The organism is Arthrobacter sp. 754, from assembly GCF_040548695.1.
Lineage (GTDB): Bacteria > Actinomycetota > Actinomycetes > Actinomycetales > Micrococcaceae > Arthrobacter.
In genome coordinates this window covers 172495-285683 of the sequence record NZ_JBEPSC010000003.1, presented here as the reverse complement: position 1 = coordinate 285683, position 113189 = coordinate 172495, and the positions used below count along the sequence as shown (strand labels likewise).

The 113189-nt window shown below is 62.7% G+C and carries 107 protein-coding genes, 7 tRNA genes, 3 pseudogenes and 1 riboswitch (1 of these 118 running past the window's edge); of the genes and pseudogenes, 44 read left to right on the top strand and 73 right to left on the bottom strand.

The annotated features are described in order from the left end of the window. Positions 1–709 carry the 5' portion of a crotonase/enoyl-CoA hydratase family protein gene (locus ABIA70_RS10775; protein WP_104997695.1) on the bottom strand. The gene continues 128 nt to the left of window position 1, outside the view, so 709 of the gene's 837 nt are visible here — the first part of the coding sequence; the start codon lies at positions 707–709; its stop codon lies beyond the left edge, outside the window. Between the two features lie 172 nt (positions 710–881). Between ABIA70_RS10775 and ABIA70_RS10770 the strand changes: the two genes are divergently transcribed. Continuing rightward, on the top strand, positions 882–1757 hold the full coding sequence (locus ABIA70_RS10770; protein ID WP_354147571.1) for an isocitrate lyase/PEP mutase family protein: 876 nt from the start codon (positions 882–884) through the stop codon (positions 1755–1757). Between the two features lie 168 nt (positions 1758–1925). Here the strand turns inward: ABIA70_RS10770 and ABIA70_RS10765 are convergent, their stop codons facing one another. The 12 genes and pseudogenes from ABIA70_RS10765 to ABIA70_RS10710 form a co-directional block, all read right to left on the bottom strand. Then, positions 1926–2741: an enoyl-CoA hydratase/isomerase family protein gene (locus ABIA70_RS10765; protein ID WP_104187857.1), complete on the bottom strand. Its 816-nt coding sequence runs from the start codon at positions 2739–2741 to the stop codon at positions 1926–1928. Positions 2742–2948: 207 nt separating this feature from the next. After that, positions 2949–4571, bottom strand: a complete 1623-nt coding sequence (locus tag ABIA70_RS10760) for an FAD-dependent monooxygenase (protein WP_354147570.1) — start codon at positions 4569–4571, stop codon at positions 2949–2951. Next, positions 4568–5488: an SDR family NAD(P)-dependent oxidoreductase gene (locus ABIA70_RS10755; RefSeq protein ID WP_311261666.1), complete on the bottom strand. Its 921-nt coding sequence runs from the start codon at positions 5486–5488 to the stop codon at positions 4568–4570. Before ABIA70_RS10755 ends, ABIA70_RS10760 begins: the two co-directional genes overlap by 4 nt. Then, positions 5481–6110 (bottom strand): nuclear transport factor 2 family protein, encoded by a 630-nt coding sequence (locus ABIA70_RS10750; RefSeq protein ID WP_354147569.1) that lies wholly within the window; start codon positions 6108–6110, stop codon positions 5481–5483. Before ABIA70_RS10750 ends, ABIA70_RS10755 begins: the two co-directional genes overlap by 8 nt. A 3-nt stretch (positions 6111–6113) precedes the next feature. Beyond that, positions 6114–7246 (bottom strand): annotated as a pseudogene (locus tag ABIA70_RS10745) (acetyl-CoA C-acyltransferase). A gap of 99 nt (positions 7247–7345) precedes the next feature. Further along, complete coding sequence (locus tag ABIA70_RS10740; protein ID WP_354147568.1) at positions 7346–8089, bottom strand: NADPH-dependent F420 reductase; 744 nt, start codon at positions 8087–8089, stop codon at positions 7346–7348. A gap of 76 nt (positions 8090–8165) precedes the next feature. Beyond that, entirely contained in the window at positions 8166–9089 is a 924-nt protein-coding gene (locus ABIA70_RS10735; RefSeq protein ID WP_354147567.1) for an SDR family NAD(P)-dependent oxidoreductase, read from the bottom strand. Positions 9090–9131: 42 nt separating this feature from the next. Continuing rightward, a complete protein-coding gene (locus ABIA70_RS10730; protein WP_354147566.1) occupies positions 9132–9887 on the bottom strand; it encodes an SDR family NAD(P)-dependent oxidoreductase in 756 nt (251 codons plus the stop codon). 20 nt (positions 9888–9907) lie between these two features. Further along, on the bottom strand, positions 9908–10858 hold the full coding sequence (locus ABIA70_RS10725; RefSeq protein WP_354147565.1) for an isocitrate lyase/PEP mutase family protein: 951 nt from the start codon (positions 10856–10858) through the stop codon (positions 9908–9910). Next, positions 10855–11376: a cupin domain-containing protein gene (locus ABIA70_RS10720; protein WP_354147564.1), complete on the bottom strand. Its 522-nt coding sequence runs from the start codon at positions 11374–11376 to the stop codon at positions 10855–10857. Before ABIA70_RS10720 ends, ABIA70_RS10725 begins: the two co-directional genes overlap by 4 nt. Positions 11377–11411: 35 nt before the next feature. Continuing rightward, the gene (locus tag ABIA70_RS10715) at positions 11412–12614 is read right to left on the bottom strand and encodes an LLM class flavin-dependent oxidoreductase (protein WP_354147563.1); all 1203 of its coding nucleotides are present in this window, start codon (positions 12612–12614) and stop codon (positions 11412–11414) included. A gap of 74 nt (positions 12615–12688) precedes the next feature. Continuing rightward, complete coding sequence (locus tag ABIA70_RS10710; protein ID WP_354147562.1) at positions 12689–13225, bottom strand: flavin reductase family protein; 537 nt, start codon at positions 13223–13225, stop codon at positions 12689–12691. 261 nt (positions 13226–13486) lie between these two features. Between ABIA70_RS10710 and ABIA70_RS10705 the strand changes: the two genes are divergently transcribed. Continuing rightward, positions 13487–14533 (top strand): AraC family transcriptional regulator, encoded by a 1047-nt coding sequence (locus ABIA70_RS10705; RefSeq protein ID WP_354147561.1) that lies wholly within the window; start codon positions 13487–13489, stop codon positions 14531–14533. On the opposite strand, the gene ABIA70_RS10700 is transcribed toward ABIA70_RS10705, so the two are convergent. After that, on the bottom strand, positions 14530–16323 hold the full coding sequence (locus ABIA70_RS10700; protein WP_354147560.1) for a glycoside hydrolase family 15 protein: 1794 nt from the start codon (positions 16321–16323) through the stop codon (positions 14530–14532). The genes ABIA70_RS10705 and ABIA70_RS10700 overlap by 4 nt on opposite strands. Positions 16324–16869: 546 nt before the next feature. Between ABIA70_RS10700 and ABIA70_RS10695 the strand changes: the two genes are divergently transcribed. The 9 genes from ABIA70_RS10695 (at position 16870) to ABIA70_RS10655 (ending at position 27964) form a co-directional block, all read left to right on the top strand. Continuing rightward, entirely contained in the window at positions 16870–17916 is a 1047-nt protein-coding gene (locus ABIA70_RS10695) for an AraC family transcriptional regulator (protein WP_157238390.1), read from the top strand. Positions 17917–18183: 267 nt separating this feature from the next. Next, positions 18184–19635, top strand: coding sequence for an MFS transporter (locus ABIA70_RS10690; RefSeq protein ID WP_158677216.1), 1452 nt, complete (start codon positions 18184–18186; stop codon positions 19633–19635). Between the two features lie 228 nt (positions 19636–19863). Further along, positions 19864–20004 (top strand): hypothetical protein, encoded by a 141-nt coding sequence (locus tag ABIA70_RS10685; RefSeq protein WP_231754780.1) that lies wholly within the window; start codon positions 19864–19866, stop codon positions 20002–20004. 316 nt (positions 20005–20320) lie between these two features. After that, the gene (locus ABIA70_RS10680) at positions 20321–21406 is read left to right on the top strand and encodes a sugar ABC transporter substrate-binding protein (protein WP_354147559.1); all 1086 of its coding nucleotides are present in this window, start codon (positions 20321–20323) and stop codon (positions 21404–21406) included. Positions 21407–21532: 126 nt separating this feature from the next. Further along, positions 21533–22630, top strand: a complete 1098-nt coding sequence (locus tag ABIA70_RS10675; protein ID WP_354147558.1) for a sugar ABC transporter substrate-binding protein — start codon at positions 21533–21535, stop codon at positions 22628–22630. An 81-nt stretch (positions 22631–22711) separates the two neighbouring features. Beyond that, complete coding sequence (locus ABIA70_RS10670) at positions 22712–24280, top strand: sugar ABC transporter ATP-binding protein (protein ID WP_354147557.1); 1569 nt, start codon at positions 22712–22714, stop codon at positions 24278–24280. Beyond that, on the top strand, positions 24277–25293 hold the full coding sequence (locus tag ABIA70_RS10665; RefSeq protein ID WP_354147556.1) for an ABC transporter permease: 1017 nt from the start codon (positions 24277–24279) through the stop codon (positions 25291–25293). The genes ABIA70_RS10670 and ABIA70_RS10665 overlap by 4 nt, the downstream gene beginning before the upstream one ends. 58 nt (positions 25294–25351) lie before the next feature. Next, positions 25352–26116: an SDR family NAD(P)-dependent oxidoreductase gene (locus ABIA70_RS10660; protein WP_354147555.1), complete on the top strand. Its 765-nt coding sequence runs from the start codon at positions 25352–25354 to the stop codon at positions 26114–26116. Positions 26117–26257: 141 nt separating this feature from the next. Further along, complete coding sequence (locus tag ABIA70_RS10655) at positions 26258–27964, top strand: CocE/NonD family hydrolase (RefSeq protein ID WP_354147554.1); 1707 nt, start codon at positions 26258–26260, stop codon at positions 27962–27964. Positions 27965–28415: 451 nt separating this feature from the next. Here ABIA70_RS10655 and ABIA70_RS10650 read toward each other — a convergent pair. The 6 genes and pseudogenes from ABIA70_RS10650 to ABIA70_RS10625 all read right to left on the bottom strand — a co-directional run. Beyond that, a pseudogene (locus tag ABIA70_RS10650) lies at positions 28416–28568 on the bottom strand (IS3-like element ISRhosp5 family transposase); the annotation flags it as partial. A 305-nt stretch (positions 28569–28873) separates the two neighbouring features. Continuing rightward, positions 28874–29242, bottom strand: a complete 369-nt coding sequence (locus ABIA70_RS10645) for a PfkB family carbohydrate kinase (protein WP_157238395.1) — start codon at positions 29240–29242, stop codon at positions 28874–28876. Between the two features lie 190 nt (positions 29243–29432). After that, complete coding sequence (locus tag ABIA70_RS10640) at positions 29433–29600, bottom strand: hypothetical protein (protein WP_157238396.1); 168 nt, start codon at positions 29598–29600, stop codon at positions 29433–29435. Positions 29601–29646: 46 nt separating this feature from the next. Beyond that, positions 29647–29940 (bottom strand): Dabb family protein, encoded by a 294-nt coding sequence (locus ABIA70_RS10635; protein ID WP_104997670.1) that lies wholly within the window; start codon positions 29938–29940, stop codon positions 29647–29649. After that, a complete protein-coding gene (locus ABIA70_RS10630) occupies positions 29937–30398 on the bottom strand; it encodes an SDR family oxidoreductase (RefSeq protein ID WP_158677214.1) in 462 nt (153 codons plus the stop codon). Before ABIA70_RS10630 ends, ABIA70_RS10635 begins: the two co-directional genes overlap by 4 nt. A gap of 315 nt (positions 30399–30713) precedes the next feature. Further along, positions 30714–31448, bottom strand: coding sequence for an NADPH-dependent F420 reductase (locus ABIA70_RS10625; RefSeq protein WP_502917195.1), 735 nt, complete (start codon positions 31446–31448; stop codon positions 30714–30716). A 174-nt stretch (positions 31449–31622) separates the two neighbouring features. Here ABIA70_RS10625 and ABIA70_RS10620 point away from each other — a divergent pair, with 174 nt between their 5' ends. Beyond that, a complete protein-coding gene (locus tag ABIA70_RS10620; RefSeq protein ID WP_157238399.1) occupies positions 31623–31871 on the top strand; it encodes a hypothetical protein in 249 nt (82 codons plus the stop codon). 315 nt (positions 31872–32186) lie between these two features. Here the strand turns inward: ABIA70_RS10620 and ABIA70_RS10615 are convergent, their stop codons facing one another. Then, entirely contained in the window at positions 32187–32534 is a 348-nt protein-coding gene (locus ABIA70_RS10615; protein ID WP_104997666.1) for an ArsR/SmtB family transcription factor, read from the bottom strand. Positions 32535–32614: 80 nt separating this feature from the next. Here ABIA70_RS10615 and ABIA70_RS10610 point away from each other — a divergent pair, with 80 nt between their 5' ends. Both ABIA70_RS10610 and ABIA70_RS10605 read left to right on the top strand, forming a co-directional pair. After that, entirely contained in the window at positions 32615–33400 is a 786-nt protein-coding gene (locus ABIA70_RS10610) for an NADPH-dependent F420 reductase (protein ID WP_267895223.1), read from the top strand. Positions 33401–33657: 257 nt separating this feature from the next. Beyond that, positions 33658–34419 (top strand): SDR family NAD(P)-dependent oxidoreductase, encoded by a 762-nt coding sequence (locus ABIA70_RS10605; RefSeq protein ID WP_104997664.1) that lies wholly within the window; start codon positions 33658–33660, stop codon positions 34417–34419. Here the strand turns inward: ABIA70_RS10605 and ABIA70_RS10600 are convergent. The 3 genes from ABIA70_RS10600 to ABIA70_RS10590 are packed head-to-tail and all read right to left on the bottom strand — an operon-like array spanning position 34321 to position 35882. Then, positions 34321–35010 carry an NADPH-dependent F420 reductase gene (locus ABIA70_RS10600; protein ID WP_354147552.1) on the bottom strand — a complete coding sequence of 230 codons (690 nt, stop codon included), beginning with the start codon at positions 35008–35010 and terminating at the stop codon, positions 34321–34323. The two genes, ABIA70_RS10605 and ABIA70_RS10600, sit on opposite strands and share 99 nt — an antisense overlap. Positions 35011–35061: 51 nt before the next feature. Further along, positions 35062–35313, bottom strand: coding sequence for an NAD(P)-binding domain-containing protein (locus tag ABIA70_RS10595; RefSeq protein ID WP_354147551.1), 252 nt, complete (start codon positions 35311–35313; stop codon positions 35062–35064). After that, positions 35259–35882 (bottom strand): TetR/AcrR family transcriptional regulator, encoded by a 624-nt coding sequence (locus ABIA70_RS10590; protein WP_354147550.1) that lies wholly within the window; start codon positions 35880–35882, stop codon positions 35259–35261. The genes ABIA70_RS10595 and ABIA70_RS10590 overlap by 55 nt, the downstream gene beginning before the upstream one ends. Positions 35883–36073: 191 nt before the next feature. Here ABIA70_RS10590 and ABIA70_RS10585 point away from each other — a divergent pair, with 191 nt between their 5' ends. The 5 genes from ABIA70_RS10585 to ABIA70_RS10565 all read left to right on the top strand — a co-directional run bounded on the left by ABIA70_RS10585 (position 36074) and on the right by ABIA70_RS10565 (position 41335). Then, on the top strand, positions 36074–37552 hold the full coding sequence (locus ABIA70_RS10585; RefSeq protein ID WP_354147549.1) for an MDR family MFS transporter: 1479 nt from the start codon (positions 36074–36076) through the stop codon (positions 37550–37552). A gap of 79 nt (positions 37553–37631) precedes the next feature. Continuing rightward, positions 37632–38096, top strand: a complete 465-nt coding sequence (locus tag ABIA70_RS10580) for a flavin reductase family protein (RefSeq protein ID WP_354147548.1) — start codon at positions 37632–37634, stop codon at positions 38094–38096. A gap of 3 nt (positions 38097–38099) precedes the next feature. Next, entirely contained in the window at positions 38100–39428 is a 1329-nt protein-coding gene (locus tag ABIA70_RS10575; RefSeq protein ID WP_354147547.1) for an NtaA/DmoA family FMN-dependent monooxygenase, read from the top strand. 83 nt (positions 39429–39511) lie between these two features. Further along, complete coding sequence (locus tag ABIA70_RS10570; RefSeq protein WP_354147546.1) at positions 39512–40834, top strand: NtaA/DmoA family FMN-dependent monooxygenase; 1323 nt, start codon at positions 39512–39514, stop codon at positions 40832–40834. Positions 40835–41176: 342 nt separating this feature from the next. Next, positions 41177–41335: a hypothetical protein gene (locus tag ABIA70_RS10565; RefSeq protein WP_157238407.1), complete on the top strand. Its 159-nt coding sequence runs from the start codon at positions 41177–41179 to the stop codon at positions 41333–41335. A 288-nt stretch (positions 41336–41623) separates the two neighbouring features. On the opposite strand, the gene ABIA70_RS10560 is transcribed toward ABIA70_RS10565, so the two are convergent. Beyond that, the gene (locus ABIA70_RS10560) at positions 41624–42325 is read right to left on the bottom strand and encodes a GntR family transcriptional regulator (protein ID WP_354147545.1); all 702 of its coding nucleotides are present in this window, start codon (positions 42323–42325) and stop codon (positions 41624–41626) included. Positions 42326–42545: 220 nt separating this feature from the next. Here ABIA70_RS10560 and ABIA70_RS10555 point away from each other — a divergent pair, with 220 nt between their 5' ends. The 11 genes from ABIA70_RS10555 (at position 42546) to ABIA70_RS10505 (ending at position 55031) form a co-directional block, all read left to right on the top strand. Then, entirely contained in the window at positions 42546–43712 is a 1167-nt protein-coding gene (locus ABIA70_RS10555) for a mandelate racemase/muconate lactonizing enzyme family protein (protein ID WP_311263401.1), read from the top strand. Between the two features lie 93 nt (positions 43713–43805). Continuing rightward, a complete protein-coding gene (locus ABIA70_RS10550) occupies positions 43806–45188 on the top strand; it encodes a cation:dicarboxylate symporter family transporter (RefSeq protein ID WP_354147544.1) in 1383 nt (460 codons plus the stop codon). A gap of 116 nt (positions 45189–45304) precedes the next feature. Further along, positions 45305–46252 carry a phosphoglycerate dehydrogenase gene (locus ABIA70_RS10545; RefSeq protein WP_354147543.1) on the top strand — a complete coding sequence of 316 codons (948 nt, stop codon included), beginning with the start codon at positions 45305–45307 and terminating at the stop codon, positions 46250–46252. Positions 46253–46287: 35 nt separating this feature from the next. Continuing rightward, positions 46288–47367 carry a tartrate dehydrogenase gene (locus ABIA70_RS10540; protein ID WP_157238411.1) on the top strand — a complete coding sequence of 360 codons (1080 nt, stop codon included), beginning with the start codon at positions 46288–46290 and terminating at the stop codon, positions 47365–47367. After that, positions 47364–47675: a hypothetical protein gene (locus ABIA70_RS10535; protein WP_231754781.1), complete on the top strand. Its 312-nt coding sequence runs from the start codon at positions 47364–47366 to the stop codon at positions 47673–47675. The genes ABIA70_RS10540 and ABIA70_RS10535 overlap by 4 nt, the downstream gene beginning before the upstream one ends. A gap of 16 nt (positions 47676–47691) precedes the next feature. Beyond that, positions 47692–48603 carry an HpcH/HpaI aldolase/citrate lyase family protein gene (locus ABIA70_RS10530; RefSeq protein ID WP_231754782.1) on the top strand — a complete coding sequence of 304 codons (912 nt, stop codon included), beginning with the start codon at positions 47692–47694 and terminating at the stop codon, positions 48601–48603. Between the two features lie 114 nt (positions 48604–48717). Beyond that, positions 48718–49539: a fumarylacetoacetate hydrolase family protein gene (locus tag ABIA70_RS10525; protein WP_157238412.1), complete on the top strand. Its 822-nt coding sequence runs from the start codon at positions 48718–48720 to the stop codon at positions 49537–49539. Between the two features lie 621 nt (positions 49540–50160). Then, complete coding sequence (locus ABIA70_RS10520; RefSeq protein ID WP_354147542.1) at positions 50161–50568, top strand: hypothetical protein; 408 nt, start codon at positions 50161–50163, stop codon at positions 50566–50568. Then, positions 50526–54128 (top strand): MobF family relaxase, encoded by a 3603-nt coding sequence (gene mobF / locus ABIA70_RS10515; protein WP_354147541.1) that lies wholly within the window; start codon positions 50526–50528, stop codon positions 54126–54128. Before ABIA70_RS10520 ends, mobF begins: the two co-directional genes overlap by 43 nt. A 22-nt stretch (positions 54129–54150) precedes the next feature. Next, a complete protein-coding gene (locus tag ABIA70_RS10510; protein WP_354147540.1) occupies positions 54151–54681 on the top strand; it encodes a hypothetical protein in 531 nt (176 codons plus the stop codon). 65 nt (positions 54682–54746) lie between these two features. Further along, positions 54747–55031 (top strand): hypothetical protein, encoded by a 285-nt coding sequence (locus ABIA70_RS10505; RefSeq protein ID WP_354147539.1) that lies wholly within the window; start codon positions 54747–54749, stop codon positions 55029–55031. A 339-nt stretch (positions 55032–55370) separates the two neighbouring features. On the opposite strand, the gene ABIA70_RS10500 is transcribed toward ABIA70_RS10505, so the two are convergent. From ABIA70_RS10500 to ABIA70_RS10465, 8 genes are all read right to left on the bottom strand, one after another. Further along, positions 55371–55874 (bottom strand): single-stranded DNA-binding protein, encoded by a 504-nt coding sequence (locus tag ABIA70_RS10500; RefSeq protein WP_354147538.1) that lies wholly within the window; start codon positions 55872–55874, stop codon positions 55371–55373. 57 nt (positions 55875–55931) lie between these two features. Then, the gene (locus ABIA70_RS10495) at positions 55932–57092 is read right to left on the bottom strand and encodes an ArdC-like ssDNA-binding domain-containing protein (protein ID WP_354147537.1); all 1161 of its coding nucleotides are present in this window, start codon (positions 57090–57092) and stop codon (positions 55932–55934) included. An 84-nt stretch (positions 57093–57176) separates the two neighbouring features. Next, positions 57177–57689, bottom strand: a complete 513-nt coding sequence (locus tag ABIA70_RS10490) for a hypothetical protein (protein WP_354147536.1) — start codon at positions 57687–57689, stop codon at positions 57177–57179. Continuing rightward, positions 57676–59304 carry a type IV secretory system conjugative DNA transfer family protein gene (locus ABIA70_RS10485; protein WP_354147535.1) on the bottom strand — a complete coding sequence of 543 codons (1629 nt, stop codon included), beginning with the start codon at positions 59302–59304 and terminating at the stop codon, positions 57676–57678. Before ABIA70_RS10485 ends, ABIA70_RS10490 begins: the two co-directional genes overlap by 14 nt. Before the next feature lie 191 nt (positions 59305–59495). Further along, positions 59496–60710 carry a putative type IV secretion/conjugal transfer ATPase gene (locus ABIA70_RS10480; RefSeq protein WP_354147534.1) on the bottom strand — a complete coding sequence of 405 codons (1215 nt, stop codon included), beginning with the start codon at positions 60708–60710 and terminating at the stop codon, positions 59496–59498. Positions 60711–60928: 218 nt separating this feature from the next. Then, positions 60929–62425, bottom strand: a complete 1497-nt coding sequence (locus ABIA70_RS10475; RefSeq protein WP_354147533.1) for an SCO6880 family protein — start codon at positions 62423–62425, stop codon at positions 60929–60931. Next, complete coding sequence (locus tag ABIA70_RS10470) at positions 62418–63743, bottom strand: type IV secretion system protein (RefSeq protein WP_354147532.1); 1326 nt, start codon at positions 63741–63743, stop codon at positions 62418–62420. Before ABIA70_RS10470 ends, ABIA70_RS10475 begins: the two co-directional genes overlap by 8 nt. 51 nt (positions 63744–63794) lie before the next feature. Continuing rightward, entirely contained in the window at positions 63795–64082 is a 288-nt protein-coding gene (locus ABIA70_RS10465) for a hypothetical protein (RefSeq protein ID WP_056084497.1), read from the bottom strand. 410 nt (positions 64083–64492) lie between these two features. Here ABIA70_RS10465 and ABIA70_RS10460 point away from each other — a divergent pair. From ABIA70_RS10460 to ABIA70_RS10445, 4 genes and pseudogenes are all read left to right on the top strand, one after another. After that, a pseudogene (locus tag ABIA70_RS10460) lies at positions 64493–65140 on the top strand (IS30 family transposase); the annotation flags it as partial. Positions 65141–65590: 450 nt separating this feature from the next. Next, positions 65591–66529, top strand: a complete 939-nt coding sequence (locus tag ABIA70_RS10455; protein ID WP_354147531.1) for a HamA C-terminal domain-containing protein — start codon at positions 65591–65593, stop codon at positions 66527–66529. Then, positions 66526–69081: a DEAD/DEAH box helicase gene (locus tag ABIA70_RS10450; RefSeq protein ID WP_354147530.1), complete on the top strand. Its 2556-nt coding sequence runs from the start codon at positions 66526–66528 to the stop codon at positions 69079–69081. Before ABIA70_RS10455 ends, ABIA70_RS10450 begins: the two co-directional genes overlap by 4 nt. Before the next feature lie 422 nt (positions 69082–69503). After that, the gene (locus ABIA70_RS10445) at positions 69504–70202 is read left to right on the top strand and encodes a restriction endonuclease (protein ID WP_354147529.1); all 699 of its coding nucleotides are present in this window, start codon (positions 69504–69506) and stop codon (positions 70200–70202) included. Positions 70203–70265: 63 nt separating this feature from the next. Here ABIA70_RS10445 and ABIA70_RS10440 read toward each other — a convergent pair whose 3' ends face one another. The 4 genes from ABIA70_RS10440 to ABIA70_RS10425 form a co-directional block, all read right to left on the bottom strand. After that, positions 70266–70421 (bottom strand): hypothetical protein, encoded by a 156-nt coding sequence (locus ABIA70_RS10440; RefSeq protein ID WP_354147528.1) that lies wholly within the window; start codon positions 70419–70421, stop codon positions 70266–70268. Between the two features lie 475 nt (positions 70422–70896). Then, complete coding sequence (locus ABIA70_RS10435; RefSeq protein ID WP_354147527.1) at positions 70897–71412, bottom strand: hypothetical protein; 516 nt, start codon at positions 71410–71412, stop codon at positions 70897–70899. A gap of 195 nt (positions 71413–71607) precedes the next feature. Next, positions 71608–72729, bottom strand: coding sequence for a C40 family peptidase (locus ABIA70_RS10430; protein ID WP_354147526.1), 1122 nt, complete (start codon positions 72727–72729; stop codon positions 71608–71610). A 742-nt stretch (positions 72730–73471) separates the two neighbouring features. Next, complete coding sequence (locus ABIA70_RS10425; RefSeq protein ID WP_354147525.1) at positions 73472–74371, bottom strand: hypothetical protein; 900 nt, start codon at positions 74369–74371, stop codon at positions 73472–73474. Between the two features lie 185 nt (positions 74372–74556). Here ABIA70_RS10425 and ABIA70_RS10420 point away from each other — a divergent pair, with 185 nt between their 5' ends. Further along, positions 74557–74880, top strand: coding sequence for an ArsR/SmtB family transcription factor (locus tag ABIA70_RS10420; protein WP_157238423.1), 324 nt, complete (start codon positions 74557–74559; stop codon positions 74878–74880). A gap of 31 nt (positions 74881–74911) precedes the next feature. Here the strand turns inward: ABIA70_RS10420 and ABIA70_RS10415 are convergent, their stop codons facing one another. Further along, positions 74912–75421, bottom strand: a complete 510-nt coding sequence (locus ABIA70_RS10415) for a hypothetical protein (protein ID WP_354147524.1) — start codon at positions 75419–75421, stop codon at positions 74912–74914. Between the two features lie 111 nt (positions 75422–75532). On the opposite strand from ABIA70_RS10415, the gene ABIA70_RS10410 reads away from it, so the two are divergent. Next, the gene (locus tag ABIA70_RS10410; RefSeq protein WP_354147523.1) at positions 75533–75949 is read left to right on the top strand and encodes a winged helix-turn-helix domain-containing protein; all 417 of its coding nucleotides are present in this window, start codon (positions 75533–75535) and stop codon (positions 75947–75949) included. Here the strand turns inward: ABIA70_RS10410 and ABIA70_RS10405 are convergent. The 10 genes from ABIA70_RS10405 to ABIA70_RS10360 all read right to left on the bottom strand — a co-directional run bounded on the left by ABIA70_RS10405 (position 75841) and on the right by ABIA70_RS10360 (position 83790). Next, complete coding sequence (locus ABIA70_RS10405; RefSeq protein ID WP_354147522.1) at positions 75841–77016, bottom strand: alpha/beta hydrolase family protein; 1176 nt, start codon at positions 77014–77016, stop codon at positions 75841–75843. The genes ABIA70_RS10410 and ABIA70_RS10405 overlap by 109 nt on opposite strands. Further along, positions 77003–77446 carry a hypothetical protein gene (locus ABIA70_RS10400; protein ID WP_354147521.1) on the bottom strand — a complete coding sequence of 148 codons (444 nt, stop codon included), beginning with the start codon at positions 77444–77446 and terminating at the stop codon, positions 77003–77005. The genes ABIA70_RS10405 and ABIA70_RS10400 overlap by 14 nt, the downstream gene beginning before the upstream one ends. Beyond that, positions 77436–78473 carry a hypothetical protein gene (locus tag ABIA70_RS10395; RefSeq protein ID WP_354147520.1) on the bottom strand — a complete coding sequence of 346 codons (1038 nt, stop codon included), beginning with the start codon at positions 78471–78473 and terminating at the stop codon, positions 77436–77438. The genes ABIA70_RS10400 and ABIA70_RS10395 overlap by 11 nt, the downstream gene beginning before the upstream one ends. Beyond that, positions 78470–78958 (bottom strand): hypothetical protein, encoded by a 489-nt coding sequence (locus ABIA70_RS10390; protein WP_354147519.1) that lies wholly within the window; start codon positions 78956–78958, stop codon positions 78470–78472. Before ABIA70_RS10390 ends, ABIA70_RS10395 begins: the two co-directional genes overlap by 4 nt. A 318-nt stretch (positions 78959–79276) precedes the next feature. Further along, positions 79277–80050 carry a hypothetical protein gene (locus ABIA70_RS10385; protein WP_354147518.1) on the bottom strand — a complete coding sequence of 258 codons (774 nt, stop codon included), beginning with the start codon at positions 80048–80050 and terminating at the stop codon, positions 79277–79279. Positions 80051–80088: 38 nt separating this feature from the next. Next, on the bottom strand, positions 80089–80748 hold the full coding sequence (locus ABIA70_RS10380; protein ID WP_354147811.1) for a hypothetical protein: 660 nt from the start codon (positions 80746–80748) through the stop codon (positions 80089–80091). Between the two features lie 447 nt (positions 80749–81195). Further along, the gene (locus ABIA70_RS10375) at positions 81196–81909 is read right to left on the bottom strand and encodes an HNH endonuclease family protein (RefSeq protein ID WP_354147517.1); all 714 of its coding nucleotides are present in this window, start codon (positions 81907–81909) and stop codon (positions 81196–81198) included. 181 nt (positions 81910–82090) lie between these two features. Beyond that, a complete protein-coding gene (locus tag ABIA70_RS10370; protein ID WP_354147516.1) occupies positions 82091–82363 on the bottom strand; it encodes a hypothetical protein in 273 nt (90 codons plus the stop codon). Between the two features lie 128 nt (positions 82364–82491). After that, on the bottom strand, positions 82492–83622 hold the full coding sequence (locus tag ABIA70_RS10365) for a tyrosine-type recombinase/integrase (RefSeq protein WP_354147515.1): 1131 nt from the start codon (positions 83620–83622) through the stop codon (positions 82492–82494). Between the two features lie 86 nt (positions 83623–83708). Next, positions 83709–83790 (bottom strand) — tRNA-Leu (locus ABIA70_RS10360). Positions 83791–83995: 205 nt separating this feature from the next. Between ABIA70_RS10360 and ABIA70_RS10355 the strand changes: the two genes are divergently transcribed. Continuing rightward, positions 83996–84601 (top strand): ANTAR domain-containing response regulator, encoded by a 606-nt coding sequence (locus ABIA70_RS10355; protein WP_108600906.1) that lies wholly within the window; start codon positions 83996–83998, stop codon positions 84599–84601. 83 nt (positions 84602–84684) lie between these two features. Here the strand turns inward: ABIA70_RS10355 and pyk are convergent, their stop codons facing one another. From pyk to hisI, 11 genes are all read right to left on the bottom strand, one after another. Next, positions 84685–86178: a pyruvate kinase gene (gene pyk / locus ABIA70_RS10350; protein WP_354147514.1), complete on the bottom strand. Its 1494-nt coding sequence runs from the start codon at positions 86176–86178 to the stop codon at positions 84685–84687. An 84-nt stretch (positions 86179–86262) separates the two neighbouring features. Beyond that, positions 86263–87720, bottom strand: a complete 1458-nt coding sequence (locus tag ABIA70_RS10345; RefSeq protein WP_354147513.1) for a glutamate synthase subunit beta — start codon at positions 87718–87720, stop codon at positions 86263–86265. Beyond that, positions 87713–92326, bottom strand: a complete 4614-nt coding sequence (gene gltB / locus ABIA70_RS10340; RefSeq protein ID WP_354147512.1) for a glutamate synthase large subunit — start codon at positions 92324–92326, stop codon at positions 87713–87715. Before gltB ends, ABIA70_RS10345 begins: the two co-directional genes overlap by 8 nt. 265 nt (positions 92327–92591) lie before the next feature. Beyond that, a complete protein-coding gene (gene lgt / locus ABIA70_RS10335; RefSeq protein ID WP_354147511.1) occupies positions 92592–93746 on the bottom strand; it encodes a prolipoprotein diacylglyceryl transferase in 1155 nt (384 codons plus the stop codon). A gap of 5 nt (positions 93747–93751) precedes the next feature. Beyond that, a complete protein-coding gene (gene trpA, locus ABIA70_RS10330; RefSeq protein ID WP_354147510.1) occupies positions 93752–94561 on the bottom strand; it encodes a tryptophan synthase subunit alpha in 810 nt (269 codons plus the stop codon). Continuing rightward, a complete protein-coding gene (gene trpB, locus ABIA70_RS10325; protein WP_354147509.1) occupies positions 94558–95880 on the bottom strand; it encodes a tryptophan synthase subunit beta in 1323 nt (440 codons plus the stop codon). Before trpB ends, trpA begins: the two co-directional genes overlap by 4 nt. A 73-nt stretch (positions 95881–95953) precedes the next feature. Next, positions 95954–96775 (bottom strand): indole-3-glycerol phosphate synthase TrpC, encoded by an 822-nt coding sequence (gene trpC / locus ABIA70_RS10320; protein ID WP_354147508.1) that lies wholly within the window; start codon positions 96773–96775, stop codon positions 95954–95956. Then, on the bottom strand, positions 96775–97062 hold the full coding sequence (locus ABIA70_RS10315) for an HGxxPAAW family protein (protein ID WP_354147507.1): 288 nt from the start codon (positions 97060–97062) through the stop codon (positions 96775–96777). The genes trpC and ABIA70_RS10315 overlap by 1 nt, the downstream gene beginning before the upstream one ends. A 116-nt stretch (positions 97063–97178) precedes the next feature. Beyond that, on the bottom strand, positions 97179–97829 hold the full coding sequence (locus ABIA70_RS10310) for a Trp biosynthesis-associated membrane protein (RefSeq protein ID WP_354147506.1): 651 nt from the start codon (positions 97827–97829) through the stop codon (positions 97179–97181). Further along, positions 97826–99430, bottom strand: coding sequence for an anthranilate synthase component I (locus ABIA70_RS10305; RefSeq protein ID WP_354147505.1), 1605 nt, complete (start codon positions 99428–99430; stop codon positions 97826–97828). Before ABIA70_RS10305 ends, ABIA70_RS10310 begins: the two co-directional genes overlap by 4 nt. 2 nt (positions 99431–99432) lie before the next feature. Continuing rightward, a complete protein-coding gene (gene hisI, locus ABIA70_RS10300) occupies positions 99433–99918 on the bottom strand; it encodes a phosphoribosyl-AMP cyclohydrolase (protein ID WP_354147504.1) in 486 nt (161 codons plus the stop codon). A gap of 134 nt (positions 99919–100052) precedes the next feature. Here hisI and ABIA70_RS10295 point away from each other — a divergent pair, with 134 nt between their 5' ends. Beyond that, entirely contained in the window at positions 100053–100697 is a 645-nt protein-coding gene (locus ABIA70_RS10295) for a TIGR03085 family metal-binding protein (protein ID WP_354147503.1), read from the top strand. A gap of 83 nt (positions 100698–100780) precedes the next feature. Here the strand turns inward: ABIA70_RS10295 and hisF are convergent, their stop codons facing one another. The 14 genes from hisF to ABIA70_RS10225 all read right to left on the bottom strand — a co-directional run bounded on the left by hisF (position 100781) and on the right by ABIA70_RS10225 (position 111882). Beyond that, on the bottom strand, positions 100781–101557 hold the full coding sequence (gene hisF / locus ABIA70_RS10290) for an imidazole glycerol phosphate synthase subunit HisF (protein WP_354147502.1): 777 nt from the start codon (positions 101555–101557) through the stop codon (positions 100781–100783). 36 nt (positions 101558–101593) lie between these two features. After that, positions 101594–102454, bottom strand: coding sequence for an ATP phosphoribosyltransferase (gene hisG / locus ABIA70_RS10285; protein ID WP_354147501.1), 861 nt, complete (start codon positions 102452–102454; stop codon positions 101594–101596). A gap of 89 nt (positions 102455–102543) precedes the next feature. After that, entirely contained in the window at positions 102544–102807 is a 264-nt protein-coding gene (locus ABIA70_RS10280) for a phosphoribosyl-ATP diphosphatase (RefSeq protein ID WP_028270786.1), read from the bottom strand. Between the two features lie 126 nt (positions 102808–102933). Then, entirely contained in the window at positions 102934–103419 is a 486-nt protein-coding gene (gene ribH, locus ABIA70_RS10275; protein ID WP_354147500.1) for a 6,7-dimethyl-8-ribityllumazine synthase, read from the bottom strand. A gap of 33 nt (positions 103420–103452) precedes the next feature. Then, positions 103453–104166, bottom strand: a complete 714-nt coding sequence (gene ribA, locus ABIA70_RS10270) for a GTP cyclohydrolase II (protein WP_354147499.1) — start codon at positions 104164–104166, stop codon at positions 103453–103455. An 11-nt stretch (positions 104167–104177) separates the two neighbouring features. Next, positions 104178–104876, bottom strand: a complete 699-nt coding sequence (gene ribB / locus ABIA70_RS10265; RefSeq protein WP_354147498.1) for a 3,4-dihydroxy-2-butanone-4-phosphate synthase — start codon at positions 104874–104876, stop codon at positions 104178–104180. After that, entirely contained in the window at positions 104873–105505 is a 633-nt protein-coding gene (locus ABIA70_RS10260; RefSeq protein WP_354147497.1) for a riboflavin synthase, read from the bottom strand. Before ABIA70_RS10260 ends, ribB begins: the two co-directional genes overlap by 4 nt. Beyond that, on the bottom strand, positions 105505–106572 hold the full coding sequence (gene ribD / locus ABIA70_RS10255) for a bifunctional diaminohydroxyphosphoribosylaminopyrimidine deaminase/5-amino-6-(5-phosphoribosylamino)uracil reductase RibD (RefSeq protein WP_354147496.1): 1068 nt from the start codon (positions 106570–106572) through the stop codon (positions 105505–105507). Before ribD ends, ABIA70_RS10260 begins: the two co-directional genes overlap by 1 nt. A gap of 224 nt (positions 106573–106796) precedes the next feature. Next, positions 106797–106949: riboswitch (FMN riboswitch) on the bottom strand. A 40-nt stretch (positions 106950–106989) separates the two neighbouring features. Further along, on the bottom strand, positions 106990–107670 hold the full coding sequence (rpe, locus tag ABIA70_RS10250) for a ribulose-phosphate 3-epimerase (protein ID WP_354147810.1): 681 nt from the start codon (positions 107668–107670) through the stop codon (positions 106990–106992). A 20-nt stretch (positions 107671–107690) separates the two neighbouring features. Then, positions 107691–109289: an RsmB/NOP family class I SAM-dependent RNA methyltransferase gene (locus ABIA70_RS10245; protein WP_354147495.1), complete on the bottom strand. Its 1599-nt coding sequence runs from the start codon at positions 109287–109289 to the stop codon at positions 107691–107693. Then, positions 109286–110206 carry a methionyl-tRNA formyltransferase gene (fmt, locus tag ABIA70_RS10240; protein WP_354147494.1) on the bottom strand — a complete coding sequence of 307 codons (921 nt, stop codon included), beginning with the start codon at positions 110204–110206 and terminating at the stop codon, positions 109286–109288. The genes ABIA70_RS10245 and fmt overlap by 4 nt, the downstream gene beginning before the upstream one ends. Next, entirely contained in the window at positions 110203–110781 is a 579-nt protein-coding gene (gene def / locus ABIA70_RS10235) for a peptide deformylase (protein ID WP_354147493.1), read from the bottom strand. The genes fmt and def overlap by 4 nt, the downstream gene beginning before the upstream one ends. 76 nt (positions 110782–110857) lie before the next feature. After that, positions 110858–111718, bottom strand: a complete 861-nt coding sequence (locus ABIA70_RS10230) for a cytochrome (RefSeq protein ID WP_354147492.1) — start codon at positions 111716–111718, stop codon at positions 110858–110860. 92 nt (positions 111719–111810) lie between these two features. Continuing rightward, a tRNA-Val gene (locus tag ABIA70_RS10225) sits at positions 111811–111882 on the bottom strand. 229 nt (positions 111883–112111) lie between these two features. Between ABIA70_RS10225 and ABIA70_RS10220 the strand changes: the two genes are divergently transcribed. From ABIA70_RS10220 to ABIA70_RS10195, 6 genes are all read left to right on the top strand, one after another. Continuing rightward, positions 112112–112184, top strand: a tRNA-Gly gene (locus ABIA70_RS10220). Positions 112185–112230: 46 nt separating this feature from the next. Further along, positions 112231–112301, top strand: a tRNA-Cys gene (locus tag ABIA70_RS10215). A 43-nt stretch (positions 112302–112344) separates the two neighbouring features. Next, positions 112345–112419 (top strand) — tRNA-Val (locus ABIA70_RS10210). A gap of 57 nt (positions 112420–112476) precedes the next feature. Further along, positions 112477–112549, top strand: a tRNA-Gly gene (locus ABIA70_RS10205). A gap of 53 nt (positions 112550–112602) precedes the next feature. Continuing rightward, positions 112603–112674, top strand: a tRNA-Val gene (locus ABIA70_RS10200). 160 nt (positions 112675–112834) lie between these two features. After that, positions 112835–113116 carry an antitoxin gene (locus tag ABIA70_RS10195; RefSeq protein ID WP_354147491.1) on the top strand — a complete coding sequence of 94 codons (282 nt, stop codon included), beginning with the start codon at positions 112835–112837 and terminating at the stop codon, positions 113114–113116. The last annotated feature ends 73 nt before the right edge of the window (positions 113117–113189 follow it).

Genomic DNA, 113189 nt, shown 5'->3' with positions numbered 1-113189 from the left:
GGGCAGCGAAGCGCGCCTCCGCCGCCGCATACCGCGACTCCGTAATGATGCGCTTGGCGGTCTTCATTGCCACGGGGCCGTTGAGCTGGATTTTCCCGGCGAGTTCGAGCGCGGTGTCGAGCGCTTTGCCCGGGTCCGTCAGCCTGTTGATGAGGCCGAGCTCGGCCAGGCGTGCCGCAGTGATGGGCTCCCCCAGCAGCGCCAGTTCCATTGCGATGTGATAGGGCATACGGTCCGGCAGGCGGAGCAGCCCGCCGCCGGCTGCGATGAGTCCCCGTTTTACCTCGGGCAGGGCAAACGACGCCGTTGAGCTGGCGACGATCAAGTCGCATGCAAGGGCAAGCTCAAATCCTCCCGCGTAGGCGTAGCCCTCGACGGCGGCAATGACAGGTTTCACCGGCGGCCGGCGGGTGATGCCGGCGAAGCCGCGTCCGTCGATGACCGGGACATCCCCTGCTGCAACCGATACGAGGTCGGCGCCGGCCGAGAAATATCCGCCTGCACCGGTGAGGATGGCGATGCTGGCAGAATCATCGGCATCAAATTCATCGAACGCGGCCGCAAGCGCGAGGGCGGTGGGCCGGTCAATCGCGTTGCGCTTGTGCGGACGGGTGATCGTTATGACGCGAACTCCTCCGGAGTTGCTGACGTGAACGCTCGGTTCATTGGTGTTGTTGCTTACTGCCTCTTGGGGCTTGGTCTGTTGCATGGTCTTCCTTTGGATCGTTTGATGAGGAGAGAGCAACACGGTGCTGACTCCCTTGTCGGCGCATTTCAAATAGTGAATGTAGTTAGCGTGATACGATAGTAACACCGCTACGTCCCGCGAAAACTCTTTCCCGTCGTAGCCATAAACTCCGACGAAAAGAAGGGAAAAGCCCATGAAACCCGCACAAAGACTCCGGGAACTGCTTGCGGACTCCAAAATGATCATCGCGCCGGGAGCCTACGATGCACTCTCGGCGAAGATGATTGAGCAAGCCGGCTTCGACGTCGTGCTCATCGCCGGCGGCACCTACTCCAACTTCCACTACGGGGTGCCGGATAACGGCTTTATTTCCCAGGGCGAACTCATCGAGGCCGGCAGGCGCGTCACGGCAATAACCGATCTGCCACTCATTCTCGACTTCGATGATGCAGGAGGATCACCTCTCCAAGCCTTCCGCGGCGTTCAGCTTGCCGAGCAAGCCGGCGTCGCAGCCCTGCTCGTCGAAGACATGGTGCCCGCAACGAAGCACTTTTGGACACCCAAAGACGGCGGAGAGCGCTGGAAGCCGCAACTCAAACTTCGCAGCGTCGAGGAGATGAGCAACATCATCCGTGCCTGCGTGGAAGCCCGGACGTCCCCGGACACGGTGATCGTTGCCCGCTCGGATGCCAGCCGCTTTGGCTTCGACAATCTCGCTGAGCGCATGGCTGCTTATTCTGCCGCCGGCGCAGACATGCTCTATCCGTGCGGCTATCCCCTTCTCGACTTGCCCAAGCTCTCGGCAGTCGTCCCTGGCAAGTACGTCATGGTGACCGTGAAGAATCCCACCCTGGAGGAGCGCCAGGAACTCGAAGACGCCGGCGTGAAGATGCTGCTGGTCATAAACACCGTGAACGGGGCCGTGGCAGGCTTCCGCGAGAATCTGTCCCTCCTGGCGCGTGGTGAGTTGCTCGAGGGTGAAGCAGAAGGCGGCGCTTACCTGCCCATCATGGAAGCAATCGATGCGGCAGAGTGGGCCCGGCGGGCCCGCCACTTCGGTTATTCCTGACAGATCTTCCAGACGCAACCGTTCCTGGCCGGGCTTTGGTTCCTGCCAGGAACGGTTTCGTCGTTTACAGCGATTCGCGTGGCGAACATCCAACGCCCTTGGTTAGCGCAGTTAAACAAGAGCAGAAAGCGCCGACGACATCTCAAGTCGTCGGCGCTTCCGTTTGTGTCAGGCGGGCGTCTTGACGCCTGCAGCGAGTTCCGGTCCGGTGAGCGGAGTCGGATTCCAGCCTTCGCCCATGGCAACAAGACCTTCGGTCATCATTCCGTGGCTGACCGCGTCATTCATGGTCTTCTTGAGCTCGTTCACCATGAGCATCCGGGTGGATCGCAGCGTCAGCGTAGGCTTCGCAGCCAGCATCCGTGCGAGCTCGTATGCCCGGGTGACTACCTGATCCTTGGGCACCACTTCGTTCACTGCACCCCATTCGTAGGCCTGCTGCGCAGTGATCTCCTGGCCGGTAAGGTGGAAGTACCGGCCGCGGTTCAAACCAATCACCAGCGGCCAGATAATCTGCATCCCGTCGCCGGGAATGTTCCCCTGGGAGAAGTGCGCATGATCGGCGAATACGGCATCCTCGGAAGCGATGACGATGTCGCAGAGCAGCGCCTGCTCATTGTGGTACCTTGCAGGACCGTTTACTGCGGCGATCATCGGGACTTCGATGTCGAGGTGGCCCAGCACAAGGCGCTTGGCGTCGTGATGGAGGCCGAGCCAGATCTCGGGTGTGACCCAGTTCTTGTTTTCAATCGGGGCTTCCTTGTCGATGAAGGTGTCGCCCGCCCCGGTAATGATGACAACGCGGTTCCCCCGGTCCCTGCTGATGTCATCCCAGAGCGATGAAACGTTATCATGGACTCCTACACCCCAGACCACGTCACTGCCATCCGTGTGGAACGTGACCAGCAGAATGCCGTCTTCATCACGCTCCAGTTTGATGTGCTGGTACTTGTCCTTGTAGTCATCAAACGTTATCCACGCCATCGTGAATCTCCTTATTTCTGTAATTGAGTGATGAGTTGCGGCTACTCGCGAATTGTCCGACCGCTGGCCATACTCTCGTAATATGAACCTTATATACAAATGGCGCAAGTTCTCAATAGTAGACGTTGAAAAAATGGCGCCGGGAATAGTGATGTGTCGAGCCCTGTCACCTACCTTCCGGCGGCGGCAGGTCAAGTTCCGCCGGAATCATGGAGTTGTTGTCCGGCCGGCGTAGGCAAGCAGTGCGCGGTCCACGGCTCCGGGGTCGTTGCCGTCCAGGCGGGCAAGTACGTGGCCGTCGGGCCGTACAAGGATGGCTTCGTCCCCGTTGACACGGTAAGCGGCCGCCCACGCGGCCTCGGCAGCGATGAAGTCCCCGGAGAGCCCGAACGTTACCGAGCGGTGGGGAATGCCGTGGATCTCTGCACGCCGCCCTGCCTCCTGTGCAGGCTCCGAACCGGAACGAGCGAGGATGGTCAGATCACGTCCGAACAAGTCAAGCGTGGAGACAGTGGCCTCGGCGTTAAGCCAGACATGCGGTGCGCGTTCACCCACGGCAGCGGTCGGGGTGAAGGTGCCCACGGGCCAGCCGGCATCGAGTGATGTGGCTCCGGCAACCGCTCCCTGGTCATAGCGGAATCCGATGTCCAGGCCGGGGTGTACGAAGTTCTCCGGCCGGAAGGAGCGCGGGCCTTCATCGGAGTTGCCCACAATGGATCGGAAGTTGCGCACAGCTTCGGCCATGTTGAACACTGCGACTGGCCGCCGCTCCATTTCGTAGGTCTCCAGGAGGGCAGGATCCGCCCAGCCCTTGAGGACGGCTGCCAACTTCCATGCGATGTTGTGGACGTCCTGGATGCCGGTGTTCTGGTTGAACCCGCCGTAAGGAGGCATGACGTGCACTGCGTCTCCGGCGAGCAGGATCCGGCCGGACTGGTAGCGGTCGGCCACCCAAGCGCCCACGGTCCAGGTCCGGGCGTCCATCAACTCCACCGTCTCATCGGGATCCCCGATTGCGTCGCGTATTTGCGTCGTCCAGTCGATGTCTTCGAAGGGCATCCTGTCCATGACCAGTGGGCGGCCCAGCATCGCCACGCGGTCGGTTGCGTCCACGGGAGCGATCACCACAGCCCCGATCGTGTCCGGATTATCGAGATAGATGAAGCTGGACGGGTCGCCCGTGCGCCGCTGGATGACAGGCGAACGGAACAGCACACTCACCGCCGTCTGCAGGTCCTGATCCCCGGTGGTCCCGATCCCCAAGGCGGTGCGCACCTGGCTGGCTGCGCCGTCGGCTGCGATCACATACTTTGCGGCGACGAGTTCGGGGCCCTTGTCACTGGTGACGGACACGAGGACCTCTGCCCCTGTGTCGTTCACCGTCGACACCGTCTTGCCGAACTGGAGGGTGACGCTGTCCTCGGCCTGCGCCGCGTCAACCAGTATGGGCTCGAGCGCGTCCTGGGAGCACAGCACTACGTCCAGGGTCTCCGGACCGAGGCTGGTGTCGGCGGGTCCATCCGCATGCGCGTTGCTGGTGACGACTGAACGCCACGGCGATACGGCATCGCTTCCGAGCAGGCGGCGTGGTCCGCCGGGAAGCGCGGCTGCCCGAACTTCCTCGGTGAGGCCGAGTTCGCGAAACACCTCCATGGTGCGGCAACTGACCGCCCGGGACCTGGGGTGGCGCGACCGCTCGGTCCGTCGCTCGACCACGAGTGTGTCGACGCCGAACCGTCCCAGGAGGATTGCCGCCGAAAGCCCGACCGGACCGGCTCCGACGATCAGGACGTCGACGGTGCGCTTGGCGGGTTCGTTCCGCTGGTTCACTGGCTGACTCCTGCAAACTCCGTCAGCTCGGGCTCTGTGATGCGGGAGTCCATGTACGTCAGTTGGCCGCACGGCTGCATTCTGGCGCGCAGCACATCATCGAACGCTGCGCTGACGTCAAGGGGCGTCCATGTCTCGCGGGTGAGGGCGGAGTCGACGATGGCGGGGTGCGACAGCAGCATCAGGTCATGCCCGTTCGCAAAGCGGACCACCTGGCCGTTGACTCCCTTGCTGAGGTCGGACAGGAGATAGAGCACCACGGGAGCGTTCGTGGAAGGCGGCGGCGCAACAGGGTTACCGCCGAAGAACTTCGTGTACGCCTCGGTCCCTGCCGTCATCATCGGTGTGTCGGCGTGGGGTGCCATGGCGTTGACCCGGATGTCTCCACCTTCGGCGCCGAACTCGGTGGCCCAAGCGAAGGTCAAGGAGGCGATCGCCGCCTTGGCTGCGGCATAGGCACTCATCATCCGAAGACCGACAACCGCGCCCGAGGTCACGTTGACAATCGACCCCTTGCCCTCCATGGCTGCGAGACCGTGGACCGACATGAAGTAAGTACCGCAGACGTTGATGTCGACGTGGCGGCGAATGTGCTCGTGGGTCTCCTGCCCGGCAGTCACGGTCTCCAGGTAGCCGGCGTTGTTGACCAGGCCGTCCAGCTTCCCGAAGCGCTCCACCGCAGCAGCGATCAGCCGCTGGCAACTGTCCCAATCGGTGACGTCCGCCGCGACGGCTAATGCTTCGCCGCCCTCGCGGTTAATTGATTCCGCCACTCCCTCTGCGCTTTCAGCATTAATGTCGGAGACAACCACCCGGGCGCCTTCCGCTGCGGCTGCGCGTGCATACGCCTCGCCGAGTCCGCGGCCGGCGCCGGTAATGAGGACGTGCTTTCCAGCGAGGATTTGATCGCTAGTCATTAAGATGCTCCTTTGCATTCGTAGTCTGGACCGGGGATGCTTTTCCCCAATCCGTGGCATAGGTCGGGTCGTGCGGATAGCGGTCGCCGAAGTTGGACGTGGGCGGAATGCCGAACAGCTCGGCGACGTCCGCTTCCGGAGCGAGTCTTTGCGCCCCGTCCCACACGCAAGTCCTCGCGAGCACCTTCCACTCCCCCTGGCGCCGCTCGCACAGATCCCGGTAACGGCCCAAAAGAAGGTCGGTAGGACCGCCGTCGGCCGGTATGGCCAGGTAGATAAACGCCGTTTCACGCCTGGCCTGGTTGCCGTTCAATTCAATGAGTATGTTGGTTACGTAGTGACTGGCCTTGTGGGCGGACTCCCGCCGCATGGAATACACCCAGTCGCAGAAATCATGGGACAGGCCCACGAACATGCCATGATCTTCAGTCGCTTCAGGCCAGTAGGTGGACTTCACCAGGTCAAGGTCCTTGCGGTCCATGCCCCGGCAATAGCGGATCATGTTCTCGTTCAACTCCTGCTTGGCAACAAGGACCCGAAGTTGCTGCAGTTCGGCGGCCCAGTCCTCCGTGTTGCCGTTGTTCGACGCAGCCTCCTTCATGAGCTCAAATACTCCAGTCATCTATCAGCTCAGGGACAGGAGCAATGCCTCGCCCTGCCCGCCTCCACCACAGAGGGCCACCGCGGCCTTGCCCCTTCCGCGGCGCTGGAGTTCGTACACGGCCGAGACGACGACGCGTGCCCCTGAGGCGCCGATGGGGTGTCCGAGAGCAATGGCACCGCCGTTGACGTTGACCCTGTCCATCCCAATTCCGAGCTGCGCCGCCGAGTGGAGCGCCACGGAAGCGAACGCTTCGTTGATCTCCACGAAGTCCAGCTCCTCCGCGCTCCAACCTGCGGCTCCGAGCGCCTTGGCGATGGCCTGGGCTGGTTTGTCCGGCAGTGAATGTCCGGGCCGGCGATCTGACCGTGGGCCCCTAGTACCGCCACGATCTCTAAACCATGGGCTTCCGCATAGCCGCGCGTGGTCAGGACGACGGCGGCAGCGCCATCCGTGAGCGGTGAGGCGTTGCCGGCCGTGACGGTACCCGCGGGGGAAAACGCCGGACGAAGTTTGCTGAGGGACTCCTCATTGCTGTCCGGCCGGACGCCCTCGTCGCTGCCTGCCAGTTCAGGTCCTCCCCGGCGACGCGGCACTTTGACCGGAACTATTTCCGTATCGAAGGACCCTGAACCTTGGGCCGCTGCTGCCCGCCGGTGGGAGTCTGCAGCGGCCTTGTCCTGCTCGGCCCGCCCGATGCCGAGCAAGTCATTGGCACGATCAGTGTTGAGGCCCATTGACTCTTGGTCGAAGGCATCGGTGAGTCCGTCGCGGGCAAGGGCGTCTGTCAGCACTGCATCCCCGTAGAGATGCCCGGCCCGGGAACCGGGAAGCAGGTGCGGGGCATTGCTCATCGATTCCTGTCCCCCTGCGATGACCACTTCCGCTTCTCCAAGCTGGAGCAGCCGGCTGGCTTCGATGATCGCGCTCAGCCCGGACAGGCACACCTTATTCACGGTGACGGCGTGGGCACTCAGCGGTATCCCCCCGGCTACCGCTGCCTGCCGTGCAGGGTTCTGGCCGGCCCCTGCCTGGATCACATGGCCCATGACAACGGCGTCAACAGCATCAGCACTAATGCCTGCCCTGTCCAAAGCGGCAGCGATTGCAACCCCGCCGAGCTCGACGGCGGAAACCGAGGCGAGCTGGCCCATCATCCGGCCCTGGGGAGTCCGGGCAGCCCCGATGATGACTACATCTTCTTTGAGGTTCACTTCTGCTCCTTGGCCTGCGGCCGACGGTGATTTGTCACGAGTTCAGCTGTAGATGGCCCGATGCAGTCGGACAAGGTAGTCCGCAGTGACTTTCGAATAGTCCGGGAACCGCTCCATGATGGCTGCAAGCGCGATGTCCCGTCGCTGCGGCAGCCGGGCCTTCTCAGCGGCAGCAAGGGCCTCCGGTAGCGTCTCGCGCGAGAGGTCGGTGCAGTAGCTGGGCGCTCCGGGCTGCTGGCGCCAGGAGTCCGCCAGGGATCCGGCGTCGACCGCGTCAAACCCGGTCTCCTCGACGAGGGCCATTGCTACCGCCTTGTCGCGATCGCGATCCGCGGCCACAGGGATGGCAATCCGTTCGGGATCCCCATCTTTTCTTCCATAGGCCTCGAATGACTCGGCCGTGATGGCGTTCCAGGCCTTCGCAACCGGGCGCCCGAGCTGCTCGGTAATCCAGACGCTTTCGACCTGCCCGTCTTCCAAGGCTTCCACCCGCCCATCACGCAGGGGGTAGTAGTTGGACGTGTCGATGATGACGGCGTTGGCCGGGAGGTCGGTGACAAGGGTTCTAACCTCGGGCATCCGGCTGAGCGGCATGGACGTGATGAGGACATCGACGTCGGTGACAGCGCTGCTTGCCTCTACTGGTCGTGCCCCCGATGCCACAATGTCGGAACTGATGGTTTCGGGGCCGCGGGAATTCGCAACCTTAACATCATGGCCGGCTCCACTCAATTTGCGGGCGAGTGTCGCGCCTATCGAACCTGCTCCTAGAATGCCGATCTTCATGAGAATCCTTGTTTTGAGTTGAGAGCCAGTGTTGGCCGTGATCTTGCCGGTAAGAGACGGTTATGCAGCGACGCGGTCACCTCGAGACGTCTGCCGCGTTGGCGGGGAGGACCTCGTCCAGTTCCGGCGCCAAGTACACCATCTGGTCGCGGAACGACTCGCTCGCGTTGCGGAATGCCCGCAGCTCGCCGTCCTTCATGAGCAGCTCTCCGCTGTCGGCCCAGCTCTCCGGCGTGGGCGCTTCGACCTTCATTCGCGGCATGCCGGCAATCGCGACGCGACCGGCAGCAACTCCGGCGATCTCAAACGTTTCGCCGAAAACTGCCGTGTCCTGGTGTGCCAACCACGTTACGAAGGCAGACACCGAGCTTGCCGGAACGGTCGTGCGCATCGCGTCCTTAATGACGGGATTAGGGAAGGCGTCCTCCGTCATCGGCGTCAAGGCAACCGGCATCAGCGTGGTGACTTGAACTCCCACCTCGCGGGCCTCGGCCGCGAGGGTGATGCCGAGACCCCAGATGGCGGCCTTGGCGGCGTTGTAGGCCGAGTCCGTGGGCACGCCCATGACCCCGTTTGACGAGATGTTGATAAGCCGCCCAGTGCCTGAGGCGATGAGATGCGGCATGGCAGCACGTGAGACTCCGACGACGCCCTTGACGGCCACGTCGAAGATGCGCCACCACGTGTCGGCTTCCATCTCCCAGAAGCGGCCGAACGCATTAATCCCGGCGTTGTTCACGACAATGTCGAGCTGCCCAAAGGAGTCGAGTGCGGTCTGGACGATCTCCGGCGCCTCGGTGACGACGTTATGACTGTCCACCACTGCGGTGCCGCCTGCGTTGGCTATTTCGGCCACAGCTTCGGCTGCGTTCGCCGCGTTGACGTCATTGACGACGACCCGCGCCCCGCGGGAGGCGAGCATCTTTGCGTGCTCGCGGCCCATTCCCTGTCCTGCGCCCGTGACGATTGCCACCCGGCCGTTGAAATCAAGATTAGTCATTTTCAGTTGCTCCATTTCTTTTGAACCGGATGGCAGTGCCACTTACTTGCCGGCCAGCCAGCCGCCGTCGACCGCCAGGGAGATTCCGGTAACCATGCGGGCCTGGTCAGAGCAGAGCCACACAACGGCATCTGCCTGATCCTCGGGTTCGGCCAGGTCGCGCATCGGGATCGCCGACAGAATCCTTTCCCGGAATTCGGGCGGGTTCTGCTCGAAAGCGTTCTTCATCATGGGACTCGTCGTCGATCCGGGTGTGAGGGCGTTGATACGAATGCCCAGGGGGCCGTAGTCCATGGCCGCGTTCCTCGTGATCCCGACAACGCCGAACTTCGAGGCGGTGTACGGGGCGTTGTTGGCGATTCCTACGAGGCCCGCAGCAGAAGCAGTGTTGACGATCGCACCGCCACCGGTCTTCAGCATCGCGTTGACTTCGTGCTTAAGGCAGTAGAAGGTGCTGTACAGGTTCACCTTCATGACCCGGTCCCAGGTCGCGCTGTCGGTCTCCCCAATAGGTGCGAAGACCCCGTTCATCCCGGCATTGTTGAAAGCGAAGTCCAGCTGCCCGAAGTTCGACACCGTCGCATCGACAAGGCCCTTGACCTGCTCCTCGTCGCTGACATCACACTGGAAGAAGACAGCCTTCCCACCAGATGCTGCGATGATCTCGACCGTTTCCCGACCGGCGGCCTCATCAATATCGGACACCACTACGCGGGCGCCGTTCTTTGCGAACGCAAGGGCGCTTGCCCGGCCAATGCCCGAGCCCGCGCCGGTGACGAGTCCGGCTTTGTCTTTCATCATCAGTTTCTCCTCATTCATTAGTAGCTATCTCCAACGTGGACGTTGTTGTCATAGTTGCGGCGCGATTCCTGCGGAAGGAACCTGTCCTCGGTTTCACGCACGTAGTCGGTCAAGGGACGGCCGAACATGGCGCCCCAGCCGATGCTGTCGGGGCCATCGTTCAAGTGGTCGATGTACTCGCCGATGGGTGTGGCCTCGCCTGATTCCTTGACCTGCATCAGCAAGCGCCAAACCTCTTTGACTCCGGGAAGCACGAAGGCCACGGGCTGGATAGCCTGTCCGATCTTTGTCATCTCGGCGACGGTCTTGCGTCCAATCAGCGGAACACCGACGGCGTAGGCTGGCCCAGGTGTCTCCTTCAGCGCGAGTTCGGCCTGCTCCCAGGTATGGAATCCCTCGTAGAAGATGACGTCCGCGCCGGTCTCGGCTTTGTAGAGCTGGGCGCGGCGGATCGCCTCGTCCACGCCGCCGCCGGCGGCACCGTAGCCGTCGGTACGGGCAACGATGACGAAGTCCCTGTCCAACTTGTCCCGGGCATCGACGGCGGCGTTGAGTCGTCCGATAGCCTCGGCGTCCGACACCAATTCGATCCCGGCGACACCGCCAGATTTCTTGGGCTCCCGCTGATCCTCGATGTGGATCCCGGCCACGCCCGCATCAATGAACTCGGACACCGTGCGCTGCACGTTGATCGGCGCACCGAAGCCGGTATCGGCGTCGCAATAGATGGGAATGTCAGCGGCGCGGGCAGTGCGTTTCGCATGCTCAACCACCTCGGTCAGGGTGAGCCATCCCGTGTCGGAGACACCCTGCCACCAGGCGGACATGCCACCGGAAAGCTGGAATGCGTCGAAACCCGCGTGCTGCGCCATCTGTGCGTGGAGGGGCAAGGCGCCGAAGGGCACCAGGGCCGTCTCGGGGCTGTCAAAGACTGCACGCAGCGCCTTGCCGGGTGAGGTCAGGCTCATGATGCGGCCTCAGGGGTGTTGAAACCGACCGTGACCACGACGTAGACGCAATCCTCGTCATACGGGTTCTTCCAGGCATGGGGCACACCGGCCATGACCAGCAGGTCTCCCGGAACGAGAGTGCGCTTCTTCCCGCCGGGGAGTACGAGGTCCACCTTGCCCGAGATAACCACCTCGTAGTCGATGGTGTCGCTCGCATGCATGCCGGCGTCGCCGTCATCGTCAGTGGCGCTCATGCTTTCGTCCAGGGTCGCCGCGTCCACTTCCCCCGAAGAGTGCGCGGGGAAGCTGCTGATACCGAAGGTGGATCCATTGGGTCCCGCAAGGGCGACCCTGCTTGGCGGGGCCCCAAAGTTCGTTTTGCTGTGGCCTCCGTCCACGGCCCAGTAAAAGGCACCTGCTGCCACGCCGGGGAAGTCGAATTCGGCGGCCGGGCCGACCTCGAGGAAGTCGGCTTCACCGGACTCGTTCGGTCCCGCGACGACGAGCTGGAATTTCTTGGGATCAGGAAAAGTCATCTGTGTTCACTCCTTCTGGATGGACGCTTTGGTCGTCAGGCGCGCAGGCCCGCCTCGCGCATCAGCGGGAAGACCTGCTCGTTCAGCCGGTCAAGGCCCTCGTCATAGTCGACGAGGCCGGTGCAGATGCCCGTGATGCCCGAGGCCTGCAACTTCTGCAACTCCTCGACCACCATCTCGGGAGTGCCCGTGATCGGCATGAGCGCCGCGCGGCCAAAGGCCCTCACGGACTCGTCACGCTTGTAGTCCTCGGACTGCTTGTACTCATCCCAGTTGAAGCTCTGGGTGCCGCTGCGGATGATCTCGCGGTAGCGAAGCGCGCTCTCCCAGTCGGTGCTCTCTGTCACATAGTCGGCGTAGGCGCGTGCTTCCTTCTCGGTGTCCTTGACGATGATGTGCGCGCCCGCCCACAGGCCGAGGTCCTCGCGACCGGCCGCGTCGGCTTTCTGACGGATTTTCGGCGTGAGCTCGCCGCTGTGCTCGACGCTTGCCACCGATGCGAACAAGACGTTTGCGTGCTTGAACGCAAACTCCTGACCTGCGGGGCTCGAACCGGCGCTCATCACCATCGGGCGGGGGGACTGCACGGGCTTTGGGTGCGCCTGCGCACCCTTCAGATTGAAGAACTTGCCGTCGAAGTCGAACTCCTGCTCCTCATTGGCCCACAGACGCTCGGCGATCTCAATCCATTCGTCGGCGAGCTCGTAGCGCACGTCGTGCTCGGGGAGCTCCACGCCGAAGATGTCGTATTCAGGCTTGAAGTAGCCCGCGGTAACATTGAGCCCCATGCGGCCGCCGCTGATGTGGTCAATGGTGGTCACCATCTTCGCGCCCATCACGGGGTTGATGAACTGCACGTTGCAGGTGGCGATGATCTGGATGTTCTGGGTCACCGCGGCCAGTCCCGCGGCCCAGGTGAAAGTCTCGAACTGACGGCCCCAAGGCCGGTCGGGACCGGCGAGCCCCTGCCAGCGCGCGATAGGAATGAATCCGTCCACGCCGTACCGGTCCGCTTTCTGCGCGAGATGCTGCACTTCGCCCCAGTTGCCAAGCTTGATGCTGTTGTCGGCGAAGTTCAGGCCGCCCTGCCCCGTGGACACGTTCGCGCCGAAGATCGCCACCTTGAAAGCGTTGTCGCCTCCGACCATTGGGCCGTTATCACGCTCGACTGTATAGTCCGCAACGAAGTCGCGATCAACGGAAGAGCCGGTGGAAGTTTCGTTGGATGCGATGCTCATAATCGCCGTCCTTTCGGGAAGATGAAATTGGATGTGGAACGGGTTGGATTTGTTATGACCGGCAGGGTCACGGTTCAGATCTGGGATGCATCCCCAAGGGCGTGCCAGCGCCGGTTGTGGTAGACCAGCGGGGCTGCAGGCGCCGCGTCTGCTGACAGCGCCGGTGACGCCTGGAGCGCCTCGACGGCCACGATGGACGACCCGCCGGCGGCCATCGAGTTGATGATCCTGCCCCGGATCCAGGCCTGGGCCCCCACAAAGTAGGGCTCGCCGGTCTCCAGTCGCGACCAGAGAGAGGTGTCAGCAAAGCGGTCAATCCCGCTGGTGGCGCAGAGTTTGGCGATGTCCACTTGGTCAGCGCCCAGTAAATGGACGATGACGGTGTCTGCGCCGAGGATAGTCGGAGTGCTGGACGAAAATTCCGACACTGAGAATGCGAGAATCGCAGGTTCGGCACTGGCCGAAATAACAGACGTTGCAGTCAGGCCGACCGGCCCGTTCCCCGCATCAGCCGTGATGACAGCGACACCGCCGGGATGGTTGCGGAATGCCGCCTTGAATTCGTCGGCAGTTATTGCCGGTTCAAGGCTTTGGGTGATGGATAAGCTCACCGGATCTCCTTTGATATCAGTGCGCCGGCTTCACTGCCGGCCCTTGCTCAGGGCTTCAACGTTAGGTGCGCAGGTGAGGTAAGCGGCATGGCAAGGCATGCCAAACAGATGGGAAACTGCGTCATGCTCGGGCAACTTGTGAATACATGGCGTGGGATGCAAAGCTGGTGACGTGCTTCACATGCTGGGCCGCTGATACTCGTCGCACTGAGGCCCTGAAATGCTGGAGCGCCTCTTCCTCAACGGTGAAAGGAGGCAGAAGTGAAACTAAGCTCTTATCAAAATCTGCGACTACCCAACTTCAGCGTTCACGGACTATGCGCGGTGTTGAAGGACGCGGACCTTGATTGGCAAATTGCGCTCACAAACGCGGAAATCGACCCCGACGCGATCGACCGCCCGGGAGGCACTATTCCTGCGAAGAAGGAGTTGGCCTTCCAACTGCAGTTCGTGGCTCTCACAAAAGATCGTGTCGACCTCTGGGTGAAGGCCGCACAGGCTTACACATTAGGATCCTTCGGCATACGCGGATTGGCCCTCGCTACCGCGCCGACCATTGGGGCCTGGGTAGAAGCCGGCAGCTCAACAGACTATGCCCCCGGCCTGATGGAAATCACGCCTCTCCGGACGTTGGATGGCACTGTGACCGGTATGGAGTACACCTATCCCGATACCCCTGCAGAGCTCATCCCGTTCAGCGTCTACCGCGATTTCTGCGTTGTTGCCCGAACTTTCACATGGATGTACGGCGGCCCTTTCCCCTTCACCCGGATCGATTTCCCTCTGGCAGAAGCCTCCCCTGAGATTTTTCCCTTCGTCCCGTGCGTCATCGACTGCGGATCGGATGCACTGCGGCTCTGGTGGGCTCCGGAAACGTCGGTACAGGAGCTCCCCTTCGGTAACGCCTTTCAACACGAAGCATGGCTCAAAGCGGATCACCAGATTCTTGACAATCTAAGGGCAACCGGCGACTGGCCCGACACTGTCATGAAGACCATAAAAGCCGCGCCAGAGCTCAACCGCAAACTGGCAAATGTGGCCGCAACACTGCGGGTCTCGCCCCGTACCCTGCAACGCAAGCTCGAACTCACCGGAGACGACTTCGCCCAGCTCCGGGACAAAGCCCTGCGTGACCTCGCCGGCGATCTGCTCTCGAAAACGGATCACTCTGTCGCACGGATATCACGCACTCTGGGTTACACGGACCCAACGAGCTTCACCATCGCCTTCAAACGGTGGAATGGGATGCCGCCGACGGCCTACAGGGAAGCGTCCCGATACAAGAACAGCGGAAGGTCCAAGGCTTAGACGCCCGCGCTGCGCATGGCGTCTGCGGCCCGTATCAGGGCTAGGTGGGAGAAGGCTTGTGGAAAGTTTCCCGCCATCCGTTTTTCGTTCATGGCGTATTCTTCGCTGAGCAGGCCGAGGTCATTGGAAAGTCCCACCAGGTCGCCCATCAGGTGCTTGGCGTCTGCCAGTCGGCCCGAGCGTGCGTACTGTTCCACCAGCCAGAAGGAGCAGGCAAGGAATGGATGTTCCCCCGGCGCCAATCCGTCGACGCCGGTCTCGGTGCGGTAGCGCATCATCAGGCCCCCTGCGGTAAGTAGGTCCTTCTCCAACTGGGCGACTGTTCCCAGCATCCGCTCATCGTCGTAGCCGAGGAATCCGACCTGCGGCAAGACCAGCAGGGCCGCGTCCGTCTCCTCGCCCCCGTATGTCTGGGTAAAGGAATTAAGGTTGCGGTTGAATCCGAGGTCCGCTATTTCTGCCGCCAGTCGATCCCGATGCCGCTCCCAGTGCCCCAGCGGTCCAGGCAGTCCATGGTCCCGGACAGCCCGTACTCCGCTGTCATAGGCTGCCCACATCATGACGCGGGAGTGCGTGAAGTACTGCGGAGCGCCCCGCATTTCCCACAGACCCAGGTCTTTGTCTTCGAAGTGTTTGTCCACTGATCCAAGGAGGGCGCGCTGCAGGGCCCAGGAGAAATGGTCCTCCTTACCTCCGGCAAGGCGAAGCCTCTCCAGTACCACCATCACCTCCCCCACAACATCGGCCTGATGCTGGAAGACGGCTGCGTTGCCGATTCGAACGGGTCTGGCGTCCTGATAGCCAGGCAGGTGGGGGAGTTCCTTTTCCGTCAGGTCGCGTTCGCCCCCTACGCCGTACATTATTTGCAGTTCCTCTGGATCGCCCGCGAGCGCCCGCAGGAGCCAGTTGCGCCACTTCAGGGCTTCGGATTCGTAGCCGTGCGTTAACATGGCTTCGAGCGTCAAGGATGCATCGCGCAGCCAACAGTAGCGATAGTCCCAGTTGCGTGGTCCGCCAAACTCCTCAGGCAAGGAAGTGGTAGGAGCGGCGACAATGCCGCCCGTCTCGTAGTGGGTTAGAGCCCGTAAAACCAGAAGTGAACGCTTGACCACACTCTGATAGGGCCCGTCGTAGCGGCAATTGCCCGCCCACGTGGTCCAGTAGTGGATGGCGTCGTCCAGGGCTGCGTCAATATTGATGGCCGGCGGCACGTCGCGGTAGGAAGGGAACCATGTTAGGTGGAAGTCCACGTTCAGTCCCTGCTGGACCGTGAACTCCCCCGCATGCCGGTGGTCTTCTGCTTGCGGAAGGGGGGTGCCCCGCAAAGACAGAGCGTCCGGACCGGACATGGCGAGAAGTATTTCGGCGCCGGGGTCCGCGCTGTCGCGGATCCTGCTCACCCAAGGCAGTACGGTGGCGTACTGGGGCCGAATCCTTATCTCTTGACGCATTTGAACTGTCCCGCTGAGTCCGGTTACCCGCCGGACGAGTGATGGCTGGGCGTCACCCACAGGCATGAAGTCCGTCACCAAGACCTTTCCGGAATTGGTCTGCCACGTTGTTTGGAGTACGAAGGTCGAGTCCACATAGTGACGGTCCACGACAGCGGCCTCCGGCGGACTCGGGGCTAGCAGCCACCGGCCATGGTCTTCGTGCCCGAGCAGGGAGGCAAAGACAGAGGGCGAGTCGAAACGCGGGAAGCAGAGCCAGTCCACACTGCCCTGCCGGGAAACAAGGGGTCCGGTGTGGAGATCCGAAAGCAGCGCATAATCCTCAATCTGGGCAGCCATGCTTCACTCAACCACAAGATGAAAGATCCCCATAGGCCTTGCGGCTCCGGGCAGGAACGCAGGGCTAATTACCGTGCTTGGGCATTGCGTTGGCCTGGTGTACAGACAAAGAACTGAGGCTGTGCGACCGGTGCAAACGGAACGATGAGCCACTGGTTTCCGTAGAGCTCCACATAGGAGTCTGAAGGGCAGAGTGTGAAGGCTTCTTCGCGCGTCATCTCGTTTCCTCTCCTTCGTTGCTTTGTTTCGGCTCCCTTGCGAGGCCTTGCTTAGCTTCAACGTTAGGAGCCCGCAGCGTTGGACCGGCAGGACCAGCGACGCCAAGTAGATGGGAAACCGCGCCAAACGCGCTCTTTGGCGTGTTGTAAGCCCCCGAAGGTGCAAAGCTACTGACGTGACTTCACGAGCCTTCTGATACTCGGATTTGCCGATGCGCTTTCGAGCAGGAGCCCGTCCCTCCACAAAGAAGAGGAGAGAGATGCTTCCCCCATCCCGTCCTGGACTTGCTAAGTCGCCCCGGTATGCCTGGGGCAGAAGGTGGCGACGGTGAAAGGGGGAACATACCAGAACCTTCGGGTACCAAATTTTAGCGTGCACATACTGCGTGGACTGCTTGAGGATGCGGACCTGGATTGGCAGAGCGCGCTCGCGCATGCGGAAATTGACCCCGATGCGGTGAACCGTCCGGGAGGGACAATTCCTGCGAGGAAGGAATTGGCCTTCCAGCTTCAGTTCGTTGGTCTAACAGAAGATCGTGTGGATCTCTGGGTGCGCGCAGCGCGCGCTTACTCACTGGGCGCCTTCGGGGTGAGAGGATTGGCCCTTGCTACTGCGCCGACCATCGAGGCGTGGGTAGACGTTGCGAGTACCACTGACTATGGCCCTGCGCTGTTCGAACTGGCGTCACTGAGGACACCGGATGGCGCAGTAACCGGGATGGAGTTCACCTACCCCGATGCCCCGGAAGAGCTGATCCCGTTCAGCGTTTACCGCGACCTTTGTTTCATTGCCCGGAATTTCACCTGGCTCTATGGCAGCCCTTTCCCTTTCACCCAGATTGAATTCCCTCTCGCGGAAGCCTCCCCCGAACTTGCGGCTAACGTTCCCTGCGTGATCGACTGTGGCGCCGAAACGCTGCGGCTATGGTGGGACCCAGCAACGTCAGCACAGGAGCTTCCTTTCGGTAACGCCTTTCAGCACGCGGCGTGGATCAAGGCGGATACCCAGATCGTCGACACTCTCAGGGCGACCGGAGACTGGGCCGACACTGTCGCAAAGACCATAAAGGCGGCCCCTGAGCTTAACCGCAAACTGGCAAACGTGGCCGCAACACTTCGAGTTTCTCCTCGCACCCTGCAGCGCAAGCTTGAACTCACCGGGGACGACTTCGCCCAGCTCCGGGACAAGACCCTGAGCGACCTTGCCGCCGATTTGCTCTCGAATACGGATCTTTCGGTAGCGCGCATATCCCGCAGGCTTGGCTATACAGAGCCTGCGAGCTTCACCATCGCCTTTAAACGGTGGAAGGGCATGCCGCCCACGGCCTACCGGGAAGCTTCCCACTACAAAACCAACGTCACATCCGGGGCCTAAGCCTGCCCGCATTGTCCTGATAAACGCAAACGTACCTTGGCGTACTTTCCCATGCGGACGGCGTTCATTGCCATGCCGGGCCGGGGTCCCTCCAACTTAACGTTGAAGCCTGCACTGGCCCGGCAAAGAAGCCGGATTCTTCCGCAGAGCACAACGCATGGCGTCGACGTGGTCGGCAGATCGAACCAATGATCCAGTCATATGCGCTGCTCTTCGCGTCAGGAACGATCCCAGCAGCTGCTGGATATAAACAAAAGGTGGTCAAAGATGACACAAACAATAGCGGTCGAGCCCCGCACCGGCCGAAGCACACCGATCATTGCCCTACTCCTGCTGAGCGGCATAACGCTTGACATCCAGTACGGAATCCTCGCCCCGCTCATCGGGGTGATCGCGACTGAATCAGGCCTGACGGGCTCGGAAATCGGGTGGGTCCTTAACGCGCTGATGATGGGCAGCGTGATTTCCGTCAGCCTGACCGCCCGGATGGGTGATATTTTCGGGCATCGCAAGGTTCTCATCGCACTGATCGTCTTGGCACTGGTGGGATGCGCCCTCGGTGCAACCGCCGACGGTTTCTGGCCTCTGGTCGCGGGCCGGTTCCTCATGGGCCTCGCGGTCACGATTCCACTGAGCTGGGGACTTCTGCGTCCACGTGCTACCGCCCGACAAATCCGGCTGGTCTCGCTGGTGCTCTCGACAGTGATGGCAGTCCTTGTGCCGCTCGCACTTATTGCCGGCGGACTCATCGTTGGACTGGGTTTGCCGTGGGAGACCGTCTTCTGGGTGACCTTTGCTTTGTACGGCGTGATGCTGATCCTGGCTCTGAAGTCACCTGAGACACCTGCCGCCGCCCGTGCTGTGGTCCAGTTGGACTGGTTTGGCGCGCTGGGGCTCGGCGTGTGGGTCACGGCGCTCCTCGTTGGCATTGCTGAAGGGCCCGGCCAGGGCTGGACCTCACCGCTGGTGCTCGGAGCATTCCTCGTCAGTGCCGTGACACTGGCTGCTTGGATCATTCAGCAGCGACGCACCCAGGAACCCCTGGTGTCATTCCGCAACATGGATATCCGGCAGACTCTCATTGGCTACTCCGGAATCCTCCTGATCAGCCTGGTTGGCCAGGGCATCTTCATCGTGCTGCCGGCATGGCTGCAGACCCCGGCTTCGTCCGGGTACGGCCATGGCCTCTCTGCCCTGGACTCCTCATACGTACTCCTCGCGATGATTCCCGGGGCGGCATTGGGATACCTGTGGACCCGATGGGGCCTTCGGCGCCTGGGACCGAAGACCGTCCTGGTTGTTTCCGGATCTGCTGCGGTCCTCGTCTTCCTCGGACTCGCCCTGGCCCACGGCCACGTCTGGCTGTCCTGGTTGTGGGTGTTCCTGTACGCGCTCACGATCCTCAGCTGCCTGACTACGGGATACACCCTCGTTGCAGCCGCTGGCCGCCAGGACAACATGGCAGTGACCGTTGGCATGCAAAACATCATCCAGTTCGTCGGAGCGATGATCGCCGTCGCAATCATCTTGAATGTGCTGGTCCCCGGCGCCGACGGATTCATTCCGGAGGCAACCTTTGCCGGTATCTACATCGCATCGGCCGTGATTATCGCTGTCTTCGTGATCGTCTGGGCGGTGCTGGCACCGAAGCGCATCACCGATCTGCATGCAGTCGACACGGAGACAGATCCCACGAAGGTCCATGTTGCCAGCCACTAAGAGGACCTAAAGCTGATCCTGGAGGCCTCCTCCGGGCGGCGAGCCATTCTCGCCGAAGGCCGGTGAGCAAGTCGCGGACTCAAAACAGCGGGTTGCTCACCGGCCCCACAAGCCGAAAACCACTATTCAACGGACACAACTATGACATTCCACAAGCAAGATGAGTGGCTTCCCCTTATTGGAGAATCCGTACAAATAAGACAGTATGGCCGGTTTGTCCGGACAGGGATGGTTGACGCCGTCACGGCCGACGACAGGATCCTTTGGCTGGGGGCGGATGGTGTGAACCAGCGTCAATTGATCAGCAAAGTCGAGGGATTCGAGGTCTGGATGACCTACAACTGGGAGACCGCCAACGGCGGAAGGTGACGTTCTACCCGGTTAGCCTGCCTGGGGTCCACCAGCAAGGAGCAAGCCCACGAGCACGCATGACCGGCGATTATTGACGATGACTAGGTGAATCGTTCCATATCGCGCATTACGATAGTGATTCACAAATAGCGCAAGTTTTCTCTTGACGGGTGAGCTATGACACAAGTACCGTCGGCATAGCACCCACCAAGATCGCCGAGCAAAGAAGCTGGCGGGCCACCCCGTATTCCGGTCGTCAACGGCGCCAGCCGGATAAACGGGAGGCCAGGGGACGCACGCTTCACAGCATGCGAAAGAAACGCGAGGAGCAAAGATGCGAACAACGAAGTCGCGAATTATGTTGGCTGCTGGATCCACGGCGGTGCTGCTGGCTCTGGCTGGTTGCGCTGAGAGCGCAAGCAGCCAAGGCCCCGCTGCCACTGTTGCGATCGATGTCGGCAACGACATGACGGTCAATCTGAAGGCCAGCCCCAACCTCAAGGTCGCCGTATTCATCCCGGGCGTAGCAAATGCGTACGGGCAGGCGCAGGAGCTCGCCGCGAAGGAGACGGCCAAGGAGCTCGGCATGGAGATGACCTTGTTCGACGGGAGTTACGACCCGAGTCAACAGCTAAACCAGATGCAGACGGCGCTGGCATCCGGGGATTACGACGCCGCCGTGGTGCAGGCGCTCGACGGCACGGTGGTGTGCAAGACCATCACCGAGGATTACCCCAAGGCCAACATCCTGGTGGTGAACAACGTCACGCCGCTGTGCGAGTACGGCATTAATCAGACCGGAGCATCGGTTGAAGAGGTATGGGCGCCCGGCACCATGAACTTCGTCGGCAGCAACAACACCCGCGCCTACATCGATGGCTGGTTTGCCGCCGCGGCCGAGGCGAACCCCGGCAAGCAGAAGGTTGTTGCTGTCCTTGGTCCCGCTGTCGCCGCCCAAACGCGAGTCATTGAAGTTGCCCTCGCGAAATTCGCGAAGGACAACCCTGACTATACGGTCGACAAGCTCTACACCGACTACAGCACGACAGGCACGTTCAACGAGACCCAGACTTACCTCCAGGGCCATCCGGACACCACCCTCATCCTGTCCATGTACACGCCGGACATCTCTCGGGGCATCGTCGAAGCCGTAGACGACGCGGGCCTTCTCGGCAAGATCCACATCGTAGACCAGGGTTTCGGCGGGTTTTCGATCGAACAGATCGAGGCGGGGAACATCCAGTTCTCAACCCTGTTCTTCCCATACAACGGGATAAAGGTATCTCTCGAGACCATCGCGGCGGCTCAACGCGGGGATGCCGGCCCTCGTTTTGTGGATGACTCGGTCATTGGCACGGCGAAGAGTCCTTTCACCATCACGAAGGACACAATCTCCGAACTTCCCCCCGAACTGCGCTAGCCCCGGGTAGCTGCCACTCCCTTAAGCAGAGTCGGCGGACCACGCCACGATCGCGACGCAAAGAAGCCCGCGGCATCACATATATCCCGGCCGCCTACGGCGCCGGAACAAGCAATCAGGAGAATTATGCGTACACCAAAGTCGCGGGCCATGCTGGCCGCGGGATCCACAGCGGTACTGCTCGCCTTGGCCGGTTGCGCGGGAAACAGCAGCGGCGACCCGGGCAATCAGGGTCCAGCCGGCTCGGTCGCAATCGATGTCGGCAACGACACGAAAGTGAACCTGAAGACCGGCCAGGGCCTCAAGGTCGCTGTTTTTATCCCGGGAGTCGCCAATGAGTTCGGGTTGGAGCAGGAGCGGGCGGCGAAGGAAACTGCGAATGAACTTGGTATGGACATGACCTTATTTGACGCAGGATATGACCCGAACAAGCAGCTCAACCAAATGCAGACAGCGATGACGTCCGGAAACTTCGACGCCGCGGTAGTTATGGCCCTCGACGGCGTGATGTCCTGCAAGCTCCTCACCGAGGATTTCGCAAAGGCTAATATCCTCACGTCGATTTCAGGATCGCCCCTCTGCGACGACGGCACAGATCAGAGCGGTAAGTCAGTTGACGAGGTCTGGGTCCCGGGCACCTTGAACTTCGTGGGCAGCAACACCACCCGCGACTACGTCGACGGCTGGTTGGCGGCCGCAGCAAAGGCTAACCCGGGTAAGCAGAAGGTGGTGGCCGTTCTTGGCCCGGCGGTCAACACTCAGACGCGCGTTACAGAAGCCGCAATGGCAAAGCTTGCGCAGGACAACACCGACTATTCAATTGACACGATCTACACCGACTGGACCACGACTGACGCGTACAACAAGACCCAGACATACCTGCAGGGCCATCCTGACACTACCCTCATCCTGTCTGCGTCCGCGCCCGACCTAACCCAAGGCGTCATCCAGGCCGCAAAAGACGCCGGTCTTTCCGAAAAGATCCATGTTGCGGACGTCGGTTTCGGCAAGTTCCAGATCGAACAATTAGAAGCCGGCAACGTCCAGCTCTCCACGATGCTCTTTCCTTATAACCAGATGAAGGCAAACCTCAGCTCCATCGCGGCCGCGCAGCGCGGGGATGCGGGCTCCCGTTTTGTGGATGACTCGGTCATTGGCACTGCAAAGAATCCTTTTGTGGTGACGAAGGAAACGATCTCAGAACTGCCCGCCGAGCTGCGCTAACACCGCAGGTCGCCCCGCCTTGGGCCGGGGCGACGTTCCCTCGAACGCCGCCCCGGCCCAGTACAGAAAGTAGACCCGGCAATGGAGCCTTCACAATCGGACCCGGCTATCGCCGTCGCGCTTAAAGCGGTATCAAAGACCTACGGTGCCACCCGCGCATTGATCGACGTGGACGTTGAGATCCATGAAGGAACAGTACATGCACTGATCGGCGAGAACGGAGCGGGAAAGTCCACGGCCCTGGGTGCGATCGCCGGTCGCGTCGACTTTGACGGAGGTGTCGTCGAAGTCTTCGGTGAACCGCTTGAACCGGGAAACCTTCGCGCCGCACGCCGCAGCGGCGTCTCAGCCATCTATCAGGAACTGACGATCATCCCGCATCTGGATGCAGCAGCGAATGTATTTCTTGGGTCCGTCCTGTCCCGGTTCGGAGTTCTCTCCAGCCGCGAAATGCGTCGCCGCTACGAACAACTGTGTACTGAGCTGGACGTCCGGGTCATACCTGCCGGCGTTCCCGTAGGCACCCTCTCGGTCGCAGAGCAGCAGCTGCTCGAGATCATGCGGTCCCTCGTGGTCGAACCTCGCGTCATCCTCTTCGATGAGCCGAGCGCCTCGCTCGCCGTCGAGGAACGGGAGGCGCTCTACAAGGCGATCGAAGGGTTACGCAAGCGCGGCGTCACCATCGTGATCGTGAGCCACAACTTCGACGAGATCGAACGGCTCGCCGACTGGATAACGGTCTTCAGGAACGGCCGGGCCATCACCACGAGCAAGCGCGGGGAGAAAACCCGGGCCGAACTCGTGCGCGCAATGCTCGGTGACCAGCGAGGTGACCAGACGCTTAGCCGGGTGCTGCTGGACAAGCCGGTGGAAATACACGCCGGACCCATCGAGCCCGGCGTTGCCCCGATTCTCGAGGTGGTTGGGCTCACCGTTCCGGGAGCCATTGAAAATATCGACCTGGACGTGAGGCCCGGGGAAATACTTGGCATCGCCGGTTTGGTGGGTTCTGGCCGTTCGACGTTGCTTAGGGCGATCGCCGGTGCGGAACCCACTGCTCGGGGAACCATCCGCCTGGCGGGCGCAGAGCCTGCCTGGCCGCGGACTGTGCGCGCCGCACGCAAACTCGGAATCGGGTTGATCCCCGAGGACCGCAAGGGAGAAGGGCTAGTCCTGCTCCGCAGCGCCGCGGACAACATTGCCCTCTCCAATCTTGGCTCCGCCTCAACCGGGGGCGTGATCGTCCGCAAGAAGCTCCGTGCCATGGTCGCCGAGGCAGCCTCAAGGCTGAACTTCCCCGTAGCCCGATTAGGTGAACGCAGCGACAGGTTCTCCGGCGGCAATCAGCAGAAGTTGCTGATGGCACGGTGGCTGTACGACCGACCCCGGGTGCTGCTCGCCGACGAGCCAACACGCGGTATCGACGTCGGCGCCAAGGGCGAACTCCTCGAGACTTTACGCGTGATGGCGGCCGATGGCGTTGCCGTGATCATGGTCTCGTCCGAGCTTGAAGAAGTGTTGGCGGTGTCCGACCGGGTGCTCGTAATTGCCAAGGGCCGCAGCATGGGGCTCCTTGAGCGGACCGGCGATCAACAGATCGCCATGGAAGACGTACTGCAAGCAGCATTTGGATTGAAGGAGCACGCATGAGCGCCACCATCGACCGGGACACCACCCCGGAAGGAACCGTTATTCCTGCTGTGACAGCAGGCAAAAGCCTCAACCTGCGAGAGAGAGCAGCAAGCCTCGGGATGGTCTGGGTGCTCATCATCCTCGTCATCACAGCGATCATCCTCAATCCCCGCTTCCTCAACCCGGGAAACCTGGTCAACATCCTGACCCAGAACGCGCCCGTCGGCATTATCGCGGTAGGGATGACGTTCATCATCATCGCAGGAGGCTTTGACCTTTCGGTGGCCGCCGTCCTGGCTATCGGCGGGGTGTCCTACGCAACGCTGTCCCACATGATGCCTGCGGGGCCGGCGATACTCATCACGCTGGCGATCGGATTCCTCCTCGGCCTGATCAACGCCCTCCTCATCACCAAAGCGAAAGTGAACGCGTTCATCGCAACTCTCGCCACCGCCTCTTTGTTCAGCGGCCTGACCTTGCTGTACACAAACTCCAAACCGGTTTCCATGGCAACGGGCGGCTACGACTTCCTTTCCGACGAGGACTTCCTCGGAGCACCGCTCTCCGTCTGGCTGCTAGCCGTCCTCGTCGCAGCAGGATGGTTCGCACTGTCCAAAACCGTGTACGGCCGGGGAATCTACGCGATCGGCGGCAACAACGAAGCCGCACGGCTGGCCGGACTGCCCGTAACCTCACTCCGGGCAAGTACCTACGTGCTGACAGCCATGCTCGCCGCACTCGCCGGCATCGTCCTAGGATCGGTCATCGGCGTCGGACAGCCAGGCGTAGCCGTCGGAGTCACACTCAACTCGATCGCGATCGTTATCATCGGCGGAACTTCACTGCTCGGAGGAGAAGGCGCCATGTGGCGAACCCTCGTCGGCATCCTGATCTTCGGAACCATCAACAACGTCTTCGACATCCTCGCATTTCCACAAGCAACACAAGAGGTCGCCCTCGGCGTGATCGTACTCGCCGCCGTATCCCTCGACGCCTACACCCGGTCACGGAAACGCTCAGGAGAAGCCTGACCTGCCGCGACAACGGCAGCTTTGCTGAAGAATCCCCTATCAGAGAAGGAATATGAATATGTCACGATTGGCCGGCAAGGTCGCCATCATTACGGGTGCAGCCAGCGGACTGGGGCTCTCCGCCCTCAAGCTCTTCGTGGCCGAAGGGGCCCGGGTAGCGGCTACGGACATCTCCGCGGAGGCACTGCAGCAGGCGGTCGATGAAGTTACGGCTGACGGTGGCGAGGCAATCGCCCGCACTCACGACGTCTCTTCCGTTGAGGACTGGAATCGTGTGGTTGATGACGTCCTGGCGGAGTGGGGCACGATCGACATCCTGATCAACAATGCTGGCATTGCCCTGCCAAAGGGTATTCTCGACGCCGGGCTGGAGGACTGGAACAAGGTCATGGCCATCAACGCCACCGGACCCTGGCTCGGGATGAAGAGTGTAATCCCCACCATGCAGGCCGCCGGCCACGGTTCCATTGTGAACGTCTCGTCGATCGCCGGGATTATCGGTGGTGGCGCCGGGGACGGCGGGGGCGCGGCATATTCCGCCTCGAAGGGTGCGGTCCGGTCCCTGACAAAGCACGCTGCCCAGTGGTTCGCAAAGGACAGCATCCGGGTAAACTCGGTGCATCCGGGTCCGATCGATACCGGCCTGACCCGTGGTTACGGGTTCACCAGGGAAACGCTGGCCAACCCCGGAACTGTTCCTTTGCCGCCCCACGCCGGGGAGGCCTCCGACATCGCGTACGGCATGCTCTACCTTGCCTCGGACGAGGCAAAGTTCATCACCGGAGCAGAACTAGTCATCGACGGCGGATTCATCTCTCGCTGAGGAAACCTACTCCTAGTACTACAGCGGGCCGTCATTGCCAACGAAGATGTCGCGGTATCGCTTCGACCATTCATAAACTAGCCGCCCACGACCCCGAAACGGGATCGTAGTGGATGCGGTCGACTTCAGAAGGACAAGCACATGCATGAAATCACCCTTCAACTTGACGTTCCCGCCACGATGCGCGACGGCACCATTTTGCGAGCAAACGTTTTCCGCCCTGAGGGAGAAGGTCCTTTCCCTGTTCTTCTTGCCCGCCACCCTTACGACAAGAATTTGATGGAGACCGGCCAGCTCGACGTCAGGACGTTGGTGCGAGCTGGCTACATGGTGGTCACGCAGGACTCCAGGGGTCGCTTCACTTCCGACGGCGAGTGGCATCCCTTGCAACACGAACGCGAGGATGGCTACGACACCGTTGAATGGGCGGCTTCTCTACCGGGCAGCAACGGCAGGGTGGGCATGTTTGGCCCCAGCTATCTCGGCAGCACCCAGTGGAGCGCCGCGATTGCCCGTCCCCCACATCTGGCGACCATCGTCCCTGCCACAACTTTCGCCGACCCGGACAACGGCTTACTGTTCCGAGGCGGGGCGATCGAGTTCGGAAACAACCTTTTCTGGGGACTGTTTACCGCCTTGGGCCAGATCCCGAAGGCCGGGCTCGAGGCCGACGCAATGATGAGGCAGTTGGGGACGACGTTCACCGACCTTGACGCTCTCGCCACCCGCACGTATTGGCAGCTACCGGCAGGTGCCCCTGCGGCGCTGGCGGCGACAGGTCAGCCGGACCTCGGGGTCACCCGAGCCTTGGCGGATCCCACAACCATGGAGGACACACGCGTCTCAAGCAAGTACGACGATATAGACGTTCCCACCTTGGGGTTCGCGGGCTGGTACGACCTCTTTCTGCAAGGAGACATCGACAACTACGTCGGCCTGCGGGCACGCGGCCGTACCGCTCGCCTCGTAATCGGGCCCTGGCACCATGGCAGCCTCTCATCGCCTTGGAATGGAGGCCAGGTCGGTGAAATCAACTTCGGCCTTTCCGCCCAGACCCCGGGCGGACAGACGGTCACTGATATCGAGCGAGAGTGGTACGACCACTGGCTAAAGGACATGCCCGCCACCCACGCACACGAACCCGGTGTCCTGATCTTCGTTATGGGTACGAACCAGTGGAGGTCCGAAGAGGACTGGCCGCTCGCACGGGCCAAAGACACGGCGCTGTATCTCAACGAGGACAAGACTCTGACATGGTCAGTGCCCGAGCTTGACGAGGCCGGGTTGGGCTTCACCTACGACCCGGCTGACCCCGTCATCACCCGAGGTGGAAGCATCCAAATGGCCTCCGACTTCCCCGCAGGCCCATTCGACCAGCGCGTCGTGGAGGCCCGTGACGACGTTCTGGTTTTCACCACCGATCCGCTTGAGGCTGACCTCGAGATCACCGGACGCGTGCGCGCAACCATCTTCGCCTCCACGGACGGTCCCTCCACCGACTGGGTAGTGCGGCTGTGCGAGGTCGACGGGGCTGGCATATCGCGCAATATCACCGACGGGATAACACGTGTGCATACCGAATCGGAGCGTGTCGACGAGGTCGATGTCGACCTGTGGTCGACCTCCATCGTTATAAAGGCGGGCCACTGCCTGCGCGTGCAGGTGACTTCCAGCAATTTCCCCCGCTGGGACCGCAACCTCAACACCGGGGAACCCGTGACTGAGGGCACTTCCATCCGCGTCGCACAGCAGCGGCTCTACCACGACCGCAAACGTCCCTCGCGAATCATTCTCCCGATCGTCCCCAGTGGACCGGAGAACGTATTGGCCAACCGCGAGGGTCAGTAAAGTTTGCTACCCTGGCACGCTTTCGGTGGTGGAGCCCAACGTCGTTCAGGCGAGGAGGATGCGGTGGTGGGATTGGCCTCGTTGGGCTCCAAAAGAGCGGCGAACGCCTGGACCAGGCTGAGCCCTGCGGTGATCGCCGGGCAGGAGGCGGCGAGCTGGTCGAGGCGCTCTTGCTGTCCGACGGTGAGCCTGTCCGGTCTGCTTAGAGGGAGGCGGGGAGGCAAGGCGGGGTAAGAGGTCCGGGACGCTCATCCTGGTGCGGCCCTGGTTCAGGTACGGGGTCAGCTGGTTCCCGCTGCCCTGGTAGCCCAGCTCAGGGGTCTCGCGGAGGAGCTGTTGAACCGGCCCTGGGCTCGGTCGCCCGGCGGCTGGGCAGGTGCTTCCGATACGGGTCCGCGAACGTGGGCCGGTACGGCGGGACGCGCTGGAGGCGTTCAGGCGTACAGGCGTACAGGTCGATGACGGTGGCTAGGTACCACGGCTTGGAGCCCTTGATCAGCAGGTAGGTCATGTCCCCGACGTAGCGCTGGTTCGGGGCCGAAGCAGTGAAGTCCCGGCCCAGGATGTCCGGGATCCTTGCCGCGGCCGGGCCGGGGACGGTGGTGCAGTGCCGGATCCCCGAGAGGCGAACAAGAGCGAACAAGGCGGCGAAAAAGACTCTCACCCCGCAGCGGGCCGTCGCTTCGGTGTACCGAAAGCCCTCCTTGCTCGTGATACACGATTAGCAGAGAGACCGTCTCCTCGTACACCCGGCAAGCAAGGTTGGAATGAGCGTTTCCGTGCCGGGGTCGTCGTTATCCCATATCCGGATGTCGCCATGGCTTGACGGAATCTACATGGGGGGAAGAGAAAGGTCCACCGAGAGGGCAGCAAGGACCACGATATCGACGAGTTGCCCCAGCCCAGATGCTAGCTGGCAAGGTGTACCTTCCCGGAAACGGCGTAACAGCCTGAGCGCTGGTTCTCACTGGTCGTAGACAGGGGCGGGTTCTCCCTGGAGTTCGCGGACGACGACGGCCGTGGGCATGCCAGAGGTTGCACCGAGGGACTGCGTCGAGAGGGACGCCTGGCAGACCGCCCTGTTCGCGGCATGAGGAGGGACTCGCCCTTGGTCAGGGCGTTACCGAGGACTCCCACGAAAGTGTCGCCGGCGCCAGTGGTGTCCACCACATTCACCGAGGGCGCTGGGATCTGGGTCGACTCTCCGCTGAGCCAGATCAGGGCGCTTCGACCTCCGAGAGTTACGACGAGGAAGGTCGGCGCCTTTCGTCCGGCCATGGCCCCCCAAGCAGAGCCGGGTTCTCTGGGACGCGCTGGCCGAAGATGACCTCGAACGCGCCTTCGTTAACGAACATCACATCGCACCAGCACCAGGAGTTCCGTGTCGAGCGCTCGGGCCCGCGCGGGGTTGAGCACAAAGATCCCCCTCGACCGCTGCGCAGCTCTGCGAATTACGTCCAGCGGCACTTCAGGCGAGCACTTCGGCTGCTTCTGCGGCAGCTTCGGCTGCTTCCGTGACGCTGTGGGGACTCACCGTCGCGTTGGCCTCGCTGACGACGACGATCGAGTTTTCGGCAGTTGCGGGCGAAGTTCTGTCACAGTTCTGCTGGGATCCGAAACCCGCCTTGTCTGCCATCGCCACAAGCGGGGCCCCGAACCGCTAGTTCGGGGGCCCCGCGTTGTTAAATCTCGAGGTCGAGGATGGCAATGTCGGTGTTTTTGCGGAACTCGAGGATGAACATGGCCACCTCCATGTGGGTGGGGTCGGCCGAGAACACTTCCAGGGCGGCGCGGTCATCGAGCTCGGCGACGAGGCCGAAGTCGAAGTTTCCTTCGATACCTATGTCGATGCCTGCCTTTAAAGAGCGCAGGCCGGGGATGACACCGACGAGTGCTTCAAGTCGATCGATGGCCTCCTGCACGCGCTTCGCCGGTGTGCCTTCGATGACGCGGAATAAAACGATGTGTCGGATCATGGTGTCTCCTTTACTGGGCGGCGTGGCCGCCGTCGATGATGATGTCGGCGTCGGTTCCGGTCACGAACCCGCGGCTCGGCGAGGAAGAGCACGCGGTAGGTGATGTCGATCGGATCGGCGCCGAAGATCGGGATCTTCGAGAGGACCGCGTCGGCGGTTTCCTTCGACATGGCTTCTATAATGGGGGTGCGGGTGAGCCGCGATCGGACCGTATTCAGGCGGACGTCGGCCTTGGCAACGTCCAGCGCGATCTTCTTCGTGATCGCGCGCAGAGCCTCCTTGATAGCCGAGTACGCCGCTGGGCCACCGCTGACACCGCCCACGAGACCGGCTGCAGACGAGATCTTGACGATCGAACCCGTGCCGTTCTTCTTGATCTCGGCATCGCAGCTTCGAGCGGCGTGCCGAGGATGTTGACGTCGAGGATGCGGATCGTCTCGCCGGCGTCGATGTCCCACATATCCTGTGTCTGGCCGGTGTTGATCAGGGGTGTCCACCTTGCCGAACGCCTCAGCGGCCTTTGGAACGAAGTCGACGCAGTCGCTCTTCGTGACGATGTTGTGCTTGAGCCCGACGGCTGCCTTGGATCCAGTCGCTTCATTTGATCTCTGCGACCGTCTCTCTAACAGCGCGTGAGGTCCGTGGCGACGACCTTCGTGCCCTAAGGGCGAAGAGCTTAGCCTCAAACTTGCCTTGCCCCCCGGCCGCTCCTGTGATGATTACGGCCTTCCTGTATAGACGTCGCCTGATGTTTGCCCTGTTTTTGGCAGACGCTAATTATGTGCTGCGCGGTTGATCGCGACAGTTTCGTCCAGAGACGGCATCTTCTCGAAAGAGCCGAAGTACTCGATGAGACGGTCACGCGTGATCGTCGCCTTGTCTTTCTCGGCCGCGGCAATAGCCTTGGCGAGGTCTGCCAGGCCGAGCTCGGTGCAGTAGGCCGGGGTGCCCGGCTGCTGGCGCCACGAGTCGGCAATTACGCCGGCGTCGAAGGGGTCAAAGCCGGTGTCGTCAACGAGGCCCATGACCGTAGCGCGGGCCTCGGCGGAGTCCGCAGCGACAGGGATTGCAATTCGGCCAGGAGATCCTGCGGGGAGTCCCTTGGTCTGCTGGGTACCGGCGAGTGCTGCATTCCATGCCTTAACCACGGGGCGCCCGAGCTGCTCCTGGCTCCATTCGCTCTCGACCTGTCCGTTGTCTACTGCCTCAACCGGGCCCATCATGTAGGGGTAATAGTTCGACGTGTCGACCACGATCGTGTCCCTAGACACACCGGCCAGGAGATCTGCGAGATCCCGCTGTACCGAGAACGGGACCGCCAGCACGATTACGTCGCGGTCCGTGACCGCGGCGTCCATCTCGGCAGCACGCGCGCCGGCGGCGAGGACTTCTTCAGCGACGACTTCCGGTCCGCGGGCGTCAGCGACGAGAACGTCGTGTCCTGCTTCGCTGAGACGACGTGCGAGGTTGCCGCCGATAGCTCCAGCGCCGATAACTGTGATCTTCATAGGTGTTTCCTTCGTTGGTTGGTCCCACACGACAGGTGCGGACCGGATGTACACTCATCCGTGTACAAGAAGCCTAGCAGATGTACGCCTAAATGTGTACATCTATGGTCTGGGATGGATCGCCACCCGATGGATAGGGCAACCACGCCGGCCAGTCGCTTGGCGAATACCCTCATGACCCCGCCTGAGGAGGATCTCAACCTCTTTGCCGTGTCCGCGCTGAGCGACCCCACCCGGCGCGCGATCATCGAGTCCATCAACCAGGAGCCCGGCACCGGACGCAGCGGCTCCGACTTCGGCGTGCCCGGCATCGCCGGAGCAAGTCTGGGCAACACCAGACCTCCACAAAAACGAGGAGAAATACCAATGAAAGAAAGAAGCTACAACCCCCGGATATCGTCATCGTCGGCAGCGTCAACCTAGACATCGGGTGTATCCAAGAAGTCTCACTCGGCCACTGTGACTGACAAACTCCTCATGGTCACCAACCTGAGACAGTTTTTGCTGAGACGCAACTTTAAGACATCGCCACCCTCAGAATTCCGCGGACCGGAGCTCGCGAAGGTACCAGTAGCCGTCGAAAAGCTGTTGATTTCCAAGTCGCTCCAGAGCGGAAGCCAGGCGCCAGTCGCCATCCGCAGCCCCACTCGCTTGCCGTTAGGAATGCGGGCGCGCCATACAACCCCCACAGGAGGGGACACGTGCGCAACAGCGCATGGAGCCTTCCGGGTGCGATTCTTAGTGACTCGAAGGTGAATCGGTCTTGGAACTCGCGTCCGCGGCGATTACCAAGTCCAACAGGCCAGGGAAGCGTCGGTCGAGCTCCTCTCTGCGGAGCCAGTTCCTGTGCCGATTGCCCTGGGCTTCTTGCTTGATGACGCCCGCCTCTCGAAGAACGCGCCAGTGCCGGGTCAGTGCCGATTTCGAAACGCCGAAGTCCGACCTGCTGCACGCCTCTCCAGGCGCCGCGGCAACCATTTCCACGATCGCGCGGCGGGTGGGGTCGACGAGCGCAGACATCACCGCGAACAGGTCCAGGTCTTGTTCATCCGGCATGGTCAACGGGTTTGCTAAACGACTTGCCACAGCATCATTCCTCCCTGTAACCGACATCATGTACACATATCCACGTACATCGTGTTACGCTTTTTTATGTACATGACTTAGTGTACATCCCCTGGTGCTCTCCATGGGATCCTGCGACAAAGGAAAACCAGATGAAGATTACTGTTATCGGCGCCGGAGCTATCGGCGGGAACCTTGCACGCCGACTGAGCGAGGCCGGCCACGATGTGAACGTGGCCGATGCTCGTGGACCCGAGGCTATTGCCACCGAGGTCGTCGCCGCGGGCGCACATGCCGTAGAACTCGATGGTGCAGTGGAGGACCGTGACGTGGTCATCCTGTCGGTTCCGTTTTCCGTCCAGCCCAAGCTCACCGATCTGCTCACCAAGGCACCCGCGGACGCGATCATCGTTGACACCTCGAACTACTACCCATCCATGGTCGGGCCGGTAGCAGCCGTCGACGCCGGTCAGGTCGAAAGCGCATGGAGCCAGGAACAGCTCGGGCGCCCCGTGGTTAAGACATGGAATGCAGCACTGGCCGGTACCCAGCAGACCAAGGGACTCCCCGCAGGATCTCCTGGCCGAATTGCAATCCCTGTCGCTGCGGACTCCGCCGAGGCTCGTGCGACGGTCATGGGCCTCGTTGACGACACCGGCTTTGACCCCTTCGACGCCGGCGTAATTGCCGACTCGTGGCGTCAGCAGCCCGGCACCCCGGCCTACTGCACCGAGCTGGGCCTGGAAGACCTCGCCAAGGCTATTGCCGCGGCTGAGAAAGACAAGGCGCCCGTGACGCGTGACCAGCTGGGCGAGCGCTTCGCTTCACTCGAGGCAATGCCCTCGTTAGACGAGACGGTCGCCATCAACCGTTCGGCACACGAGTGAATCTCGAGAGCCTGAATAGGCAGGGGCCGCTGCGGCTGGCCGGGTCATAAGCCCTCACACGATCCCGGGACGATCCTTCGTCCGATCACTTCGACGTCGCGCCACATTCCTGGCCGGCGATCCGAATGCCGCGCTCATCTCCTGGCTGGAACCCGGCCCGGACGCGTCCGAGTGCGACCCCGCCGACAAACGAGCGGCCACATAGCCGCATGGCTCGTCATCGGCGAGACCATATTGAGAGAACAGAGAAACATCACATGTCACGCTTAAAAGGCAAGGTTGCCATCATCACCGGAGCTGCCAGCGGTATCGGTCTTGCCACCGCTCAGCTCTTCGCAGCCGAGGGGGCCAAGGTCGTCGCGACCGACATCTCCGAGGATGCACTCGCCCGTGCGGTTGAGGAAATTGCCGCCACGGGAGCGGAGGTGCTCACACATACGCTCGACGTCAGTTCTCCCGAGTCCTGGAAGAGCGTGGTCGCGGACGTCACTGCTGCGTGGGGGACCATCGACATCCTGGTCAATAACGCCGGCATCGCCCTCGCCAAGGGTCTTCTCGAGACTGAACTCGACGAGTGGAACAAGGTACTCGCGATCAACACCACCGGCACCTGGCTGGGAATGAAGAACGTCATTCCCAGCATGCAGACCGCCGGGCGCGGAGCCATCGTGAACGTGTCGTCGCTGGGTGGAATCATCTCAGGGGCGGCCGATGGCGCCAGCGCCGCCTACTCGGCTTCAAAGGGTGCGGTGCGATCCCTGACCAAGCACGCGGCAAACTATTTCGCCGGTGACAGTATCCGGGTGAACTCCGTCCACCCGGGGCCCATCTACACAAACCTCATCAAGAACTATGGCGTCACCAAAGAACAGGCTGCGGATGCCGCCAACTCAATTCTGCCGCCGCACATCGGCGAGGCATCAGACGTCGCTTACGGCATCCTGTATCTCGCGTCCGACGAGGCCGGATTCGTCACCGGTGAGGAACTGATCATCGACGGCGGCTACGCCGCCCACTAGACCTGAACCCCGGGAGAGTCCCGCGTCGGGGCGCTCTTCCGGGGTGCCAGAGGTGTTTTCCTGGCCTGTTGAGTAGGTCGCGGTCAGAACTGTCGCGCGGCGACGTCGGGGCGGTGTGAAGCGGCGAGTAGCTCCCCGAGGCGTTCTGCGGAGACAGGCGCTCCGGGGTTCCCCGAGGTAGTCCCGCTTCATGCCTTCCAGGTCGGCGGCGTAGATCGGGGTGTAGGCACCGGAGTCCGGTTCGAAGCGCCATGACTCAGCTAGCGTTCCGGCGTCGATGGTGTCGAAGCCGAGGGCGTCCACGATCGCCGCGATCCGCGTCTTGGCCTCGTCGTTGTCACCGGCGATTGCCAGCGCGGTCCGGGGAGTGGAGTGCGCGAGGTTCGGGATGTAGTGGAAGAGGATGTTGTTGAAGGCCTTAACGATCACCGTGTTCGGAAGGAGCGACTGCTCGTACTCGGCGGTCGTGTTCTCGAGGGAGTCCAGCTGCTCGATGCGGCCTTCGCGGTGGGGGTAGTAGTTCCCGGTCGAGAGGATCGTCTTCCCGGCGAAGGCCTCCACAGGCAGGTTCGGGTAGGCGGCCAGCGGCACGGCCAGGACCGGGATGTCGCCGAACTCAACTGCGGCGCGGACGTCGCCGGCCTACGCCCGAGGGCCGAGCTCTTCGATCAGGCCGGCAAGTGTCTCCGGTCCTCGCGAGTTTGCGATGAGGACCTCGTAGCCGGCCCTTACGGCCAGTCGTGCTACGGCGGCTCCGATCGATCCGCTGCCGATGATTCCGATTCGGTTCATGGTGTTCTCCCTTAATGTTGTCGATCCGTCCCATATGATGTGACGTTCTAGTCGGCGGGCGTCGCTGACACCCCGCGTGTGTGGGACGAGTTCAGTTCCCACCCGTTTCTGGTGATACCGGCCAGGGCCGCGGCGGATGTGCCATCGGCCAAAGCCGCTCCGCGGACCCAGCTCGTGGCCAGTGCCACCAAGAAGAGATCCCGTGCCCGAATCTCCTTCCGGGCACTTCCATCTCGTTGTGCGGCGTGCAAGAACTCCTCGGTTGTTGTGATGAATCCTTCGCATGTAACTGCGAGAGGGGATGTGCTGGTGGCCGCCGCAGCGCGGAGGGGGTCGGGCAGCCCGTCGAACGCGCCTGCCCACTCGGTTAGCGCTTCGAGCCAGCCGTCGAGTGCGTCGGCCGCGTTAGCCGCCTTGGTGCGGAGCTCGTCTCTGCGGGACATCAACGCCTCATCGCGCGCGGCGAGCAAGGCCGCGAGCAGAGCTTCCCGGTTGGGAAAATGCCGGTACAGGGTTCCCGCGCCGACGCCTGCTTGTTTCGCGATCGCGTCGAGCGAGCCGCCCACTCCGTGCTTAGAGAAGTACTGCTCGGCGGCGTCGAGGATGTGATCTCGATTGCGTCGGGCATCCGCCCGCGGGGCGCGGGCGCTGCTCGTAGCGGTCCTGGACATAACGGTTGCCTCACTTTTGACAAAACGGAGAGTGTCTCCGTATAGTCGTTCACCTAATGGGAGACGCTCTCCACTATAGAGCACGCTGCTGGTCGCCGATGGTGTGTCACCACAGGTCTGACTCGTCGATCCAGCGTGATGACCGGGTGTCGTCGCCTCAAAATCAACCTCTCAATGAACGGAACGTAGCTATGTCAGGCACCTCCACCGCATCGCTTCCTCATGTGGCGCATACTCATCCGCAGGAGGTCGACGGGCGCAATCGGCTCGCGATCGGTGTGCTGCTCGCCTCAACGTTTGTCGTCATCCTGAACGAAACGATCATGAGCGTCGCACTTCCTCACCTCATGGACGATTTCGACATCGAGGCAAGCGCGGCGCAGTGGCTCACCACCGCCCTCCTCCTCAGCATGGCGGTCGTGATTCCGATCACCGGCTTCCTGCTGCAGCGCGTCAGTACCCGTGCGATCTTCAGCAGCGCCATGTCGTTGTTCAGTATCGGCACACTCATCGCGGCCATCGCGCCCGGCTTTGAGATCCTGGTCGGCGCACGCGTCGTGCAGGCCTTGGGTACAGCGATCATGATCCCCCTGCTTTTCACCACCGTGTTCACCCTCGTCCCCGCAGAGCGACGCGGACGCGTGATGGGCAACGTCTCGATCGTGATCTCTGTCGCCCCCGCGGTCGGCCCGACCGTGTCGGGCCTCATCCTGAGCGCGCTGAGCTGGCGCTGGATGTTCATCATCGTGCTGCCGGTCGCCGTACTTGCTCTCGTGGTCGGGGTCCTGCGCATACCCAACGTCAGCGAGCCGCGCAAGACCCCGCTCGATTACGTGTCGGTCGTTCTTTCGGCCACCGGCTTCGGCGGGCTCGTTTTTGGCCTCAGTCACATCGGCGAGACCGAGGCAGGAATCTCCAGCCCGACCAGCTGGGCGCCCCTCGCCCTTGGCGCAGCAGGCATCGCGCTTTTCATCCTGCGCCAGTTGCAGCTGCAACGCACAGACCGCGCACTGCTTGACCTGCGCACCTTCACGAGCTCGGGCTTCACGCTCGCGATGGCCGTGATCGCGATCTACACGACCACACTGTTTGGCACTCTCACCCTGCTGCCGATATACACGCAGATCGTGCTCGAACTCGATGCCCTGACCACCGGCTTGCTGATGCTGCCCGGCGGACTTGTGATGGGGTTCCTCGCGCCGTTCGTCGGGCGCATCTATGACAAAGTCGGACCGACCGTACTCGTTGTTCCGGGCTCGATCATCGTGAGCGGTGCGTTGTGGTTCATGACGACGCTGGGCGCTGGTTCGAGCATCGTCACGGTCCTCGTCGCCCACATCGTGCTGAGTATCGGCCTGGCCCTCGCATTCACCCCTTTGTTCACCTCGGGGCTCGCATCGCTCAGCCCGCAGTTCTACTCCCACGGCAGCGCCACGGTCAGCACCGTACAGCAGCTCGCCGGCGCGGTCGGCATCGCGGTGTTTTTCACGGTGATGACTGCGACATCGACACCGCGAATCGAAGACGGGGCCAGCGTCATCGCGGCCACGGCCGACGGCATCCACGCCGCGTTCGTCTGTGGAGCGGTCCTCTCGCTTATCGCAATCCCGCTCGCATTCTTCATCCGCAAGCCCGCCTCCAGCGGTCCCCAGGTGCCCGTTGGGCACTGAGCATCACCCCGCCTGCTCCGAAACCCTCGATCATCCGATAGGGAAGATATCGACATTGCAAACCTCGTCAGCCGCTACCATGCGTCACGCCTTCGCCGCCTACCCCACCGGAATGGCACTTATAGCCGCCGAGGTCAACAGCCAGAACGAGGCGATGCTCGCGAACTCCTTCACCAGCCTTTCTCTGGACCCGCCACTCGTCTCCATGGCCTTTACCCATACCTCGACCACCTGGCCCCGGCTTCGCCAAGCGAAAGAGTTGGGTATCACGATTCTGGGAGAGTCTCACCTCGCCCTCGTGTCTCAGCTTCGCCTGTCCGGCCCCGCCCGGCTCGACGGCATCACTCTAGATCACGCCACCGCCCAGGCACGCACCCTGCCGCAGGCGGCAGCCACCTTCGTCGTTCGGCCCCACCAACACGTGCCGGCTGGTGACCACGAGCTCGTTCTCTTCGAAGTCATAGACCACCAGCGCTACGACGACATGAGCCCCTTGACCTTTTACAACCGTCAGGTCGCTACGATCCAGTGCGAGAGAGAGTAGACGATGTCCCGTAAGAAGATGCATCTGGCCGCAGCAAGTGCCACTCCCTACGGCGCCAGCCCTTACGCGTGGTTGGAACCCGGGGTCGATCCCCACGACTACGACAACATCCACGTCCTGGTGCGCGCCGCTCAGGCCGCCGAACGTGGCATGTTCGATTTCCTTTTCCTCGGCGACTTCCTCGCGCAGACCCAGCGCAGTGAGGCGCACGCGCCGAACCAGACCCTCGAGCCGACCATCGTGGCTACCGCCATCGCCCTGGCTACCGAGCGGATCGGTCTCGTCACCACTGTCAGCGCCACCTTCCAGGAGCCCTACAACATCGCCCGCGTGCTCAAGTCCCTCGACGTCGTTTCCGGCGGGCGCATGGGCTGGAACGCCGTGACCACCTCGTCACCTCAGGCCGCCGCGAATTTCGGGCGCGCGATCGAGGACCGTGACACTCGCTATGCCCGCGCAGACGAGGTCGTTCAGATCGTCCAGGCGCTCTGGGGGAGCTGGGAAGAGGATGCCTGGATCGGCGACCAGCAGTCCCGGAGGATCACCGACCTGTCCAAAATCTCGCCCGTGAACCTCAGAGGAACTTACGTCTCCTCCCGCGGCCCACTGGAGATCCCGCCCTCCATGCAGGGCCAGCCGGTCATGGCCCACGCCGGCGCCAGCCCGCACAGCCTCGCCTTCGCCGGCCGCTACGCCGACGTCCTTATCAGTGAGGTCTTCACCATAGAGGAGGCCCGGCATCAGCGCTCAGCAGTGCGCCACGCCGCCGAATCTGCCGGTCGCAGCCCTGATGATGTCAAGTTCTTCGTCGGAGTGATGCCCACCATCGCGTCGACCCACGCGGAGGCTCTTGCTCGACGCGGAAAGCTGATCGAACCCGACATCGAGCAGCAGGTGCGCCATCTCGGCCAGCTCCTCGGCTTGCCGTTGGGGACAATCGACCTCGACGCCCCACTGCGCGCGGATCAGTTGGCCGTCGCGCGGGCCAACCCCGGTGACCCGCGATCGCCCAGAGCGCTTGAGGTCGCCAAGGAAGGCTGGACCGTGCGTCAAGTACTCCACCACGCCGTCATCGACTACCACACTTCCCCTATCGGTCCCCCCGAAGTGATCGCCGATCACCTGCAGGAATGGTTCGAAGCTGATGCCGCGGACGGCTTCTGGGTCATCCCCGGTGTTATTCCCGAGGGAATGGAGTCCTTCGTCGACGGAGTCATTCCGATCCTGCAGCAGCGCGGCCTGTTCCGCACCGAGTACGAAGGCGAGACCCTCCGCGAGAATCTCGGCATCGACCACCAGTACGGACTGCACCGTCGAACGCGGACTCCCTAACAACGGGTCCTCTTACACAGCCCACACTTAGAGCGCACTCGACAGCAACGACAGCTCAGATTTACACACGGAGAGAAAACATCATGACCAGACAGATGCTCATCGGCCTGCACTTGGGTAACGGGTACGGCAACCTGCCTGGCGCCTGGCGCGCCCCAGGAGTCGATCCCACAAGCTTTACGAGCTTCGACGCGAAAGTTCGGCACGCCCAGGCCGCCGAGCGCGGAAAACTCCAATTCCTGTTCCTCCCCGACGGCCCCACCCACGTCGGCGACATCGCGAACGAGCCACCCAACTTCAACCTCGACGTCATGGTCACCTTGGCAGCGGTCGCCCGCGAAACCAGCCATATCGGCCTCGTCGCCACCGGCTCCACCACCTTCAACGAACCATTCAACCTCGCCCGACAGTTCAAAGCACTCGACGTCCTGAGTCACGGACGGACGGGATGGAACGCCGTCACGTCCAGCGGCGAAGACGTCGCCGCCAACTACGGCCAACATATTCCGTCCAGCCCGGAACGCTACGGAAGAGCACACGAGACCGTCCAACTCGTGCAGGCTCTCTGGGGCAGCTGGGGCCAGACCGCCTGGGTACACGACAAGGCCACGGGCCGTTTCGCCGACCCGGAGCAGGTCGCCCCGATCAACCTTGGTGGCGAACACGTCGCCTCCCGCGGGCCCCTGTACATTCCTCCGTCGGAACAGGGGCAACCCGTCATCTTCCACGCCGGAGGCAGTCCAAACGCCCACGAGTTCGCCGGACGCTGGGCAAACGCCGTCATCGGCGCGGCCTTCACGATCGACGATGCGCGTGCACAGCGCACCGCGTTCCGTGAAGCAGCCGAACGCGCCGGACGGAACCCGGACGAGATCAAGTTCTTCGCCGGCCTGATGACCACGATCACCCCCGCTAAGCGAGAAGGCCTCGATCGCCGCATCACATTGAGCGGACGAACGTTCCCTCAACGCGCGGCGTATCTCGGGAGAATGCTCGGCCTGTACCTTGATCCCGCACACCTAGATGAACCACTCTCCGCTGCGCAGTTGTCCGAAGCTCGACCATCACCGGCCGACCCCCGCTCGATCCACGCACTGAAGATCGCGCGTGAAGGCTGGACCGTCCGCGACATACTCGCGCACGGCGTCATCGACTACCACCCCGTCATCGTCGGTCCTGCAGCCGAAGCCGCCAACCACATGCAGGAATGGTTCGAATCCGACGCCGTCGACGGCTTCTGGGTATCCCCGGACATTTATGACAGCGGAGTCGATGCCTTCGTCGACAGCGTGGTGCCGATCCTCCAAGACCGAGGTCTGTTCCATCGGGACTATGACGGCGCCACCCTGCGCGATCATTTGAACATCCCAGCCCAATATGGCGTCGACCCGCGAGTGACACGGTGATGCGGATCACCGCCGACTTCACGATCGACGATTCGTGGTGCGCCTCTTGCCTAACGGGAGTGACTGGCCAAGTTATTGGCGGTCTCGCCCCGGAGTTTCCATCCAGTTGAGGCACCCCTAAGCTGACACACGGTCCCCTGCCGGGTCCTCTGAACAACCGGAATTGATCTACATTTGAACTCGAAGTCGAGTCCGCCCACCTACAGCCGGGGGCAATTCTCATTAGTTTTTCACCGCTACTGTTGCCAGAGAGCTACTCCAACGGCTCCCAACTTCCAGCCGTGGACAACCTGAATTGACCCCAGCCGTGGACGGATCAGAGTCGCCACAAGTTCCGGCCGCGTGATCGAAGATGTTCGCCGCGAAGACGAGGTTTACGCCCGCTGGTCCTACGAATTCAACCTCAGGCACTCCCAGCGCTTTCCGCACTCCCATCGACGCTGGATCACGTTGGGCACGGCATCATTGTTCCCGCTGTTCCTTGAAGAAGCCCATGTATGACGTTCGGGACGCGTTTTCGCCTGGTGGTGGCCATGTCGAAACAAGTCACCGCCAAGCCAACTTATGGCTGCCGGCAGGAAGGTGCCTCAGCGTCAACGATGAGCAGGGCCAACATCGCTCCGCTGGGCTAACGACCGGAATTCAGCGCAGGCGTGCGATCAACCGTTCCACCAGACTCAATGGCACCGTCGATGTAGCCCAGTTCCGTGAGGTTTTACATCTCTGGCTGAATAGTCCGTGCGGTACAAGGGCAGTTAGAAGTAGCCTGTTCCTGAACATCGGCGAATATCAGGCAGTGTTCTCCAGGGTTACACCTTGGACGTTCTCGCGTTCCTCCAGGGCTCCGGTTACTGAGGCTGTGAGGCTGTTGGCGATGTGGGTCCGGGCGAGTTCGGCTGCGCCGGGGCCATCGCCGGAGGCGACAAGTTCAAGGATCTGGTGGTGCTGGTTAAGGTCGATGGTGCGGGGTTCATCACCGGAGGGAAGTTCCAGGCCGAGGCGGCGGTAGCGGTCGGACTTGTCCCACAGGTCGTCGAGGAGCTTGATCATGCTGCTGTTGTGGGAGGCGGCGTAGACGGCCCGGTGGAAATCGCGGTGTGCCGTGATGGCGTCCTCGCCCCAGACCCGGGTGACCGGCAGCAATCTCTCCGCTGCAATCCGCATGGCGACGATGTCAGCTTCGGTCCGGCGGTGTGCCGCCAGCTCGGTCGCTGACGGCTCCAGGGAGAGTCGGACTTCGAGCAGTTCGCGGGCCTCTGCAGCGCTCACGTCAGCCACACGGGAGTCCCGGTGGGTATCCATGATGATCAGGCCCTCGCTTGAGAGTCGACGGATCGCTTCGCGCAGGGGCGTGATGCTCATCTGCATCTTGTCCGCCAGTTCGTACTGGGAGACGCGTGAGCCGGGTGCAAGGCCGCCAGAGAGGATCATTTGGCGTAGTTCGCTGTACGCCAGACTGCCCTTACTGGAAAAGACGTTCGTGGTGCTCATCTGAGGCTCCAAATCTCTCACTAACGGTGGAGCCGCCCTGCTCCCATCCACATCTTATAAGAAATTCCCTCCGAAGACTTGTGCGGCCCGTCACCCGCCGCTAACCTTGATCGCAGTTCTTATAAGATATTTGTTCGACAGGCCGCATAGCCCTCGCACCTCGGATTGGCCTCGATCCGAGTCTTATAAGAAATAAGATTCGCTTAGGAGAGTTTCAAAGATGAAAATCGTTTCCGCCCACGTGGGCACCATCCCCATCAGTTCCTCGATCCGGAACGCGTTCATTGACTTCACCAAGATGGACTGCACGATCATCGCGCTCGTCTCCGATGTGTTCGTCGACGGCAAGCCCCTGGTGGGCTACGGGTTCAACTCCAACGGCCGCTACAACGCTACGGGCATCCTGAAGGACCGCATCCTTCCGCGCATCATGGACGCCCCGTCCGAGGACCTTCTCGATGAGGACGGCCAGCTTTCGCCGGAAAAGGCGTGGGACCTGATGATGTCCAACGAGAAGCCCGGCGGACACGGCGAACGCTCGGTCGCTGTCGGTGTAGCAGACATGGCCCTGCACGACCTGGCTGCGAAGATCGCCGGCGTCCCGCTATACCGGTGGATCTCGGATCACTACGGTGACGGCAACCCGGACAAGGACGTCTTCGTCTACGCCGCCGGCGGTTACTACGCTCCCGGCAAGAGCCTTGAAGACCTGCAGAACGAAATGCGCGGCTTCCTGGCCAAGGGTTACGACGTGGTCAAAATGAAGATTGGCGGCGCCGACCTGGCCGAAGACCTCCGCCGCATCGAAGCCGTGATCGAGGTCCTCGACGGCGACGGGTCCCGCCTGATGGTGGACGTCAACGGCAAGTTCGACCTGGAGACGGCGCTGGAATACGGCAAAGCCATCGACCAGTACGGACTGTTCTGGTACGAGGAAGTCGGCGACCCGCTGGACTACGCACTGAACGCCACCCTCTCCGAGCACTACAAAAACCCGATCGCCACCGGAGAAAACCTCTTTTCCCTCCAGGACGCCCGCAACCTGATCCGTTACGGCGGCATGCGCCCGGACCGCGACTTCATCCAGGTCGACCCGGCCCTCAGCTACGGCCTGACCGAATACCGCCGGATCCAGGACATGCTCGCCCAGCACGGCTGGTCTTCCCGCCGCTGCATCCCGCACGGCGGACATCAGTTCTCCCTGCACATCGCAGCAGCCCTCAAGCTCGGCGGCAATGAATCCTACCCGGGCGAGTTCCAGCCCACGGGCGGCTTCACCGACGACGCTGTCATCGTCAACAGCCGCGTAGCCCCGGGCGACCTGCCGGGCATTGGCCTGGAAGGCAAGGCCGAGTTCTACAAAGTCCTGCGCGAACTGCACAGCTAACCACTCCGGTAGTGCCCCGGTCCCGGCCAGTGATACTGCCCGGGACCGCACCTCTCAAATTTTCTCTGTCTGTCGTGCAAAGGAGCACCCAAGATGTCGTCCCACACCATGCAGAACCCGCAACATTCCGCCCACCCGCCCAAGCAGCGATCCCGGTTCAGCCGGCTGATGCGCGAACTTTGGTTCCAAGTCGTCCTGGGTGCAGTCCTGGGCATCGCCGTCGGTCTGCTCCTGCCCTCCGTCGGTAAACAGCTCACCCCCCTCAGCGACTGGTTCATCGCCTTGGTCAAGATGATCGTCATTCCGGTGGTGTTCTGCGTCGTTTCCCTGGGCATCGCCTCCATGGACAGCCTGCGCAAGGCCGGCCGTATCGGCGTGAAGGCCCTCGGTTACTTCCTCGCCCTCTCGCTGGTGTCGATGCTGATCGGCCTGGTCGTCGCCAACGTCTTCCGCCCCGGCGAAGGCATGAACATTGACCCGTCCCAGCTGGACTCCAGCAAGGTTCCAGCAGCCGCTAACAAGGGCTTCGACGGCCTTGAGTTCGTCAGCAACATCATCCCCGAATCACTGTTCGGCGCACTGACCGGCCATACCATCATCGCCGCCCTGATGGTGTCCATCATCTTCGGCGCCGCAATGAATGTCTCCGGTGAAGCCGGAGCCTTCCTCACCAAGGGTATCCAAGCTCTGTCCACGGTCATCTTCAAGATCGTCAACTGGGTCATGCGCCTCGCCCCCATCGGCACCTTCGGTGCACTGGCCGCCGTCGTCGCCAACTACGGCACCCAGAGTCTGCAGCAACTCGGCTACCTCGTCTTGCTGTTCACCGGAACCTGCATCCTCTACGTCCTGGTAGTTCTGGGCATCATCGCCCGTACCTGCGGTCTGAACATCTTCACGGTAATGCGGTACTTCAAGGCCGAACTGTTGATCGCCTTGAGCACCTGCTCCAGCGAAGCGGTCCTCCCGCAGCTGATCAAGAAGCTCGAAGCCATGGGCGTCGGCAAATCCACCGTCGGCATCGTCATCCCGTCCGGCTTCTCCTTCAACCTCGACGGCTCCGCCGTCTACCTCACCATGGCCTCCGTGTTCCTGGCCCAAGCCGTCGGCATCGACCTCTCCTGGGAACAGCAGCTCGTCATGGTCGGCGTCATGATGCTTACGAGCAAGGGCACCGCGGGAATCGCAGGCGGCGCCTTCATCGTCCTGGCCAGCACCCTGAGCTCCGTCGGCGGCATCCCGCTCGCTGCTCTCGCCCTCATCGTCGGCATCGACCGGCTCCTGAACGAAGGCCGGGTATTCATCAACGTCCTCGGAAACGTCATGGCAGCCGTCGTCGTCGGCAAGTGGGAAAGGGACTACGACCCCGAACAGGCCCGCGAAGCCCTGCACGCCGCAGGCCAGAAGAAGAAGAAGAAGGAAATCGAAGCAAAGACACCGACCGCTGTGGAAGCGGACAAGGTTGACGTCCACTAACACCGCAGCATGCAGGGCCGCCGCACACCGCGGCGGCCCTGCCCCGTGTGAACCGTAAACCCACAGCCGCTGACGGCAGCGCCTCCGCACGAACCAAATTAGGAGCCCACCTGCATATGGCCGCCCGCATCCTGATCACCACCGACTACCTCCACCCGGGAGATACCGTTGACCAGCTCCTGCGCGAACACGGTCTGGAACCCGTCTACGCGCCCTCCCGGGGGCCACGGACACACGAGGAACGCCGCTCGTTGTTCGACGGCATCTCCGGTGCGATCCTTGCCAGCGAACCGGTCACCGCCGACATGCTCACCGGCGCCGCATCCCTGAAAGTCATCGCACGCAGCGGCGTAGGGTATGACTCCATCGACATCCAGGCCGCTGCCGCACAAGGGATACGGGTCTGCAACGCCCCCGGAACAAACCACCACTCCGTCGCCGAACTCACCATCGGACTGATCATCATGACCGCACGCCGCCTCCTGGAGGTCACGACCGCGGTACGCCAAGGACACTGGCCCCGCGAAGCCGGCCATGAACTGCGCGGCTCCACCCTCGGCATCATCGGCTACGGCCCCAGCGGACGCGCCACCGCAAACCTCGGCATCGCCCTCGGCATGACCGCTATGGTCAGCACCATCCACCCCGACCTCGACAGCACTTCGGTCCAGTTCACCGACCTCGACACCGTCATTCGCGAGGCCGACTACCTCTCCCTGCACACCCGCGCAGGACAGTCCGCTGGCAAACTTATCGACGCGTCCCGGCTAAAGGCGATGAAACGCACCGCCGTTCTCATCAACACAGCCCGCGGCTCACTCGTGGACGAAGAAGCCCTGACCACCGCGCTTTACGACGGCACCATCGCCGGCGCCGCTCTGGACGTGCTCGAGAACGAACCCCTGCCCGCGGACAGCCCCCTCCGGCGCTTGGACAACATCCTCATCACCTCCCACCTCGCCGGCCAGACAACCCAGGCCCGGACCCGGGCTGGGCTAGCCGCCGCGCACGCCGTCATCGACGTCCTCGAAAACCGCGAACCGGCACACCCTGTCGACCGCTAACACCAAACACAACTCACCGACGAAGAAGGATCCTGATGTCGAAATCCCACCGCATCGCAGTCATCCCCGGAGACGGAATCGGCACCGAAGTCGTGCCCCAAGGGCTGCGCATCCTAGACGCCGCAGCCTCAGCCTTCGACCTCAACCTCAAATACGAGCACTTCGACTACGCCTCGGCCGACTACTACACCAGGCACGGGAAGATGCTCCCCGACGGATGGTTCGACCAGTTAAACCAGTTCGATTCCATCTTCTTCGGCGCCGTCGGATGGCCCGACGTCGTCCCCGACCACATCTCGCTCTGGGGAAGCCTTCTGCAGTTCCGCCGCCACTTCGACCAGTACGTCAGCCTCCGCCCGGTCAAACTCCTCCCCGGCGTCCCCAGCCCCCTGACCGGCAGGGTCCCGGGCGACGTCGACTTCTACGTCGTACGCGAAAACACCGAAGGCGAATACTCCAGCATCGGCGGCAAAATCTTCGAAGGCACCGACCGCGAAACCGTGGTCCAGGAAACCGTCATGACCCGCACCGGCGTGGACCGGATCCTCAAATACGCCTTCGACCTGGCCCAAAGCCGTCCCAAGAAACACCTGACCTCCGCCACGAAGAGCAACGGCATCTCCATCACCATGCCCTACTGGGACGAACGCGTCCAGGAAATGGCCAACGACTTCAGTGACGTCAACGTGGACAAGTACCACATCGACATCCTGGCCGCCAACTTCGTCATGCACCCCGACTGGTTCGACGTCGTCGTCGCCAGCAACCTCTTCGGCGACATCCTCTCCGACCTCGGACCCGCCTGCACCGGAACCATCGGCATCGCCCCCAGCGGCAACATCAACCCCGAACGCAAATTCCCCAGCCTCTTCGAGCCCGTCCACGGCTCCGCCCCGGACATCGCCGGCAAAGGCATCGCCAACCCCATCGGACAAATCTGGTGCGCCGCCATGATGCTGGACCACCTCGGAGAACCCGCAGCCGCGGCCGCCATCACCACCGCCATGGAAACCGTGCTGGCCCGTGGATCACATGCCCTGACTCCGGACATGGGTGGTATCGCCACCACTGAAGAACTGGGCAAAGCCGTGGCATCAGCCCTGACCGCACCATGACACCATCAACCAGCCCCAGCGAGCAGCAGGGACCTGCCTTCCGAGAGCGGATGATGCTCCGCCAATACATCCATTGGAACCGGCTAATCGGAGCCACCGTTCAGATCCGTTACAACGGCAGGATCATCCGCACCGGAACCATCGATGATGCCATGCCAGACTCCACAGCACTCTGGATCGCAGGCGACGCCGCACAACCACGCACTATGTACGAAGCCGCACGCGGGATCGAGGTGTGGGTCGACCCGGAAGAAGCCGAAGACGGGCTCTGCTACCGCATGACATCCACCGCACCATCACATAACTGACCTAGCAGGGAGACCTATGACGCAGCCGATTTACATGCCCCAAAGCACCGGACACACCTCCTCCACAGCACTGACTGATGCGTTCCGAAACTTCACCCCCGAACGCAATATCCCCGCAGAGATCGCCCGCTCCTGGCTCCTGGTCAATGCCATGAAGCCCGAGCTCTTCGACCAGTCGGCCGAGTCCCGCGCCGACTCGATCATCCTGGATATTGAAGATGCCGTGGACCCCTCCCAGAAGGACCAGGCCCGGAACCACGTGATTGACTGGCTCACCGCAGGCGGCAAGGCCTGGGTCCGGATCAACGACGCCACGAGCCCGTACTGGGCAGACGATCTCGCCGGCCTCCGCGGCACCCCCGGCCTCCTTGGCGTCATGCTGGCCAAGACCGAATCCGCCGACCAGGTGACCGAAAGCTTCCACCGCATGGACGGCAAGACTCCCGTCATCCCTTTGGTGGAATCCGCCATCGGCATCGAGGAAGCCAACCAGATCGCCAAGGCACAGGGCGCCTTCCGCCTGGCCTTCGGCTCCGGTGACTTCCGCCGCGACACCGGCATGGCCGCCACTGCAGAGGCGATGGCCTACCCGCGCGCCAAGCTCGTGGTAGCCAGCCGCGTCGGCAACCTGCCGGGCCCCATCGACGGCCCCACCGTTGGCACCAACCACCCCATCCTGCGCGAGCAGACCGGCATCACGGTGATGATGGGCATGACCGGAAAACTCTGCCTGGCCATCGACCAGACCCCCGTCATCAACGAGGTCATCAGCCCCACGCCGTCCGACGTCGCCTGGGCCACCGACTTCATGGCCGACTTCGAAGCCAACGGCCGCGTCATCCGCGACGGCTCCGACCTGCCCCGCCTGGGCCGCGCCGAAAAGATCATGAAGCTCGCGGTAGCCCTCGCCGTGCAGCCGGCAGGCTAGCGCCTGCGCCGAACCAACCGAAGGCGGCACGGATGCCGATGATGAACAACCTTCACCTCCCGCACGTTGCGCGCATTTGCCCAAAACAGTTAGCCCAGATCAGGAAGAGAAAAAATGGCCTACGCAAACTACCGATACAAGGGTCAGCACTACCTCGGCGAAGTCCACGGCGAATACCTCATCCCGCTCGCCGGGCTCGCCGACGTTGGACCGGAAACATCCGCTGATCTCCTTGCCAGTGCCGCCCGTCTGACCGAAGCCCGGGTTAGCGTCTCGGAAGTCACACTGCGCGCTGCGTCACCACGGGCCGGGAAGATCCTGTGCGTGGGCCTGAACTATAAAGACCATGCCGACGAGGTCAGCACGGCCGCCTTTCCCGTCCTCTTCCCTAAATACGCATCCACTCTCATCGGACCAGCGGACGACATCGTCCTGCCCCCGGAATCCACCCAGGTCGACTTTGAGGGCGAACTCGCCGTCATCATTGGCAAGACAGGCCGCCGCATCAACGAACAGGACGCCATGGACCACGTCCTTGGCTATTGCGTCTCCAACGACGTGACCATGCGCGACTTCCAGAACAAGTCCCACCAATGGTTGCAGGGCAAGATCTGGGACAACACCACCCCGATCGGCCCATACATCGTCACCCCTGCAGAAGCCAACATTAGTAGGGCAGGCATCAGCACAACCCTGAACGGGGAAGTCGTACAAAAATCCGACCTTTCCTACCTGATCTTCAGCATTCCCACACTCATCGCCACCATCTCCGAATTCACCACCTTGGAGCCTGGAGACATCATCCTCACCGGCACACCATCCGGAGTCGGATACCGCAGAGCCCCCCAACTTTTCCTAAAAGACGGCGACACCATCACCGTGACAGTCGAAGGAGTAGGGAGCATCTCCAACAGGGTCCGGGCAGAATTTGTCTGATCGGACCGTTATCCAGAAGACACCAACGCGCGGCCAAATGACGCGGTAGTCAGTTGAAGTACACCCCAAACTGACGTCAGGAAACGCTGAAAGACCGTCAGAATAGGGTGCGAAAGCCATTTCTGCACATGCCCAGTGAAGAGTCTTAGATTCAAATCTGACTGCCGTCCCTGTTTGCTGAGCTTGTGTCGGCGGGTGCCGGACAATTGTGCAACAGCGTGTTGCGCAATTGTCCAGATCGCGTCTGGACAATTAAGAATCCAAGCTGCGCGGCCTCCGCCTGTCCGAGCCTTGCCTGTCCTCGAATCTGCGGCAGCAGTACCACGAGCTGTGTGGGGCTATTCAGCGGTCCGCCTCATCCTCCACACGCCCAGCGTCGATACCGATGCCACAGTTGTTGCAGACCCCCACCTGCCCATCACAGGTCAACTGCTCACACCTCTGGCATCCAAGGTCATAAGCGTGAGGACAGCTCACGTCCGGTCATGTCGAAACCCGGCCCCGGACTGATGAACCATCGTGACCGTCAAGATTTGCGAAGAGTGCACGGGCAGCTTCAAGTCTTCCCGCAAAAGTCAGCGCTTCTGTTCCACGCGCTGCGGCAACAGGAAGCGGGACAGGATGCGTCGAACTGCCCGCCGTCCTGCCGTGCCGGTAGCGGCTGACTCCGGAGCCATAGTTATCAAGGACGAGCTGAAGGCATTGCAGCGCAAGCTGGAAACGAGCACGAAGATCTGCCAGCGCCGTGTCGAGATTCTCCAGTCCAAGCTCCGCTCCCAGTCCTGTGAGATTGATCGGCTCGAGGCGGAGAACTCCGAGCAGCGTCAAAGCAACAATGTCCTCCAGCTCGAAGTAGCCCGGCTGAAGCGCGCGCAGCGGACCAACGTGCAGGACCTCGCGCATCTCGCAGCCTGGCTGGTCTCGGTCGCGAACGCAAAAGGTGTCGCCCTAGACACCGCAACGCTGGACATCCTCAACCGACGCGGATGGCATCCATCCAAGCGCCAGGCAAGAGCGGCGCGGCCATGACGATGTCCATCGCGCGCCTCTCGGCACAATCAGGTCTGCGCTACCTGTTCAAGACCACGATGACGGATGACCTCACCGCCGCTCCCCCGGACGCCACCACCTACTACATGAAGGCCGGGACGCCTGAAGGCCGTTGGATCGGCAGCGGACTGCCAGGCATCAACAGAGCGGCCAGCGACGTCGTCACGGAAACAGATGCGAAAGCAGTCTTCGACTTAGCCGTACATCCGGACACCAACGCACCACTGGGCCGCCCCCACAGCCAACCCACCGCCGTCGAAAACAAAACCGGCCCACCAGTGGTGAGGCACGCCGTCGTTGGTTTCGACCTGACCTTCAGCGTGCCGAAGTCAGTGTCAGTCCTCTGGGCACTCAGCCCTCGCAGCACGCAAGAGCTGATCCTCCGCGTGCACCACGAAGCAGTGGAAGCAACCCTTGCACGGTTGGAAGAGCAAGTCATCCACACTCGCGCCGGACGAAACGGCGTCGCCCACGTCGGCACACAGGGAGCCATCGCCGCCGCCTTCGACCATTGGGAATCCCGCACCGGCGACCCTCAACTCCACACCCACCTGGTCATCGCCAACCGCATTCAACGCATCACCGACGGCGCCTGGGCGACCCTCGACTCCCGCACCCTGTACAAAGCCGCCGTCGCCGCCAGCGAACACTACAACGGACTCCTATTCGACGCTCTCCACTGCCGCCTTGGCAGCGACACGGACATCCGCATCCCCGTCATCAACACGGGCAATCCCAGCCAGCAGCTCACCGGGATCGATGAGGACCTCATCCGCGAGTTCTCCAACCGGTCCCGGCTGATCAACGTGGAAACAGACCGCCTCGTCGCGGAGTGGACAGAGGAACACGGCCATCCGCCAACCACAGCGACGGTCATCAAGCTGCGGCAGCAAGCGACCCTGGCCACACGCGTTCCCAAGTCCGAGCTCCCCACTCCCCTGCACGAGCTATCCAGTGAATGGAAGGCACGCGCCTCCGCCAAAGGATTCACACCGGACGACGTCATCGCGGCAACGATCAACCGCTCCAGAATTGCCCCATTTGCCTTCACTGATTTGACCCCTGACTGGATCACCGCGGTCGCCACCCTGACCCGTGAGCGGGTCGCTCACAAACGCTCAACCTGGAACCGCTGGAATCTATTGGCGGAAGCCGAACGCGTCTGTGCCCAGGTGCGTTGCCGCACGGCGGCGGACAGGAGCACGCTCATGGACGCCATCGCCACCGCAGCCGAGCAGCAATCCGTGCCTCTGAATGATTACCGGTACACCGTCCCGGCCCACGCCGAGGCAGACGTCCAGCATGGGCCACGAAGCGTCTTCGACTTTCACGGGTCACGCCTCTACACCGATACGTCCACGCTCGCCTGCGAGGACGCGGTCATGGAAGCAAGGGACGACGACGGCGGCCCGGCACTCCGCGCCGACGTCATCATGGATCTCCTTGACCAAGTCCAACAGCCAGAGAGCCGAGTGCTTCACTCTGATCAGCGAGCCGCCGTTGCCGACGTCGTCCTGAGCGGCAACCGCCTCGATGCCATCGTGGGGCCAGCGGGCACGGGAAAGACGACAACATTGAGTGCAGTGAAGGCAGCATGGGAAGCCGAGTACGGCGCCGGCAGCGTTGTAGGACTCGCCCCGGCAGCTGCCAGCGCCGAAGTGCTGGGCCGAGAATTAGCGATGGCTACGGAGAACGTCGCGAAATGGCTGCACGAGTCGGCCGGCCAGGGGGCTAATTCAAGGGCCTGGCGCTTCTTCGATGTGCAGTCGCAACTGACCACGGCCCCTGCCGGCGAGCGCCGGGGCATCAAGTTAGCGCAGGAGGCTGCGTGGCTCGCTGCCACCCAGCAACGATGGTGCTTCCATAGGAATCAGCTGGTCATCATCGATGAGGCTTCGATGGTCTCGACTTTCCAGCTCGCTGCGCTCGTACAGCAAGCTCAGGACGCCGGCGCCAAGATCCTCCTTGTGGGAGACCCGGGACAGCTGGACGCCATCGACGCCGGCGGTGTACTTGGCTGGTTGGACCGGCAGGGTAAGGCAACACGGCTGAGCACGATCTGGAGATTCCATGAGGAGTGGGAGCGTACAGCATCGCTGAAGCTTCGGAAGGGTGACTACTCAGCCGTAGCCGACTACGCGCACCATGGAAGGATCCGGCACGGCACCTACCTGAATATGGCTGACCAGGCCTACCTCGCCTGGCAGGCAGATGCCCGAGCAGGCAAGTCATCCATCCTCATTGCCGCCGACAATGAAACGGTCGGCATGCTCAATGAACGGGCGCAGGCGGACCGCGTGGCCCAGGGTGAAGTGGACCCCGATCAGACGGTGCTCCTCAGCGATGGCCTACGTGCCGGTTCCGGTGACGCCATCATCACCCGCGGAAATAACCGAAAGCTCGTCGACAGCGACGGTAGCTTCGTGAGGAATGGCACGCTGTTCGACGTCGAACAGGTCAACTGTCGCGACAGCTGGCTGCTGGCGCGGCGGCGGGACACAGGCGCGAGTGTCCTACTCCCCGGAGCGTATCTGGAGTCATCCGTCGAGCTGGGCTATGCAACAACAGCCCACCGTTCCCAGGGCATTACCGTGGACACCGGCCACACGGTAGTCACTCAGGGCCGGCTGACCCGCGAGCTGCTGTATGTGAGCATGACGCGTGGCCGTTCCGGCAACTTTGCCTACGTCAGCGAAGGTGACGACGCCGACCACCCTGCTGTCGATCCATCACTGCAGCTCTCATGGCGGGGCATCCTCGCCGAGGTACTCGCTGCGGAAGGCGCTGAGCGTACCGCCCACGAGATGCGTGACGCGGAGCGGAGGAAGGCGGACAGCCTTGAGCGGCTTTACGCGGAGTATGACTATCTCGCGCAGATCGCGGCAGGGCTGGATCTAAAACAGTGGCTGGACGAAAATGCCCCCGGCGCCTCGCAGGAATTCGAACAATCTCCGTCGTGGGGCGCAGCTGTCGCGGCATGGCGGAAAGCCACAGCCGTCAGCCGGCAGGGTACCGAACGCATGCTGAACCAGTTCCGCCAGGAAACTAGCAGTGCCAATGATCGCTGCGCTGTCCTCAGCATGCGCTTACGCCGATTCATGAAGGGAAGGACGACGGCGGTTGAGGAACCTCTGGTTGAAAAGCTCACCATTCCACGCCCTGACTTAGCGGCGATGATTCATCAGGTCAAGGAACGTATCTCCCAAAGGACGGAGACCGTGAGCATGGCAGCGCTGACAGCCGATCCTGAGTGGAAACGTGCTTTGCTCGAAGCCGTCGGAGAAGGCACCAGCGGCGAAACCTGGCAGCTGGTCCGTGACGTTGCCGTCTTTCGCGACAGGTGGGCGCTGCCGGACTCTCCCCTCCCCCTGGGCCCGCCTCCGGCGGATTACGAATGGGAACAATGGGGCCAGCGTGAACGAATCAGTGCAGCAATCAACAATGCTCGTCGCCGTGGCACCGCCCAGCTAGATGACTCACCTGTGGATTCAGCCATTTCTCAGCAAGTCGTCCTTACAAGTGCCGGCTGGCAGCTCTAATCTTGGTAAGGAGGTAATGCGAATGGTCGTCAATCCGGCGGTAAGACCCAAGGTAGCGACAACCGGACTAGTGATAGCCAGCGCGGTTGTCTTCATAGTCTTTGCCCTCTCATTCATAGCCTTGACCGCCACGGAACTTCCTCTCGTCATGAAGGTCATCGTTGGCAGCTTGTTGCTGGCAACTGTTCTAGTGCTGGCGCTGTTATGGGGGAAAAGATCCGCCCGACGGCGGACCTGGCTGGCTAACGCAGCAAACAAATGGCGATCCTTTGACAACGCTAAGCTGGCCAGCGGGACCACGGCAGAGGTGACCCTCCTCAGCGTCGACGCGGTGCAACCCACGGGCGCGTGGGTCACCATCATGTGGAACCGCTTCAACCACGTTCAGCATGCCTGGATAGAAGCATTACCCGAACCACTATGGCCAGGATCCGTCCTGCTCATCGCCCCCGACCCCACTCAAGTAATGCCCAGCACACCATGGCCAGAGGCGTATTTCATTCGAGCCGCCGACTGCTTAGCTTGGGCACCCGCTGAGGGCCGGCACCCCTAAGCGGCAACTACTGTCACGACGCTCGGTCGATTCATACATTCGAACATATGTTCTAAAATAGCTCCATGATCAAGTCCGGCTCCCCCGAAGATGTCGAGCGAATGATGATTCGCATGGACGCCGAAGCAAGCCGGCCGATAGACGACCCCGCACCCATCCGAGATTTCCCGAAGTATGGGCGTCCGCTTGTGTACGTCAGCGGAATTTACGGCAAAGCCGTCGGGTGGACCCACAAGTACGGCCTCATCGAGTGGCTGGATACTTCCGGCAAATACCACATGGGTTGGGCGCATTCCTCGAGCATCAGGCGTGTAAAGCCTGATGAGTGGAAGGGCAGTAGTGCGCTGTAGTTGGCAGCCATCCCGGCGACGCTCAGGTAATCATCGGGTAGCGCCGCGCGTGTCGAAGAAACGCAAGGCTCGCGGTCGTGCCTAGGGTCGTGGGCATGGAAAGAGATCCCTCAGGGGAGCGGAGAGGACAGACGTCGATCAACGATCTTCTCGACAAGCCGGTCGGCGCCCCACCGGTCCAGCTCGCGCTGCCGATCCTGGTGCAGGTGAAGCCTGGACAATTCCGTCGACTGTCTTAGAGCGGCGGCCGAAAGCGTCTGAGCGTACATGCGGAGCGTAGACAAGGTGATGGCCTGGTCCCATTGAGGACCAGACCATCACACTTCCAGCAGCAGTCAGCTACATACTTATGTCAGCCCGCGCCGGCCCGCCTAAAGGGGGCACTGCCACGGGACCTTTCGTAGCGATGCTGTAAGCAGGTTGGGCCGCTTCAGGCGCCGCTTGCAGACCCGCGTCGACCGCAGCTTCCGGGCCGGCTGCCGCCCGCGGGGAGCGCTGGTAAGCGGCTGTCCCGAACCGAAGGTCAGGACCGATCGTTTCAGCAACAATCCGACGGGCTTCCCGTCGCTCACCATCCTTTTCGAACGCGCGGAACTCGAGTTCACCCGAAACCGTTACCGGGTCCCCTTTCTTGAGGGAGTTCGAAGCGTTCTCTGCGAGCGCCCGGAACGCGGAGACGTTGTGGAAGACCGGGTCTCCGTCGTGCCAGCTTCCGTCTGCTCCCTGAATCCGCTGGTTCACCGCTACGCGCAGTTTGGTATGCGCTACCCCGGACTCACCGTAGGTGAGCTCAGGGTCCGCGACGAGGTTTCCGGCAATGTTGACCGGAATCTTGGTACTCATATCTTCTGCCCTTTCTTTCGCAGACGGGTTTCTCCCGTCCAACACTTCGCGGCCGCCCTACGGGCCGGAAATCTCCAACCCTCGGGATGGTCCGCCGGGCTGCTGCAGAGCAACGTACGAGTCCTCGCCCTGGACCCGGGGCGAGACTTCAGCAGTGGGAACCTTCCCGCCAAAACCCGGCGGATTCGTGGATTCGAGGATGTCCTTGCTTACCGCCGTGACGCGGCCTAAAACTGACTTCGCAATATCCACCCGCGAGGCGGGTTGCTTCGCAGACGAGTTGTTCACAGCGGTTGAGTGCTCCGCTTCAATCACTGCATCAGCCCAGCCGGCCAGGTAGCTTGCAGACTGCGGACCCCGGTCGATGCCATGAGCCTTGAGGATCGTGTACGCCACAGACTCGGCCTCGACTTCGGCGAGGCCGCGGTGGTCCACACTGCTCCCGTACAGCTTTCCCACCTTGTCATCCGGCCCATGCAGCAAAACATGACCGAGCTCGTGCGCCAGGACGGCGACCCGCTCCTCCGCATTCAGCCAGCCCCCTACTTGAATCTGATGCTGCGCGAAGTCGGTGAAACCGCTCGTCAGCCCGAACTGCGCATCGGCGACCTCAATCGAGAAGCCATGCGTGCGGGCAACACGAGCCAGCGACTCCCATAGGTGCGGCGCGTCGATGGCCGGGGCATCACTCAGCCGGGGAACCAGCAGCGGAGCCCCCTGGGTCTGCGAAACGTCGAAGACTGCCTGTCCGCGCCAACCCGTGATGAGGGTTTTCTTCCCCTCGTCGATAGCACCCTTGGGAAGTTTGTCGCCCAGAGGAATGCGCTGGCGCGTACCGTCGGGCAGCAGCATCTGCTGCACACGGGCAGTCCGAGGAGCAATAACCCACAGGGCATGCTCGCCCCGAAGGACAGTGCGGCCGTGTCGTTCCCATTCCTTGTACCCTGCGACGAGCGTCGGCTCGTCCGTGCCCCGCTGCGCCATCTGCATCATGAGCAAGGCGACGTTGCCGCCGGAGTACCGCCACAAATTGGCTGAGGCGTCGAGCAGAACCTGCCAATGTGAAGGTGACTCGACCGCCTCCTCAAGGATCGAGTGCAGACCATCCATCAATGAGGCGATGCGCTCCTCGGGCGCCATACGGCGTGCGCCGACGCTGGCTTCCGGAGAGCTCTGGTCAGGCAAAATGGTAGATGGAACTTCAGGTGTAGCGGCCACGACAGCCACCCTTCATGCTTCTTGGACCGCAGCATCGCTGCGCAGACACCCGTTCATGGTTAAGCACCTCAAGAGCGACATGACTCAGAAGTTAGCAACCAATTGATGAGCAGCCTTCCGCCACTCAACAAAGTCAGGGTCATCACCAGAAAGGATTCGAAGTGCAGGCTCCTTGTGTGCCTGCAGCCCAACGCATCCGACAGTCCGGGTGTGCATCCGCAGGCGTTCGACGGCGTGCGGGAGCCTTTCGTGAAAGGCAAGAGGGCCGAAGCCCGGGTCATCTTGGGTGTAGGAGGCAAGCTCGGCGCGGTGAAGCGCATACAACTCGGCCACAATCTCGGGGTGTCGCCACCAGCAGTCGGGAATGACCGACGTCGTCAGCTGATAGGTCGCGACGAGCCATCTCACCCAGGCGAAAAGGGCACCCCAGACTTCCTGGGACTGCTCCGGTGTCATTTCCCGCCATCGGCGGGTCACGCTCTTGGAAGCCGTTGAAGCACCAAAAGCGGATCGAAACAACTGTGCGGTGATCTCGTCGTCCCCGAAGGAGCCAGCAGACGGAACGTCGAACTCCTCGGTCTCGTCATGGCTGCGCATCCGGCGCCCCTTTTGTCTTTTGCTGACGCTCCCTGTGCCCGTCGGCCAAGATGCGCTCCATCTCCGCCTTCAAGCGGCGCAGCTCCCCTGCGTCCTTACGCTTGTGCCACTCGAGCAGATCGAGCAGGATCGGTCGAGTCCGCCGCCCAAGCATGAGCGCGGTGCCAGCGGGCAGGCGCCGAATCTCGTCCAGAGCAATCACAGGACTTTCCCGTATCTGCTCCCCGTCCTGCCGGCCAGCGGAAGACCATGACCGCGTGGTGAGGGTGAGGCTCCTCTCCCCCAGCAACCCGGCGAGCGAACGCAGGTCCCGTTCGTCAGATCCGCCGCCAAAGATCACTTTGATGATCGCCGAGTCCCAGATGGTCGATGCCTCATCAATGGACCAGCCCGAGCGGGCCTGGGACAACGACTGCAAAACGACGAGCGTTGAGATCCCGATACCGCCGCCGTCGGACAGCGCCACAGGCAGCCCGGGCCATGGGGCCAGGTTGGCGATTTCGTCGAGGATCAAGGAAAGAGGTGGCTCCAGCCGTCCTCCTGGCGATACGAAGGCCATTTCCCGCGCTGCATTGTCGATGTCGTCAATCAGCGCGGACAAGTACGGCCCTGCGGCAGCGGCTCCAGCCCGAGTGCCAATCAGGTACAGGGTTCCCCGCTCCCGGATGAAGGCTTTCGGACTGAACTCTTCAGACGCATCCTGCGGATTCAGCGCGGCCAGCACCTTGGGCGAGGACAGAGGCGCCACCGCCGCCGAAACCCCAATCCACGAGTTCGACGTATTCCGCGGGTCGTCCTCCAGGATGCCCATCAGGTCGGCCTGCCAACCCAGCGCCGCGCCCGGCTGGCCCAGCACCTCGAGAGCTTCGCGCGCCAGTACCGGGCTGGAAGACCAGCGTCGGAAAGCCGTCACTCCCTCGCCAGACAGCGCCGCAGCGTGGAGCAGGCACTGAAGAACTATCAGCGAGCGCTTTTGCCAGGCAGCGTTCTCGCCCTTCATTTCGGTGTCCGCCGTGATAACTAGCGCCCGCCGGGTAGCAATGTCAGGGTCTTCGCACCCGCGTACCGGCGACCAGCGAAGCGACGACGGGATCCCCGACATACCCTGTGGGTCAAAGACGGTCACGGGTCGCCCACCGGAAGCCCGCGCCTTCATCGTCACAACGAGGTTGTCCGCACGCGTGGATGTTGTGACGACTGCCCCCGGCGCATCAAGAATGGCGTTGATGACGACGTACAAGCCCTTGCCGGATCGTGGCGCACCCTGAATCACCATCGACTCCTCCGTGGAGACATGAACGGTGACGCCCCGTGAGCGGCCCAGCGTCCACGACAGGTCCTGCACCGAAGGGTCTGCGAGTCCTGGACGCGTGAACTTCCCTCGTTTCCGCACGGCCCTCGCCCCAAAGTCGTGAAGAATCTCCGCACGGCGGGCAACGCCGTCGCGGTTCAGGATGTCTTGGCGCAGCCAACCCCCCGATTGCTTCCATCGACGCCAAAGAACCACCGCACCGACGGCGAGCGCAGCAACCAGCAGTAGAGCCGGGGCCAGAACCCACCAGACGCTGTCTGTGCCAAGCACACAATCAGCCCGGCGAACAATGATCCATTCCATTCTGTTGGCGATTAGTCCGACGGCGGCGGCAGGGTTGAAGGGCGACGGCGGCATGGTGCCGCACTGCAAAGAGCCAGCGACATGCGCTGCTGCCTGCACCACTGCGCAGAGACCTATGTAGGCTGCCGCGCTGACAAGGCCAGCGCTGACTAATGGATTGTCGCTTGCCGCCCGCGAGCTCATTGGCCGTCTCACAGCATCCTGTCGTCTGTCCCGAAAACAGCAAGCTCGTCAGTGGTCACTCGATTGGCAACGATGAAGGAGCGGTTGCCCACTTTCCAGAGCCCGACGCCCTTCGGAAGGTTCTCAACATGCTCGCACTCCGCTTCGGTCAGGCCGAGCGCTTCCTTGGTCAGGCGCATCGCGTCGTGCTTCTGCCGGTAAATGACCCTGGTGTCGGCCTCAGTCAGCAGGCCCAGTGCTTTCTGTCTGTGTCCACTCGTGCTGTCACCGATCTCGTTGAGGTCGGCGACCTTGTGCATGATGAGCAGGTTTGCGATCCCGTAGGTTCTGGCGAGCCGCCACTGCTCGCTCATCTTTGCCAACATGTACGGATCCGCGAGCATCCGCCACCCCTCGTCGTACACCACAAGCCGCTTACCGCCGTCGGGATTGGTGATCGCCGCTTCCAACCACGTGGCACCACAGGCCGCGGCCAGCGAGAGGGCCTGTTCAGATGCTCCGATCAGTGCTGACGTATCCATCACCATCATGGGTGCGTCAGCGTCGAAGGCCACAGTGGATGGAGCATCGAACATGCCTTCGAGATCACCGGATACGGTACGCCTCAGGGAGTGGCTCACGGCGGTTGCTCCGTCAGTTCCCACCAGGGCGGTCATCTCATTCGACGGTTTGAGGAGGTGGTCCAGCACCATGGGCAGGGTCGGGTTTGAATTCTCGGCCATGGTTTCCATAAGGGCGATGTCCAAGGCTGTGTGCTCCACGGGCCGAAGGGGCGTGCCCTGCCGCATGAGCGAGACCAAAGCCCCAAGGAGATAACGACGCCGCTGCCTCACCACCGCTTGCCATTGAGCCTCGGTAAGGGCATTGGAGCGGGGACCGGCGTCGAGGGGATTCACCCTTGCAGGGCGGCCCGGGCCGATGGAAATGACCTTGCCACCAACAGCCTCCGCTACTGCAACCCACTCGCCCTTGGGGTCTGACGCGACGGCTGCCTTTCGCCCTAGTGTGATTGACCGCGTCACGAGCGACTTGCCGCACATGGACTTGCCTGTGCCGACTGTCCCAATAACAACAATGGAAGGCCCGCTGATGATCCCCTTGTCGTAAAGGATCCACGGATCGTAGGAGAAGGCCCCGGATCCGAATACGTCGGTGCCGATGTAGGTTCCCTCGTGCCCCAGCCCCGACTCTGTAAGAAATGGGTAGGCGGCCGCGAACGTCATGGTTGATGCCCGGTGGGGCGCGGGCCGCAAGCGATGCGGACCCCGCAGGGAGTTTGGCTCGTTGCTCCCCCAGTCTCCGGCGAGGGGCAAGCCCTGGGGGTCGCGCCGCTTATCCCCTATCGATGCACTCGGCCACCCTTCAGCGGGCAGCGCCGGCCGCCGTCGTGCCTTCCGATTCTTTCCCGACGGTAGGTACTCGAAGCTTCTCACTGCCTGCTTCAACGCAGTCCCCTTCCAAGCGGCAGGCCGCCCGCGACAAACGCGGCCCATTGCTGTCCGTAGAGAAGCCGGAGCTCAACGAATGCTCCTGCGGCAGCGGACTCAAGTTCCTGGCGATGCCGTGCCAAGTCCTCCAGCGAGGTCGCCGTGACGGTGATGTAGGCAGCCGGGCGGACGTCACCATGGCCGGCGACAATCTCTTCCTCCCTTTGGATCACTTCTTCTTCCTCGGCCTTTTGCTCACGGGTGAGAGGCCTGTCGAAGCGGGCGTTGATGCGGCGGCGGGTTTCGTGCGCTTCCTGCGCGGAGCGGATGTCACGCAGGGCTTCAGCGGTAGGCACTGCCCGTATGACTTCCGTGAACGTGTGTCGGAATTCGCCCACGTAGATCAGCGGGTGCAGGAAGCCCGGAAAGACTTTCTGGCGCGGCCATTCAGCAATCCAGAAGGTTTGGTGGAACCCGGTGTCTGTCCGCAGGTAGGTCCAGTGTTCCTCAACGGCCATCGGGCCGTGGCGGTGGAGGGTATCCATCGCCTTACTTGCCGGTTCGTCCGACGGCGGTGCTGCCGCCGCCGGCGCTTTGGCGGCCGGTAAAGCAGCGGGATCGAATGCGGCACCGATGATGCTGAGCAGTCCGGGTTCACCAACCCACTCCTCTACCTTCACGCTGTGGGTACCGAGCGACGTTTTCATCGCGTCAACTTCCAGCCGCAGGACGCGTTCCAGGCCTGTCTGACCCCCGCCCGACTCCTTGATCCGCCGACGAGCCTTGCTTGTGTCCAGGACTACCGCGACCAGGAGTTCGTGGCTCATGGTCGACCCGGCTGCGCCCAACAAGTCCTCATACGCGCGTTGTCCCCACACCGCCTTCTCGCCAGCTTGTGGCGGCATGGCGTTGTCTTTGTAGAACTCCCAGAGCGCCGACGAAGGATAGGGCACCGTGTAATCCTGGACCGCGATCCTGGCCACACCTGGCCGCTGCGCCATGCCGGCTTGCACACGTGACCACGCTTGGACCGCCCAGGCTTTGTCGTCTGCATCCAGAAGTGCAAAGGATCTCGTGCTGCAGCGCAGCACCGCGATTGCTTCCCTGCCGTGGCGGTCGACCATGAAGCATTCACCGCCTGCCGTTGTTCGAATCTCCAGATTGCCGAGACCGCCCGGAAGAGCGAGCCGGCCAGCAAGTCGCGGGGCCGCGGGCTTTGCAAGGAACCGTGTTTGTCCTGCCGCTGCCCGGTAGAAGAACACAGCGAGCTGTTTCGCCCATGCGGGATAAGGAATGCGGGAATACTGGAGGAGCCCGAGCAGCATAAGCCCAAGCCAGAGGGGTCCGGAGGAAAAAAGGCCAACCGGCCCACTGCTCGCAGAAGCCACGATGGCAACTGCCCCTCCTCCTGCAACGATCAGCAGCTGGTACCACTTGAGGCCGAGGAAGAACCCGCGGCGCTCGTATCTCGGGAATTTGACGGCCTCAAGGGCACGCGCATCCTCAGACATGTGGGGTACCTCCGTTCGGAGGGTTGATTCTTGGTGGTTGGGGTTTCGGAGGCGGAACCCTCGAAGGGGCAGGTGCGCTTGCATTGGGATGCGCTCGCGATCCGGCGTCTCCGGGCGGGGTTTGCCGCGCAGGTGCTGGGGCAGTGCCGCTTGCGCTATGGGGTTCTGTGCGCACTAAGTCCTGCTGCGACCCCGGTGGGTGCACGCTGTTCGGCGCTCCGATCGATTGCCCGGTTCTCAGGGCCAACTGGCCTCCGTCACCCTTGGGTGAGGGCACCCCGGAGGGGACAGCGGGTGTCAACGCTTGTGTCGGGAAGATGCTACGGCTTGAGCTGATTGGCCGGGTCATGGCGGATCGATTTACTAGGCCCGCAAGCGTCAGGCGACCACCTGTCTGCCGACTGATCTGGCGAGCCGCAAGGCTGCTGCTCCGGGAGAGGACGTGGCCGCCACCGGCCGTTTGGGCTGCTGCCGCGAGTTCCCCGCCTGCGAAACTCACCAAGCGCAGGGCCATCAAAGGTGCGCCGCAGGCAAGTGCCATGCCCACCGTGCCGGCTGCCAATCCGGCAAAGGACTTGGACTCTGCAAAGAGCTTCACTGCAACGGCCAAGACCGTTCCGGCTAAGGGTTTCGCCAACACCAAAGCAATGACCACCTCGCACCAGCGGCGTGCCCAGGACTTTGTCTTGTCCCAGGGCAGCAGCATCAGGGCCACCGGCGCCACGGCTGCCAACACGACGAGTGCAAAGGAGCGGAAGATCATCGAGCACATCAGGATGAAGGCAAGGATCCACACGACAATAACTGCCATCACTGTAACGACGACGGCGCCGGCCGGGCCTCCTGTCATCCCAGGTGCCAGCGAGACCAGGTTCCATTCCCGACCGCTTCCTTCTGGTGCCCGTTCAAATCCGAAAAGCCTCATGAACACGAGGTATGGGTCCGAACCAATCGATTCGAGCAGCGCGGCTGAGGCTAAGTCACTCGCCCGCGTCAGTCGCCGGACGAGATACACGGCAGCCCCGACGAGTGGAATGGCGGCAGCGCCACCGACAATCGCGCGGCCGATCCGCCTTGGCTGCTGGCTGATCAGGCCCGACAGGACCTGGAGGATCATCACGACGACGAGCGGCGTCATCATGACGACGACCCACCAGCTCGTCAGCCCTTCAATGGAGAGCCACTGGGAGTCGTCCACGTCCGACACAGAAAAGGCGCCAGTAATGAAAGCCCAAAGCCAGGACGCCATGTTTTGGAGGATGTTGGCGAAGAGGGACGTGACTGCGCCCAGGGCGTTGTCGTTCGCTTGGGAGACCAAACCGCATCCGGGCGGCCACCATCCATTGAGGTCGCAATCAACAGGCATGAGCTAGAACCCAAGCGGGAAGGCCGTCTGCGACCAGAGGATGTAGCCGTTGATGCCGCCGAGAATGGCTGCCACCGGGCCGGTCCAAAGGAGGATCACGCCGCCGCCCGAGGCAAGGCGTGACGACTGGCTAAGCTTGCCGGCCAGCAGCATCGCGGCGCCGATGATAGCCACGATGGCAATGATGATGAAGGCGCCGACGAGGATGCCGCCACCGATCTGTTTAAGCGATTCCAGGAAGGGAAAGCTCGCGTTTGGGGTGATCCCAGGGTCCACCGCTGCGAAAAACATTGGTGCTCCGTCCGTTGTGTTCCATGGAGTGAGCAGATGAGCTCACGGGTTCATGGAAGCTGCGGAAGGAAGCGACATGACTCCCTGTCGGTGACGGTCGAAAAGTGAGCCATTATGACGGCTTGGCGTCTAGTGGTCGTTGCAACACCTGAGCTTTTAGGAGTTGCAACTGGCAGATATGAAACGACCACGAAAGTCACGGGGTGCCCCTCCAAAGAACGCTGCACGGGCTCACTATGATCAGCTGATGAAACAGGGAATGGGCAATTCCGAAGCGTGCCGAATCGTCGGAATCAGCCGTAGTTCCGGCACTCGATGGCGGCACGGCCACTCAGTTGTTCTGAAGTCCGGCGACGTCAAAAAGATCGCTCCTATCTCCCGTCTAAGACCAGCCGCGATTTCTGCCCGATTATCAAGCTCTCTATGGGCGTGGAAGCCTGGATTTGGCCGTGGACCCTGCAGTCTCGCTGCGCAGCGGTCGGACTGGCCGCCGGCCGCGCCGCCGAAAGGAGCACCGGACCAGGCGTTTCCCGGACATGGTGATGATCCGGGACAGGCCCGCGGAAGTCATCGGCAGACTAGTACCGGGGCATTGGGAGGGCGATCTAATAATTGGGAAGGGCGGCCGCTCGGCCATCGCCACACTGGTCGAACGGACCACTCGCTTCATCATCCTCGTGCACCTGGCAGGAAACCGTGGTGCTGAGAATCTGCGCGATCGGCTAGCTGATTCGATGAACCCGCTCCCGCCGCACCTGCGCCGTTCTTTGACCTGGGATCAGGGGACTGAAATGGCTTGCCACCAGAGTTTTACGCGGCAGACGCTGATTCCGGTCTATTTCTGTGATCCCGCGAGCCCCTGGCAGCGCGGCTCAAACGAGAACACTAATGGCCTGCTCCGGCAGTACTTCCCGAAAGGAACAGACCTCGGCGTCCACAGCCCCGAACACCTCACGAAGGTCGCCGCTGAACTCAACCGCAGACCACGCGAAATCCTGGGTTGGCAGAGTCCCGTAGAGCACCTGGCTAGACTGACTTCACCGGCGACCGAACCATAAATTGTTGCAACGACCGCTGAACTCCGCCCGGCCGCGAAATGGCTCACTTTTCGACCATCGCAGACACCTGGTGATCACACTCCAATAAGCGGCAGAGCACCCGACTCGCAATGACCCCAGTGATCGTTGAAAGAGGATACGAGAAAGAGCGACAGCATGGTTGCCCCGGCCTCTGCTGACTCCGGGATTAATGCCGCCACGCCGCCGGGCTTGTCTGCCTTCCAAATCGGCAACCGACCAGACGATTTCGCTACCTTCGCATACCAAGCGCAAGAGCTCGAGAACATCAACGCCCTACTCAAGACGCCGAGAAGCGCAAAATCCTTGACACAAAGAGCGCCGCAGCTTCAGACCATTAGTGACGGGTTGGCCTAGGGTAGTCTTCGCATGGGCAATCTGCCCGTACATGCCCAGTCATAGGCATAGCGCAGCGAGCACAGGGGGGGTGCGATGGTCGATGAAACAGCGGTAGTGGAGAAATTTCGGGAACTCGTTCGCGGAGAAGACGGTGCCCTGATCGGGCTTTTGCCGCCATTCGAGGAAAGTTTCCTGATTCCCGGGACCTCAACGCTCGTCCGCACGCACTTCGTAGCGCATGATGCCAACGGCAATCCGGCCGTGGAGCAGCTCGCGGGGGCGATGGCTGACGCAGCTGTCGACTTCTGCATACCTCGTACCAAAATTGACCGGGCTCTGGCCGAGTACGCGAGAACGAGATCGACGGCAGCCCTAGTTGGTCTCAATGAGCAAGCTCGAGACCTCTTCGTGAAGTCGGCAGGCTCCGGAGAAGGCGGTGAGCTACTCCTCTTCTTGTTGCTTGAGCGTGTGCTAGAGAGACCACAGCTGATCTCAAAGATGGCTCTCAAAACCAGCACCGAGATGCACGTTCACGGTTCCGACGGAATCCACGCAAACTTGGCAGATGACGGTGTCCTGGACATCTATTGGGGAGAATCCAAACTCTACAAGTCGAGTTCTGCTGCATTTAAAGATTGCTTTGAGAGCATCTCTCCGTATCTTCGCGCTGACGGTGTCCAGTCCAGAAAGCGTGACCTGCTTCTTGTTCGCGACCATCTGAACGTCGCCCAGATCGAATTGGCAGCGCACCTGTTGGAATACTTCGATGAGTCCAATCCGAAGACGCTGAAAGTGAGATGGAACGGAGTCTGCTTGGTCGGATTCGACCATGACAACTACCCAAATTTGGCGGCGCTCGATGACGCCCAGCATTTAGCACTCTCCACGGCCGTCGGCCGATGGCACGACACTGTCGGAAATAGGCTCAAAGAGTTCGAGATCGTCGGCGTGAACATCGATCTCTTCTGCATCCCGATGCCTGACGTCGCTGCACTCCGTAAACGAGTGCTGGAGCGGATGGGGGCTTTGTGAGCGACAACACCCGGCTTGAGGAAGTCGTCTTCGGTTCTCAGAAGTTCAGAGACGTGCTTGAGGCTGCCCGTAGGCTTACGATCCGGACAGAGTTTCCCTCGGTTGAGTGGGACGAGGACGTCCCGCCGATCGACTGGGGCTTCGCCCTGCTGTACGCCAGTGGGATAACATCCGCTCAATCAGAGCGCGCCCAGTCTGCAGTGCTCCGCATCGCCACCGCGTGCATGTTGTCAGCCGAGGCGGAAGACGTTCACAAGGCCGCCGCCGCAGTCCTACTCGAACGCAGTGGGAACCACATGGCCGTGGAACTTGCAGAGTCCCGGAACCGTGTTCCCGCAGACGGTTGGCTCAAGCTGCCCGGAGCCCTACGGATGGAGGTCGTTCGAAGCCGAATTGGCTACTCAGTGCGCCTGTCCGACGGACGAGTCCTGCCCGTGAACCCCTTCCAGGAAAAGTTCTGGGGCGCGGTCGAGAATAACGACTGGTTGAGCGTGTCCGCTCCGACATCTGCTGGAAAGTCGCGAATCATCCGGGAGCGCTTCTTAGAGGTCGCACGATCCGATGCCCCATTCACCCTCGTCTACCTTGTACCGACGCGAGCTCTAATCGAGGAAGTATCACGCGATTTGCGACAAGAAGTTCCTTCGGACGTTGGCGTCTTCACCATGCCGTGGGATCCGGACCTCGAAGAGTCCCACCGTACGATTCTCGTGGTCACGCAGGAGCGGCTCCACCTGGTGCTGGAGCTCATCCCATCCCTCGAGGTGGACCTCCTCTTCGTCGATGAAGCGCAGTCCCTCGCAGGCGATGCACGCGGGGTACTTCTTCAGCACGCCGTCGAGCGTACGGTTCGGCGCAGCCCAAGAGCACAGGTGTTGTTCGCAAGCCCGCTGAGCTCGAATCCTGAACTCTTGGTTGAAGACGCCCCCGCCCACCGCCGCTCAAGCTACTTCGTTTCCGAGACCGTGACCGTCAACCAGAATCTGGTGTGGGTCGAGCACGTTGCCCGTAAGCCTCAACGAAGAGCCGTGTCCCTCGTCTCGGACGGCAACCGCCATCGCCTCGGTGAGATCACGTTGGCGCAACGCGCTACCACCGTTCCAATGCGGATCGCTCTGGTGGCGCACTCCCTGGCGGGAAACACTGCCGGCAATGTGATCTACGTCAATGGCCCCAGCGAGGCGGAGAAAGTAGCGAAAGCAGTCTTCGAACAACTCCCGCCCATGGCCGAATCCGACACGGAGATCGACGATCTGCGTGACCTTATCAAGACGGCCGTTCATAGCAAGTACCTGCTCGCAGATGTCCTGGAGCGGCGCGTGGCCTTCCATTACGGGAACATGCCGCTCGTAGTACGATCGGAAATCGAGCGACTCTTCGGAGAGGGCAGGATTCACTACCTGATCTGCACTTCCACCCTTCTCGAAGGCGTCAATCTTCCGTGCCGGACAATCTTCATGCGGAACCCGAAAAAGGGAACCGGCAACCCGCTCCGTGAAGGGGATTTCTGGAACTTGGCCGGCCGGGCCGGCCGCTGGGGCAAGGAATTTGAGGGCAACGTCGTCTGCATTGACACGGACGACGAAAGTATCTGGCCCAACCTGCCGCTCGTGCGAAAGCGATCACCGATCGCTAGGGCGGTCAGCGCTGGCCTAGCTGATGCATCTGGCCTGCTTGCCTTTGTCCGCACCGTTGATGAAGTACACGACGACAGCGCAGCCGAAAGCCTCTTCGCGTACCTATGTTCACGGCATCTTGAGGGCCAGTCCACCGAGGTGCTCCTGTCGCGTGTACCGCTTGAGTCGGAAAGGAGCGAGATCGCGTCTGCCATCTCGCGTGTAGCAACTGAATCAACAGTTCCGCCGGAAGTCCTTACCCGGCACACCGGTATCGCATCGATCTCGATGGAGCGACTACTCGCGAGCTTCCGGGCGTCGGGAATGAGCCCTGTGGAACTGGAACTTCCCCTCCCCGAAGAACCCGACGCCCGGCCGCGGTTTCAAGAGGCGCTGGTACGAATCGGATCCACGATGACGAACGTCTTCGGTGCAACCCAGTCAGGGGAAGATCGCCGCAAATGGCAACTGGCGAATCTCGTCGTCAATTGGATGAAGGGCATGCCCCTTGCACGCCTAATCGAACAGCGAATCTCCACCAGCAAGACGGCGACGGTCGCCACGGCCATTCGTGAGGTCATGCGAGACATCGAGTCGATCGCACGATTTCACGCACCCAAGTATCTCGCTTGCTACGCAGATCTACTAGAGGTCTATGCTTCCGAGCTGGGTCTGGAGCCCAGCAAACGTCCAGACTACGCGATGATGCTCGAACTTGGAGTGTCCCGCGCCAGCGAAGTGGTACTCATGTCAATGGGTTTGTCGCGAACTGCGACTGTTGCTGTCTCGGATTACATAGGGGTCGACGAGTGGTCACGGCCTGAGGCTATCCAATGGCTTTCCAGCCAGAATTTCGACGGCCTCGGCGTGCCCATTCTGATCCAGCGTGAAATCAGCGACGTCCTCGAAGTAGCGATGCGCCGGGCGTCCTCGTAGCCGGCCGTGACTGGAACGGCAGATTCCAGTTCTACAATGTGGTCGCGACGCGCTTCTAGGAACGGCATATGCCAGGCGAGACCTGTACGGACGGGACCTGACGCGCAGGAACCAAGCAGGTGCGTCTAGGCTCCGCTCGCGGGCTATCCCCATTGAGCCAGCGAAAGCGAGGACGCGTGACCGCGGATGGAACAGAATCCTGAGGCTGGCCGGGAATCACCGGCACTCGCAGCCTTGGCCGGAGCGCCGCCGAGGGTGAGAGCGCCAAGAATGGAATGAAAGGTCAGTGCAGGTGGTTTGCCCCTCGACAGCCAGCAGCGACCGAGTTCAGCACTCCGGGCTTTACTGCAGATGCGAAAGCTCCGCCTACCTCGCGCGTGTTTCGACGGGTCTTTTTTACCCGGATCCGGCAAGATCAGCACATGACTTCTACTGACGATGAACACGAACTCGAGCCCGAAGATGGGCCAGCCTGGAAGCGGTACGAGAAAGACGTGAGGGAACTGCTGGACAGGATGGACGACTCGACAGTGACGCACAATGTGAAGCGCATTGGTGCACTGAGCAAGGTAGCCCGCCAGATTGATATTTTCGTCGAACGGCAGGTGATACAAACAACGGTCACAATCGCTGTGGAGTGCAAGCACTACGCTAAGCCGCTCGGTATCGGCATGATCGATGAGTTCGTAGGGAAGATCGAAGACCTTCAAGTCAGTCACGGCATTCTGTACGCACTGAACGGACTAACCGGAGGAGCGAGGGCCCGGGCCGACGGCGCGCATCCCAAGATCGACGTCAGAGACCTTGCCCCAAACTCGCCTCCTCCCCCGTCTTGGGACGAATACATCGCTGAGGTAATGAAGTTTGGGGACTGTGGCAATCCGAACTGCCCTGACGGCAATGTGGGCTGGGAGGAGTGGCCTCAGCCGGAATCCACCCCTGTCAGTGCAGGATGGTGCCCCATGTGCGGGATGTGGAGCGTCTCCTGCGAATGCGGTGAGATAACCTGCTTCGTCAGCTTCGAGGAGGAGTGCGTCGCCTGCGGACGGGTGTATGAGCAGGAACAGAGTCGAGACGGAGACGTCGAAGGCATCACCATCACTGCAGGACCAGTGGAGTAGTCATTTTGGAACGCAGGAGACCGTCGGCAGCCCGTGGCGCCGATCGTGGTCGTGCGGGGCTCGTTAGAACTCATTTCCGAACGCAAGTAAGTCATCTCGCAGACCATTTATGATCTCGACGTTGCGGAAAACGATGTCAGCCTCGTAGTTGAAGGCAACTCCAAGCCGCCCCACCCGCTCCATTACCTCGTCGTCGGTCAACTGTTCCAGCCACGCCACAACCTGCTGCCTATGTGGGAAACCGTCGGCCTGCTGATCAAGTCAGCCAGATCTATCCGCGCTGACACCGCCCGGAGACGCAGCTGATAGCGATCGACGGTGGTCTTCGTTGACCCCACGGACATCGCTCCACGCTCATCTTCATGAGCGACAGCGATCTCTTAGCGCGTCGGAAGCGCGGGTGCGGGCGGTTCCGTTCCCGTGACCAGGCGCGGCACGGCCTGCCTTCGGACCCAACGCGAGATCTCATCAAGCTCCTTTATCAGCACCGGCCACCGGTTCGTCCCCTGCCGGTTGATCCCGACGGTCGGGAACAAGCTGACAGGGACCTTGGTGCCGAGCGGGTCTCCGCGAAGATGTGGCCAGTGCGTGGGCTCCTCCGGCAGCGGGGAGTGATTGCGCAGCGAGCGAGGCTTCTGGGCATCCCTGATCATGGCCGCCAGCCTGACAGCCGTGATTGCCGGTGTCCTGTGCTTCACATGGTTCGTGTGAAGCACAAGCCGCGCCAACGGGTGGAGGTCCGCCTGTACATGCGATGGAAGGGCTGCAAGGCTTTAATCCGATGAGCGAGTTCGCCACCGGGGCGTAGCGATGGCGGACCGTTCCGGGCGCGCTTTTTCGTCCACTCGGCAAACTTCTTATAAGTATCCGAGGCCGGCATCTCGACAAGCTTGGCGGCCTTCTCGTCGAGGGGTGCGCCGTCGAGGAATTCAACTTCGGCGAACAATGTGTGCTTGAGTGCGGCCCGGAAAGCTACCAAAGCGTCAGCCACTAGCAGAGGAACCTTACCCGGGATCGGGGCCACCCATTCCACAATGATTTGGCTGATCCGGCCGTTGGGCACCTCCGCCAGTTGCAATACACCACTTGGTTGGGTCTGGTAGTCGAAAAGCAGATCTGCGACTTGTCCAATTAGCTCGTCAGCGTGCGAAAGAGTCGCGGCTACCCCGAGATGGCGCTCAGGGAGCCACGCATACATGTGACCAGTCATGAAGACACTCTAAGAGTGAACCCGGAAGGATAGCGCAACCCGCCTCAGGGATGCCCATGCTCAAGATTTTCCCCATGACACGAGCCGGGCGCCGCGGTTTTTTACGAACGCTGCTTGGTCGTGCCTGGTTGGGACCGCCGGGTCGTCCTGAACTCATCTGGAACCCAGGGCGCTGCGTTTATCCGACGTGCCCCGTCAACGCGGCAGCAGATCGAAATAGGCAGCGCCGGGGTTCCAACTCACGGGATGCAACAGCGTCCCCACAGCCGGGTTCAGGGCACTCCACATCATGCCGTCGCCGGCGTAGATGCCGACGTGGCCCCAGTCGTCGGGTCCCTGCGGATTTTGAACAACCAAGTCTCCTGGCTGGGGCTCCTCCGTTCGGGCACCAACTCGCCACTGTTCTACTCGCGGCAGCTCGATTCCAGCTTGTCGATAGATCCACTGCACGAAGCCTGAACAATCCCAGGCCTTGAACGCAGTGCCGCCCCACACATAGCGCCCACCCAAACCTTCCTGGGTGAATCTCAGAATGTCCTGACGCAGCTGGCTCAAGTTACGGGAAAATCCCCCAAGCCGCGGCGCGGGCGAGGAATCTGCACAGTATGCAGGAGCCGTGCCACCCTCAAGTGCCGCAACGATTGCCGTGGCCGCCGGCTCCCAGCGTGCATACAGTTCGGGAAAAGCAGACACCTGTACGGCTTGGGCCGCCAGACCTTTGTCCATTGCCTGCCAACCGGGAATGTCCAGGAGTCCTCGAGGACTGCCACGGTTCGGTCCCGACGGCCCACCGTAGAAGGCGCGCGCGTTATAGGAGGGGTCCATCAGCTGCTGAACTGTCCCCCAGCCTGCCGCCGGACGCTGTTGTGCTGATCCAACGGAGTCGTGGTCACGTCCAACGCCGTCATTGGGGAAATGCAGGGAAGCCGGAACGCTGGGGTTCGCAAGCATGCGCAGACTCGACTCCTGCATCGCCATCATGATGGCGATGATCTGCCCGGAGCGCGGTATTCCAAGCTGCTTGCCGACCGCGATGTATGTTCGTGCAACGCTCTCCTGCCGAGGCGTCAGCTCGTAAGGCAAGTCCCCAGCGTTCCGAACTTCCAAGCCAGTACCAGCCACGCCAGGCTCAGTGGCCGCCTCGGTTCCCACTGGTGTACAGGCAACTGCGGATTGGCGCGCCGTACCAGTCAGCGCCGCCACGCCTCCGGCAAATGCCAAGGCGCCCACAAACAGAGCGAGGAAAGCAACCGCCGATACGACCTTCACCAATGCACGGCGCCGCATGAGACCTGCGACGACCACCAGTCCAGCCACTAGTAGACGATTCGCTCTGCGGTCGCGTAGAAGGCAACCATGGCGCAGTGCCCAGATGGAGCGGTGGCGGCAGGAGGACAGTTGACCATCACCGTGACGGGTGCCGCATAGGCACTCCTGCCGTTACTAGACTCGTCCACAACTTGCACCGTCACCGTGCACACGTGAAGGCCCTCCCACGGGGCCGGATACTCGTGAACTTTGGCCAACTCGAGATCGCAGCGCAACGACTCAGCGGTGCCGCTTCGGCGAGCGGACTGTTCTGCCAGAGTGGTGAACGTCCCCGCTGTCACACCTGTCCCTTCAAACTCCCGGACCAGCACAGATAAGGGATTCGATCCATCGGGCAGCAACTCCCACCAAGACCGCACCTTGGCATATACATCTGAGTACGACGACGAACGGCTGTCCCAGCTATAGATTCCCTTTGCTACCGCTACAGCGAGCGCCCGGTAATCGCGCGTCTGTGGCAAACCATCCGGCGATGCCTCCGCCGTAACGACAGGCTCGTCAGGAACGCCGGACGTAGTGCCTGGTGCAGTGGCATTGGTTGATGGCTTCGCCGGTGCGGGTGCGGTTGCGGACGTGGTCGGCGGGATCCATCCGCTGGGGCTCTCTGCAGGCCGAAGTAGGAAGACTGCACTAATCATGAGCAGGGCAACCAGCCCGGCTGCCAACCACTCCCGGCGGCCAACTCTACGGAACCAATGCATCGTGCAACCCGATGTCCGAAACCCAAAACCTAGACAGCCGGTCGATGCACTTCGTGCTGAAGCACGCGCCAAGCTGCCTGGTACAGCTGCCGGGCAAACCCGATATTCACCGCGATGTACCTCTCGGTGACGCCGAGCTCACAGGCAAGAGCAGCCATCTGTACGGACCGATCGAATCCTCGCAGGCCGGGACGGACTATGGTTTCCGCGACGCTCCGGAGGACGTTTGTGGGAAGGCAGTTGGCAGCGCAGCGGCAGAGATCCTCCACGTTTAGTCCAGGTTCGGGGTGGCAGTTCAATGCCGTGTTGATTGTCTTAGCGGTCTGCCGAACGACGGTTACGGCATGCCATCGACGCCTGTCTTTGGGAGACGGAGGTCCGTAGTGCCTCGGCCCTGTGAGGCTGGATACGGCAAGCCTCCAGGTTTCCTCGCTGACGCTTTGCTGGACCAGGCCCAGCATGGCGTGCGCCCAGGCCTGATCGACATAGTTCTCGACGTCGTCTCCTGCCGCTCCCGCACGGACGATAGCAAGAAGCTCCGGTGAGCTTTCCGTCGTCGTGAAGTCAACAAGCAAAGGCAACGTTTGATGGCTAAGCTCGCGCCGGATATGGGCAGCGCAGATCTTATTGGAGACACCTTGGACCCACGCTTCAAATGGGATGCCGGGCAGCTCCCGGTAACGTCCCCGCGTAACCCCGTCCCAAACGGCGACCCGGATGTCTTGCATGACGTCATCCACATCACAGGATCTCCCGATCCGTGCCAGGCGAGACACGACGTAGCGGTGCACCCCATCAACCGCGACCATGATCCGGTCGATCTGGATTACGGGCTCTCCCGGCGGAGGTGCGCTTCGCAAGGAGACATCAACGTCAGCGCCCGTCTCTGATCCCGTTGTAGATTGATACGCCTTGGCTTCAATTTCCATGGCTTCACCGCTTTGACTGTTCAGATCGAGTAGTTCGCAGAGCCGCGCAAATGGCGACTCAGTTAGTGGATACGGAGATCCAACAACGATCAGAAGAAGCTACAGGAATTATTGTCGAAGATAACTAAAGTATCGTCAAGAGTGCTGTTCTTACTTTTTGCGCTACCTTCGGGAAGAATGACCTTATGCCGAGAATTACGCAGCCTCATGACGCCGCCTGGTCGGCCGACGTCGAAGCTGCCGTCGCAACCTTCGGCAACCGGGCGCGAAACGAAATCCTTCGATTCCTGACGGCCACTGGGCCTGCGACGCGCGGGGACATCGTCGCTGCTGTCAGCGCGGGCGATCCCAGCGTGGCCAAGCATCTGGCCGCGCTCGAAGAGGCAGGCGTGGTGATGGTCGACGTCGAGCCTGGACGTAGACACGGACGGTCACCGAGGTATTCCGCGAACCCTGTCCGGATCAAGGAACTGCTCGACGCTCACCTTAAGTACTTGCTGGAAAAGTAACCTCAGTGCTTTGGAAAGATGAGTCGGACGTTTAGTCCGCGCGCTCCGGCGCCTCATCCGCGTCCAACTGCGGACTGGCCTCGGCCCTCTCCCCTTCCGGCCGACGGCTAATGTCCTTATTCAAGTACTCTGTGATTGCCCGAAGCGTCTCGGGCGACACGTCACCAAGGGTCCGCGCCGCGAACGTCTTCACCCTCGCAGCGCGGAGAGATTTCACAAACTCAAGCTGGGAATCAATGCGCTCGGGAAGATCTGAGGCGTCGCTGCCCATCAGGTAATTTGGACCCACATTAAAGATGTCGCACAGGGCGCCTAGCAGCGCGGGGTCGCTCACCAGCCTGCCTGTGCCGTCTTTCATGTAGAACCAGCGGGCTCTGGAAAGCTTGATGCCCTTCTCCGCCAGCTTCTGCTGGACTTCGCGGAACGTGACGGGTTGTCCTCGCTCTGCAACGACGACGTCGAGCAGCAGGTTTAGGCGCCGTGCAAGTTCGGCTTGGGGAGAGAGTTCCGCGCCTTTGAGACCTTCTTCGTCTCCGGACACGATTCACCTCCCAAACCAGACCTGACTATCGTCAGCGAGTCACTAATTGTTGCCCAGTATTGCCTTGGCCAAGTCCACATGCAATAAGCGGGGCTTCGTCCTTCCATCCGTATGTGGATGAGCGTATCGTTCTGCTGTAGACCCGTCTACAGCGGGGTACAGGAATTCCCTCGTCACCTGGTGGTCTCCATGGCGAACATCTTGATGAACCGGACGCGAAGCCGCCTTATTCGCTATTTGATCACCCACGGCCCGGCGACCTGCCGTGAGGTCGCTGCAGCCCTCACCATTTCTGCTTCCTCTGTCCGCAAACACCTCAGTCTTCTATGCGAGGCAGGCGTAGTCATCCTCGGTTCGGGAACGTACAAGGCGCGGCCGGATATGGTCGAAAGGGAGCTTGCGGACCTTGCGGCCACGTTTCAGTCAGCGGGCAGCGACTTCAGGAACTGGGTAACGGACGACTCCCACTTCACGGTATCGGCGTTCCACTCGAGTGAATGCCCCGGAACATCGAAGCGAACCAACTGAACGAGGTCTGGTCGTAGTTCGGCGAATCGTTCAGAGACTGCGACCGGCGTCGATTTGTCATCGACCCCGTGCAATATAAGCGTCGGTGTCTTTAGGTCACCAGCGCGGGTTAACCAGTCCAGCGCGGAGAGGTCAATGGATTGGTTGAGGCCCGTGACCCAGCGGCCTGCATTCGAACCCAACAATCTCAGCCCAGCCCTGGCGATAGCTTTCGGCAATCCACTGGCACTCCCGTTAGACGTCAGGGTCTCAGCCCAATCCAGGACTGGAGCTACGAGCACCAGGCCGAAGATCCGATCAGAGTGGGCTGAGAGATTTGCTGCTCGCAGGGCCATGGAACCGCCCAGGGACCATCCAAACAATACGAGCCGCTCAGCGCCATGGTCCACGGCGTACCTTATGGCTGCTTCGACATCCAACCATTCATTCTGACCCAGTGAGTACCGGGAATCGTTCGACGGCGGCGCTTCGCGGTCGTTCCGGAAGGACACGACCAGCGATGTGATGCCGAGTCTGCTCGCAACAGGGACACCGCGTAGGGCGCCTGCCCGTTTTCCACCCATTCCATGCGCGTGGATGGCCCATGTCGAAGACATCGGACCGGCGGACGTGGGCGCGAATTTCCATGCAGGCGCCATGCCGCCGTCGACCTGGATCTCCACGTCCTCAAAAGGCAGGCCCAGTTGCTCTGGTTTGGAGTACGCGTACCCGCTCCAGATGCCGGCGGCAGCAGCGTGCAGGTCACCGGAGTCGACTCGCTCCACGAGCCGAGTCACTGTTCCCCCGCTGGCGTCCTCGGCTATTACGGCCCCTATGCAGGCGTGGCCCTTCCCGTTGCCGAACCACAAGCTGTATCGGCCTGGCGCTCTCGTCAATAGGGTCGCTGGCAGTTCGATCCTCAGGGATCCATCCTCGCCGGAGAAGACCTTCCTGATAGAAAGATCCTCCCGTCGTGTAGTGCTCGGCACCACCACCCGGCGCGCAAAGTACGCGGCACCGAGGGATGTTATTAAAGAAACGCATATAGCTGCAAGGGCTAGCGGGCCTAGCACTTTAGGAGCCTTCATCTTCGCTCCTGCCTTGCTTGTCGATCACGTCCCTCAGCCGAGCCAGCGTCTCGGGAGACAACTCCTGCAATTGCCTTGCTGCGAAATTTTTCACGCGAGCCTCCCGCATTGATCTAAGGAGATTGAGTTGGGCTTCCACTAGTTCGGGTATCTCTAATGAGTCATCCAGAAGGTACCGTCGATCCACGCCGAAGAATGCGGCGAGGTTCTGCAGCAGATCCTTGTCCGTAGCCAGGGAGCTATCACCGCTTCGCATGTAGGCCCACCTTGACCGCGACAACGGCGTGCCATGTTGAGACATCGCTTCGCTGACTTCCCTGAAGGACAAGGGCCCTGTTCCTCGGGACTCATACAAATCCAGCAAGAGATTGATCTTGCGAGCGAGCTTGGCCTGCGGCGACTCCGAGGGTTCGACGGCATCATCTGCCACTTGGGTTCTTCCCCCTCCCCCGTCGCGCCATGCCCAATCGACCACCCTGCGTGTCCCCATGGGAAGCAAGGTAATGCTCTGTTCGAGTCAATGTTTGAAAATCAGCTTCATTCAGCAAATTAGCAGCAGCGGGATCCATCAGGAGAGCGTCCTCGATCTCGACGAGCATCCGATGAAGCCGCCGCGTCTCTGGGTCTCCCCGCTCGATGACTCCAGCGGGCGTCGTCAGGCGTCCATCCTTGCGTGTAGCGGTCGCTTTCTCCCAAGTGGATGTGAGGTCTTCGAGTAAGCCAGCCTGGGTCTTATGTTGCGTTCGCTGAACGATCCGGCGTGCTACTGGTGGCAGGGCCAGTCCAGCACACAGGAAGAACATCGCCCCGACAAAACTGGTGTCGTAGATGGCCGCCAACTGCAGCATGGTCGACTGGTCTCCGAGAAGATGGGCTAGGTCCATTCCCAAGACTGAGAACACTACGACGAGAGCCAGGAAGCAGCCAATGCCGATCAGGGTGAAGGCGACGCGAAAGTAGGAAGCGGCCATCCGCCGTCGGAATCTGAAGCACACGTATCCGGTGACGCCGACAACTGCCCCGATATAGACGAACTGGATGGCGGAATAGAGGGCGGCAGCAGGCTGGTCCCCGTAATCAAACATGAATTTCGTTGAGGATACGGGTGCTTCGATGAGGAGGAATGCGAGGACCAGCCCCACGGAGACTAGAGCCAAGATTAGGAGGCCGCGACGGTCTCTGCGCACCGGTGCATCGTTGAGCTCTGCGGCCCGGAGGATTGCCTGCGAAAGAAAGTAAATTCCCACGACCATCAAAATGTTCGCGAGAAGATCCAGGACGTTGTGGCCGCCAAGGGCTCGATCACCTGCGAGATAAATTGGGTCGACATTCAAGCTGAGCGCGGCTGCAATTGCAACGGCTGCAACGAGGATGCTGTGGTCTTTCCTCGTGCGCGCGCCGGGCAGCAAGCACAGTACGAGGCCCCAGATGACCGTGGCCGTGACTGCCTGGATCACCCGAAGACCTGTTCAAAGGACCTTGGCTCCAAGGTGCTGTCGCGGATAGCGCCGGCCAGAAGATCTGCGAGAGTCTCAGCTGCAGCTTCCAGGTCGTCGACGAAGCTGCTCCGTGCCAAAGCTCGTGACACCATCTCTCCGTCAAGATTCGGGAAGAGGCTGGCTGCATAGTCGGAGGAAATCCCCAACTCATCGTGGCGCAGGATCATATGTCCAAGTTCATGAAGGATGAACTGCTGCCTATGGAGTGCGGAGTCAGTGACGGCGTGCAGAATGATTTCCCGAGTATCCGTCGACAACCAGAGACCGCAGACGGACGTGCCGTTGAGGATCGTTGTGGCTTCGATCTCGATTCGACGCCGTCGTCGGGCGGCCACGATTACGATGAGCCTCTCCAGCGTCAGGTGGCTCGGTAGCCGCAGTGATACGAATGCCTCGGCCGCAACCTGAGCTGGGCCCTGTTCTTGCGATTTTTGCTGGTCCATACCGCCCCTCCTCGCAGCGGACAGCGAGTGGTGACTCCCATTGAGCAGCCACCGCGGCGCGTCAGGCGCCACAGCTTCAATTGAACGCCCCCTCTCTGGACATGTCCAGAGAGGGGGCGTTCTGATGCTCGAACCAAATCCAGCAGGGCTGTCGTAAGAGTTGTCTATCCAGATACTGTGAACGTCACAGTGCCCCTGCGGGCGTACCGGGAACACCAGTACCCGCGAGGGTTTGATAGGGCAAGGTTTAGCCGGATGCCCTATGCAGGAACCACTTAGCGAACCCCTAAAGCGTGGGTGCGACGCCGCGAGCCTCGGTCACAGAGCCAGCGCTTCTACGAGTTGATCTGCGGCAGTGCTGTCTTCAAGGTTTATTGTTTGGGCGATTTCTTCCAGTGGGTGCAGCAGCGCATCCATCTTGTCTTCGCTTTCCCTGCCTGTCCATTCGGTTATAGCTATGAATTTCGTTCTAGGATCTCGCAGCTGGACGGCATCTCGTCTGCCTTTGAAGCTGAATACGGGGGTGTCTCTAAGCGGAACTTTCTCAATGATGCCGCCGCCCTGGCCTTGCTGAACGCCGAAGTCAAACCTGATCCGATGGACCGGGCCGCCGGGTGTCCAAAGTCCCTCCAACTCCACGTTCTCCTGCGGCGTGATATTTGCAGCACGGAAGAGCTTCCTTACCCGACTGTCGAAGTCATCACCCGGCTTTGGAGCAGGATCGGCGACAAGTTCTCCGAATAGACGAGCTGTGAAATCTTGCCAATTCGTCTCTGTCTCGAGTTGCACCCCGCCCGACGATATAGCGAAGTTATGCGGTCGTCGCTGCTGGAGAGTCAGCGCGTCCTCCCACGTGTCTGATTCCGCCGAACGCCGGTAGTACTTCACCCATGATTCGAAGTAATCGCGCTCCAGCTTAAAGCTCTTCAACTTATGACCGTCGAAGCCTCCGTCCGGACGTTCGCCGACGAACCGAAGGTGCCACCCCGCGGGAGAGTTAACAGCTATTCCGACATTCCGGGGCTCGTGGCGCCGCAGGTCATGGGTGTACTGAATGAGGAACCATTCTGCGTGCAGGGGAAACACCTCCAACGTTCGTTAGTAAACTACAGCGTAATCGAACACACGTTCTAATGGAGTGGCTCAGTGTATGCGCCACCCGGAAGCGGGAAAGATTCGGGGTGAGCCCTTAGTTCCAAGCTGTACTCCACTAGCTTTGCTATGTTTTGGGCGCGCCGCTCGAGGAAGCATAAGTAATGAGCTTTGGCGTCCAGCGTCAGCAACGCTCGAGTGTGGCAGATGTCCAGCGCGTGAGCAGCAATGGCTGCGCCTTGCCGTGAAATGAGCTTAGTCCAAGCCGAGCAATCTTCAGGTTTGAAAGGTATGGCCTTGCGGCCCGGATAGAGGAAGCCCTGATCCGCAAGTTCTTTGAGTTCCGCCGGGTCACTCCGATGCTCGCCGAGGAATGCCCCCTCGTGGTCAATGGCCCAAAGACCGATGTTGGGGTGCCAAACGAGATTTTCAGAGACCCTATCAGGGTTGTATATCCAGACGTCGAACACGGCTACGCCAGCCATTATGTGGGGTTCTTTGGAGTAGACCTCGCTGAGATCGGGGGGACCGTAGAACTTCCCCGTCCGACCTGCCACGGCGGATGTCCATGCCTCGCGACCATTCATCACGTCGGACACTTCGCCAAAAGGGACGGGTATACCAAGGGAGTTGGCGAGTCGAGCCGCCAGGAATTCATGCAAGATCAAAGCATGCCCAGCTTTTCGCGGCGCTTTCACAAAGACCTGAGCACGGCCCTGCCATAAGTCCTTTGAGCCATGGTCTGACGTAACCAGATCGATAACCTTTAGCCCAGGTTTAGCCGCCTTTTTCCCCAACTCAGCCCCCTATACATTGGTCCGAACCATATCATTTAGCTCGCCCTATCAGCTCGGCAGCCCATCTGACCCCAGTTTTTCGGCTGCCGCGGACTGAGCGATCCGGGTTGGCAGCCCGCCTCCTACCATCCGCTGACATGCAGACGGTCCGGAGGCAACCCTTGATATTGTTCTACGTCACGCCCGAAAATCTCGTGATTGATAGTCGCCTGTGCGCTCATCCTGTGCCTTTACCGGATGGCCGGCGCACCGCTTCATGTCTGTCGTCGTCCGAGTAAAAAAGCCAAACCTCTGTCCTCCGCACATGAAACTAAAGACGCCGCGCCGACTCGGCCGCCGCCGATGGGTTTAGTTGCAGCCTTCGAGAATGCCGACAATCGCGTCATGTTCGGCCTTGGTGACCCATAGGCTGTACTTGGCCTTGACCGCAGTTTGGCGGGCCACGTACTCGCACCGGAACGCCTTGTTCGGCGGCAACCACGTGGCGGCGTCCTTGTCGCCTTTGGCACCGTTGGTAGGGCCGTCGGCGGCCATGAGATTCATCGGGTCGTTGGCGAGTTCCTTGCGCTGGTCAGCGTTGAGCTGCTGTGCGCCCTTTTGCCAGGCATCGCTGAGGGGAACGATATGGTCGATCTGAACGTCGGAGCTGGTGTCCTGGCCGCGGGTGAAGGTAATCGTGGTGCCGGTGTACTTGTCAGCCAAGGTTCCTGTTACGACCACACAGTTGTTGGTGCCGGGCTTGAACGTTTCGTCGGTCATGTCGCGGGCGAGGATGTCATTGCGGGTGTCGCAGCCGTTGCGGTCGGTGTCAGCCCAAGCGGGTCCAAACTCATCGCGGGTGTAGCCGGTCTTTGGGGCCCGCCCCTTCACGGGAATGCTCTCCAGTTGTACAAGGGCGTTGGCGGCGTCACCGGCAGGGGCCGGCGCATCGGCGGCGACGCCTGGAGCAGCCTCAATGATTTCGAAAGCGTTGGCCGCAGCGTCACAACCTACCAATGACCCGGCCAACATCAAGGCAGTCACGGCAGACAGGATTTCCGCGGCAGAACAGGTGGTCTTCATGGTCCTTCTGGTTATAGGTCGTTGTTCCACGCTAGCTTTGGCCACTATCTACGGCGGGTAACCGAGTCCGTGGTGCCTGCCACACATCCGCACTCTTAGCACTCTGGGGACATCCACTTCGGGTGCCACTGGTTGACTCAATTGTTTAAACCATGGCCACCACGAGAAACGTCACGCTTACTTACTGCGCCGCAGCCAGTCTGACTTTGGACCGGGTGCCGATAAGCCTTTCCTTCGTCACCGGCCCATCGCCGGAGAGCGAGGAAACAGTGCCTCCTGGGAGGATCTCACTCAACTTTGCGATTTCCAGGATGTGCTCGGAAGTGAAAATGATCTTGCCCTTGCCCCAACATGCGTGGGGGAAGCGTCCACTGGCCGCGCCGTCGCGCAGCCATGACTCTGTGCAGCGCATCAGCGCGGCCGCTTCGGCGGGCTCAAAAAATTCAATCTCCACGGGAACTCCAAAAAGAAGGCGCTACTTTCCACTTTCATGGCCGTATGGAGACCGACCTACATGACCGATGCTGCGCGTCAGTCAAGCCAATCCGGGAACGGATTCCGCCGTACTGAGTAGCATGACCATCACCGCAGGAAAGCCGTTATCGACCGCTCAGTCGCGTCAGCACCAGCCTGCAGGGCCTCCGGCATCAAGTGCCCGTACACCTGCTCCGTAGTCCGCGTGGAGGCATGCCCGAGTCGGCGCGAGATGGTGAACAAGGGCACGCCGTCCTGGATCAGCCAGGATGCGTGCGTGTGGCGGAGGTCGTGAATTCGTGGGTTTTTCGTGAGCCCTATCGCTTGGGCGGTGCGAACGGCAGGCACCCAGTAGTGGTGCCAGTAGAGCTTGTGGATGATGCGCTCGCCCTTGGGCGTCGTGAACACAAGTTCCTTCCCGGGCCTGCTCGCCACCAACGGGATCAGCAATTCCACAAGCGCAGGGTTCAACCCTATGGTTCGCTTGCCGGCACCTGTCTTCGTCGCACCAATGTAGAACTGGTTCTGGCCGTCCCGTTTCCAAGCCTTGTTGATCCGAGCGGTGGGCGGCTTGGACAGCAGATCAACGTCCGCCACAGTAAGGGCGGTGGCCTCGCCAAATCGGGTGCCGGTCATCACCAGGAAGTTGGTGAAGGCCTTGTACCGCTCCCCCATCCCCTCCATGATGAGGCTAAACTCCGCATGAGTGAGGAACATGGCCTCATCCTCGGCCTTTTCAATCCCGGGAAGCTGCACGCCGCGGCAGGGGTTCCTCGCAATGTATCCGAGCATCTCTGCGGTATTCATGGCGGCCGAGATCAGGCCGTGCACGTTATGGATGGTCTTCGGCGCCTTGCCCTTGGCCATCATGGACTTCACCCAGTGGGCGATCAGACGGTAGTCGAGCTTGTCCACGGGGACGTGGCCGATGACGTTCCGGATATGCAGGTCCAGCATGGTCTGGTACGTCTTCGTGGTTCCACTGGATGGTCGGATCAGCAGGTCGATGTGTTCCTGGATGACTTCAGCAACCGTCGGTGTGCGCTTCTCGCTGGTAAGGATGGCGTGCTGCGCGATTTCGAAGGACTGGCCATTGGCGTCCAGCAACCGTTTGAGCGTCTCAGCTTCAACAAGCGTGCCAACTGTGAGCCCTTGGTTGGACCGATTTTTCGGATCCCGCCAGCGCACCATGTAGGACTTGGAACCGTCCTTTTTGGTGCGTGTACTGATGCTGGCCATAGAAAAACGGTACGCTCGTGTACACACTTTTGGGGTTTTTGTACACACCTGAGCGCCCAACAGGCCTCTGACCTGCGAAAACACTGTGCCCGAGGTGGGACTCGAACCCACACACCTTTCGATACCGCATTTTGAGTGCGGCGCGTCTGCCAATTCCGCCACTCGGGCGCGGATTACATGGAGCAACAGGGTACGCCCACAGCTGATTGTGAGCAACGCGATCACTTCACGTACGCGGAATTACTCTACATGCAGATAGGCTGAATTCCAGAATCGCGCCGCCGACGCCGCAACCAACCCATGCAGATCAAAGTACGGCCGCGGGCGCACCTAAGATGGTGATGTTCCCGCCGTACCTTTCCAAGGAGATCCCGTGACTGAACAGACGGAGTCAAACCCCACGTCCCAACCGGCGCGCCGCGTCATTGTGGCCGAGGATGAAACCCTCATCCGCCTCGACATCATCGAAATCCTGCGCGGCGAAGGCTACGAGGTTGTGGGCGAGGCTGACAACGGCGAGAAGGCCGTGCAGCTGGCTGAGGAGCTCAAGCCGGACCTCGTCCTGATGGATGTGAAGATGCCGGTCATGGATGGCATCACCGCCGCTGAGAAGATCGTCAAGGCCCGCATCGCCCCCGTGGTGCTGCTGACGGCGTTCAGCCAGAAGGAACTGGTGGAGCGGGCCCGCGACGCCGGCGCCATGGCCTACGTGGTCAAGCCCTTCACCCCCGCGGACCTCATCCCGGCGCTGGAGATCGCACTCTCCCGCCACGAGGAAATCAAGGCCCTCGAAAGCGAAGTCTCGGACCTGCAGGAGCAGTTCGCCACCCGCAAGCTCGTCGAACGCGCCAAGAGCTTGCTGACCACCAAGATGGGCCTGACGGAACCGGAAGCATTCCGCTGGATCCAGAAGACCTCAATGGACCGCCGCCTGAGCATGCGCGAGGTCGCCGAGACCATCATCAACCAGGTCAACTAGCCGCCGGCCCCATAAAACTAAGCAAAAGGGAGGATCCTCGCCTAGTGGCGGGGATCCTCCCTTTTGTGCGGAAGCCTAAGAAGTTAGGACTTCTTCTTCCTCTCCGGCCACGGGCCGAGCTTTTCCTTGGGTGCGCCGCCTTCTTCGCCCACACGTGAGGAGTCGGCGAGGTCGCCCACCCTGTGCGCCTTCAGCGAGTTGGTGGAACCGGCTTTTCCTGGAGGGGAACCGGCAGCGATGATCACCAGGTCACCGTCTTCCACCAGGTCCAGTTCGAGCAGGCTGCGGTCAACCTGGGCGGTCATCTCGTCGGTGTGGCCCACCATGGGAACCAGCACCGGCTGGATGCCCCAGGTCAGCGCGAGCTGGTTCCACACGTGCTCCACCGGCGTGAACGCGAACACCGGTTTGATGGGGCGCAGGCGTGAGAGCCGGCGTGCGGAGTCACCGGACTGGGTGAAGGTACAGATGTACTTCGCTTCCAGCTGGTCGGCGATTTCGACGGCGGCACGGGTGATGGCGCCACCGCGGGTCTTGGGCTTGGTGCCCAGCGGGGGGACGCGCTCCAGGCCGTGGACCTCAGTGGACTCGATGATCCGGGCCATGACCTTGACGGTCTCGATCGGGTACTTGCCCACGCTGGTCTCGCCGGACAGCATGACGGCGTCAGCTCCGTCCAGCACGGCGTTGGCGCAGTCCGAGGCCTCCGCACGGGTGGGGCGCGGGTTGTCGATCATGGATTCCAGCACCTGGGTGGCCACAATGACAGGCTTGGCCCAGCGGCGTGCCAGTTCAATGGCGCGCTTCTGGACGATCGGCACTTCCTCCAGGGGAAGCTCCACGCCGAGGTCGCCACGGGCAACCATGATCGCATCGAACGCGTCGATGATCTCGTGGAGCTGCTCCACGGCCTGCGGCTTCTCGATCTTGGCGATGACCGGCACGCGGCGGCCTTCTTCGTCCATGATCTCGTGCACGCGGCTGATGTCCGTCGCATCGCGAACGAACGAGAGGGCAACCATGTCCACGCCGCGGCGGATGGCCCAGCGGAGGTCGTCCTCGTCCTTTTCGCTCAGCGCGGGGACGTTGACAGCAACGCCGGGAAGGTTGATGCCCTTGTTGTTGGACACCGAACCGCCCACAGTCACGACGGCAACAACCTTGACGTCGTCCACCTCGATGGCACGCAGCGCCACCTTGCCGTCGTCGATCAGCAGGGCATCGCCCACGTTGACGTCCTCGGTGAGGCTCTTGAGCGTGGTGGAGCAGATGTCCTTGGTGCCCGGAACGTCCTCGGTGGTGATGGTGAACGTGTCACCCTCGGCCAGTACGTGCGGGCCATCCACAAAACGGCCCAGACGGATCTTGGGACCCTGCAGATCAGCCATGATCGCTACGGGCTTGCTCAGCTGTCCCGCAGCCTTGCGGACATTCTCATAAGTGTTGTCATGCACGGAGTAATCGCCGTGGCTCATGTTCATCCGGGCGACATCCACACCGGCTTCCAACACCGCAAGCGTGTTTTCGAAGCTGGCAATTGCCGGGCCAAAAGTGGCCACAATCTTAGCGCGTCTCATATACCTACCCTAGTAGTTTGCTGCATTGGTTAAGTTGTAGTGGAGATGAACCTGCGGCGAACGCCGGAGCGTGGAAACGCCGTATCAGAGCACCGCGATCGCGCGGTCCGTGGGCGCCACCGGGGCCGGCAGGATGGTGCTGCCCATGAGGAACTTGTCCACGGCGGCCGCTGCGGCACGGCCTTCAGCGATGGCCCACACAATGAGCGACTGGCCGCGGCCGGCGTCGCCGGCTACGAAGATGCCCTCGGTGTTGGTCATGTAGTAGCCGTCGCGGGCCACGTTGCCGCGGCCATCGAAGTCGGCCTTGACCTGCTCGTTGATGCCTGCCGGTTCGGGTCCGGTGAAGCCCAGGGACAGGAACACGAGGTCGGCGGGAATGATCCGCTCGGTGCCCGCCTTGGGCAGACGCTTGCCGTCGACGAATTCCGTTTCGGCGACCTTCACGCCGGTGAGCTTGCCGTTCTCCCCCACGTATTCCACCGTGGAGGCGAGGTACGTGCGTTCGCCGCCTTCCTCGTGGGCGCTGGCCATTTCGAAAAGGGTGGGGAACGTGGGCCAGGGCTGGTGCCCCGCGCGTTCCGACGGCGGCTGCTTGCCGATGGCCAGTGTGGTCACCGACGCTGCCCCATGGCGGTGCGCCGTGCCGAGGCAGTCAGCGCCGGTGTCGCCGCCGCCGAGGATCACCACGTGCTTGCCCTTGGCGTTGATCTGGTTCTCGACGGTCTCCCCCGCCACCACGCGGTTTGCGGGTACGAGATAATCCATGGCGAAGTGCACGCCTTCGAGATCGCGGCCCGGAATGGGCAGGTCACGCGGAACCGTGGCGCCGGTGGCAATCACCACGGCGTCGTAGCGGCGGCGCAGCTGTTCCCAGGTCACGTCAGTGCCCACGGCAACGCCGGTGCGGAACCGGGTGCCTTCAGCCTTCATCTGCTCGACGCGGCGGTCAACCTGCTCCTTCTCCATCTTGAAGTCAGGGATGCCGTACCGGAGAAGCCCGCCGATCTTGTCGTCGCGCTCGTACACGGCCACAGTGTGGCCCACCCGGGTCAGCTGCTGCGCCACCGCAAGCCCGGCAGGGCCGGAGCCGACGACGGCAACGGTTTTGCCGGTCAGGCGCGTCGGGGGAAGCGGCTCAACCCAGCCGTTGTCCCAGGCTTCGTCGATGATGGAGACCTCAACCTGCTTGATGGTGACTGCGGGCTGGTTGATCCCCAGCACGCAGGACGCCTCGCAGGGTGCCGGGCAAAGCCGGCCGGTGAACTCCGGGAAGTTGTTGGTGGCATGCAGCCGCTCAATCGCTTCCTCGCCCTTGTCCCGCCAGGTGAGGTCGTTCCACTCAGGGATCAGGTTGCCCAGCGGGCAGCCCTGGTGGCAGAACGGCACGCCGCAGTCCATGCAGCGGCCCGCCTGTGCCTTCAGGACACCCTTTTCCTGGGCCTCGTACACTTCCTTCCAGTCCATGATGCGGACCGGAACGGGACGTCGCGGCTGGGTTTCACGCTGGCGTACTTTGAGAAATCCGCGTGGATCAGCCACCGGTCACCTCCAGGATTCGAGACCATACCTCTTCGCCGTCAGGGTCAAGACCCTCTTCGATGGCGTCAAGACGGGTTTGCTGGACTGCAGCGTAGTCACGCGGCAGCACTTTGGTAATGCGGGCGGCGGTGTCGTCGAAGTTCTCCAACAACCGGGCGGCGAGCAGAGACTCTGTTTCCTCGCCATGCTTGACCAGGAGGCCGTGCACTATGTCACGGTCCTCGGCGTCGAGCTCCCGGAGCTGGAGCTCACCGGACTGCAGGGCGTCCTTGTTGACCCGGGTGGTCTCCAGGTCCAGCACGTACGCCGTGCCGCCGGACATGCCGGCACCGAAGTTGCGGCCGGTGCGGCCGATGATGAGCGTCTGCCCGCCGGTCATGTACTCGCAGCCGTGGTCGCCGATGCCTTCGACGACGGCGGTGGCACCCGAGTTGCGGACCAGGAAGCGTTCGCCCACCTGGCCGCGCAGGAACATCTCGCCGCTGGTGGCACCGTAGCCGATCACGTTGCCGGCGATCACGTTGTTCTCCGCCTTGAAGACGTTGGTGCGGTCCGGGCGGACAATGATGCGCCCGCCGGACAGGCCCTTGCCCACGTAGTCGTTGGAGTCGCCGAGCAGGCGCAGCGTTATGCCGGCCGGCAGGAACGCACCGAGCGACTGGCCGGCGGTGCCGGTCAGGGTGATGTCGATGGTGTCCGGCGCCAGCACGTCCGTGCTGAACGTCTTGGTCACAACGTGGCCCAGCATGGTGCCCACGGAGCGGTCGGTGTTGATCACGTCGACGGCGATCCTCACCGGGCTGCGATCGGTCAGCGCCTCGGTGGCCATGGTGATCAGGCGCTGGTCGAAGTGTTTGTCCAGTTCGTGGTTCTGTCCGGTCATGTTGCGCAGCGGCGCGTCATCATCGAATTCGAGGCCGTGCAGGATCGGGTCGAGGTCCAGGCCCTCGGCCTTCCAGTGGTTGATCGCTTCCCGGGCGTCCAGGACCTCGGCGTGGCCGATCGCCTCTTCGATGCTCCGGAACCCGAGTTCCGCGAGGATTTCGCGGACTTCCTCGGCCAGGAACTCGAAGAAGTTGACCACGAACTCGGGCTTGCCGGTGAAGCGGGCCCGCAGTTCGGGGTTCTGCGTCGCCACACCCACGGGGCAGGTGTCCAGGTGGCAGACCCGCATCATGATGCAGCCTTCCACCACCAGCGGCGCGGTGGCGAAGCCGAATTCCTCGCCGCCCAGCAGCGCAGCAATGACGACGTCGCGGCCGGTCTTGAGCTGGCCGTCAACCTGCACCACCACCCGGTCCCGCAGCCCGTTGAGCATGAGGGTCTGCTGCGTCTCAGCAAGCCCAAGCTCCCACGGCACGCCCGCGTGCTTGAGCGAGTTCAGCGGCGAGGCGCCGGTTCCGCCGTCGTGGCCGGAGACCAGTACGACGTCGGCCTTCGCCTTCGTCACACCGGCGGCAACTGTGCCGATACCCACCTCGGAGACGAGCTTGACGTGCACCCGGGCCGAGGGGTTGGCGCGCTTCGCATCGTAGATGAGCTGCGCGAGGTCCTCGATCGAGTAAATGTCGTGGTGCGGCGGCGGGGAGATGAGTCCGACGCCAGGGGTGGAGTGACGCGTCCGGGCAACCCACGGGTAGACCTTCTGCGCCATGAGCTGGCCGCCTTCGCCGGGCTTGGCACCCTGCGCCATCTTGATCTGGATGTCATCGGCGTTACTCAGGTAGAGGCTGGTGACGCCGAACCGGCCTGACGCGATCTGCTTGACCGCGGAGCGGCGCTTCGGGTCCAGCAGGCGGTCCACGTCCTCGCCGCCTTCACCGGTGTTGGACTTGCCGCCCAGCTGGTTCATGGCGATCGCCAGGGTCTCGTGGGCTTCCTGGGAAATGGACCCGTAGCTCATGGCACCTGTGGAGAAACGCTTGACCACGCTGGAGACGGGCTCCACTTCCTCAAGCGGCACCGGCGGACGGTTTCCGGTCTTGAACTTGAGCAGCCCGCGCAGGGTCATCAGGTTCTCGGACTGGTCGTCCACGCCCTTGGTGTAGGCCTTGAAAATGTCATAGCGGCGCTCACGCGTGGCGTGCTGCAGCCGGAAGACCGTCTCAGGGTTGAAAAGGTGGGGCTCGCCGTCGCGGCGCCACTGGTACTCGCCGCCGCCGAGAAGCGGACGGTGCGGCATCTCGATGCCGCCCTCCGGGTAGGCCATCTGGTGGCGCGCCGAGACTTCGGCAGCGATGACGTCAAGTCCGACGCCGCCGAGCTGGGAGTGCGTTCCGGCGAAGAATTCGTCCACCAGCTCCTGTCCGAGGCCCAGGGCTTCGAACGTCTGGGCGCCGGTGTAGGACGCCACAGTGGAGATGCCCATCTTGGACATGATCTTCAGGACTCCCTTGCCGAGGCCCTTGATCAGGTTGTAGACGCCGTCCTGAGCAGTCACGCCCACGACGTCCCCGCTGCTGATGAGCTGTTCCACGGATTCCATGGCCAGGTACGGGTTGACGGCGGAGGCGCCGTAACCGATCAGCACAGCAACATGGTGCGTCTCGCGGACGTCGCCGGCTTCGACCACGAGGGCGGTCTTGGTGCGGTTGGCGCTGCGGAGCAGGTGGTGGTGCACGGCGCTGACAAGGAGCAGCGACGGGATGGGCGCCCACTGGGCGTTCGAGTCGCGGTCCGAGAGCACCACGTACTGCACGCCGCGGTTGATGGCGCCGGAAACCTGCTCGCAGATTTCGGTGAGCCTGGCACGCAGCGCGTTTTCGCCGCCTTCGGGGCGGTAGAGTCCGCGCACCTTCATGGCCACGCGGTCGCCGTCGGCGTTCTCAATGTTGGCGATCTTGGCGAGCTGGTCGTTGTTGATCACCGGGAACGGCAGCGACACCTGCGGCTGCCTGACCCGCTTGGTATCCAGCAGGTTGCCATTGGGCCCGATGGCACACGTCAGCGACGTCACCAGTTCTTCCCGGATGGCATCCAGCGGCGGGTTGGTGACCTGGGCGAAGGACTGCACGAAGTAGTCGAACAGCAGGCGGGGGCGCTTCGAGAGCACAGCCACCGGCGTGTCCGAGCCCATGGCGCCGAGCGGCTCGGCGCCCGTGCGTGCCATCGGACCGAGCAGGATCTTGAGCTCTTCGGTGGTATAGCCGAAGGTCCGCTGGCGGATGTTCACCGAAGCGGCGGTGTGGACCACATGCTCGCGCTCGGGGAGGTTGTTGAGGTCAATCAGGTTGTCCTTGACCCATTCGGCCCACGGGTTCGCCGCGGCCACTTCGGCCTTGACCTCTTCATCGTCGATGATGCGGCCGGAGTCGGTGTCCACCAGGAACATCTTGCCCGGCGACACACGGCCCTTCTTGACCACCTTGGAAGGTTCGACGTCGATCACGCCCACTTCCGAGGCGAAGATGATCAGGCCGTCTTCGGTGATCCAGTAGCGGCCGGGCCGGAGGCCGTTCCGGTCGAGGGTGGCGCCAACGAGGTTGCCGTCGGTGAAGGAGACTGCCGCGGGGCCGTCCCACGGTTCCATCAGCAGCGAGTGGTATTCGTAGAAGGCGCGACGGGCCGGATCCATGGTGGCGTGGTTTTCCCAGGCCTCGGGGATCATCATCATGATCGAGTGCGTGATGGGGCGGCCGGAAAGCCACAGCAGTTCGGCAACCTCGTCGAAGGACGCGGAGTCCGAGGCGCCGGGGGTGCAGATCGGGTACAGCTCTTCCGGAGAATCGCCGAGCAGCGGGTTGGCCAGCTGTGACTGGCGGGCACGCATCCAGTTGCGGTTGCCCTTGACCGTGTTGATTTCGCCGTTGTGGGCGATGGTGCGGAACGGCTGGGCAAGCGGCCAGGACGGGAAAGTGTTGGTGGAGAAGCGCGAGTGGACAATGGCCAGCTTGGTCTTGAACCGCTTGTCCGAAAGGTCCGGATAGAACGGCTCCAGCTGCGCTGTGGTGAGCATGCCCTTGTAGACGATGGTGCGGGAGGACAGCGACGGGAAGTACACGCCGAACTTGTTCTGCGCGCGCTTCCGGATCCGCCACGCACGTGAGTCCAGCTCGTTGCGGTCCAACTCCTCGCCGGTGGCCGAGGCCAGGAAGGGCTGGGAGAAGTACGGCATACAGGCACGCGCCATGGCGCCTACGAGGTCGGCGACGATCGGCACTTCGCGCCAGCCGAGCACGGTGAGGCCCTCATCGGCGGCGAGCCCTTCGATGCCTGCCTTGGCGGCGTCGGCTTCGCGCTTTTCAGCGGGCAGGAAGGCAGTGCCGGCCACATACTGGCCGGGAGCCGGGAGTTCGAATTCAGTGACGGCCCGGAAGAACTCGTCCGGGATCTGCATCAGGAGCCCGGCGCCGTCGCCGGTTCCCTCGTCGGCGCCCACGGCGCCGCGGTGCTCGAGGTTGCGCAGGGCAGTCAGGGCGGCGTCGACGATGTCGTAGCCGGGTTCCCCGCGGAGCGTGGCGATGATCGCCAGGCCGCAGGCATCTTTTTCATTGTCCGGGTTGTACAGACCCCGTGCCTCCGGGAGCGCGGCGAAGCGCTTGAACGGAGATACGGGGCCGTCTGATCCTATTTTTTCGGACCAACGTGGGCTATGAAGATGGGTCATTGAAGACGTCCTTCCTCGAGATAGAGCGTATGGAAGGGACACCGTTGGCCCCACTCGTCGGCGCCTGATGTGATGGCACAACAAAGTGTTATTTACAGGAAATTGTAGGCCAGCCTGGCCTGCTGAACTAACAGTTACGCAGGCCTTCCGGCCCGGGCTTGACCGGACAGCTTTGTCTCTGCTGGCCGGTTGGGCCCCGTTGCCACGACGCTGTGGTGTCTGGGCGCTGCGAGCGGTAACTCTGCTGCCCTGCCGTGCTGGCGTACTACTTGCTTGTGCCAGCCTCCGGCGCCGATTCCGTTGCCTTGTGGCCGGAACTTCCGGCTACCGGCGACTCTGGAACGGTCTTTTTGCCATTCCTTAATGCCGCTTCCACTTCCGTTGGGGCGGAAGGGTCCCGGGAACCGTTTTTGCTATCAGGGAGATTATCACGCGATTCACTATCTGAGACAACGGTGTCCGTATGGCGGACCGCTGTTGCTCCTGCCGACTCCCCCTCCAGGGCGCGATCTTCGGCCGGTCCGCGACCGCGCAGGTAAGGGGTGTCCGGATCGGGGCGCCCCTTCATTCCCAGCAGGACGAAGGCAATGAGGGCAACCACAAAGACGAAGATGCTGGTCCAGACATTGAGCCTGGTGGTGATGCCGAAGAGGCTGATCTGCTCAGCCTCGTCGATCCGCATGGCTTCGATCCACACGCGGCCCAGGGTGTAGTACATGGCGTAGAGCCAGAAGAGCCGGGCGCGCCTGAAGTGGAATCTCCGGTCCAGTGCGAGCAGGATCAGCACACCCGCGATGTTCCAGAGCGACTCGTAGAGGAACGTGGGGTGGAAAAGGGTGTCCGCGGGTGTGCCGGCAGGGAAGTTGGGGTTGTCCGCATCGATCTGCAGTCCCCACGGCAGGGTGGTGGGGCCGCCGAAGAGCTCCTGGTTGAAGTAGTTACCCCAGCGGCCAACGGCCTGCGCCAGCAGCAGGCCCGGTGCCGCGGCATCCAGGAAGGCGGTGAGCTTGACGCCCGACCGGCGGCAGCCGATCCAGGCGCCCACGACACCCAGGACCACGGCGCCCCAGATACCCAGGCCGCCGCGCTGGATCTGCGGAATGAGCGAGAGGTCACCCGTCCCGTCGAAGCCGGGGCCAAAGTAGGCGTCCGGGGAGGACACCACGTGGTAGAGGCGGCCGCCGATGATGCCGAACGGGATCGCCCAGATGACGATGTCCCAGACGCTGCCTTCGGGCGCACCGCGGCGGGCCCACCGGACGGAGGTCAGCCACAGGCCAACCATGATGCCGGCGAGAATGCAGAGGGCGTAGGCGTGGATCCGCAGTGTCCCCCATGGCAGCGGGATGTCGAAGCCGGACCAGTCCGGGCTGGGGATGCTGGCGGGCACCATGGCGGCAGCCTGCATGAGGGTCTGCATGGGTTCTAGGCTTCTTCCCTGACGAGTCCGGTGCTGAGCTCCCGGGTGAGGTCGGCAACCGCCTGGACTCCGCCGTCGCGGATGGCGGCAACCAGTGCAGTTCCCACGATCACGCCTTCGGCGTAGGCACCGATTTCCCGGACCTGGTCCGCTGTGGAAACCCCGAGTCCGACGCATACGCGCTCGGCTCCCGCGTGGTGGGCCGCGGCAACCACATCCTTGGCAGCGCTGCTGACCGAGGTGCGGGCACCGGTGACGCCCATGATGGAGACGGCGTAGACAAAGCCGCGGCTCGCTTCAACGGTGCGCTTCATGCGCTCAGGGGTGGAGGACGGTGCCACGAGGAACACCCGGTCCAGTCCGTACTTGTCCGAGGCTTCAAACCATTCGGAGGCTTCGTCCGGGATGAGGTCCGGCGTGATCAGCCCGGCTCCCCCGGCCTCGGCCAGCCGGCGCGAGAACTCGTCCACGCCCATGCGGACCACGGGGTTCCAGTAGGTCATGACCAGGACCGCTGCATCGGTTTTGCTGGTGATGCCGGCGACGACGTCGAATACCTGGCGCACGTGGAAGCCCTTGGCGAGTGCCTCGGTGGTGGCGGCCTGGATGACCTGTCCGTCCATCACGGGGTCGGAGTACGGGATACCGATTTCAATCAGGTCGGCTCCGTTTTCGGCCAGCGCGATTCCGGCGGCAATGGTCTGTTCGACGTCCGGGTAACCGGCCGGGAGGTAGCCGATCAGGGCGGCGCGGCCTTCGGCGCGCGCCTTGTCAATCGCGGCTGCCGACTTGCTGGCCGTTGGCGCGGTGCTCACAGCTGCTCTCCCTCTTTGCCGATTTCGGCTTCCGGTGAATCCTTGTCCAGCAGGTCGAACCATTCCGCGGCCTGGGCCACGTCCTTGTCGCCGCGTCCGGACAGGTTGACGATGATGATCTTCTCAGACGCCTGGCTGCCGGCTTCGGCGGCCAGCCGCTGCCCCACCTTGATGGCTCCGGCCAGGGCATGTGCTGATTCGATGGCGGGGATGATGCCCTCGGTGCGGCACAGGAGCCTGAACGCTTCCATGGCTTCGGCGTCCGTGATGGGCTCGTAGCTGACCCGTCCGATGTCGGCCAGGTAGGCGTGCTCCGGGCCTACGCCGGGGTAGTCCAGCCCTGCGGAGATGGAGTGGGACTCGATGGTCTGGCCGTCGTCGTCCTGCATGAGGTAGGAACGCGCCCCGTGGAGCACCCCGGGCTTGCCCAGGGTGATGGTGGCGGCGTGGCGTCCGGTGTCCACGCCGTCGCCGCCGGCCTCGAAACCGTAAATCTTCACCGACGGATCATCAAGGAAACCGTGGAAGATGCCGATGGCGTTGGACCCGCCGCCGATGCACGCGCAGACGGCGTCCGGAAGCCTGCCTGCCTGCTCAAGGATCTGGGCGCGGGCCTCCTCCCCGATGACCTCATGGAAATAGCGGACCATGGCCGGGAACGGGTGGGCTCCGGCGGCGGTTCCCAGCAGGTAGTGGGTGTTTCCGACGTTGGCCACCCAGTCGCGCAGGGCCTCGTTGATGGCGTCCTTGAGGGTCTGGGATCCGCTGGTCACCGGGATCACGGTGGCGCCCAGGAGTTCCATCCGGGCCACGTTCAGGGCCTGGCGGCGGCAGTCTTCGGCGCCCATGTACACCACGCACTCCATGCCCATGAGGGCGGCCGCGGTGGCGCTGGCGACGCCGTGCTGGCCGGCACCGGTCTCGGCGATGATGCGGGTCTTGCCCATGCGCTTGGCCAGCAGTGCCTGGCCCAGGACGTTGTTGATCTTGTGGGATCCGGTGTGGTTGAGGTCCTCGCGCTTGAGGAACACACGGACTCCCCCGGCGTGCTCAGCGAAGCGCTTGGCTTCTGTAAGCAACGACGGGCGGCCCGAGTAATTCCTGTTCAGGTCCGCGATCTGGGCAACGAACTCGGGGTCGGCCTTGGCCTTTTCGAAGGTGTCCTCAAGCTCATCCAGGGCAGCAATGAGGGATTCGGGCATCCAGCGTCCGCCGTAAGTTCCGAAGTAGGGCCCCGGGGCGTGCTTCAGTGAACCGCCCTGCAGGAATGCCTCGGCAGTGTTGTTCTCAGCGTTCTCTGAGGGTGCAGCATCAACCATCAGTCTCACCGTCCTGTTCCAGTTGATCGTTCCGAAGTGTGGTGCTGCCGGCTCCAGCGCCGGCAGGTGGGCCTTAGGCCCGTGCGGCGATGGCGGCAGCGCCGGCGGCGGTGAACTGGGCAATCCGCTCCCGGGGGGTGGCATGGCTCACCAGGGCTTCGCCCACCAGGATGGCGTTCGCGCCGTTCGCCGCATAGTGCGTGACATCGTCCACGCCGCGGACGCCGGACTCTGCGATGACCAGCGCTTCGGCGGGAATCAGGCCGGCGAGGGAGGCAAAAACGGAACGGTCGACGTCGAGCGTTTTCAGGTTGCGCACGTTGACACCGATGATCCGCGCCTTAGCCGCCACGGCCCGCTCGATTTCCTCTTCCGTGTGCGTCTCAACGAGCACGTTCATGCCGAGCTCGCGGCTGAGCGAGCTGAAATCCTCGAGCTGGGCATCGGAGAGCGACGCGACGATCAGAAGGATGAGGTCCGCACCGTGGGCACGGGCCTCCCAGATCTGGTACTCGTCGAGCGTGAAATCCTTGCGCAGCAGCGGCACGTTGACGCGGCCACGGACAGCGTCCAGGTCTGCCAGGGAACCGTTGAAGCGCCGCTGTTCGGTGAGCACACTGATCACCGCTGCACCGCCGTCGGCGTACTGCTCGGCGAGGGATGCCGGATCCACGATGCTGGCGAGGTCGCCCTTGGACGGGCTGCGCCGCTTGATCTCGGCAATCACCTTCAGCTCGTCCCGCTGCGCCGCGGTGCCGCCGAGGGCCGCCCAGGCGTCACGCGCAGGCTCCGCGGCTGCGGCTGCGTCCTTCAGTTGTGCAAGCGAAACGAGGCGCTTCCGGGCCTCCATATCCTCCCTGACACCAGCATTGATGTCATCGAGAACAGTTGCCATCAGTGGCCGGAGTTCTTCAGCTTGCTGCCCTCGACGCCGTAACCCGCCTTGCGCATGACGAATCCGGCAATCAGCCCGAGCACCATGACTGCCGCGCCGGCAATAAAGATCGGCGTGCTGGCGATCACAAAAGCGATGGCAGCAATGAGGGCACCAACCAGCATCACGATCACGCAGGTCCAGGCCGCGGGGCTGTTGCCGTGGCCAAGTTCCTGGCTGTGGTCAACGGCGCCGGGGGCAACGGTCCTGGTGCCTGACTTGGATACGGACGCAGGTGCTTTGCTCATGTGAATCTCCTCAGGATGAATACTGCTTACATTCTGCCATTTTTTGGCCGCGTCCTGCTTATCGGCAGACAGCGGCCGTGTCTGTGCGGCAGGGCTGCCGCATTCAGTTCAGGGGCTCAGGTGGGATCGTCGCCGCGCGAGAGCCGGTCCCAGCTGTCGATCTCGTCCACGGGGCCCGCGGCTGCTGCGGAACTTTCCGCCGCTTCCCTGCCCGCCGCGCCGGCTGCCGTTCCGCCTGCGCTTACTCCGGCCGGTACACCGCCTGCGCCGACGTCATATTTGGTCCGGCCCTTCCAATGCCGGCCGGCCGGGACGATCAGCAGGGCGCCGAGCCCCAACAGGGCACCTGCGACGACGGCGAGGACAGGGAAGGCGGTGACGCCCACCTCGGCGGTGCCGCCGGTGATTCCGGTTGCCGCGGCGATGGACCCCTGGGCGGCGGCGAGGGGGTCAGCCAGCACAGTGGCGGCGGCCGCGACGATGCCGGCGGAGGCCAGGATGATGATTGCGGTAATGAGGATCCGGGCGATCTTCCCGGCGATGGACGCGGCCAGTCCCCCGGCCAATGCCACCACAGCCAATGCAGTCACAGCGGTGGCGGCCTTGCTGCCCTGGACGGGCAGCGTATTCTGGCCCCCGGCCTGTCCCAGCTGGTCCGGGTCCAGATTTACCGTGATCCACGTCTGGGTGGTCGCGCCGAATACGGCCAGTGCCAGCACCGCAATCAGCAGCACAAGTGTTGATTTCCGCGCCCAGACCGGCGTCATTCCGCGGCCTGGCTTCCTTTTGCCGCAGGGGCGTCGCCGGTGGTTGCCCGACCGTCCGGCAGTGACTCCACGGCAATGTTGTGCAGTGATCCGGCGGTGTGCACTGCCCGCAGCGGGGCAGCTGCCTTGTTCACGGTCTCCAGCGCTTCGGTGGGGTTCACCGAATCTGCGACGATGCCACCGCCGGCCTGCACGTAGGCGCGTCCGTCACGCAGGAGGGCGGAGCGGATGGCAATGGCCATGTCCATATCACCGGCGAAGTCGAGGTAGCCCACCACGCCGCCGTAGATGCCGCGGCGGTGCGGTTCAAGCTGGTCCAGCAGCCGCAGGGCACGCGGCTTCGGGGCACCGGAGAGTGTTCCCGCAGGGAAGGTCGCTTTCAGGACGTCGTAGGCGTTGGCCTTCGGGGACAGTTTTCCGACCACCGTGGAGACGAGGTGCATGATGTGGCTGAACCGCTCGACCTCCATGAACTGGGTGACGTCCACGGTTCCGGCGACGCAGACCTTGGAGAGGTCGTTGCGGGAGAGGTCCACCAGCATCAGGTGCTCAGCGCGTTCCTTCTGATCCGCCAGGAGTTCCTCGGCCAGTGCCTTGTCACCCTCAACGGTCTTGCCCCGCGGGCGCGAACCGGCGATCGGGTGGGTGATGACTTCCTCACCGGTCACGGTGACGAGGGCTTCGGGGGATGACCCCACGATCGAGTATTCCCGGCCGTCGGCGTCCTCGAGGCTGAAGATGTACATGTAGGGGCTGGGGTTGGTGTTGCGCAGGACCCGGTAGACATCCAGCGGGGAAGCGCCGCACTCCATTTCGAAGCGGCGAGAGATCACCACCTGGAAGACTTCGCCGTCCACAATCGCTTCCTTGCCACGGTCAAGGGCAGCGAGGTAGGAGGGCTCGTCCCAGCGCTCCTGGACGCTGGAGGCAAAATCCAGGGCAGCAGGTTCCAGGACGGAGACAGGCTGCGCCACCGGGGTGCTGATGCGGGTCAGGAGTGCCTTGACCCGTGCGACGGCGTCGTGCCAGGCCTCGTCCACCCGCTCGGAGCTGTTGTCAAAGTTGATGGCGTTGGCGATCAGCAGCACCGTGCCGTCATGGTTGTCGTGCACTGCCATGTCCGTGACCAGGTTCAGCGCGAGTTCGGGCAGGTGGAGGTCATCCTCCGGGGGGCTGGTCAGCCGCTCCCAGTGCCGTACGGTTTCCCAGCCCAGGAAGCCCACCAGGCCGGAGGTGAACGGCGGCAGGCCGTCAAACCTGCTGGTCCGCAGTGCCTCGATGGTGTCCCGGATGGCGTCCACCGGGTTACCGTCCAGGGGCACCCCGGCCGGCGGTTCGCCCAGCCAGTGCGCCTGGCCGTCCTTGGTGGTCAGCGTGGCGCGCGACTTCGCTCCGATGAAGGAATAGCGGGACCACGTGCCACCCACCGCCGCGGACTCCATCAGGAATGTTCCGGGCTGGCCCTGGGCCAGCTTCCGGTAGAGGCCAATGGGTGTCTCCGCGTCCGCCAGGACCTTGAGCGTGACAGGGATGACCCGGCTGCTTCCGGCCAGTTCGCGGAACTCCGCGAGGCTTGGGCTGATGATTCCAAGGTCCTGCATGGCTATGCTTCTCCGCCTGTTGTTTTGAGGTCCGGTGTTGTGACGTCCTGTATTACAGCGTCCGGCGTTGTGCCGTCCGGTGTCTCAACTTCCAGCGTTGTGACGTCCAGCCCCCTGCCGTCGAAACAGGTCCTGGTGCCGGTGTGGCACGCCGCGCCGATTTGGTCGACCCGGACAAGGAGGGCATCGCCGTCGCAGTCCATGGCCACCGACTTGACCCACTGGACGTGCCCTGAGGTGTCGCCCTTGCGCCAGTATTCCTGGCGGGAGCGGGAGTAGAAGGTGACCCGGCCGGTGGTCATGGTCCGGTGCAGGGCTTCGTCGTCCATCCAGCCGAGCATCAGCACTTCGTTGGTGTCGAACTGCTGGACCACTGCGGCGACGAGCCCGGCACTGTCCCGCTTCAGCGCGGCGGCAACGGCCGGCGGCAACGGGCTTGCGGAGGGGGCCGGAACCGGCATGGGGGCGGGGGCGGGCTGCTCAGACATCAGGCCAAGTCTAGTGCCTCAGCAGGGTACGGGAGGATGGGCCAACTGAAGCGGCAGCCCATGTGAACAAGGGCACCCTTCCGCTGGCGGTTCTGCTGCCCAAGTCCGCCGCGGTCGTGCTAGTTTCACAAGTGATGCATTTCGTCGACCCGTCCCGAGAAGTCCTGGCCGAAACCCTGCTGGCGGCAGGCCCTGATGCCCCCACGCTTTGCAGAGGCTGGCGCACCAGGGACCTTGCCGCGCACCTCTATCTCCGCGAACGCAAGGCGGCCGTGGGCCTGGGCCTTATTATCAAGAGTCTGTCCAAGGCTTCCGACAAGGCCACCGCGAAGCTCGCTGCGAAGTTGAAGACCCCGGACGATTACGCCGGGCTGGTGAACACCTTCCGCGCCGGTCCCCCGGCTTTGTCGCCCATGAAAATCAAGGCCCTGGACGAGAGTTCGAACCTGATCGAATACTTCGTCCACACAGAGGACATCCGCCGGGCCGTTGACCGCTGGGCGCCGCGGGCGCTCGACGAAGCCTACTCTGATGCCCTCTGGGACGAACTCATCAAACGGGCAGCCATCCTGTACCGCGGAGTGGACCTTGGCATTGTCCTGGTTCGTCCGTCCGGCCCCCGGCATGTAGCCAAACGGGCACCCGTTTCAGTGGCAATCGTCGGCGAACCCGGAGAGCTGCTGATGCACGCCCACGGCCGCACGCGCCATGCGCTCGTGACCTTCGAAGGCCAGCCCGACGCCGTCGCGCTTCTCCAGTCCGCCGAAGTCGGCCTCTGACAACCAACGCGGGGTCACTTTCCGCCCGAAAACCTTTGTTTATCGGGCGTGGAGTGACCCCGCGTTGCTGTTAAAGAAGGCGGTCAGCGGACTTCGAAGCCTGCTTCCCGGATGGCGTTTTTGACCTGGGACATCATGTCATCCGGGCCCCAGTGGAAGATTGACGCGGCCAGCACCGCGTCAGCCCCGGCAACGACGGCGGGCGGGAAGTGAGCCGGTTCGCCGGCGCCGCCGGAAGCGATGATGGGCACCTTCACGGCAGCCCGGACGAGGCGGATCAGTTCCAGGTCAAAGCCGTCCTTGGTGCCGTCGGCGTCGATGGAGTTGAGCAGGATTTCACCCACACCGCGGTCGGCGGCTTCCCGGGCCCACTCGATGGCGTCGATGCCCGTGCCGGTGCGGCCGCCGTGGGTGGTCACTTCAAAGCCCGACGGCGTGGGTTCGGACCCGGGGCGGGTGCGGCGGGCGTCCACGGAGAGAACCAGCACCTGGGAACCGAAGTGCCTGCTGATTTCGTTGATGACGTCCGGCCGCGCAACGGCAGCGGTGTTGATGGAGGCTTTGTCGGCGCCGAAGCGGAGAAGCTTGTCCACCTCGGCCACGCCGCGGACGCCACCGCCCACGGTCAGCGGGATGAACACTTCCTCGGCTGTGCGGCGGACGACGTCGAACGTGGTTTCGCGGTTGCCCGAGGACGCCGTGACGTCCAGGAAAGTGAGCTCGTCGGCGCCGGCGTTGTCATAGCGGTGCGCGAGCTCCACGGGGTCGCCGGCGTCGCGGAGTCCCTCGAAGTTGATGCCTTTGACGACACGTCCGGCGTCGACGTCGAGGCATGGGATGACCCGTACAGCTACTGCCATGGCTACTCCTGGAATTCTATGTTGGACGCTGCGGCTTTAGATGCGGCAGGCGTGGATGCTGCTGACCAGGATGGCGCGGGCGCCGAGGTCGTAGAGCTCATCCATGATCCGGTTGGTTTCCTTTTTCGGAACCATGGACCGGACAGCCACCCACTCGGAGTCGCGCAGCGGCGAGACGGTGGGCGATTCCAGGCCCGGAGTCAGCGCCGCGGCCTGCTCGACCAGTTCCTTGCGGATGTCGTAGTCCATCAGCACGTACTGGCGTGCCACCAGGACACCCTGCAGGCGGCGGATGAGGACCTCAATCTCCTTGGCCGTGCCGTTGGCTGCGCCGCCCTCGCCGGTGCGGCGGATCAGCACGGCCTCCGACTTGAGGATCGGTTCACCGAAGATCTCCATGCCGGCGGCCTTGAGGGTGTTGCCGGTTTCGACGACGTCGGCGATGGCGTCAGCCACGCCCAGCCGGACGGAGGATTCCACGGCGCCGTCCAGGCGCACAACCTTGGCGTTCACGCCGCGCTCGGCGAGGTAGCCGCGGAGCAGTCCGTCGTAGCTGGTGGCCAGGCGCTTGCCTTCAAGCTCCTCCACCTTGGCGAAGTCGCCCACCGGGCCGGCAAATCGGAAGGTTGAAGCGGCGAAGCCCAGCGGAAGGAGTTCCTCAGCCTCCACCTCGGCGTCCAGCAGCAGGTCGCGGCCGGTGATGCCGACGTCGAGCGTTCCCCGGCCGACGTAGACGGCGATGTCACGCGGGCGGAGGAAGAAGAACTCGATGTCGTTGTCGGGGTCCATCATGACCAGCTCGCGGGTGTCGCGGCGCTGGCGGTAGCCGGCCTCGGACAGCATTTCGGAGGCGGCTTCGGACAGGGAGCCCTTGTTGGGGACGGCTACTCGCAGCATGGGGGTCTTTCTTGGTTGGGAGGTCTTTGGGTCAGGCAAACGGGCCACGCAGGGGACGGCGGACATGAGAGAGCGCCGGCGTGCAGTGGCTACAGATGCTTGTAGACGTCTTCCAGGGTCAGGCCTTTGGCGAGCATCAGAACCTGCAGGTGGTAGAGCAGCTGGGAGATTTCCTCGGCCGCGGCTTCGTCGGATTCGTACTCGGCAGCCATCCATACTTCGGCTGCTTCCTCCACGACTTTCTTGCCGATGCCGTGGACTCCGGACTCCAATTCAGCGACGGTGCGGGAGCCTGCCGGGCGGGTGGCTGCCTTCTCACTCAGTTCAGCGAACAGCGTCTCGAAATTCTTCACGCCCTACAGCCTACTTGCTGCGGGCTTGACGGCGCCTGTCCGGCCGTTGCATGACGGGCGCGGTGTGAGTGAACACACACCCCGCCCGCCTGCTGCTTCGTTGCTGCCTCTGCTTGGCGCCGGCTGCTACCTGTACTGCTTCAGGAGCACGGCGGTGGCCAGGGCTGCCGTCACCGCTTCGTGGCCCTTGTCCTCGCTGGAGCCGGGCAGACCCGCGCGGTCCAGGCCCTGCTGCTCGGTGTCGCATGTCAGGACGCCAAAGCCCACCGGCACCCCGGTGGAGACGCTGACATCGGTCAGTCCCGACGTCGCCGCCTGGCAGACGTACTCAAAATGCGGGGTCCCGCCGCGGATGACGACGCCGAGGGCCACAACGGCGTCAAAGTGCGGTGCCAGCCGCGCGGCGGCAACCGGCAGCTCGAAGGCTCCCGGAACGCGGAGCACGGTGGGATCGGCAATGCCGGCGTCCTTGGCGGCGCGCAGGGCACCGTCCAGGAGCCCGTCCATGATCTGGGTGTGCCAACTGGCGGCGACAATCGCGAGCCGCAGCTGCGATGTTTCCGCCGGGTTGAGGGTAGTGAGGTCGATATCAGGTGCGCCGTGTCCACTCATGGGTAAATCGTGATCCGTTCAGTTCGTGGGGTGTTATTCGTCGTCAAAGCTGTCAGCGCCGGTGGCGGGCACCGTCGCTACGTGGGCATCCAGGGTCAGCCGGTGCTCCATGCGGTCCTTCTTGGTCTGCAGGTAGCGGATGTTCTGGTCGCGGGACGGCACCTCTGTGGGAACCATTTCCACGACCTTCACGCCGGCATTCGCAAGCCTGTTCTGCTTGTCCGGGTTGTTGCTCAGGAGCCGGATCTCGTGCAGCCCCATCTCCGCCAGGATCTGGGCGGCCGCCTTGTAGCAGCGGGCGTCCACCGGCAGCCCGAGCTGCTCGTTGGCTTCCACGGTGTCAAAGCCGGCCTCCTGGAGTGCGTAGGCCTTGATCTTGTTGGCAAGGCCTATCCCGCGGCCCTCCTGCCCACGCAGGTAAAGCAGCGTGCCGCCGTACTCGTTGATCATCTCCAGGGCATAGGCCAGCTGCTCGCCGCAGTCACAGCGGTAGGAACCGAAGACGTCGCCCGTGAGGCACTCGGAGTGAAGCCTGACCAGCGGCGCGACGCCGTCTTGAGGCGGATTCGGCGAGCTCACGGCGAGGTGTTCTGCGCCGGTGACGAGGTCCGTCCACGCCTGCGTAACGAACTCCCCGAAGGCTGTCGGCAGCTGCACAATGGGGCCACTGCTCACCGGGTGGTGAGCCACGTGGCCATTGCCGGCTGCCCCCGGGTGGTGGCCGTTCTGGTGTCCTGAAGCCGTCATCGTTGTCTCCTCTACTCCGCCCGGGCGTCCGGCCCGGCGTCTCTGTCGGCGGGAGCCCCGGCCCCCGATTCAACGTAAGCCACCAGATCCTCAATCGAGATCAGGGGGCACCCGTGTTCAGCGGCAAATACCCGGAGCCCGTCGAGCCGCATCATCTCTCCATCGTCGTACACAACCTCGGCGATAACGCCCACTGGCTCCAGTCCGGCAAGCCGGCAGAGGTCCACGGCCGCTTCGGTGTGGCCAGGGCGCTCCCGCACTCCCCCGTCAACAGCCCGGAGCGGGAAAATATGCCCGGGCCGGGTCACTGCAGCCGGTCCGGCGGCGGGGTCCGCCAGTACGCGGGCCGTAAGGGCCCGGTCGGTCGCCGAAATGCCGGTGCTGACTCCTGCAGCGGCGTCACAGGAAACTGTGTAGGCCGTGCCCTTCGCGTCCTGGTTCACAGCCACCATGGGCGGCAGGGCCAGGGCATCGGCGCGCTCCCCGCTCAGGGGAACGCAGATGACGCCGGAGCTGTACCGGATGGTCCAGCCCATCAGCGCCGGGGTGGCATGCTGGGCGGCGAAGATGATGTCACCTTCGTTTTCGCGGTCTTCGTTGTCCACCACCAGCACAGGCTTGCCGACGGCCATGGCGCGGATGGCATCCTCCACCGGGTCGAGTCCCCGGTGCGCCTCGGTGGCCGGCTCCAGCCGGACCGTGGCGTTCATCGGGTGCCTCCGGTTGCAGCACCTGTGAACGCGAGGAGCCGCTCGGTGTATTTTGCGAGCACGTCCACTTCAAGGTTGACCCGGCTGCCCGAAGCCTTGGCGCCCAGGCCGGTTTCAGCGAGGGTGGTGGGGATCAGTCCCACTTCGAACCAGGGCTCAGGTTCCCCCGCCGGGCTGACCGCAGTGACGGTGAGTGAGACGCCGTCGATCGCGATGGAGCCTTTTTCGGCGATATAGCGGGCGAGGTTGGCGGGCACTCCGAAACGGAGGCGTTCCCAGTTGCCCAGTGCCTCGCGCTCAAGGAGCTGCCCGACGCCGTCGACATGGCCCTGGACGACGTGGCCGTCCAGCCTCCCGCCGGCGGGAACACAGCGCTCAAGGTTCACCGAATCGCCGGCAACGAGCTCGCCGATGGTGCTCCGGACAAGGGTTTCGCCCATGACATCGACACTGAACTCCTTGCCGTCTATTGCGGTGGCCGTCAGGCAGACACCGTTGACGGCAATGGAGCCCCCGAGGCCAAGCCCCTCGGTGGTGGCCGGAGCGCTCAGACGCAGGGTCGCGCTGGCATCGCCGTCCCGTTCAACGGACAGCACGTGTCCTTGTTCGGCAATAATTCCGGTAAACATCAGTAGCCTCCCATGGCTGGTTCCGCGGCAGGGCGGGATGGTTGTGGTTCCAAAGCTTCGGTTGATTCAGGGCGGAGATGCAGCCTCAGGTCGCGGCCAAGGGTCAGGACAGCGCCGCCGTCGGACGGGTCCCATTCCCAGTGCTGGGCGTCCGCCAGGGTGGTGATGCCGAGCCCGTTCAGCGCAGGTGTGCCGGAGCCCAGCAGGGTGGGCGCCACATAGACAATGAGCTCGTCCACCAGGCCGGCGGCCAGGAATGCACTGAGGATGCGCGAGCCGCCTTCCACCATGACGTGGCGGATGCCTTCGGCGTACAGGAGGGAGAGAGCCTCGCGCGGATCGCGGGTGGGCAGATGGAGCATGCGTCCGTTATCGCCACGGACGGCAGCATCCGCCGGCACCTCCCGCAGGCCCATCACGGCGCGGAGGGGTTGTTTGCCGGCCACATGACCTGCAGCGTCTCGGGCGGTCAGGCGCGGATTATCCACAATCACGGTCTGTGTGCCCACGAGGATGGCGTCGATCCGGCCCCTGAGCCCGTGGTTGTCCGCGAGCGATTCCGGCGACGAAATCCACTGGCTGGTCCCGTCCTCCGCCGCGATCCGGCTGTCCAGGGTCTGGGCGATGTGCAGCGTCACGAAGGGTCGCTGCGCGGCCACGGCCAGGAACCACTGGCGGTTCAGCTCCAGGGATTCGCCGGCCCCGAGTCCGCTCCGGACCCGGACGCCGGCCCCGCGGAGCGTTGCTGCGCCGCCGGCGGCAGGGTCATGCGGATCATCGACGGCGTAGACGACGTCGGAGATTCCGGCACCGATAATGGCTTGCGTGCAGGGTCCGGTGCGGCCGCAGTGGTCGCACGGCTCCAGCGTGACCATCATGGTGGTGCCGCGCAGGTCCAGCCCCGCTGCTTTTGCCTGGCCAATCGCGTCCGCTTCAGCGTGCGGGGTGCCGGCGCCGCGGTGGTAGCCGGTCACCAGCTGGCGTCCTTCGTTATCGATGACGACGGCGCCAACGAGCGGGTTTGCGCCGCGCGGTCCCCGCTGGGCTGCTTCGAGGGCAGCGTCCATGGCGGCAGTTTCGGCAGGGCTGAACGCTGTTACAACATCGTTCCGGGTCACCTGGTGACCACCGGTCCGGTTGCATCGGTTCCCAAGGCATGGGAAAAAGTGGCTTCAAAGAGCCATCGCAGGGGGTTCATGTGTCTGTCGTTCCTTCCCTTCAGAACCGCGATGGCTCCGGGGGTATACGACAGCAGAAGGCCGCGGCGCCATGGAACGCCACAGATACAGCTGTACGTGCTTCTCTCATCCAGACTTTAACTGTCGGTACCGGAATTTCACCGGTTCAACCGTCTGCCGGGTCCATTCCCGAGGGAAAGGCACCGGCTCGCGGGTCGCGGACTGTCACCGCCGGTTCGGACTTACACCGACCCCGGAGCACGTAATGTGTGTTGCTATTCTGCCACAACCCGCATGGCGTCCGGACTATTCCCCCGACCCCGCGCGTAACTTAACGCTGCCTGCCTCACGCAGGCGTCCGATGGCCGCTGCCGGGTCTCCGGCACCGTAGACGGCCGAGCCTGCCACGAAGATGTTCGCACCGGCTTCTGCGGCCCGGACGATGGTTTCCTCGGTAATGCCTCCGTCCACCTGGATGGCCACCCCGATCCCGGAGCCCTCGATGGCTTCCCGCGCCCGCCGGATCTTTGGCAGGGTCAGGTCAAGGAAGGCCTGGCCGCCGAAACCGGGCTCCACGGTCATGATCAGGAGCATGTCCAGTTCCGCGAGCATGTCCAGGTAGGGCTCCACCGGCGTGGCGGGCCGCAGCGCCATGCCTGCCTTGGCTCCCCTGGCCCGCAGTTCGCGGGCCAGCTTGACCGGGGCAATGGAGGCCTCGGCGTGGAATGTCACGGAAGCCAGCCCGGCGTCGGCAAATCCCGGGGCCCAGCGGTCGGCGTCGGAGATCATGAGGTGGGCATCCAACGGTATGGGGCTGACGGCCTGGATCCGTTGGACCACGGGCAGCCCGATGGTGAGGTTGGGCACGAAGTGGTTGTCCATGACGTCCACGTGTACGGCGTCCGCGGTGCTGATGCGCTGCAGTTCGGCTTCAAGGTTGACGAAGTCGGCGGACAGGATGCTCGGGTTGATGCAGCACTGCGGCATAGGGGAACCTTTCACTGAGGTCAGGACTTCTTGCGGATGAGGGCCAGGAACATGGCATCCGTACTGTGGATGTGCGGCCAAAGCTGCGCCGTGGAATCGTGGCCGGCGCCGAGGTGGCCGGTGAGGCTCACGCTGTCCAGCACTGCACCGGCGTCGAGCAGCTCAAGGTCATCGCGTTTCCGGAGGGCATCGGTGACCACGGCAGTGGTCTCGGCCGGGTGGGGCGAACACGTCACGTAAGCCACCACACCGCCGGGGCGGACAGCGGCCAGGGCTGATTTCAGGAGGTCGCGCTGCAGCGGCCCCAGGTCTGCCAGGTCCTTGGGCGTGCGGCGCCAGCGCGACTCCGGCCGGCGGCGGAGTGCGCCAAGGCCGCTGCAGGGGACATCAACCAGGACCCGGTCAAAGGATTCGGGCTGTTCGGTGCCCACCTCGCGGCCGTCACCGGTCCGGACCCGCCAGACGTCCCTGGGAACGGCCGACAGGGCCTGGCTGACCAGTTTGGCCCGGTGCGGGGCCGGTTCGTTGGCGAGCAGCGTTGCGCCCTGTTGCTTAGCCAGCGCTCCGAGCAGGGCCGCCTTGCCTCCGGGGCCTGCGCACAGATCCAGCCAGGCCTCGTCCGCGCCGTCAGTTCCGGTGTCTGGACTGGTCACGGTTCCCGGACGCGGCTCCAGGTCCACCGCGGCCATGGCCCTGGCCACCAGCTGTGACCCGACGTCCTGGACCCGGGTGCTGCCTTCACGTATGGATGCGAGCCGCCCCAGGTCGCCGCCGCTGGAGAGCGCCGAACCTTCCACCAGCTCACCGGGAGTGGCTCCGTTTTCCAAAGCCTCGTCCAGGCTCCCCAGCCCGGGCAGAGCGACGAGGTTTACCACCGGGGCGGCGTTGTCCGCCTCGAGGAGTTCGTTGATTTCCGCGGCTGACCGGCCGTGTGCTACCAGCGACTGGCGCATGGCGCGGACTATCCATTCCGGGTGGGCGTAGCGGAGCGAAGCGATTTTAGTTTCATCCGTTTCGCCTTCGACGAGAACCTCAAGCCATTCCTCGAGGGTGTGGGCGGTAACCTTCCGCAGCACCGCGTTGATCAGGGCGGAAGGTCCTGCCCCGATCACGGCCCGGGCCAGGCCGACGGTCTGGTCCAGGGCGGCGTGCGCCGGCACCCTCATGGCCAGGATCTGATGGACGCCGATCCGAAGGGCGTCGAGGATGGCGGGATCGAGCTGGTCCAACGGCCGGTCCACGCAGCGGGCCAGGATGGCATCGTAGGTGCCCTGGCCGCGCAGTGCGCCGTAGCTGAGTTCGGTGGCGAAGCCGGCATCGCGTTTGTCCAGGCCGTGATGGCGGATCCGGGCCGGAAGGACGAGGTTGGCATAGGCGTCCTCGGCGCTTACCGCCCGCAGGACTTCAAAGGCCACCAGCCGTGCGGGATCTGCCCGGCGCGTGCGCTCGGAAGGGGCGCTGCCGGTAAAGCTCCGCTCGGAGGGCCGGTTCCGTTCCCGGCCCTGGGCGTTGCGCTGGCTGCCGTCCCGCGGCCCGCCTTTCCCGCGTCCGCCGCGTGGAGCGCCCCTCCCCCCGGCACCTTTTCCGCTGCCGCCTGCATTGCCGCCGGACTCGCTCATTCGAATACCACGCTTTCAAGTGTTGCCATTCCGCGGGCCCAATCGGCCGCGGCCATCATCTTCTTGCCCGCCGGCTGGATCCTGGTCAGTTCCACCGCATGGGACCCCGTCCCCACGAGGACGCTCTTCCCGTCGAGGCTGACCGCCCCCGGGGCCAGATCGAGGGCCTCAGGCCTCAGCCTCACCGGTTCCAGTTTGACCCGTTGGCCATCCAGGGTGGTCCACGCCCCGGGCTCGGGAGTGACCCCGCGGGCCCGCCTCCCGATAGCCAGTGCCGGCTGGTTCCAGTCGAGCCTGCCGTCCTCGAGGGTCAGCTTTGGTGCCAGGGAAACATCGCCTACCTGCGCCTGCGGGGCCGCCTGCCCTGCTTCGACTGCTGAGAGCGTCTGGGTCAGCAGGACGGCACCGCTGTGGGAGAGCCGCTCCAGCAGTGCCCCCGCGGTGTCCTCCGGGCCGACACTTTCGGTCAGCGTCCCGAAGACAGGGCCCGTGTCCAGCCCTTCCTCCAGCAGGAACGTCACGGCGCCCGTGACGTCGTCGCCCGCTATAAGGGCCCGCTGGACCGGCGCAGCGCCGCGCCAGGCGGGCAGAAGGGAGAAGTGCAGGTTGATCCAGCCGTGCCGGGGAACGTCCAGGGCGGCGCGGGGAATCAGTCCGCCGTACGCCACGATGGCAGCTACGTCCGGCTCGGCAGCGGCGATTTTCGCCGTGACGGCGTCGTCCACGCGGGTGGCGTGAATGACGTCGATTCCCAGCTCAACGGCCCGTGCTGCAACGGGCGACGGCGTCAGAACGCGTTTGCGCCCGATCGGGGCATCGGGTCGGGTCAGGACCGCAATGACCTCAAAGCCCGCGTTGACGAGTGCGTCCAGCGACGGAACGGCCACGGCCGGTGTGCCGGCGAAAAGAACCCTCATGTGTTGGCGCCGCCGCCAAAGCTGGCCCCGCCGAAACTGGACCCGACAGTTTTGGCGCGCTTCGTCGTCGTGCGTTCCGTCACGGCGTCATAGTTGGCATTGCGGATGGAGCGCAGGGCCACCTTGCGGTCCTCACCCTCCAGCCGGTCGGTGAAGAGGATGCCGTCCAGGTGGTCAGTCTCGTGCTGGAAGCAGCGGGCCAGCATGCCCTCCCCCTCGATGGACACGGGGTTCCCGTTCAGGTCGACGCCGGTGGCCCGTGTGGCGCGGAAGCGGCGGACCGGGAAGGCCAGCCCGGGGATGGAGAGGCAGCCCTCAATGTGGTCCGCCTGGTGGTCTTCGCTGTTTTCGAGGACAGGGTTGATGATGTGGCCTTCTACACCGTCAATCCGGTACGTGAAGACCCGCTTGCTGACCCCGACCTGGGGAGCTGCGAGGCCTGCACCGTCCACATCCTCCATGGTTTCGGTCATGTCGGCCACCAGCTTGGCGAGTTCAGGCCCGAAATCCGTCACAGGATCGGCAACTGTGCGGAGCACAGGATCACCAATGATGCGGATATTCAGAATGGCCATGTGCTGTTATTCCTCACGGTGGTAAAAACGATCAACCTGTCCAGTTTAGGCGCAGGGCAACACGGCCGGGACTGGTTCAGGCGCTGCGGACCTGCGCCGAGGGAGGCGGCGCCACCGGAAGCAGGGCCGTACCGGCGGCCAGCGTGTCAGCAGAGAGTTCCCAGACCCGCCGCAGCGCGCAGAACTTCCACCAGTGGTGCTTCAGGACGTCCGGGTTGGCGCGGACCGGCCGGACTTCGGTCTCACCGATGGCCACTGCCAGGAGCAGCGGGGCCTCGCCGTACTTCCAGGCCTCCCATTCCCCGGCCACAGGGTCCACCAGGCTTTCCTCGGCTTTCATTCCGGCCACCAGCTGCATGACCACCTTGTCATCCAGGGCCTTCACGGTGCCGTCCCGTGTTGTCCCCTTGGTCTTGTAGTCGATGAGGCAGATCCGGCCGTTGATGCGGGCCACCAGGTCCAGGGTTCCCGCATAGCCCACCGATTTGTTCCAGACGGTGATTTCCGGGGCGATGGGCTCGACGTCATACAGCTCCCACCACTCGTCGAACCGGATGGCAAAAGCTTCCTCGCCATTTTCAGCCAGCGCCGCTCGCGTCTCCTTCATGGCATGCGGGCGGCCCAGTGCACGGAGCGCCACCTGCTCGCAGTAACTGTGGACGCGGTCACCACGCCGGGCTGCGTCATCCCGGTAGGTCTCTGCCGCCTTCGATGCCCGGTTGACCGCCTGCCGGATCTTCGCCGGGCTGCCCAGGCAGTCAGCGAGCAGCGGATCCTTCGCCAGGCTGCTGGCCCCCATGAAACCAAACCAGCCATCCAGTCCGTGCGGCTGCTGGCCGATGACCGTGGTGATGGACGGAACGGAGAACTGCTCGGAGGTGGAGCGCGCGTACATGCGGCCGTATTCCGTTGCGTGGGCAAGGAGTGGATCAGTCATACGAAGACTCTTTCACAAGGGGCTGACATATTGGCGGGCACAAAAAAGGTCCGTTTCCACTCGTTGGAGCGGAAACGGACCAGATTCCTCGGTGGGCGATACTGGGTTCGAACCAGTGACCTCTTCGGTGTGAACGAAGCGCGCTACCACTGCGCCAATCGCCCCGATGCCTTTGAATGCTAGCGGACCCAACCGGGTTTATGGAAATCGAAATGCGGCCGGCCTCGAATTACAAGCCTGTAATTCGCAAAATCCCCTAGATTGCAGGGATGCAGCGGGTTTGCCGGGGCGCCAGGCCGCACGATTTGGAGAATCCCTGAACCTCCTATAGAGTTCTTACTCGTTGGAACGCGAGGAAATGCCCGAAAACGGCACGGAATGCACGCTCCAAATGCGGACGTAGCTCAGCTGGTAGAGCACCACCTTGCCAAGGTGGATGTCGCGAGTTCGAATCTCGTCGTCCGCTCGCAGGACACTGTCAAGGCAACGGTTTTCAGGACCGGAGCTTACACGGTGGGTTGGCCGAGAGGCGAGGCAGCGGCCTGCAAAGCCGTTTACACGGGTTCGAATCCCGTACCCACCTCGGTGAAAACCATATGGTTTCCGGTTCGTCCCGGATCTCACATGGGCGATTGGCGCAGCGGTAGCGCGCTTCCCTGACACGGAAGAGGTCACTGGTTCGATCCCAGTATCGCCCACCAGGCAAGGTAACTTGCTTCATGCAGTACGTAAGGCCCAGGCCCGATCGCACTTCATACGCGGACGTAGCTCAGCTGGTAGAGCACCACCTTGCCAAGGTGGATGTCGCGAGTTCGAATCTCGTCGTCCGCTCTCATCTCCCCCAAGAACACCCGATGGTTTCCGGTTCATTCCGGATACCTTATGGGCGATTGGCGCAGCGGTAGCGCGCTTCCCTGACACGGAAGAGGTCACTGGTTCGATCCCAGTATCGCCCACAGCAGCAGCTCCCCGTGAGCTGCTTTTTTTGTTGCCCGTTCCTGCGCGCCGGCTCCGCCGCGACTCCCACACCCCGCCAATTCCTTGGCATGCCCAGGAGACAGGACTAGGATCGTCTGCGGAGGAGCGAACTGGCTCCGTTATTGAAGGGAGGTGCTCGTGGGACTGATTGACGATCTTAAGGGCAAGGCTCAGGGTCTTATCCGCGGCAACGAGCAGGCCATCAAGGACGGTCTTACCAAGGCCGGTGACTTCGTCGACACCAAGACGGGCGGCAAGTACGCCGGTCACGTCGACAAGATCCAGGATGGTGCTTCCAAGCTCATTGACAAGAACGGAACACCCGGCCAGGCACCTGCCGCCGAGCAGGTTCCGCCGGTCACGCCCGTCACTCCGGTACCGCCGGTAACGCCGGCTCCGCCGGTTGACAGGGCTCCGTAAGGATTCGGCCAGGGCTTTGCCCTAGCACGTCAAGGGGGTGCGGGTCCCGCCGGGAGGCGGCACCCGCACCTTT

What these genes read in the sequence shown, in the direction of transcription:
- ABIA70_RS10675 (WP_354147558.1), top strand. Translation starts at nt 21,533, where the DNA reads ATGCGTACACCAAAGTCGCGGGCCATGCTGGCCGCGGGATCCACAGCG.
- ABIA70_RS10390 (WP_354147519.1), bottom strand. Translation starts at nt 78,958, where the DNA reads ATGGACCAGCAAAAATCGCAAGAACAGGGCCCAGCTCAGGTTGCGGCC.
- ABIA70_RS10655 (WP_354147554.1), top strand. Translation starts at nt 26,258, where the DNA reads ATGCATGAAATCACCCTTCAACTTGACGTTCCCGCCACGATGCGCGAC.
- pyk (WP_354147514.1), bottom strand. Translation starts at nt 86,178, where the DNA reads ATGAGACGCGCTAAGATTGTGGCCACTTTTGGCCCGGCAATTGCCAGC.
- ABIA70_RS10740 (WP_354147568.1), bottom strand. Translation starts at nt 8,089, where the DNA reads ATGAAGATCGGCATTCTAGGAGCAGGTTCGATAGGCGCGACACTCGCC.
- ABIA70_RS10375 (WP_354147517.1), bottom strand. Translation starts at nt 81,909, where the DNA reads ATGAAGACCACCTGTTCTGCCGCGGAAATCCTGTCTGCCGTGACTGCC.
- ABIA70_RS10560 (WP_354147545.1), bottom strand. Translation starts at nt 42,325, where the DNA reads ATGAGCACCACGAACGTCTTTTCCAGTAAGGGCAGTCTGGCGTACAGC.
- ABIA70_RS10680 (WP_354147559.1), top strand. Translation starts at nt 20,321, where the DNA reads ATGCGAACAACGAAGTCGCGAATTATGTTGGCTGCTGGATCCACGGCG.
- ABIA70_RS10420 (WP_157238423.1), top strand. Translation starts at nt 74,557, where the DNA reads ATGCCGAGAATTACGCAGCCTCATGACGCCGCCTGGTCGGCCGACGTC.
- ABIA70_RS10575 (WP_354147547.1), top strand. Translation starts at nt 38,100, where the DNA reads ATGTCCCGTAAGAAGATGCATCTGGCCGCAGCAAGTGCCACTCCCTAC.
- ABIA70_RS10570 (WP_354147546.1), top strand. Translation starts at nt 39,512, where the DNA reads ATGACCAGACAGATGCTCATCGGCCTGCACTTGGGTAACGGGTACGGC.
- ABIA70_RS10405 (WP_354147522.1), bottom strand. Translation starts at nt 77,016, where the DNA reads ATGAAGGCTCCTAAAGTGCTAGGCCCGCTAGCCCTTGCAGCTATATGC.
- lgt (WP_354147511.1), bottom strand. Translation starts at nt 93,746, where the DNA reads ATGCAGACCCTCATGCAGGCTGCCGCCATGGTGCCCGCCAGCATCCCC.
- ABIA70_RS10770 (WP_354147571.1), top strand. Translation starts at nt 882, where the DNA reads ATGAAACCCGCACAAAGACTCCGGGAACTGCTTGCGGACTCCAAAATG.
- mobF (WP_354147541.1), top strand. Translation starts at nt 50,526, where the DNA reads ATGGCATCCATCCAAGCGCCAGGCAAGAGCGGCGCGGCCATGACGATG.
- ABIA70_RS10670 (WP_354147557.1), top strand. Translation starts at nt 22,712, where the DNA reads ATGGAGCCTTCACAATCGGACCCGGCTATCGCCGTCGCGCTTAAAGCG.
- ABIA70_RS10720 (WP_354147564.1), bottom strand. Translation starts at nt 11,376, where the DNA reads ATGACTTTTCCTGATCCCAAGAAATTCCAGCTCGTCGTCGCGGGACCG.
- ABIA70_RS10580 (WP_354147548.1), top strand. Translation starts at nt 37,632, where the DNA reads ATGCGTCACGCCTTCGCCGCCTACCCCACCGGAATGGCACTTATAGCC.
- ABIA70_RS10550 (WP_354147544.1), top strand. Translation starts at nt 43,806, where the DNA reads ATGTCGTCCCACACCATGCAGAACCCGCAACATTCCGCCCACCCGCCC.
- hisG (WP_354147501.1), bottom strand. Translation starts at nt 102,454, where the DNA reads ATGCTGCGAGTAGCCGTCCCCAACAAGGGCTCCCTGTCCGAAGCCGCC.
- ABIA70_RS10605 (WP_104997664.1), top strand. Translation starts at nt 33,658, where the DNA reads ATGTCACGCTTAAAAGGCAAGGTTGCCATCATCACCGGAGCTGCCAGC.
- trpC (WP_354147508.1), bottom strand. Translation starts at nt 96,775, where the DNA reads ATGGCAACTGTTCTCGATGACATCAATGCTGGTGTCAGGGAGGATATG.
- ABIA70_RS10520 (WP_354147542.1), top strand. Translation starts at nt 50,161, where the DNA reads ATGCGTCGAACTGCCCGCCGTCCTGCCGTGCCGGTAGCGGCTGACTCC.
- ribH (WP_354147500.1), bottom strand. Translation starts at nt 103,419, where the DNA reads ATGAGTGGACACGGCGCACCTGATATCGACCTCACTACCCTCAACCCG.
- ABIA70_RS10765 (WP_104187857.1), bottom strand. Translation starts at nt 2,741, where the DNA reads ATGGCGTGGATAACGTTTGATGACTACAAGGACAAGTACCAGCACATC.
- ribA (WP_354147499.1), bottom strand. Translation starts at nt 104,166, where the DNA reads ATGACGGCTTCAGGACACCAGAACGGCCACCACCCGGGGGCAGCCGGC.
- ABIA70_RS10410 (WP_354147523.1), top strand. Translation starts at nt 75,533, where the DNA reads ATGTGGATGAGCGTATCGTTCTGCTGTAGACCCGTCTACAGCGGGGTA.
- ABIA70_RS10735 (WP_354147567.1), bottom strand. Translation starts at nt 9,089, where the DNA reads ATGACTAATCTTGATTTCAACGGCCGGGTGGCAATCGTCACGGGCGCA.
- ABIA70_RS10725 (WP_354147565.1), bottom strand. Translation starts at nt 10,858, where the DNA reads ATGAGCCTGACCTCACCCGGCAAGGCGCTGCGTGCAGTCTTTGACAGC.
- ABIA70_RS10625 (WP_502917195.1), bottom strand. Translation starts at nt 31,448, where the DNA reads ATGAAGATCACAGTTATCGGCGCTGGAGCTATCGGCGGCAACCTCGCA.
- ABIA70_RS10365 (WP_354147515.1), bottom strand. Translation starts at nt 83,622, where the DNA reads ATGGCCAGCATCAGTACACGCACCAAAAAGGACGGTTCCAAGTCCTAC.
- ABIA70_RS10425 (WP_354147525.1), bottom strand. Translation starts at nt 74,371, where the DNA reads ATGGAAATTGAAGCCAAGGCGTATCAATCTACAACGGGATCAGAGACG.
- ABIA70_RS10305 (WP_354147505.1), bottom strand. Translation starts at nt 99,430, where the DNA reads ATGCAGGACCTTGGAATCATCAGCCCAAGCCTCGCGGAGTTCCGCGAA.
- rpe (WP_354147810.1), bottom strand. Translation starts at nt 107,670, where the DNA reads ATGCCGCAGTGCTGCATCAACCCGAGCATCCTGTCCGCCGACTTCGTC.
- ABIA70_RS10455 (WP_354147531.1), top strand. Translation starts at nt 65,591, where the DNA reads ATGGTCGATGAAACAGCGGTAGTGGAGAAATTTCGGGAACTCGTTCGC.
- ABIA70_RS10645 (WP_157238395.1), bottom strand. Translation starts at nt 29,242, where the DNA reads ATGGCCGGACGAAAGGCGCCGACCTTCCTCGTCGTAACTCTCGGAGGT.
- ABIA70_RS10505 (WP_354147539.1), top strand. Translation starts at nt 54,747, where the DNA reads ATGATCAAGTCCGGCTCCCCCGAAGATGTCGAGCGAATGATGATTCGC.
- ABIA70_RS10730 (WP_354147566.1), bottom strand. Translation starts at nt 9,887, where the DNA reads ATGAAAGACAAAGCCGGACTCGTCACCGGCGCGGGCTCGGGCATTGGC.
- ABIA70_RS10485 (WP_354147535.1), bottom strand. Translation starts at nt 59,304, where the DNA reads ATGGAATGGATCATTGTTCGCCGGGCTGATTGTGTGCTTGGCACAGAC.
- ABIA70_RS10700 (WP_354147560.1), bottom strand. Translation starts at nt 16,323, where the DNA reads ATGGCTGCCCAGATTGAGGATTATGCGCTGCTTTCGGATCTCCACACC.
- ABIA70_RS10690 (WP_158677216.1), top strand. Translation starts at nt 18,184, where the DNA reads ATGACACAAACAATAGCGGTCGAGCCCCGCACCGGCCGAAGCACACCG.
- gltB (WP_354147512.1), bottom strand. Translation starts at nt 92,326, where the DNA reads ATGACCCATCTTCATAGCCCACGTTGGTCCGAAAAAATAGGATCAGAC.
- ABIA70_RS10525 (WP_157238412.1), top strand. Translation starts at nt 48,718, where the DNA reads ATGGCCTACGCAAACTACCGATACAAGGGTCAGCACTACCTCGGCGAA.
- fmt (WP_354147494.1), bottom strand. Translation starts at nt 110,206, where the DNA reads ATGAGGGTTCTTTTCGCCGGCACACCGGCCGTGGCCGTTCCGTCGCTG.
- ABIA70_RS10590 (WP_354147550.1), bottom strand. Translation starts at nt 35,882, where the DNA reads ATGTCCAGGACCGCTACGAGCAGCGCCCGCGCCCCGCGGGCGGATGCC.
- ABIA70_RS10245 (WP_354147495.1), bottom strand. Translation starts at nt 109,289, where the DNA reads ATGAGCGAGTCCGGCGGCAATGCAGGCGGCAGCGGAAAAGGTGCCGGG.
- hisI (WP_354147504.1), bottom strand. Translation starts at nt 99,918, where the DNA reads ATGTCTGAGCAGCCCGCCCCCGCCCCCATGCCGGTTCCGGCCCCCTCC.
- ABIA70_RS10530 (WP_231754782.1), top strand. Translation starts at nt 47,692, where the DNA reads ATGACGCAGCCGATTTACATGCCCCAAAGCACCGGACACACCTCCTCC.
- ribD (WP_354147496.1), bottom strand. Translation starts at nt 106,572, where the DNA reads ATGGACGCTGCCCTCGAAGCAGCCCAGCGGGGACCGCGCGGCGCAAAC.
- ABIA70_RS10500 (WP_354147538.1), bottom strand. Translation starts at nt 55,874, where the DNA reads ATGAGTACCAAGATTCCGGTCAACATTGCCGGAAACCTCGTCGCGGAC.
- ABIA70_RS10755 (WP_311261666.1), bottom strand. Translation starts at nt 5,488, where the DNA reads ATGACTAGCGATCAAATCCTCGCTGGAAAGCACGTCCTCATTACCGGC.
- ABIA70_RS10260 (WP_354147497.1), bottom strand. Translation starts at nt 105,505, where the DNA reads ATGTTTACCGGAATTATTGCCGAACAAGGACACGTGCTGTCCGTTGAA.
- ABIA70_RS10545 (WP_354147543.1), top strand. Translation starts at nt 45,305, where the DNA reads ATGGCCGCCCGCATCCTGATCACCACCGACTACCTCCACCCGGGAGAT.
- ABIA70_RS10585 (WP_354147549.1), top strand. Translation starts at nt 36,074, where the DNA reads ATGTCAGGCACCTCCACCGCATCGCTTCCTCATGTGGCGCATACTCAT.
- ABIA70_RS10750 (WP_354147569.1), bottom strand. Translation starts at nt 6,110, where the DNA reads ATGACTGGAGTATTTGAGCTCATGAAGGAGGCTGCGTCGAACAACGGC.
- ABIA70_RS10465 (WP_056084497.1), bottom strand. Translation starts at nt 64,082, where the DNA reads ATGTTTTTCGCAGCGGTGGACCCTGGGATCACCCCAAACGCGAGCTTT.
- ABIA70_RS10665 (WP_354147556.1), top strand. Translation starts at nt 24,277, where the DNA reads ATGAGCGCCACCATCGACCGGGACACCACCCCGGAAGGAACCGTTATT.
- ABIA70_RS10540 (WP_157238411.1), top strand. Translation starts at nt 46,288, where the DNA reads ATGTCGAAATCCCACCGCATCGCAGTCATCCCCGGAGACGGAATCGGC.
- ABIA70_RS10435 (WP_354147527.1), bottom strand. Translation starts at nt 71,412, where the DNA reads ATGACTGGTCACATGTATGCGTGGCTCCCTGAGCGCCATCTCGGGGTA.
- ABIA70_RS10535 (WP_231754781.1), top strand. Translation starts at nt 47,364, where the DNA reads ATGACACCATCAACCAGCCCCAGCGAGCAGCAGGGACCTGCCTTCCGA.
- ABIA70_RS10475 (WP_354147533.1), bottom strand. Translation starts at nt 62,425, where the DNA reads ATGTCTGAGGATGCGCGTGCCCTTGAGGCCGTCAAATTCCCGAGATAC.
- ABIA70_RS10480 (WP_354147534.1), bottom strand. Translation starts at nt 60,710, where the DNA reads ATGACGTTCGCGGCCGCCTACCCATTTCTTACAGAGTCGGGGCTGGGG.
- ABIA70_RS10510 (WP_354147540.1), top strand. Translation starts at nt 54,151, where the DNA reads ATGGTCGTCAATCCGGCGGTAAGACCCAAGGTAGCGACAACCGGACTA.
- ABIA70_RS10640 (WP_157238396.1), bottom strand. Translation starts at nt 29,600, where the DNA reads ATGGCAGACAAGGCGGGTTTCGGATCCCAGCAGAACTGTGACAGAACT.
- ribB (WP_354147498.1), bottom strand. Translation starts at nt 104,876, where the DNA reads ATGAACGCCACGGTCCGGCTGGAGCCGGCCACCGAGGCGCACCGGGGA.
- ABIA70_RS10685 (WP_231754780.1), top strand. Translation starts at nt 19,864, where the DNA reads ATGGTTGACGCCGTCACGGCCGACGACAGGATCCTTTGGCTGGGGGCG.
- ABIA70_RS10230 (WP_354147492.1), bottom strand. Translation starts at nt 111,718, where the DNA reads ATGACTGATCCACTCCTTGCCCACGCAACGGAATACGGCCGCATGTAC.
- ABIA70_RS10295 (WP_354147503.1), top strand. Translation starts at nt 100,053, where the DNA reads ATGCATTTCGTCGACCCGTCCCGAGAAGTCCTGGCCGAAACCCTGCTG.
- ABIA70_RS10620 (WP_157238399.1), top strand. Translation starts at nt 31,623, where the DNA reads ATGACCCCGCCTGAGGAGGATCTCAACCTCTTTGCCGTGTCCGCGCTG.
- ABIA70_RS10445 (WP_354147529.1), top strand. Translation starts at nt 69,504, where the DNA reads ATGACTTCTACTGACGATGAACACGAACTCGAGCCCGAAGATGGGCCA.
- trpB (WP_354147509.1), bottom strand. Translation starts at nt 95,880, where the DNA reads ATGGTTGATGCTGCACCCTCAGAGAACGCTGAGAACAACACTGCCGAG.
- ABIA70_RS10660 (WP_354147555.1), top strand. Translation starts at nt 25,352, where the DNA reads ATGTCACGATTGGCCGGCAAGGTCGCCATCATTACGGGTGCAGCCAGC.
- ABIA70_RS10635 (WP_104997670.1), bottom strand. Translation starts at nt 29,940, where the DNA reads ATGATCCGACACATCGTTTTATTCCGCGTCATCGAAGGCACACCGGCG.
- ABIA70_RS10315 (WP_354147507.1), bottom strand. Translation starts at nt 97,062, where the DNA reads ATGAGCAAAGCACCTGCGTCCGTATCCAAGTCAGGCACCAGGACCGTT.
- ABIA70_RS10715 (WP_354147563.1), bottom strand. Translation starts at nt 12,614, where the DNA reads ATGAGCATCGCATCCAACGAAACTTCCACCGGCTCTTCCGTTGATCGC.
- ABIA70_RS10555 (WP_311263401.1), top strand. Translation starts at nt 42,546, where the DNA reads ATGAAAATCGTTTCCGCCCACGTGGGCACCATCCCCATCAGTTCCTCG.
- def (WP_354147493.1), bottom strand. Translation starts at nt 110,781, where the DNA reads ATGGCCATTCTGAATATCCGCATCATTGGTGATCCTGTGCTCCGCACA.
- ABIA70_RS10310 (WP_354147506.1), bottom strand. Translation starts at nt 97,829, where the DNA reads ATGACGCCGGTCTGGGCGCGGAAATCAACACTTGTGCTGCTGATTGCG.
- ABIA70_RS10490 (WP_354147536.1), bottom strand. Translation starts at nt 57,689, where the DNA reads ATGCGCAGCCATGACGAGACCGAGGAGTTCGACGTTCCGTCTGCTGGC.
- hisF (WP_354147502.1), bottom strand. Translation starts at nt 101,557, where the DNA reads ATGGCAGTAGCTGTACGGGTCATCCCATGCCTCGACGTCGACGCCGGA.